This window comes from Marinomonas ostreistagni, assembly GCF_016461785.1.
Lineage (GTDB): Bacteria > Pseudomonadota > Gammaproteobacteria > Pseudomonadales > Marinomonadaceae > Marinomonas > Marinomonas ostreistagni_A.
Map to the genome: position 1 here is coordinate 115,344 of NZ_JAEMUH010000006.1, position 115,343 is coordinate 230,686.

Genomic DNA, 115,343 nt, shown 5'->3' on the forward strand with positions numbered 1-115,343 from the left:
TTGTTGCGGCAGTGTCATGATTCTATTCGGAGTTAAGATGCTCGCTTAAATCAATCGAAAATACCTTTACCAAGTCAATACTTTCTATACGAGCCCCCTCATTATTGGCTTGGTATACAAATCAGGTTACCCCCAGATTTTTTGACCATCGATCCAAGTTGACGTAACAAAGAAGTCGTCCGTCAGTGCGACTAAACTCGAGCGATAACCTGCTCTGATTCGTCCAAACTCCTTATCAATCCCAAGAAATTCCGCTGGCCGTAATGATGCCATCTGCAGAGCTTCCGCTTCTGTACGTCCAATCAATGTCACGGTGTTCCTCACTGCGGTAGCCATGTCCAAATCAGAGCCCGCCAAGGTGCCATCTTCTGTGGTGACACGGCCGTTACTGCGTAGGACTTTCTTGCCAAGAAACGCCATTTCTTGCTTGTCTGAGCCAACACTTTGAATTGCATCCGTCACCAATAACATGTGCTCACAGCCTTTCGCTGCGATCGCCACACGCATGGTGGCAGGATGAACGTGATGGCCATCGGCAATCAATCCGCACCAAGTAGGCGTGTCCGTTTGTAACGCTGCGCCTACAACACCTGGCTCTCGGCTTACCAGAGGCGTCATAGCATTAAACAAATGGGTAAATCCTTTTGCTCCACTAGCCACCGCTTGGCGCGCTTGCTCATAGGTCGCTCCAGAGTGGCCAATACAAACAATCGCGCCTTCTGATGTGAGCCATTCAATAAAGCCTTCTGGCACTTGCTCCGGTGCCAAGGTCACCATCAATTTGCTCAAGCGGCTGACATCCAATAGCTCAGCGAGTTTCCCTTCGGTTGGTTTGCGCAGTTTGGATTCGTTGTGCACTCCTTTGCGAACCGGATTCAAGTACGGGCCTTCATAATGAAGGCCAAGAATCCCACCCATTTCTTCATTCAACGCTTGGCAAACAGTTTGGTGCGCCTGAGACATGATTTCATAATCATCAGAGATCAAGGTCGGCATCATGGCCACAGTGCCAAATTGAGCGTGTACTTCAACCATGCGTTGAAGGGCTGCGAGAGTCGGTGTGTGATTAAACAAAGCACCACCGCCGCCATTCACATGTACATCGATAAACCCTGGGGCCAATACTTCTACTGATTGTGCGCCATCCGCTGCTTGATCCATTGCAGTGATGGACTCGATCACTTTACCGAATAACGTAACCTGTTGATTTGTAAGCCAATTCTCTCCATCAAACAAACGCTTGGCGAATATCTTACTCATATTGAGCTCCTCCCAATCTGAGACTGCGCCATGCGAATCGCACCTGTCATGGCGTCGCCTTTGGGCTTGCATAGATAACTTAAAAAACGCTCTGGCAAATACTCTTCAATGGCCTCTGACACACCGCCGACTAAGGCAACTTGTTTTGCACCTTTTGCGATTAAAGTATCTAAATACTGACTCACCCAATCCACTTGCTGTGCGATGATCTTCAAAGCGACAGGGTCTTGCTGTTTAGCAAACTCGAACACCTTGATAGCAAAGGCGCCATAATCTTTCGGCAATGGTGAATGATTTTGGAACTGAACATACTGCACAGGAGAAAACTCAAAATCCTCGTTGATGGCATTAGTGAAGTCTGATGTAGGCGATAAGCCATCTAGAGCCGCTAGGGAATGTTCCAACGCAGACAGACCAATTCGAGCACCGCTACCTTGATCTGACAAAGGAAAGCCCCAGCCGCCAACGATAGTGAAGGATTTGTTCTGATGAACCACACCACAACTGCCCGTGCCGAGGATCAGCAAACCACCATCTTCTCCATCAAACGCGCCCAAACAGGCCGCGTGGGCATCAGTAAGCAGATAAGTCGCACCAAAAGGCGAGTCCTGAGACAAGATCAACTCTTGCTCAACGGGCTGATTGGCGCCCGCCAGTCCTAGGCCAATGCGGATATTCGCGAATTCACTGGTCGCAATGTTTGCTAGACGACAGGCTTCCAAACAAGCAGATTGAATATTCTGCCACGCGACATCAATGCCAATTCTTGGATTACCTGACCCCGCGATGGCTTCGCCAAGCGTCTGACCTTCCGAATTGACTAGGCGGGCACGGCAATAGGTTCCGCCACCATCAACACCAATGTATAGGCTCGTCATAGGGGTTATCCTTCGTTCTTTGTAATCGAGTGATCTTGACCTGACACCAGTGACAACCGCTGTTGTTCACACCATAAATAGTATTCTTTTAAAGCCAGTTCGCTCGCAGCCTCTTCATCTAAGACAATGGTGGCTTTTTCATGTTGTTGCAGCACGGACGCTGGACACATGGAGGTCAGTGGCCCTTCAATCATGGCTTTTACTGCGCCTGCTTTGCCCTTTCCGGTAGCCATCAATAAGACGGCTTTGGCATCTAAAATAGTACCAATTCCCATGGTGAGAGCCAGGTGAGGTTGGAACTCATCATCGGAAAAGAAGCGCTTATTGGCCTCTACCGTCGACTCAGACAGGGTTTTAATACGTGTGCGCGAGGCGAAGCTGGAGGTTGGCTCGTTAAAACCAATATGACCGTTCACACCAATCCCTAAAATCTGTAGATCAATACCGCCCGCATGCTGAATCGCTAACTCATAATCCTTAGCGCTTTGCTCTAGTTCAGCAACATTCATAGAAGCAGCCAAAGGCACATGAGTATGACTAGCCTCAACATCGATCTGCCCAAACAAATGATGCTCCATGAAAGCGCGGTAGCTTTGGCTATGGGAACCAGGGATTCCAATGTATTCATCAAGGTTAAACGTGACACAGTGTTTAAATGACAAACTATTGGCTTGATAACGAGCTACCAGCTGTTCATATAACGCAATCGGTGTAGAGCCTGTTGCCAAACCTAATACAGGATGATGTCGAGTATTGACCACATCCGCTACTCGATCTGCAGCATAGTTAGCCACGTCTTGTGCGGTTGGGAGAATAATTATTTGCATGAGAAGCCTCTTCTTAATTAACACCAATATAAAACCAATCAATACACGAGGTCAAAATATTTTCCATAAAATTGTCATATCTGTTTGATTGAGTAAAAAATTGGTGCTAGATTCTAAAAATTAACAATACCTAAAAAATACCAATAAGCACTTTAACTAATAAGAAATAAAACCAAGAGAACCGCAAACAATCACAATCGGAGAGTAACCATGCTAAACGTTCGTTCCGCTTTACCCATGACCAAACTCACTTGCGTCACTGCGCTGGTGCTAAGCAGCATGGGCATTGCGCAAGCTGCCGACACGCTGTCCATCGAAAGTTGGCGTAGCGATGATGCTAATATCTGGAATGATGTCATTATCCCTGCCTTTAATAAGAGCCATCCTGATATTAAGGTGACTTTTGCACCCACTCCGCCAACGGAGTACAACTCAGCACTGCAAGCCAAGCTAAAAGCCGGCTCTGCAGGAGACTTGATTACTTGTCGCCCATTCGATACGTCACTGGAGCTATACAAGCAAGGCTATCTCGCCAACCTTGAAGGTCTAGAAGGGCTAAAAGATTTTTCTGATGTGGCGAAAAGCGCATGGGTAACGGACGATGGCAAAGACCAATTCTGTTTTCCTGTGGCATCCGTTATTCACGGTTACGTCTACAACAAAGAGATCTTCGAAGAGCTAGAGTTAACCCCACCGAAAACCCGCGCTGAGTTCTTTGAATTACTCGATACTATTAAGAGTGAAAGTCGTTACACGCCGCTGGCAATGGGTACAGCTGATCAATGGGAAGCCGCAACAATGGGCTTTCAGAACATTGGACCGAACTACTGGAAAGGCGAAGCGGGTCGTAAAGCCTTGCTGACCGGCGAAGCAAAACTCACCGATGCGCCGTATGTGGACACTTGGAAAGAGCTAGCACAATGGAAGCCATATTTAGGTCGTGGCTTTGAAGCACAAAAATACTCCGACTCGCAAAACCTATTTACCCTAGGCCGTGCAGCGATTTACCCTGCTGGTTCCTGGGATATCCAAACTTTTAACACTCAAGCTGATTTTGAGTTTGGCGCTTTCCCACCACCGGTTCCTAAAGCGGGCGACACTTGTTATATCAGTGACCACACTGACATGGGTATCGGTATTAATGCTGGCTCAGACAATCAAGCCGCGGCCAAAGTATTCTTAAACTGGATGGCAAGCAAAGAGTTTGCAACCCTATATGCCAATGCCGTTCCGGGCTTCTTTCCACTGTCTAACGCCCCTGTGGAGCTAAAAGATCCAGTGGCTCAAGAATTTATGAGCTGGCGTAACCATTGCGAATCAACCATTCGTAACTCTTACCAGATTTTGTCTCGCGGTACACCAAACCTTGAGAATCAGCTTTGGAACGTGAGTGCTCAGGTCATTAACGGCACCATGACACCTGAACAAGCCGCTAAAGAAACACAGGACGGCTTAGAGCAGTGGTACAAACCTCAGCAATAAACTAACCCACCCTAACCCCTTCCAACCTACCCCTGCTAAAGGGGTGGTTGGGAGGAGGTCAAGATGCATTATATTTTGAGATACGTTATGACTTCATCCAACCAACATGACGAGAAGAAGCCGTTTCCTTGGCACTTGGTGTTTTTCCTTGGTCCCGGCTTGTTAATCTACGTTGTTTTTAGTGTGTACCCTCTGCTCGATACCCTTTTCTTAAGCTTATACGATGAGCAAAACGGACAGAGCAGCTTTGTTGGTCTACAAAACTTTATTACGCTGATCACGGATGAAACTTGGTCACAGGCGTTTTGGAATGCCTTGGTCAACAACTTCAAGTTTTTTGCAATACATATGTTGCTGCAAAACCCCATCGGCCTTATTTTGGCGGTATTGTTAAGCTCACCTAAGTTACGCTTATCCAGCACCTACCGGACTCTAATTTTCATGCCAACCATGCTATCAGTGGTGATTGTTGGCTTTGTTTGGCAGCTACTGTTGAGCCCGCTTTGGGGAATTTCAGAAAATTTCCTTTACGATATTGGCCTTGGCCAGTACTTCGATGCGTGGTTGGGCAAAGAAGGCAGCGCGCTCATAACCTTAGGCTTTATTTCTGTATGGCAGTTCGTTGGCATCCCAATGATGCTGATCTATGCCACGTTGCTGAATATTCCAGACGACATTATCGATGCCAGCGTAGTCGATGGCGCAAATTCGTTCCAAACCTTCTGGCACATCAAACTACCGTTGATTTTGCCCACCATTGCCATGGTTTCAATCTTAACGTTTGTGGCGAATTTTAACGCTTTCGAGCTGATCTATGCGGTAAAAGGTGCCCTCGCCGGACCAAACTTCTCCACCGACTTGATGGGAACCTTCTTTTACCGAACCTTCTTCGGCTTCCAGTTGCAACAAGGGAGCGCCTCCATGGGGGCCGCAGTGGCGACACTGATGTTTTTAATCATTCTTGTCGGCGTCATGTTGTTCTTGTTCTTCATCCAACGTCGCATTCAGCGATTCCAGTTCTGAGGACGTTTTTATGAATTTGATTAATCGCTTTATGCCCTCGAACGGATATCGTCAATTACCAAAAAGCGTCACCGTTCATGCAGTGCTACTGGCGTACACGGTTATCGCCTTGTTCCCTATTCTGGTTGTGGTGATCAACTCCTTTAAAGAGCGTCGCGCCATCTTTCGTGATCCACTCGGTTTACCGACTCAGGATTCTTTTACCTTGATTGGATTTGAGCAAGTGCTGCAGCGCTCTGACTTTGGTCTGTACTCCTGGAATAGCTTGGTCGTAACCATCATTGCAGTGGGCTTGGTGCTATTGCTGGGCGCTATGGCTGCTTGGGCACTGACAGAATACAAGTTCAAAGGAAACCTGTTCATCACCTTCTTATTTGCCATGGGCATCATGATCCCAATTCGCTTGGGAACGGTCAGTATCTTGGGATTGATGGTGAATCTAAACTTGGTCAACACCTTAACGGCTCTGGTGTTGGTGTACATCGCTCAAGGTTTGCCCTTGGCGGTGTATATCTTATCGGAGTTTGTGCGCACCATCCCCAAAGAGCTGACGGAAGCTGCTCGTTGTGATTCGGTTAGTGAGTACAAAATATTCTTTTGCATTATTTTGCCTTTGCTCAAACCCGCCATGGCAACGGTCGCCGTATTCACAATGATCCCTATTTGGAATGATTTGTGGTTCCCGCTGATCCTAGCACCGGGAGAGTCCACTCGCACCATTACCTTGGGCGTGCAGCAGTTTGTTGGCCAATACGTAACGGACTGGAACTCTGTTCTGTCGGCATTAACTATGGCAATCGTCCCTGTGCTGATCCTATACACCATTTTTTCAAGACAATTGATCCGCGGGTTAACCAGCGGTGCGGTCAAGTAATCATCTGAAATTGACCGTCGGAGACCTAATTTATGGCTAGTGTAAAACTGAATAATATTAAAAAGCGCTTTGGTAATGTTGATGTTCTTCACGGCATTGATCTGGATATCAAAGATGGCGAGTTTGTTGTACTGATCGGTGAATCAGGCTGTGGTAAATCTACCCTATTACGTCTGTTATCAGGCCTTGAAGACATTTCTGAAGGTGATCTCTACATTGATGACGAGCGAGTTAACGGTCGTTCACCTGCTAAACGCGGCATTGCAATGGTGTTTCAATCCTACGCTTTGTACCCTCACATGAACGTGTTCAAGAACATGGCATTCGGGTTAAAGATTGCCGGCAAAGACAAACATCATGTGACTGAAAAAGTCATCGAAGCCGCGAAAAAACTTAAAATCGATCATCTGTTAGACCGCTTACCTCGGGAGCTGTCGGGCGGCCAGCGCCAACGAGTTGCCATTGGCCGTGCCATCGTGCGTGATCCTAAGGTGTTTCTGTTTGATGAGCCGCTATCAAATCTTGATGCGTCTCTTCGTGTTCAAACACGAGTCGAACTAGGCAAACTGCATCAAGAGCTGAAATCCACGGTTATTTACGTGACGCACGACCAAGTTGAAGCGATGACTCTAGGGGACAAAATCGTGGTAATGAATAAAGGTCGAGTGGAGCAAGTAGGCGCACCATTAGATCTATATCATCATCCAAAAACACAGTTTGTTGCGGGCTTTATTGGATCACCGAAAATGAACTTTCTACCCGCAAAAATCCACCATGCAGATCCAGAAAACACTCAGCTTGTGTTAGAATCTGGCCGAATTATTCATGCATCTATCGACAGCTCAGCGCTACAGAAAGGCGATGCAGTTCAAATAGGTTTGCGACCTGAACATATGTCTTTGGACTGCACTGACAACAGGTTTGAAGGCACGGTTACGTTACTCGAGCACCTTGGTGAATTGTCGTATTTGTATGTAGATATGGGTCAAGAGGGTGAATTGGTACTGAAAGTAGATGGTGATAACCATCACCAAGCGGGTGACCACATTCAGTTTGGTATCAAACCAACCCATTTATACCTTTTCGATAGAGATGGCAAAGCGTTAAACAGAGTCAATGCCCATCTGTCCCCTGCAACCCCCTTGTAGAGAGACCTATGAGTACCCCAGTTTTACTACGGATAATCTGTCCGTTTAGGAATTAACATGAGCCGAAATCGGGTAAACGAGCTATTTGGTGAAGCAGACACCTTGAGAGAAAAGGGAATTCCTCTCTATATGCAGGTGAAAAAAGCAATTCAAGCATCCATATCAGCTGGACGTTTGTTAAGCGGAGACACTCTGCCACCAGAAAGGGATCTCGCTAAATATTTAGACGTATCACGGGTGACCGTTCGTCGCGCGATCGATGAGCTAGTGAAGGAAGACGTTCTCACACAGCGCCAAGGGGCCGGCACCTTTGTCAGTGAACGAGTTGAGCAACCACTCAACCACCTCCGTAGCTTTACTGAAGTCATGATGGCCCGTGGTAAAGAAATCACTTCTAAATGGTTAGATAGATCCATCGGTATGCCCCATGAGGATGAATGCAAGGCCTTGAAGCTAAACTCCGAGGACGAGGTGGTGCGCTTTTACCGACTTCGCTATGCCGATGGCAAACCCATGGCTCTGGAAATGGCGACTATCCCAAGCCGTTACATTGTGAACCCGTTTGCAATGGAAGGTTCTCTATATGATTTACTGGAGAAACAAGGCTGCCGACCGGTACGAGCGTTTCAACGCTTACGGGCCGTCAGTATCGACGCCCAAAGAGCCAATTTAATGGATATCCCTGAACTAAGCGCGGTCCTCTACATTGAGCGTACTGCGGTCACCCAAGACGGAACGCCTATTGAGTTCACTCGGTCTTGGTTCCCCGGCGATTCTTATGACTTCGTAGCTGAAATCCACAACACAGTTTAAGACCGAAAATCCCCGCTTGATTAACCAAGCGGGGATTTTTATTGGAAGCGCTTGTGGAATTACACGAAATAGTAAGCTAATAGTGCTCCACACACTGCCATGAACACTGTTTCCCCAACAAGAATAAGCAATGGCGCCATGCCAACTTCTTTAAGTTTATTTAAGCGCGTACGCATACCAATTGCAGCAATGGCGAACACTAAACACCAACGAGAAAGATGTGCCAAAAATTCGATCACGATTTCAGGAATCCATCCCATGGTGTTCACAACCACTAAACCAATAAAAACCAATAGAAAAGGTGGTACTGGAAACTTTTTAGCAACGTTTTGACTCTGGCTTTTTCGCGCTAGCATTAGCGCTAAAACAAAGACAATGGGCGCAAGCATCGCTACACGAAACAGCTTTACCACCGTTGCATTATCACCAGTGTATTCAGAAACACCGTAGCTTGCGCCGACCACTTGGGCCACATCATGAATGGTTGCACCTAAAAAGAATCCTGTTTGACGTTCATCTAGGCCAATCCAATTGGCAATCATAGGATACACAATCATGGCCGTGGTGCTCATGGCGGTAATCCCTACAATGGTAAAAACCACTGAACGATTTGTGTTGTCATTCTTAGGCAACACTGATGCGACAGCGGCAGTTGCCGATGCCCCACAAATCGCTACTGCGCAGCCAGCCAACAGTCCCATGTTTTCCGGTAACTTCAATAGCTTTCCGGCGACGACTCCAATCATAATTACTGCTAACACCAATAATCCTGTACACAATAAGACAGGCCAACCAAAATCCGTCAGGGAGCTGATGGTGATTCTGGCTCCAAGTAGCGCCACTCCAGTACGCAGCAATGTGGATGCAGTAAACTCTAAACCGGAGCAGGTTTTCTCTTCGTCCGCCATAAAGTTAAAGCTCATGCCTAATAGCAATGCCATCAACATTACTGGTGCACCATAGTGTTCACTTAAAAAGGCCGCCGACAATCCCATCACTATAGCCAGCATGATGCCAGGAATTTTAGGCGCAAAAAGTCTCATTGGGTTATACATGACGTACCCATTGTATAGATATATAGAGTGTTGTTTGGGAAAGAGGCGGCGAACACCGCCTCTTATTTGAAGCGCTAAGCGAGCTTATTTCAGGTCTGCATCGTATTCAGAAGCAATTTTTTGCTCGGCTTCCTTAGCCGCATCGTTCAGCAGGTTGTACCATTTTTCACCGTCTTCAATGTTTTCTTGGAACCAAGTGTAAACAGGCTTAGCGGCTTCAGCGAACTGCTCTTTCTCTTCTGGAGATGGCACATACAACTCGCCACCTGCTTCAGCAAAGGCTTTGTAAGCGGCAATGGATTTACGTTTTGGTGAAGCAAACGTGGCTTGCTGCAACGCAGAGAAGCCATCGACCACGACACGGCGTAACTCTTCTGGCATATCCATAAATACATCATTATTCATATACCAAAGCGCTGACATGTAAGCGTGGCCATCAAGGGTCACGTACTTCAACCCAGCATCGGTGAACTTCATGCCCATGATGTCTGTGATACCGTTTTTGGAGCCTTCAACCACGCCTGTTTGGAATGATGTAAACAGATCACCCCATGGAATCGGTGTTGGGCTAGCACCTAGTGAACGTACTAGCTCCTGCGGCAGGTCAGAAACGACCGTACGAATTTTTAGCCCTTCAAGGTCCTCTGGAGTTTTCACCGTATGCTGGGTGTTAGCAAAGTTGCGCCAGCCGCCAGTGTTACCAATCGTCATTAGACGAACTGTATCACCGGAGTCTTCCAGGATTTGGTTACGTAGTTCGCGGGTAAAGTCGCCAGTAAAGACTTCCTCTGCAACGCGGTCATCACGCAATACATACGGCAAGTCTAATACTTGAACGTAAGGGTACATTGCCGAAGCCCCACCAGATGTAGAGATGTAAATGTCCACAGAACCGTATTCAACGGCTTCAAGACACTCGACACCATTACCACAAAGCTGAGTCCCCATGTAGATGTCTACGGCGATTTTGCCGTTTGAATGGGATTCTACGAAGTCTTTAAATACTACTAAGCCATCGTAGTCTTCATCGTTCTCGTTGGAGTTCGCCACAGCGCGCAGATTAAAATCCGCTGCCTGAGCTAGGCCACTTAACATGACTCCAGCACCGATTAACGTCGCGGCAACTACACTATTTATTTTTGTTTTCGTGAACATGTAACAGTCCTCATTAATGGTTTTGCTTTGCGTTTGCGCCTATCCAGCTACTAAGCCAAGCAACCTTGGCAAAGTCATGGATAGAGATGGGAAAAAGGTAACTAAGAAGATCACTAAAACCTCTACCGCCAAAAATGGCAGAATGGCTTTAGAGATCGTTTCGATGCGCTCACCAGAGACACTGGAAGCAACGAATAACACTAAGCCCATGGGCGGAGTTGCCAAGCCAACAGTCAAGTTGACACTCATGATGATGGCGAAGTGAACAGGATCGATGCCTAAGTTGATAAAAATCGGTCCTAAGATTGGCCCCAAAATAATGATGGCGGGGCCGGCATCTAGGAACATACCGACAATAAACAGAAGTAGGTTAATCAAGAACAGCAACATCAGTGGGTTTTCACTGATGGTCAGTACCCAGTCAGCCAAGATTTCAGCACTGTGAGACAGACTTACCACTGTTTTAAACGCTATGGCGGAGCCGACTAGTAACAGCACCACAGCCGACGCCTGCGCTCCCTTGATAAAAATGTCTGGTAGGTCGCTCAATTTAACCGTTTTCATTACCCAAACACTAATGATCAAGGCGTAGGCTGTCGCAATCGCAGACGCTTCCGTTGGTGTAAAGATACCGCCGATGATGCCACCTAAAATGATCACCGGAGCAAATAATGGAAAGATAGCGTTGCGTGTTGCCGTACCGCGCTCTTTCCAGGTGGATTTTGGCCCAGCAACAGGGAAATCATATTTCTTCGCCATTAAGGCAATCATGATCATCAAACCACCACCGATCAGAATGCCTGGTACAATGCCTGCTGCAAACAAGGCTGCGACGGACACTTCCATGGTGTAAGCGTAGATAATCATAATGCCAGATGGCGGAATAATAGGACCGATCACAGAAGATGCCGCAGTAATGGCGGTGGCAAATTTACGGCTATAGCCATTCTTCTCCATAGCAGGGATCATCATGGAGCCAATGGCTGAAGTATCCGCTACTGCTGACCCTGACAATCCGGCAAACAGCATACTGGAGAGAACGTTTACATGAGCCAAACCACCACGTACATGGCCAATAAAGGCTTGTGAAAACTGCACTAAGTTCATGGTAATGCCGCCACGGTTCATTAACTCGCCGGCTAGCATGAAGAATGGAATCGCCATCAAAGGAAAAGAGTCTATGCCGTTATAAATATTACGAAACAGCAAAGAGATATCTCGTTCCATGCCCGTCATATATAGCATGGCCCCTGGTGCTGCCAACATGGCAAAAAACACTGGCATACCAATTAACAGCAAGACTAAAAATAAAGGTAAAAACAGAGCTAACATAATGTGCGTCTCTTGTTATTGTTGTTCTCTATAAGCACCGTCAAGCGGTCACTGTGTTATTCAGCCGGGGCGTCAGCCCGAACTTCGGTACTCAGGGCCAACTGCTTTTGCCCCAATAGACAACCCAATTCCCGTAAACACAGCTCAATGTTCGCCAGAAGCATAGTGAAAAAGCACACAGGCATCGCAAGGTAGATCCAAGCTCGGGAAATATGAATCGATGCAGCTCTTGAACGGAAGCCTCGGTCAAAGAAGTCAATACCAAGTACCGTCAACTTCACCAATACAGCGCCTGCGACCAGCAGCAAGACTAACTTAAGTAGACTTGATGCTCGTTCTGGTAAAGCACTCAAGAACATATCAATCGCCACAAATGAGCCCCGCCTATAGGCTTCACCTGCCACCATGGCCATCATCCAAATCATTAATGCGCGGGCCGCTTCTTCAGGCCATGGCAAGGCGTTACCCAATACATAGCGACAGAAGACTTGTAATAAGATGACGCTGATCATCAATGCAACCAGCACCCAAGCAATGTTGCGACCAATGCGATTCAGCAGCAAATTAATGGTGGTAAAGCAGGACACCAGCATTCCTAGAATGGCCATGTGTTACTCCCTCAAAAACCTATTGTTATTGTTATCGTGTCTAACTGTTTAAGAGTTTCTCTGCTTAAGGGACTTCCTGACCCGCCGCCGCGGTCCAAAGCTCAAACCAAGTTTCACGATCAATTTGGATATCTAAAATATTAGAAAGGTCTTTGATTCGATCTGGGTTATTGGTTCCCACTACAGGCAAAATATTCGCAGGATGTGCTAACAACCAAGCAAGCGCAACATGATCAGAAGAAGCTCCCTGCTCTTTTGCTAAACGCTCAAATAACGGAGCCAAGCGACGAGTCTCAGGGGTATCACTAAACAAAGCACCGCCACCTAAAGGTGACCAAGCCATCGGCGTAAGTTGATCCAACTGCATGGCACTCAAGCTACCATTGGTAAAGGCATCACGGTGAAGCAAGCTCATTTCCACTTGGTTGGCAACTAGAGGATGACGCATGTTGGCTTGCAGTAAACGCCAGTCCCATACGTCAAAGTTAGAAACACCGACAGCACGTACTTTACCGCTATCGATTAGCGCATCTAATGCTGCGCCGGTTTCAGCGGCGTTCATTAAAGGATCGGGGCGGTGGATTAATAACAAATCTAGGTAATCCGTGTGTAAGTTGTTAAGGCTCTGCTCAACACTAGCGGTTACATATGCAGCACTGGTGTCATAGAACTTCACACGACGATCTGGGAATTTTTCAGACATCAGAGCGATGTCACATTTTGAGATAAGTTGCATCTTAGGACGCAAACTAGGGTCTTGGGCTAAGGCTTTTCCGAATAGCATCTCGCATTCGTAGTCGCCGTAGATATCAGCGTGGTCAAAGGTAGTAATCCCCTGCTCAAGGCACAGGTCAATTTTCTGTCTGACGTGGATCAGAGACACATCAGAAGCGTCTGCTAAACGCCAAACACCGTACACTAGACGGCTGAATTGTAGGTCAGACTTGCCAATTTGAACCATTCGCATTGTTTTCTCTCTCCGAATTTTGAGCGTTCCTGGCTTCCTGTGGACGCTCAGAATTTTGTTTTTGTTTTATGCTCCTCGCTTTAGGTCAGATTAAATCGATACCATCACGAGAGGTTGTATATTTACCCTAACAGTGTATTCTTGTGATGTAAATCAATAGTGAATGAATTTTCCTAAAAAGTTCTTTTTATCTCCTAAACCATGGTTGGTTTGGTGGGCGAATAATCTGCCAAGTCAGTCACTTAGGGCACTTCAGCTACTTACAATTGCCCATTTGACTTGTAAGATAGGGATACATATTGCGCAGGTTTAGGTGAAAAAGTGGAAAAGAAAAACAAGACAAATCAGCTACCGCTCTATATTCAGATTAGCGAATTATTAAATCGCGAAATTGCAGCAGGACATTGGTTACCCGGAGATCGGTTACCCATAGAGGCAGAGCTTGCTGCCAAGCTGGGCGTGGCGATTGGCACTCTTCGTAAAGCCCTTAAAAAGCTTGAAGAAGATGGTTTTTTAGAACGCCGCCAAGGCTCTGGAAATTATGTGAAGCGTGCGCCAGGTGGCCGTGCTATTTACCAATTTTTCCATCTGGAAACTCTAGAAGGTGGTGGAGTACCGACGGCTGATATTTTGTCTGTCACGATTGATGACGATGAGTTTGTGAAACGACAGTTAAACATCGAAGCAGATGGCAAGCTATGGTGTATCAAACGTGCTCGTTATCTTAATCGCGAACTTGTTGCTATGGAGCAGATTTGGTTCAAACACGCCCATGCACCAACTCTAAAACCAAAAGATTTACACGAATCGCTGTACCTCCATTATCGAGACAACTTTTCTTTTTGGATTAGTCGAGTGGAAGACGAAGTCGATTGTGCCCCCGCACCTAAATGGGTGACGGACAACCTGGAGTTAGCTCCAGAAACAACAATGCCAAAGGTGCATCGTAGAAGTTGGTCAAACGAAGGCAATATCGAAGAGTTTTCGTTTACATGGTATGACCCAGCCAAGTGTCGTTACGTTGCCCGGTGGCACTAACATTCAATAAAAACAAGAGGTTAGAAAAATGGGGAATTCCGTTCGATATGGCATCCTAGGTTGCGGAATGATGGGGCAAGAACACCTCAGAAACTTGGCTTTGATCGAGGGCGCACAAGTCGTCGCGATCACCGAACCCAATCAAGCTATGCAGAGCCGTTGCAGAGAGCTAGTGCCTGACGCACAATTTTTCGACACACTGGATGATATGCTAAATGCCGACCTTGGTCTTGAAGCACTGGTCATCGCTACGCCAAACTATCAACACGCGGAGCAACTGATAGAGCTATTTGAGCGCACCACCCTACCGATCTTAGTAGAAAAACCGGTGGTCAGTGATATCGCCCAAGTAGCTAAAATCCGTGATGCCGCAGCGAAGCACCCCGCTCCGGTTTGGGTCGCTATGGAATACCGCTACATGCCACCAGTAGCTCAATTCCGCAAACAGCTTTTAGAGGGCGACATTGGTGCCCTAAAGATGTTGAACATTCGCGAACACCGTTTCCCTTTTCTTGAAAAAGTAAACGATTGGAACCGTTTCAATCGTCAAACCGGCGGTACACTGGTCGAAAAATGCTGCCACTTTTTCGATCTAATGCGCCTTTTGATGCAGGGCGAAGTGAAGCGCGTATATGCTTCCACAGGACAAGATTGCAACCATCTAGAAGAACGCTACGACGGTGAAATGCCAGATATCATCGATAACGCGTTTGTCGTGGTGGACTTTGAGGACGGACAGCGCGCTTGCCTTGATCTAAATATGTTTGCAGAAGGCTCCCGCTACCAGGAAGAAATCTGTGCCATTGGCCCTAAAGCCAAACTTGAGTGCTTCGTACCAGGCCCAGGGCGCTTCTGGCCGACTGAAACGCTCGGCGCAGCTCCCATTCCGAAAGTGGTTCTTAGCCCACGTGATCCAAAAGGCCCAATCGAGTCTGACATCCCAGTGGATCCAGCTTTACTGGATGCTGGTGATCACAATGGCTCAACTTTTTACCAACACCTTGGCTTTTTCAAAGCCATCACAGAAAACGCTCCTGTAGACGTGACAGTGGAAGATGGCTTGAAAGCTGTCGTGATAGGCTTAGCCGCTCAACACTCTGCACAAACTGGCCAAGCCGTCACAATAACGGACTCTGGCTACGCTTTCGCGTAAATTAATTACAGAAAATAAAACTAAGTAAATCAATAGCTAATGATCAAGTAAGGCGTTTCTTACGAAAAATTCATTCACTATTGATTTACTTTTTAGATTCACGTGATTAGAGTTAATTAAATTCATTCACTATTGATGCACATCAATAAATGAATCCCTAACAACACGATGACCTAAATCGGGAGTAAATATGAGTGTGGTAATTTCCAAACTAGAAGAACAAAAACAAGTAAATGGGTTGGATTTTCCATTGCTGGTAACGCCTCACAACTCGGACGTTCAAAGCAATAAGATGGACTTTTTCAAATGGGTAGAAGGCAACAAAGCAGAACTTCATGATCTGTTGATCAAACACGGTGCCGTATTATTTCGGGGCTTCCCGGTCGAAAACTCCGACGAGTTCGAAAAGATGCTCGACCAAACAGACTACCAAAACATGCCCTATGTAGGTGGCGCCGCCCCTCGTGCACAGGTAACGGCTTCACGTATCGTGACCGCTAATGAGTCCCCAGCATCAGAAAAGATCCCGTTTCACCACGAAATGGCGCAAGTACCAACACCTCCAGGTTACATCTTCTTTTATTGTGAAACCTGTGCTGCCAAAGGTGGCGCGACCTCCATTCTTCATTCTGGCGAAATCTGCAAAAAATTCTTTGAAATCGCTCCTGACTTCGCCAAAAAAGTTGAAGAGCAAGGGGTTCGCTATGTACGAGTGATGCCTGAATTGACGGACAACACATCTGCCATTGGTCGCTCTTGGAAAGACACTTTTCATGTAAAAACCCGTGAGGAAGCAGAAGAAAAAATGCGCGAAGTGGGCATGAATTGGGAGTGGCTAGAAAACGGTGATGTACGCACAGAAACTCGCGTACTACCAGGTATTCGCTTCGATGATGAAACTCAACAAAAAACTTTCTTTAACTCTATTGTTGCTGTGTTCACAGGCTGGAATGATTCCCGCAACCAAGGGGAAAAAGCGGTCACGACAGCAGATGGGGAGCCAATGGATGCCATGGCACTTGAACAACTCGTTGAGGCCATGGATGAGCTGTGCATAAACTTTAAATGGCAAGCTGGTGATGTATTATGGATCAATAACCATACTGTTTTACATGCACGTCAACCATTTGAAGGCGAACGCCGCATTCTTGCCTCTATTTCTTTTAAATAAAGTCCTTAAAGGCGCTTGTGCAGTCAAGCGCCTTTCTAAACTCTTAACATCATCAATGACTTACGTAAGGTGATGGCACAATTGGACAGTTCACTACGACGTTCGTCCGTTCGATATTCACTAGGCCTTTCGCTTCTGCATCTAGTAATGCTTCTTCTGATTTGAGTTCGTAGGCATCATCAGGATTCACCCATTTCACCCAGTACATTAGCCAAAGTGGCGAATAGGCGGTATCAGTGCTTTGATAGCCTACTGGCGTGGGTGCCGAGGGGAAAATATTTCGCTGCTCACCATTGGGAAAGCCATAAACTCGCTCCAGTACCGTCTTTTGACGAGGCGGTTTGGGGTAATTTGGGATTGCATCACGCAAGCGCGGCACATAGTTGGCGCCCATCTCTTTTGCCATGTCCTGATCAGAAACATCCGTTGTCACATAATAGACAATATCATTATTGAACCAAGCACTTTGTAGTGGCAATGACACCTGTTTGGTCGAGTTGGTGGCGGCGCACCCCGTGAGACCGACCATTAACAAAATTCCCAGCACCCCTCGGACAGTCATTTCCTTCGTCTCCTTTTGCAAATACATGCCTATGAGTCTTTACTTAGAGATAAAGTTCCCAAGCTCTTCATAGACATTGACCGAAACCAAGGTTGCCAGTTTGCTCATGCGCAGGATTTCAGGAGGGTTATCACTGGACCAGAAGCTACGCCAGTCTTCCACTGTATTCCAACGGGCAATGGTGAGTAAGTGATTCAGTTTACTTTCATGCTGCAATAACACACTCCCGTGAGCACCAGCGTACATCTCTCGGACCAAACCTGTCGTTTGCTGCCATGCATCACAAAATTCTGATAGATGCTCTGGGCTGACATGCCATTCATATACTACTCGTATCATCACTCTCTCCTTAAGACATAACCGTTTTATTATAGATTCTTTTCTTTTGCATATTTATAAACAGTGTTCCGGCTGACTCCTGCGAGTTTAGCTGTTTGAGATACGTTACCATGAGTTTGTTCAAGCAATTTAGGTATTAAGGTATCGTATGATTCGGATTCTGGTTGCGTAGCATTTGCATTGACAGAATTCTGTAAATCGTCGAAGAAATCGTCTGGTAAATGCCAATCTTCCAGCTCATCCCCATCTGCCATGGCCATGCCCACTTTTAATACATGTACTAACTGACGCATATTGCCTGGCCAGGGATGCCCTTCTAACAGGGCCAACATTTCTTCTGACAGGGCTGGCCCTGGTTCCTCCAAACGTAAACGTTCATGAACATAGGAAATCAGTTTACGCTTGTCTTGGCGCTGGCGCAGCGAAGGCAGTTCAATATTTAAACCTGAGATTCGATAATACAAGTCTTGTCTAAAGCGCCCTTCTGTCACTTCGTCTTTCAGATTACGATTGGTCGCTGAAATCAGCTTTACATCGACAGGGTATACTTCAGTTGAGCCCAATGGCGTGACTACACGCTCCTGTAGCACTCGCAGTAATCTGGATTGCACCGTGGCAGGCATTTCACCGATTTCATCTAGGAATAAAGTACCTTTGTGCGCGCGTCTAATAAGACCAATCGAGCCTTTGTTTTGAGCGCCAGTGAAGGCCCCTTTTTCATATCCAAAGAGTTCAGACTCCACCAACTCGGATGGAATGGCAGCACAGTTGACGGCTACTAACATCTCTTTGTGACGGGAGCTGTGATAGTGCAAACTGCGCACAAAGATTTCTTTGCCCGCTCCCGTTTCACCATGGATTAAGATCGGAATGTCTTTCTCCATGATTTTGTGAGCTTGCTTTACGACGCGCTGCACCTGTGGGTCGCCATGCTCTAGCTCATCTAACGGAATCACATTATCAGGGATGCTGCTCGGCATACTTTGCTTCGCAATTTGCTGCGGCGGCGCTTCATAACCACCTGATGTGCGATAGTCAGGCACCTTCATCACTTGAGTGACAGGTGGCAGCACCTTCATATAAAACTGAAAACGCCCTAATGCTCGTTGCTTCATGGGCATGTGCAGCGGCTGGTTTTTAATCTCGCGCATGTCGCAGTCAAAAATCTGCGAAATATTCAGCAGCGATAAGTCCCGCGCCAAAACGATTTCAGCACGGCGGTTAGCCGAGACAATGGTGCCTTGATCATCCAATACCAATAATCCTGACCAATGGCTGTCGAGGCTGGTGAGATTGGTATTAAAGCTGACAATAAAATGATTCTGCTGGAATGCCGCAAAGATCAAACGATTTTCAACACTTAGAGACATGAGTTTAACCATGCCAAGGGTATGATCTTGAGGAAGATACGCGTCAGAGGAAATGTCTAGGACGCCCAATAGTTCGTTGCCCGTATCATAAATCGGTGAAGCTGACCCCACCATATAACGATTGGCACGTAAGTAGTGTTCATCACGGCCAACTTGAATGGCACGACCACTGATAATCGCCGTACCGATAGCGTTGGTGCCCACACCCTGTTCGGTCCATTGGTTACCTTCGACTAAACCGTGGTACTCACCGCGCCCAAAGCGATTTTGCCCCCATGTATTTAGTACATGCCCCTGCCGGTCCGCTAAGACAATAATACAGGCAGAGTTGCTGAGGATATTCTCGTAATAGGGAATGATCTCATTCTCAGTGGTTTCTAATAAGTTACGGTGTTGATCGCGTAAATCATTAAGCTCCCCTTTCGGCAGGGCGGCAAAATTCGGTTCAGAGGTATGCTCTAAACCAAACTGTTCACACCGATACCATGAGGCTTCGATCTGTTGTTTGTGTTCTTCGTCATTTAAGTTGACGTTGGGACTTCGCATTGCCTTGCTGTCATCCGATTCTTGTTGTTCTTTTTTTATCGTCATTGTGTGCTCCATTTGAAAAAGGAGCGACAAGCCAACTGCTATTCTGCTTGGCTCTGACCACAAGGTCAATTCAATTACCAAGGATTGTTCAATAGTGTTCAAAGAGACTGTTCAGTGAACACTTTTTACGGATGTGAACACTTCTGTTTCGTAAACGAACATTTTCTAAAAAGCGACTCGGAATTAATTTATACCTATATATTTCAATGACTTAATAGAAAAAACCTTTTTCTTACACAATCTTGGCACAGGCTTTGTATTGTTATTCTGACCACTGACATGTTTATGCATTTGCGAAAAGCGACAAGCCAATCTCTTGAGGCGATGCTGAACACAGTGCCGACTACACACCGCATCATTGTGGCGGCCATAACAACAAAAAAGGGTTAATTACAATGTCACTGACGCTGAGTAATGTGTCTCGCGTTGTTGATGGAGAAACTTGGATTGACGACGTCAATCTGTCCCTAGAGCCAGGTTCATTTAACGTGCTTTTGGGAAGAACACTCTCCGGTAAAACAACGCTGATGCGCCTAATGGCTGGGCTGGACCGCCCAACATCAGGCAAAATTATGATGAACAATGTTGATGTAACAGGTGTTCCGGTTCGAGAGCGAAACATCTCTATGGTGTACCAACAGTTCATCAACTACCCCAACATGACGGTGTATGAAAACATCGCCTCGCCTTTGCGCCTAGCGAAAATGTCGGACCAAGAAATTGATCGTCGAGTTCGTGAAACCGCTGAAATGCTGCGCATTGATCCTTATCTAGACCGCTTACCACTGCAACTATCTGGTGGTCAGCAGCAGCGTACCGCCATGGCTCGTGCACTGGTCAAAGACTCACAAATTATTTTGTTTGATGAGCCACTGGTGAACCTAGATTACAAACTTCGTGAAGAGCTTCGCCAAGAATTACGCGCCTTGTTTAAAGCTCGTAACTGCATTGCTGTTTACGCCACCACAGAACCTAACGAAGCATTGGCTTTAGCGGGTAACACTGCGGTACTACACGAAGGCAAACTTTTACAATTTGGTGAAACCGCTGAGGTTTACCACCGTCCAAAAGACATTATCACTGCGGAAATGTTTTCTGAGCCACCGATCAACGTGGTACCAGGTCGCGTTAGCGATACCGAGGTGACTTTTGATGACAGTGTTCATTTCCAATTAAACAGCGACTTGCGTCCTTTAGAACCAGGCAACTACCGCTTTGGTGTGCGCGCTTCGCATATTGGTCTAGTGCCACATTCAGACGACGATTTAGAACTCCCTGTACGAGTGGACCTTGCCGAAATAAGTGGCAGCGAAACCTTCCTGCACGTGCACAACCCACACTTTGATTTGGTACTACACCTTTCGGGGGTGCATGAGTATCACGTTGATCAACAGATCAAAGTGTATTTCCCAACACACAAGCTGTACGCCTTTAACGAAGCGGGTCGCCTTGTGCATGCACCAGCTGGTTTAGGAGGACGCTAACATGGCAGAAATTACCTTAAATGCCTTGGCTCACACATACAGTGATGCGCCCAGTAAACCGGAAGATTACGCCATTCGCCAAATGCAGCACGTTTGGCACCAAGGCGGCGCTTACGCCCTATTGGGACCATCAGGCTGTGGCAAATCAACGCTATTAAACATCATCTCTGGCTTGCTGGAACCGTCTGACGGTGAAGTGCTGTTTGATGGCAAACGCGTTAACGAGTTGAAGCCAGAAGAGCGCAACATTGCTCAGGTTTTCCAATTCCCAGTGGTATACGACACCATGAGTGTGTACGACAACTTAGCTTTTCCATTACGCAACATTGGCGTACCAGAGCATAAAATTCGCTCTAAGGTACTGGAAGTGGCTGAGATCCTAGAGCTTTCCGACCAGTTAAAGCGCAAAGCTAAAGGCCTATCCGCCGACCAGAAACAAAAAGTCTCCATGGGACGTGGCTTAGTGCGTGATGACGTGTCGGCAATCCTGTTCGACGAACCACTGACCGTTATCGATCCGCAATTAAAATGGAAACTGCGCCGTAAGCTCAAGCAAATCCACGAACAGTTCAATATCACCATGGTGTATGTGACCCACGATCAGTTGGAGGCCTCTACCTTTGCCGACAAAATCGCGGTGATGTACCAAGGCCAAATTGTTCAGTTCGGTACACCTCGTGAATTATTCGAGCACCCTGCTCATACCTTTGTTGGTTACTTCATTGGCTCACCGGGCATGAACTTTCTTGAAGCTGAAGTTGGCGAGGATGCGCTGATCTTTGGTGAACATACTTTGAATATCGATCCGAAGTTGTTAGCTGCCCTGAAAGCGCAAAACGCGACCTCCGCAACGGTAGGGATTCGACCTGAGTTTGTACATGTTTGGGACGGTCAAAATGTAGACGCTTTCAAAGTAGATGTGGACTTTGTTGAAGACTTGGGCACCTACAAAATTCTTACCTTTACCTTTGCCGGTGTGTCTATGAAAGCGCGCTTAAGCGAAGACCAGAAAGTGCCTGAAGGCAAAGCCTTTGTCAGCTTCCCAGAGCAATGGACCAAGATTTATCTCAACGATTATTTAGTGGAGGTACCCCATGACTAAGGTCGAAAACAACAAGGCTTGGTGGTTGGTACTGCCAGTATTTTTGATCGTTGCTTTCTCCGCCATCATTCCGTTAATGACGGTGGTGAACTACTCAGTACAAGACATTTTTGACCCTTACACGCGCTACTTTGTGGGCACAGAATGGTTCAAACAAGTCATGTTGGATGAGCGTTTGCACGATGCCTTGATTCGCCAGTTTATTTTCTCTTTCACTATCCTAGCGATCGAGATTCCACTCGGCATCATGGTGGCATTGATGATGCCAACCAAAGGCAAAGGCGCGTCACTAGCGCTGATTTTGGTGGCGATCCCACTGCTGATTCCTTGGAACGTAGTCGGCACAATTTGGCAGATCTTTGGCCGTGCTGACATTGGTCTTTTTGGCGCAATGATGGCGGAACTGGGCATCAACTATAACTACGCCTCAGAACCCATGCATGCTTGGTTAACCGTGGTGCTCATGGACGTTTGGCACTGGACACCTTTGGTAGCATTGCTTTGCTACTCGGGCCTGCGCGCCATTCCAGAAGTGTATTACCAAGCTGCACGCATTGATAAAGCGTCGCGTTGGGCAGTATTCCGTTACATCCAACTACCAAAGTTAACCAATGTATTGATCATTGGTGTGCTGTTGCGCTTTATGGATTCGTTCATGATTTACACCGAGCCGTTTGTGTTAACCGGTGGTGGTCCAGGAACGTCAACAACCTTCTTAAGCCAGTCTTTGGTACAGCAAGCCATCGGTCAGTTTGACCTAGGCCCTGCCGCTGCCTTCTCTCTGGTGTACTTCTTAATCATCCTACTGGTGTGTTGGGTGTTCTACACCACCATCATGCATATGCAAAAAGACAAATAGGAGGTGAGTATGTCGACTTCATCCAGCATCACGTCACAACGCTCGTCTGAAGAAACAATTGCCGAGGGTTCTTACTCAAGCCAAGCGCCACAAGCACCTGTGGTCAGTCTGGCTGAACGCAAAGCAAGAAATGCGATGTGGCGTGGCCGCATCGGCATGACGGTGTATTTGATTTTGTTGTTAATGCCAATTTACTGGCTACTGAACATGTCATTTAAAACCAATACGGAAATTTTGAGTGGTTTATCGTTCTTTCCCGAGAACTTCACTCTGGAAAACTACGCCAAGATTTTTGGCGATCCAACTTGGTACATGGGCTATGTGAACTCGATCATCTATGTATCCATGAACATGGTGATCAGCTTATTGGTTGCCCTGCCAGCAGCTTACGCTTTCAGCCGTTACAAGTTTGTCGGCGATAAGCACATGTTCTTCTGGCTTCTGTCTAACCGTATGGCACCACCGGCGGTCTTCCTATTGCCATTCTTCCAACTGTATTCATCGGTTGGTCTGTTTGATACCCACATTGCCGTGGCGTTAGCGCACTGTTTGTTTAACGTGCCGCTAGCGGTTTGGATCCTAGAAGGCTTTATGAGTGGCGTACCACGCGAGATCGATGAAACTGCCTACATCGACGGTTATTCGTTCCCGAAATTCTTCGTCAAGATCTTCTTGCCACTGATTCGCTCCGGCATCGGTGTAACGGCATTCTTCTGCTTTATGTTCTCTTGGGTAGAGCTGCTGTTGGCAAGAACATTGACCTCTGTGGATGCCAAGCCAATTGGCGCCATCATGACGCGAACCGTGTCCGCATCTGGTATGGACTGGGGGCTGCTCGCCGCCGCCGGTGTGCTGACCATCGTCCCAGGTATTTTGGTGATCTACTTCGTTCGAAATCATGTTGCTAAGGGCTTCGCCCTAGGCCGAGTTTAAGGAGCTTCAAAATGGTTTGGATGTCTTGGACCTTACCTACTGCCGCATTTTTTGCTGGCATCGCTTTGATCCTCGTCGCGATGACGACTTGGCAAGCGATCTACCCAAGCGTGGAACGTAAAGGCTTTTTGCCGATTGAAACGACACGCGGCGATCGTTTGTTTATTGGCCTACTGAGTAGTGCCTTTGTTCACCTAGGTTTCGTTGCGTTAAGTGATGTTCCACTTTACGTAGCAACCGCCCTTTGCGTGCTTTGGATGTGCTTCCTGATGCGCTGGGGTTAAGTGAGAGTGTACAAGGAAGAACCTGCATGGAAGCGAAATACCTATCTTTAATCATTGAGGTAAAACATGTACAACAATAAAAAGAAATTCGTTTTAGCTGCTATCCCATTGGCTGTTGCACTGGGTTCAGGATCTGCTTGGGCAGACCAATACTCTGATGCCGCCCAAAAATGGCTAGATAGTGAGTTTACGGTATCGACTCTTTCAGAAGCTGAGCAATTAAAAGAAATGGCTTGGTTCACTGAAGCAGCTAAACGTTTTCGCGGTATGGAAATCAACGTCGCATCGGAAACACTAACTACTCACAAATACGAGTCACAAGTTCTAGCTAAAGCCTTTGCTGAAATCACAGGGATTAAGGTGAACCATGACTTGATCCAAGAAGGGGATGTGGTCGAAAAACTGCAAACCCAAATGCAGTCTGGTCGTAACATCTACGACGCTTATGTAAACGACTCTGATTTGATCGGTACTCACTTCCGTTACGGTAAAGTCGTACCTATTTCAGACATCATGGAGCAGCATAGCGAGCTTAAGTCCCCTACTCTTGATTTAGGTGACTTCATCGGCTTGAACTTCACATCTGGTCCAGACGGTAAGCTCTACCAACTGCCTACTCAACAATTTGCGAACCTATACTGGTTCCGCTACGACTGGTACCAACGACCAGAACTTAAGAAACAATTTAAAGAAATCTACGGCTACGAACTAGGTGTGCCAGTAAACTGGTCCGCTTACGAAGACATCGCAGAGTTCTTTACTAAGCACGTTGGCGAAATCGATGGTCAAAAAGTTTACGGTCACATGGACTACGGTAAAAAAGACCCATCTCTGGGCTGGCGTTTCACGGATGCTTGGTTCTCTATGGCAGGTGCGGGTGACAAAGGCCTGCCAAACGGTTTACCAGTCGATGAATGGGGTATTCGTGTTGAAGGCTGTAACCCTGTCGGTTCCAGCGTAGCTCGTGGTGGTGCGACCAACGGTCCAGCAGCGGTTTACGCGACAACTAAATATGTGGATTGGTTGCGTCAGTACGCGCCACCAGAAGCACAAGGCATGACATTCTCTGAAGCCGGCCCAGTGCCAGCACAAGGTAACGTGGCTCAGCAGATCTTCTGGTACACCGCGTTCACAGCTGATATGACACAAAAAGGTCTACCAGTGGTGAACGAAGACGGCACGCCAAAATGGCGTATGGCCCCTTCTCCACGTGGACCTTACTGGGAAGAAGGCATGAAACTGGGTTACCAAGACGTGGGCGCATGGACATTCATGAACTCAACACCTGAAGATCGTCGTCTAGCGGCTTGGTTATACGCTCAGTTCACGACGTCTAAAACGGTTTCTTTGAAGAAAACACTGGTTGGCCTAACACCAATCCGTGAATCGGACATCAACTCTCCAGAGATGCAAGAAGCGGCACCATTCCTAGGTGGTTTGGTTGAGTTCTACAAAGGGCCTGCTCGTGAGCAGTGGTCACCAACAGGTATTAACGTACCGGACTACCCAAAACTGGCTCAGCTTTGGTGGCAGTACATTTCTCAAGCAGCATCTGGCGAAGCGACACCACAAGTGGCGCTTAACGGTCTGGCAGAAGCTCAAGACAAAGTACTACAGCGCCTAGAACGTGCTGGCGTTCATGAGAACTGTGGTCCAAAACTAAACGAGCCTCGTGATGAAGCCTACTGGCTGAATCAACCAGGTGCACCAAAAGCGAAGCTTGCGAATGAAAAACCTCAGGGCAAAACCGTCGATTACGACGAATTACTGCGCTCTTGGGAATAACGTTCAAAAGATCACCCTCTAAGTGTTAGACCGGCTTCGCGCCGGTCTTTTTTTTGCCACATTTATAAGGTAGACATTCAATAACATATGAACTAGTTTCTAACCCTCGGTAATGGAATACCGCTAACCATTTGGTTTTTAGATGGTATTTCTCTAAACACATCTCAAATAAAGGAATATTTCTCATGTCAGAAAATGTAATCGACCAGCTCTCTCAATACGATATCACGGTCGAAGAAGCGCATAACTTCATACTTAAAAATCTAGATAATCCATCTTTGATTTTAGAGACGGCGGCTGAATTAGGTCTCACACACAGCATGCTGGCTGAGATTCATGGCAATGCATCATCAAGTCAAGTCTTGTCTTATTTTATCAATAACAGTTTGAACAGTTCTGCTCTGTTAGATATAGAAGGTCCAGGCATATTCGATGAAGATGGTAATGCTCTTGAAACCATTACTATTGATATTCCAATACCTGAAAATGTTTTCGATTTGGATGTCACAGTCAATTTTTTTGGAGGTGAGTTTACTGTTTCTGCCTCAGAGCTAGATAGTGATGGAGATGGGGAACTTGAACTAATGACGGCCGCCTCTGAAGATATTTCGCAAATTGATTTTAGTTGGGAAATATCAGACAACTCAGCGACGTTGACACTGGCATATAACGACAGCAGCGACACAACGTTGATCGGTATTCAAGATGAAGTGATAGGCTAAACACTATTATTTGTTATAAGTAATAAAGCTGGTCGTATTACCAGCTTTTTTATTAAACGTGATAACCACTCAGCGGCTAGTAGATACTCGCATAACACTGGCAATGATTAACAAGGCCCCGAGCCATTGGATTAAAGAAAGACTCTCCCCTAGCCACAACATTGCAAATAAGGCACCAAATAACGGCTCACTGCCCATCAGTAGCGCGACACGCGTTGGGGAAGTACGGCTGATCGCAAGGTTTTGAGCAAAAAATGCAAACAGCGTACACATCAGCACTAAATACAAGGTAATCAGCCAAAAAGCAGGTTGACTGAGTGACGACCAAGCAATCGACTCACCTGAACCCCAGCCAACGATAACGGCCATGAGCATCACCGCCAGAGACTGAATCGCAGTTAAACTCAACATGGTAATAGAACGGTTATGAGTCAGGCGTTTGGTCAACGTCACCATGATCGCACGCCCTACTGCTGCCAGTAGAATCAAGCCATCTCCTAAATTGAAAGAGAGGTTAAAACCTGAATGCAAGCTCAGCAGCAACACTCCCAAACAACTTAACATCCCCATTAGCCATAGAGCCCCTGAAACACGGCTACGATTAATTAGCATTTCTGCAAGCGCCGTTAGGATCATAGACAAACTGATCAGCACTGCAGCATTCGTAGCGCTGGTGTACAGCACGCCAGACACTTCACAGACAAAGATTCCTGACAAAACAAGACCGGTAGGCAGGGCGCGTAACCAATCCTGATTCTTGCCTTGTTTAAAGTCTCGAACCAATACAGGCAAAAGCATCAGGAACGTCAGGCCAAAGCGGATGCCAATAAAACTAAACATCCCAACATACATTAACGCGTCTTTTGTTAATCCATAGCTGGTCCCCCAAAAGATCGCGACCAGTAGCAGCATGTATTCTGTCCAGCCAAATAATGGCCGATAGGGATGAGTTGTTAGGGTTGTCATCATCTTACCTCGTTGTTTCTTTTGACGAGGTACAGTCTAAATTGTATCGTTCTAGACAATAATACAACCTAATAACAAATGACTTTTGTCTTATGAACACAAATGAACTACTCAAGCTACTGCCTGAACTCGGCATATTTGTAACGGTGGTCGATGCAGGCAGTCTTTCTGAAGCGGGTCGACGCCTACAGCTGCCGCCCTCTTCCATTAGTCGCGCTATTTCCAAGCTTGAAGATCAATTGAGCAGCAAATTATTAGAACGCACCACTCGTTCATTGGCTCTGACACCGATAGGTCGGGATGTATACGAACAAGCGCTTTCGATGATGGACGCGGCAAAAGCCGCCATTGCTCGCATTGAAAGTCAAAAACACGAGTTGAATGGTCTGCTAAGGATTGCGGCCCCGAAAGCATTAAGTAAGCACATCATCGCGCCTTTGATCTTTAAATTTATGGCGCAGCACTCAGCGTTAAAAGTGCAGCTCACGGCTTCGGATAACATGGTCGACCCAGCGACAGGGGAAGTGGATCTATTGCTTCAGGTGACTGAATCCCCATGTGAACATCTAGTGGCAAGGCCTGTGGGATTCGTTAAGCAAGTACTTTGCACCACTTGGGACTACCTTGAACAACACCCCAAACCACAACATCCGCAGGATTTAAAACAACATGCCTGCATCGCTTTAGGTGAAAAAAACGATGATCACTGTTGGTACTTTGCCAACAATGAAACTGTAGAGCAGGTCATGACAAAAGGCGCGTTTGCCAGCAACCACTCTGAGATTCGTCTCGCTGCCGTTCAGAAAGGGCTGGGGATCTCGATTTTTCCAGAATTCGTGGTAAATGAAGCCATTTCAAAAGGCGAGTTAGTGGCGTTACTGCAGGATTGGACGTTCCAAGGGAGCTATCACGGCACGATATACGCTCAATACAGCCAATCACGCTTTGTGCCAGCGACCATTCGAGCGTTTATTAGTTTTCTTACCTCTGAGCTTGCCGAACAGGATTAAGCGTTCAGCAAGCTTACAGAGATGCTAAACGAGCGTTATTGAACCGAACGCACTCGGCTCACAGTGCATGGGCATTAATCGTCATACTACATCCTTCCTAGACTCTTGCTTTTTCTCCAATATATTATAAAAAAGTGCTTTTACAACAATAGCAAAAACTAGTACGTACTCAGCATTGCTGGCTTCTAACTCTGCATATGTCGCTATATTTAGATCAAAAGTAGCGACCAACCAGTTATAAAAATTCTCTTTGAAAGCCGTTGGAGCAAAGAAAACTATCCCAGCGAACGCAATATAGAACCAAGTTATCTTCTTTTTAAAATTGAAAAACGAACACTTTCTACCAAAAGTAATTACTAGATCTTTAAGTCCATTTTTAGATACCACTCATTACTCCTTGAGAATGTGTGAAGCTATTTTCTTTAACCATAATATAGCTTTTCTATTTACTATGCATTGTACTCATAAATTATGGAATATCTTCTAAATTATCGTGAATCGAAAAGTAAGTAATTAAAGTACAACGAGTCGAACTGCTTTCACCAAAGCCTTAATTAGTTAATTATATTGAAAAAATTTAATGCAAAACCATAGTTTTAAAGAATTCAACTTTACTAAACTATGGTTTTATCATGACAATGATCTATATAAGTTGCTGACACATGCAGATATCGAAGCCTGTGAACCTGTTCTTAATGTGTTGAGCGCACTCGGCTTACCGCATCAAGCCAACCGGAGTAAAGCTTTTCGCGATTATCTTGCCCCATTTCTGGGTTGAACTGTTGCTCTGATTGCCACAGTTCACTGATTTGTTCGAGAGATTCGTACATGCCCACGCGAAGTCCTGCTAGGAAAGCAACACCTAGTGCCGTAGTTTCCGTCACCTGTGGGCGTTCTACGGTGATACCTAATACATCGCTTAAGAACTGCACGACAAGGTTGTTCACTACCATGCCACCATCGACTCGAAGTGTACTAAACTGAGCGCCATCCTGCGCCATAGCATCAACAAGGTCTTTAGTCTGGTAACACACGGAACGCAGCCCTGCGCTGACGATATCCGACACACTGGTATCACGAGTTAGGCCGATCATGGCACCACGGGCATCAGGGTCCCAGTACGGCGCACCTAATCCAGTAAAGGCAGGCACTAAGTAGACGGTATCTGCATTTAAAGCTCGCTCCGCAAGGCTTTGCGTTTCAGCTGCATCATCAAACAGTTTCAAACCATCACGGAGCCATTGGATGGCTGCCCCAGCCACAAAGATACTGCCTTCTAGGGCGTAGGTGACTTTCCCGTTAATTCGATAGCCTACGGTGGTGAGCATTTTATGTTCTGATTTAAGCGGCTGATCGCCCGTATTCAGGATCATAAAGCAGCCTGTGCCATAGGTGCTTTTCACCATGCCTGGGGAAAAGCAAGCTTGACCCACTAATGCTGCCTGCTGATCACCAGCAATGCCGTTTACAGGGATTTCAGCTCCCAACCACTGGGCATCAATGGTGCCGAAATCATCACTTGAGTCCATCACTTGTGGGAAGATAACATCGCCGATTTCGAGTAGTTCGATTAACTCTTCGTCCCATTTTTGCGTGTGGATATTAAACGCCATGGTACGGGCGGCATTAGTCGCATCTGTTCGATGATAACGACCATTTGTAAGCTTCCAGAGTAAGTAGCTGTCAACCGTACCAAAGGCAATGTGACCGAGTTTTGCTCGCTCTTTCACGCCTTCAACATTTTCTAGAATCCAACGAATCTTGGTCGCAGAAAAGTAAGGATCGATGAGCAAGCCTGTTTTGGATTGCACCAATTCGCTGTAATCTTTATCGACTAAAGACTGACAATACTGGCTGGTTCGGCGATCTTGCCAAACAATCGCGTTGTAGACTGTCTCACCCGTCTCAGTGTCCCACAGCACGGTCGTTTCACGTTGGTTGGTAATACCAATTGAGGCTATCGCATCCGCATCAATGCCTGTATCCTTGAGCACGTTTTGACAAACCGTAAGGGTAGATTGCCATAGATCGTTCGGGTCGTGTTCCACCCAGCCATCGTTTGGAAAATGCTGAGGGAATTCTTGTTGGGACTGACCCACGCGCACGCCTTTCGCATCAAATATAATCGCTCGGCTACTGGTCGTTCCTTGGTCGATAGCAAGTAGATATTGGCTCATGACTTAGCTCTCTTGGTTTTTCAAAACATCACAATCCAATGGGATGGCAATGAATACGTTGTTATTTTTGTTAATCGAACATAAATGTTCAAATTCGAATATTCTGTATTAAAACCATATTCGTTTGCTTTAGCAAGCAGCTATTGAGGAGTTTGAGTCGGCATGGGCCAGATGACACGCCAAGATCAGATTATTAAAGTCGTTCGCGAAAAGGGTTACGTCTCTATCGAAGAGTTGGCTGCGCAGTTTAATGTGACCCCTCAAACCATTCGTCGTGACATCAATACGCTGGCCGACCAAAACATCATTCGTCGCCATCATGGTGGTGCTAGCTGCGAGTCTTCTACAACGAATGTAGATTACAGCACACGCCAAGCATTACAGCTCGATGCTAAGAAACAGATCGCTAAGCACATCGCCAAAGAGATCCCAAACGGCGCATCTTTGTTTATTAATATCGGCACCACAACCGAAGAAGTGGCTCGCGCATTACTGCAGCACCATAACCTAAAGATCATTACCAATAACATCAATGTTGCATCGATCCTGCGTACCAAAGAAGACTTCAACGTTATTGTTGCTGGGGGGACGGTTCGTAGCCGAGACGGCGGTATCATTGGTGAAGCCACGGTAGATTTCATAAATCAGTTTCGCGTGGATTACGGCATTATCGGTATCAGTGCCATTGATCAAGAAGATGGCTCTCTATTAGATTACGATTACCAAGAGGTACGTGTCGCACAGAGTATTATCTCCAACTCACGGGAAGTCTTTCTGGCCGCCGACCATGCGAAATTTGGCCGTAGTGCCATGGTGCGCTTAGGCAATATCACCCAAGTAGATCGCTTATTCAGTGATGCAGAACCCCCAAAATCGATTAAAGCCTTACTAAAAGAACACTCGGTAAAATTTGAACTGTGTGAGTAATCCTGACACAGTTCACGCTTTCTTACTCTGTCACAAGCCTTTTCCATTCTTAACACTTCTCCTCCCTCTCAAAGCTTAACACTCAATAACTGTCACATTTGTTTGATAATTTTTTAATCAATCAGCTTGCCAAAGCGAACATCTAGTTCTAGTATTCGAACATTAATTTTCATTTTCGAAAATAAAAGTTCATATTCAAACTTATAAATGTATTCGAGAGGGACAGGGCATGACCCACAGACACGTTGATCTTTTCATTGTCGGTGGCGGCATCAATGGTGCAGGCATAGCAGCTGATGCAGCAGGCAGAGGCTTATCGGTAGCGCTGTGTGAAATGAACGATTTAGCCAACGCTACGTCTTCGTCTAGCAGCAAGCTGATTCACGGTGGTTTAAGGTATCTAGAGCATTATGAATTTCGTTTGGTGCGTGAAGCATTAAGCGAGCGTGAAGTATTGCTAAAGAATGCGCCTCATCTGGTAACTCCCATGCGCTTTCAAATGCCTCACCGTCCGCACCTTCGTCCTGCTTGGTTAATCCGCCTTGGTCTTTTCCTTTATGATCATATTGGTAAGCGCGAAATGTTACCTGGCTCAAAAGGCGTAAAGTATGGCGCTGACAGCCCTCTTAAACAGGACATTTCTCATGGTTTTGAATACTCAGACTGTTGGGTTGATGATGCACGCTTAGTCGTTGCGAACGCCATGAGTGCTAGAGAACACGGCGCCCTGATCATGACTCGCACCCGTTGTGAGTCGGCTAAGCGTGAAAACGGTGTTTGGGTAATCGACGTAGTTCATACCGAAACGGGCGAAAGTCAACGTTTTACAGCGGATGGCATGGTCAATGCGGCAGGTCCTTGGGTTTCGAGCTTTATTGAATCGAAGCTAGAGCGTAAGGCACCCTACAGTATTCGTATGATCAAAGGCAGCCACATTGTTGTGCCGAAGCTGTTTGAGCAAAGTAATTCTTTTATCATGCAAAACGCTGACAAGCGTATCGTGTTTGCCATCCCCTATCGTGATCAATACACATTGATCGGCACAACGGATGAAGAATACCGTGGCGATCCGAAAGATGTGGCCATTAGCGATGCCGAAACGGATTACATTCTTGATGTGGCCAACCAGCATTTTAAAACTCAGCTGTCTAAACAGGACATCGTTTGGACTTACTCAGGGGTCCGCCCACTTCTTAACGATGAGTCGTCTAATGCCTCAGCGGTGACTCGCGACTACACGCTTCACGTGGAAGATGATCACGGAAAAGCACCATTGTTAAGCATCTTTGGCGGCAAGATCACGACTTATCGTCAACTGGCGTTATCAGCAATGAAAGATCTAAAAGAGTATTACCCTAATATGGGCAAAGAGTGGACCCATGCACACCCACTCCCTGGTGGTGATATGAGCAATGACCATCAGGCCTTCGCACAGAAGCTGCTACAAGAGTTTCCATTCCTTACTCAAGCTCAGGCAAAGCGCTTTACTGGAAGCTACGGTACTCAAACCTATGTTCTGTTGGGTGAAGCCACTTCAGTGAATGATTTGGGCGAGTGCTTTGGCCAAGACCTCTATCAAAAAGAAGTCGACTATCTAATTGAGCATGAGTGGGCAAGAACAGCCGAAGACATCTTATGGCGTCGTTCTAAACTCGGACTGGAATTCACGACAGAGCAATGTGCTCGTTTAGAAAGTTACTTGAAAAGTGAGCTGGCAAACGAGGAAATACTGATCAGTGAACAAATTGCGTAAACCAGATAGTTAAAACGAAAAAGAGTGCTCTCAGCACTCTTTTTTCATTTATTCACTAGTAAACCGAAGGATCGTCTTCATTAGGGCGAGTTTTAAAGCGGCGATGCAGCCACATGTATTGCGCTTTATTACGGCTGATTAACTCTTCAATAATTTGATTGCCGCGGATAGCGTCTACAGTTTCGTTTTCACCGGGGAAATTCTCTAATGGCGCGCCAATCTCTATATTGTAGCCTTTGTCGCCAGCGTTACGCTCCACAAAGAATGGCAGCACTTTCGCCTTCCCGAGTTTCGCCAATGTTGTACCGCCGGTAATAGTCGCCGCATCAGGCACAGCAAAGAACGGGATAAACACAGCACTTGAACGACCGAAGTCTTGGTCAGCGGTGTACCAAATTACGTCTGGCGCGCGTAAGCTTCGCACCATTTGTCGCATGTCTTTTTTCGGGATCAAAGCTTTGTTCGAACGCAAACGGCCTTTAACTTGTAGATATTCCATCACTGGATTGTTGTGCGGACGGTACACCCCAACACCAGGATTAAACTGACCAAAGATACGCGCTCCCATTTCCAGCGGTAAACAATGCACCGCAAACAAGATGACGCCTTGCCCATTGTCCAACGTACTCTGAACATGCTCTTGGCCTTTGATGGTCATATGGCGTTGTACACGCTCATCAGACCACCACCAGCCACAGATCGTATCAAAAATGGCTTTGCCCGTTTCTTCGAAATTACGGACTAATAAATCGTGGCGCTCTTCTGAACTTGCATCTGGGAAACATAGCTCTAGATTACGCTTTGCCGTTCTGACTCGACTTTTAGAGTATTTCATGATCAGACGACCGATAAGTTTACCCAGTCCCATCTGCCATGGTAGCGGCAACATGGACACCAGACGACCTAAACCGATACCAAACCAAAGTCCCCAATGTCTGGGATGGAGCAATGCCTTAGAGAATTGCGCTTGTTCTACCACGTCTTATTTCACCCATTAAAAATTCGTCGCCATTCTAACGTATCTTGCGTAAAAAATTGAGTTCACAGAGACAAATAAAGCCCCATATAGGGGCTTTATTAGAAGCGCTAAAAGTAAAACGAGTTATTGCTGCAGGGTTGCAATGAACTCATCCGATTCTTTAATGGCTTCGCTCATCTCATTAATCAAACCTGAAATATCAGTCCTTAAGCTTGCGAACTCACCTTTAATGGCGCTTACCGCCGCGGCGTTTAAATTATGCTTAAGGTACAACACATTATCATTTAGTGTCGCCAAAACGGGCGCCATCTTAGATTCCGCTTGATGCATACTGCGAAGCATTTGGCTGAACTGGCGCTTAGTGGCATTCAACTTTTGTTCACTCGCTCGGCGTAGTTTGCTGTTTGTATACTGGTCCAGCTCATCTTCCCACTCATCAAATAAATCGTTAGCAACGTCTTCTACGTTCTCAATTTTTTTTGATACACGCTCCGCCGCGGCTTTGCTGCTTTGATAGTCGTCATTCAGATCATTGTAGATATCTTCGTAATCGCCACCATCAAAATCGGTCAACACTACCAAACGCTGGTAAGCTGTTTGAAACTCCTCTTGACTGTCTTTCTGACTATCTCGGACATCTTCAACTCGATCTACCAAAATGTCTCGTTTATCAATACCGATCTTTTCCATGGCGCCATAGTAGGCTGTTTGACAGCCAGCCAATGACATTAATAATAACGCGCCCATGGTTTTAACGACCACACCTTTCATATTCTCTTCCTTATCGATCCGTTAGCTGTTGAGCATTGTCTCGGCTGCTTGCAAGGATTACAACCTTTTAGAGCCAAGCTTTCTTAATAGGCATCATTGTGCATCGGTAAAGCTGAGGCAAATCCGATCAGACATATAATCCAGAAATGCCGTTATCCGGCTGGCAAGTGTGGTATTGCGATAATACACCGCATGCACGGGCTCCCTTTCATTCGGGCTAACTGTGTCTTGTTCCAATACTTTGATGAGACGGCCACTTTTTAAATCTTGCATAATCATAAATTCAGATAACAACGCAAAACCTTGTCCTGCAAGGCATAGTTGGCGCATGGTTTCACCACTACTGCAATGCAAAGTGGGGCGAAGAGTCACTGAGGAAGAAAGCGGCCAACGATTCAAATGGGGCGCATCGGTAAACCCCAACACCTGATGTTTTAGTAAGTCTTCTGGTACTCGTGGAGCACTATAGCGATTAAGATACTCTGGTGATGCAACAACATGCAAAGGGCTTTTACCAAAGTATCGTGCATGCAAATTTGAATCCTTAAGTGAACCGATCCTAAATGCCAAATCCGTGCGGCGCTCAATCAAATCAATGATGTTTTCATTTGCCACCAATTCCAGCTCTACCTGCGGATAACGTTCGCGAAAGCCTGCCACATGGGGGACTAGTTGATGCAGGATAAAAGGTGTTGCCGCATCAACTCTTAAGCGTCCCGCAGGAATGCCTTTTAGTACCTTTAATTCCTCTTCAGCAGCAGCAAGTTGTTGCAAACCTAGACGTACTTGCTGGGTGAACTGTCGCCCCTCTTCCGTTAATTCAAGTCGTCGTGTTGTACGGTGAAGTAAGGTGCTATCCAATTCTTTTTCAAGGCGACTGACGGCACGAGACACTTTCGCCACTTGGATATCCAGAATCCGCGCTGCGGAAGAAAAGCTGCCACTATCAACTACCGTGAGAAGAATTTCGAGATCTTCGTTACGAGAAATTATTGTCATTTTTGTAAAAGTAATTTGTTTTTGATGCTATTTTTGCAAAAAATAGCATTGGGCATACTGGTACGCAAGTTCAACATAACCTCAACTGGAGATTGAAATGCCCATTGCTCTACTCGCACTGACCCTCAGTGCATTCGCGATTGGTACGACCGAGTTCGTTATTGTCGGTTTGGTACCTACTATTGCTCAAGATCTCAGTGTGTCATTGCCCTCAGCTGGCTTGTTGGTCAGCTTGTACGCTTTAGGCGTGGCCATTGGCGCCCCGGTATTAACCGCTCTGACTGGTCGCTGGCCCAGAAAGCATGTCTTACTTTCGGTCATGACATTGTTTGTGATTGGTAATGTTCTGGCCTGGATGGCCCCTAGCTACGGCTCACTGATCACTGCCCGCATCCTTACCGGCCTTGCTCACGGTGTGTTCTTTTCTATCGGCTCAACCATCGCGACGGGGTTGGTTAGTAAAGATAAAGAAGCCAGTGCTATTGCCATCATGTTCACCGGTCTTACTGTTGCTCTGGTCACTGGAGTGCCGCTAGGCACATGGATCGGCCAAAACTTTGGTTGGCGTGCGACCTTTATGGTGGTTGCCGTTCTCGGCTTGATAGCACTAATTGGGAGTGCTTTATTGATCCCTAAAAACTTGAAGCAGTCAGCCCCTGCACGTATTTCACAGCAGCTTAGTGTTCTGACACAACCACGCCTGTTGCTGGTCTATGCCATGACAGCGGTTGGTTACGGCGGCACTTTTACTGCCTTCACTTATCTTGCGCCCATTTTGCAACAAGTCTCAGGTTTTGATGCCAGTGCTGTAGGGCTGATCATGCTGGTCTATGGCGTCTCTGTTGCGTTCGGCAATATCTGGGGTGGCCGTTTAGCAGACCGTTTGGGGCCAATCAAAGCTTTGAGTTACATCTTTGCTGCGCTGACTGCCGTTCTTCTAGTGTTCACATTTACCGCAAGCAACTCTGTGGCAGCAGTACTGACGATCTTAGTTTGGGGAGCTTTTGCCTTTGGCAATGTACCAGGCCTGCAGGTCTATGTTGTGCAATTGGCAGAGAAATACACACCTAACGCCGTGGATGTGGCATCTGGTTTAAACATCGCCGCCTTTAACGTAGGCATTGCTTTAGGTTCGATTCTTGGCGGCGTCATTATTGAACACATGTCTCTCATGGATACCGCATGGGTCGGCGCCATCATTGTTGCCATTGCACTCATATTGACCCGCTTTTCTGGATCTTTGGATCAGCGTCCAACGCCTGCTCAAGCAGCACTTTAACTCTAGCAGTACATTAATAGGAGCATTTTATGAATACGATCCCATCACTTGGTTTTGGCACCTTTCGTCTAGAAGGCGACACCGCATATCAATCGGTAAAATCTGCACTAGAAGTTGGCTACCGCCATATCGATACCGCGCAAATTTATGGTAATGAAGCAGAGGTTGGTCAAGCCATTGCTGACAGTGGCATTGATCGCTCAGAGCTGTTTATCACAACAAAAGTCTGGGTCGACAATTTAGCTACTGAGCACTTCATCAAGAGCGTTCAAGAGAGCCTAACCAAATTGCAGATTGACCAGGTAGATCTACTGCTTATTCACTGGCCTGATGCGACTAACAAGGTACCTCTGACCTCTTATCTTAATGACTTAGCTCAGGCTCAAAAACAGGGTTTAACCAAACACATAGGCGTTTCTAACTTCACCACCCAACATTTGGAGCAAACCATTCAACAGTTAGGTGAGGGGGCAATATTTACCAACCAGATCGAAGTGCATCCTTATTTGCAAAATCGTCAGGTAACAGACTACTGTCAGCAACACAATATTCGTGTAACTGGCTTCATGCCTCTTGCTGTCGGTAAAGTCATGGAAGATGCAGTGTTACAGTCCATTGCCAAAGATCACCAAACCTCCGTCGCGAATGTGGCGCTTGCTTGGCAGTTACAGCAAGGGCTTATTACCATTCCATCTTCCACTAAACGTGCAAATCAAGAGGCTAATTTAGCGGCTCTGGATGTGACCCTAACGAGCGAGGATATGCAGCGTATCGCGGGACTTGAAGCCAACGAGCGCATTGCAAACCCAGACTTTTCTCCTGCTTGGGACTAAGCAAATAAGCCCTGTATTGAGAAAGTTTTCTAGGTACGAGACGCCCTATTAGCAAACTCTAGTAGGGCGTTTTTTTTGAGTTACACGACCGCTCGGCTTTGACGCTCTAACCAATCAAAAAACAACATCGCGTCAGAGGATAAGTCCGTGCCGGACTTGCGCACCAAATAGAAAGACTCACTAGCAGGAATACGTTGATCAAACAGTTCCACTAATCGACCATCGGCGAGCATGTCTTCCACCATGGATGAACGAGCCAGAGCCACTCCTACGCCTAGCTCTGCTAGACGTAATGACGCCAATAACGTGTCCAGTTGCATACCGCGAGAAGGATCGACCAGATCCTCATTGATCATCGATAACCAGTAGCCCCAACCTTCTTCGTAACCGAGTACATGCAGTAAGGTGGTTTTGGCTAAATCACTAGGACTTTCAATCGTTTCTCGTTCCATAAGCTCTGGTGAGCAGACAGGAAACAAAGTATCCCAACTTAGGCGCTGAGACACAAAACCGGACCACTGTCCATTGCCCCAACGAATTTCAAAGTCATCGTCCGCATCGGTATCTTTCACCCATAGGGAGCTTATATAGCGAATGTCGATATTGGGGTGCTGCTGATTAAACTCCGCCAAGCGCGGTGCCAACCAATGGACAAAGAACGATAAACTGCCGCGAATCTTCACTGGTGTACGCTGATCCGAGTTAAACAGTTCATTGGTCGCGGCGGCTAGACGAGAAATGGAATCTTGCACCACAGGAAGGTAAGACATGCCTTCATCGGTTAAGGTCAAACCGCGTGGCAAGCGCTTAAATAAGGCGACACCAAGATGACGCTCTAACAAGCGGATTTGCTGGCTGACCGCACCTTGCGTTAGATGTAGCTCTTGGGCAGCTTTGGTAAAGTTCAAGCTGCGTGCAGAGACTTCAAAGGTGCGTAACCAGTTTAATGGGGGAAGTGTTTTCTCATTCATCAAAGCACCCAAGCGCCGACCATTTCGATTAGAAAGGCGCTTAGAGTACCTGACCTAGAAAACGTTGCAAGCGCGGGTGCTCAGAATTAAAGAAACGTTCTGGGGATTCTTCGAGGACTAACTCACCCTCTTCCATAAATACCACACGATCAGCCACTTCACGGGCAAAGCCCATTTCGTGCGTGACCACGACCATGGTCATCCCTTCTTTGGCCAAGCCTTTCATAACGTCCAATACTTCACCGACCATTTCAGGGTCTAGGGCACTGGTTGGCTCATCAAATAACAGGGCTTTGGGCTTCATAGCAAGAGATCGAGCAATGGCAACACGCTGTTGTTGACCGCCTGATAGACGTGATGGGTAGTGCTCCATGCGCTCATGCAATCCAACGCGGTAAAGTAAATCTTTGGCTTCTTGCTCTACCTCAGCTTTATCACGTTTTAACACCTTCAAAGGCGCTAACATGACATTGCCTAGGGCAGTTTTATGGGGAAATAGGTTAAACGACTGGAACACCATACCCACTTCTTCTCGAAGTTTGTTGATATCGGTACTCTTGTCCGCTAAGTGCACGCCATCAATCTCAATTCGACCAGAGCTAATGGTCTCAAGTTGATTAAGAGTACGCAGAAAAGTGGACTTGCCTGAGCCACTTGGACCAATGATCACCACTACCTCACCGCGGTGAATGTCGAGCGATACTTTTTTCAGCGCGTGACAGCCATTTTCAAAGACTTTATCCACGTCTCGTGCTTGGATTAACACTTCTTGTTTCATTGACTTAGTCACTGGCCGCTAACCTCTTTTCTAGTCGTTGAATGCCCCAAGATAAGCTGCCTGTCACCAGCAAATATAATGCGGCGACCGTAAACCACACTTCAAACGGCGCAAAGCTGCCACTGACCACTTCTCGGCCTGCCTTAGTCAAGTCGGTAATCGAGATCACCGATACCAAAGACGAGTCTTTGATCAAGTTAATGAACTGTCCAGCCAGAGACGGTAGTGTTCGTTTGATGGCTTGAGGCATCACCACATAGGTCATCGCTTTGGCGTAGCTCATCCCTAATGAGCGAGCCGCTTCCATCTGACCTGGGGGCACGGATTGAATACCGCCGCGGACGATTTCCGCCACGTACGCTCCGGTGAAAATCGATAATGCCGCGACGCCCGCTGTAAAACGATCGAGATCAAATACGGTGCCAATAAAGAAGTAGACGATGAATATCTGCACCAATAAAGGCGTGCCACGGATGACTTCTACGTAAGTCACTGCCAAATTACGCCATACTTGGCCATGAGCCACACGCATCAAGCCAAAAACCACCCCTAGGATGATTGAGAAAATCAGCGATAAAAAAGAGATCTTAATGGTGACCCATAAACCTTCAGCAATCGGGCCAAAACGCCAACCTTCAATACGGGCAATGGTGTCTCCCTGGAAGATCAAATCCCCATCACGGGCCACCAACTTGTCGTATTCAGGAACGATCTGAGGCGAACCGCCAAAGTCAGGAGTAATACTTAGCTGACCGGAAGCGGTCACTACTGCTGTGCCATCCGTTTGCGCAATGATGTCCTGCGGCTCAGTGTTAATGACATAAGGCCATAAGCGCTCCCAATGCCAACTGTAATTGATTTTCTGTCCTGAAAAATACACGCCAGCTATTAAAGCGGCCATGATGACAAGGTATAAGCCGTGGCCAAACCAGCGGCGTGATGATGTCTGCATGATGTCTCTTTTTATAGAAAAAGAGCCTAACAGGTTAGGCTCTTGGTATGACTCACTGATCGACTCAGCGTTTACTGAATACTATCTACCCAAGCATCTGAATTAAACCACTTGTCGTAAATACGGTCGTAGGTACCGTCTTTCTTAATCTGAACAAGATAGTTATTTAAGAAGTTTAGGAAATTCACATCATTTTGACGAATTGCCCAACCCAACGGCTCGTAGGTAAAGGCTTCATCTAAATGCACAACACCTTCCTTATTCTGCGCTGCATACATGGCATTGTATGGAAGGTCATAAACAAATGCGTCCGCCTTACCATTTTTCACCTGAAGAACAGAGTCAGCAGAGGTTTCGAACAAATCTAGCTGTGCATTCGGAAAATATTTCTTCGCAGCAATCGCGCCCGTTGTACCAATTTGAGAAACTAAGCGGAACTTAGGGTCATTCAAGTCGCGGTAATCTTTAATTTTTGACGCGACTTCAGGCGTCACTAACACCGTCTGCCCCATCTCTAGGTAAGTATCAGCAAACAGCACTTTCAGATTGCGCTCAGGTGTAATACCCATACCACCATTAATGATGTCACATTTGCCAGTTTGTAAAGCTGGGATAATGCCGTCCCAAGCGGTGTTAACAGGGACAAATTTCACTCCCATAGAACGTGCCATATGTTTAGAGATGTCGATATCAAAACCAATAAAACGACCGTCTTTGGTTTTCATTTCGAAAGGAATATAACCAGCCTCGAAGCACACTTTTAACTCACCGGTTGAAAGAATGTTATCGATTGCTGAATCCGCCGCGTTAGCAAAACCGCCACCTAGCATTGAGCCTGCTAGAGCTAAGCCAGCCAATGCTTTCTTGAAACCTAGTTTCATGTCATTCCTCATCATCTATTTTGTTTTGAAGGCACTCTCACAGCAGTAAACCGCTGCGCCTATAGAGAGTCCTAAAGGGGGGACTAAATATACCCAAAACTAAATAGAAGTAGTATCGACAGGATCCAGCCCTAAGACCCAAGTATTTTAATGGCTAGACAGTATTTCATTGATTATCTGCCCATTATAGCCATAAAAACTCATTTTTGACCCTTTAAAAGTAATTAATGAGATTTTATTTCCGGATTGACCCCGCTAGAATGGGCGCCAATCAAATCTTGCTAGGAATACAGTCATGACGACAATCACCATACTTGATGGCGGCATGGGCCGCGAACTAGAGCTCCGTGGCGCACCTTTTAGACAGCCAGAATGGTCTGCCTTGGCTATGATGGAAGCACCTGAAATTGTAAAGGACGTACATAAAGCGTTCATTGCGGCAGGTTCTCGCGTCATCACCACCAACAGTTACGCCTTAGTACCGTTTCACATTGGTGAAGAGGTTTTTAAACAGCGCGCTGCGGAATTAGCTATAGAATCTGCCAACGTAGCCAAACAAGCAGTTGTAGAAAGTGGCGAAGATGTAAAAATCGCAGGTTCCCTTGCCCCTTTATTCGGCTCCTACCGCGCTGATCTATACGAAGCAGAACGTGCGGAAGAAATCGCTCGACCATTGATCAAAGCGTTAGCGCCCCATGTTGACCTTTGGCTGAATGAAACCCAAAGCTTACTGGCAGAAACTTTGTTAATGAAGAAGCTGGTTGATGAACTGGACAGCGATAAAAAACCATACTGGGTGTCTTTCACTCTTGAAGATTCAGAACCAACCCCTGAGCCATGCCTGCGCTCTGGAGAAACGGTTGTTGAAGCGGTGAAAACCATGGCTGCTGCGGGTGTCGATGGTATTCTGTTTAACTGTTGCCAACCTGAAATCATTGCCGATGCGATTGCTCTGACTAAACAAGTCTTAGCTGAGATGAATACAGAACTTCAGATCGGCGCTTACGCCAACGCGTTTCCTCCGCAACCTAAAAACGCGACGGCTAACGATGGCTTAGATGAATTGCGTGCCGACCTCACACCAGAGTCTTACTTAGTTTGGGCTGAGAAATGGTGCGAGCTGGGTGCGACACTGATCGGCGGCTGCTGTGGCATTGGCCCAGATCATATTGCAGCTCTTGCTAAGCGTTTGTAACGCCATTATCTAAATCTGGAAAAACAAAGCTCTGTTATTAGCATAGTGATAGGGCTTTGATTACATGACTACATCTGCTTAAACAAATGCATATTACTTCGACTAACGGGTAACGCTTTCTGTATTCCTTTTAACGAGACAGTTAAATTACCACTGTCATCTTTATTGACGCATTGGATATGACTCACCTGAACCAAAGCAGAACGATGAATCCGCCAAAATTCATTGCTGTTGAGTTCATCCATGAGTTGCTTAATGGATTTCTTAATAAGGTACTCCCCCTCCTCTGTGACAACCGTCGTATATTTGTCCTCTGCGATAAAACAACTAATCTTACTGACTTGAATGACATGAATAGTGTCCCCGCGCGAAGCATTCACCCATTGGAGAGACGAATTTAAAGTGTGCGGCAGCAATTGATGTAACTGTTGTGCGTCCAACTCATATTTAACCGTTGTTTGCGATCGCCTCTGAAGACGTTGGATACACTCATAAAGACGCTTTTCAGTGACCGGCTTAAGCAGATAATCTAGTGCTTCCTGCTCAAATGCCGCTATAGCGTGTTCGTCATAGGCAGTCACAAACACTAAGTTACCTTGAAACCCTGATTCACGGAGCTTTTTTGCTGTTTCTATACCACTCAGCCCAGGCATTTTTATATCCATAAAAACCGTATGAATATCTATTTCACTAGCAATGTTAATCGCTTCAACACCAGAGCCAACGGCTATAATGTGATCAACATCTTGCCACAAATCCTGTAGCATTTTTTGCAAATGAAATCGTAATAATGGTTCATCATCAACGACCATCACCTGAATCTGTTCTTCTGGTCTAATGTTTGCCATGATCAAATCCTAATAGAGTATGAGGCGGCATACTTATTGGCCAACTTAGTATTACCTGACAACCTGACACTTGCTTCTGTTCATTATAAATGTTGTCTATCTCGAAACTTGCGTGCTCTGCATAGATTAAGCGCAAGCGCTGCCGAATATTTTTTAAAGCAATCCCATGTTTCTTTTCAGATGTATCTGAAGTTTGCCAATTTGGTGCCAAGCCCATACCAGAATCTAAAATAGACACATGGCAACGATCATCTTTTATCTTGACCGTGATGGAAATAACACCACCTTTTAGACTTGGTTCTATTCCATGAATAATCGCGTTTTCAACCAATGGCTGTAACAAGAAAGGAGGACACTCTATATGATCAATCTTGTCTGTAACTTTGATTTCATAGCTTAATCGATCCCCCATTCTTACCGTTTGAATCGACAAATAGGCCGACACCAAATCCAGTTCTTCAGTGAGTTTAATACGAGGTTGCTTTATCTTACTCATGGAAACACGAAGTAAGCTTGTTAAATCATCAAGCATCCGCTTAGCGTCTCCCGGCCTAATATCAATCAGGACTTGAATATTCGCTAACGTATTAAACAAAAAATGCGGCTCTATTTGAGATTGCAGCATTTGATAATTGGATTCCGCAAGTTGTTTTTCTTGCATCAGTGTTTTCAGCTTTTGCTCTTGAAGCTCCCTCTCCTTTCGACTGAGCCTATGAGCGTTATAAAATATGTAAGTGACCAACATACTAAACAACACTTTTAATACAAGGTCGGACCAAGATGCATTCAGAACGGCATCAACCGAATCGTAGACTTGGTAAAGCAAATACCCCATTCCAATAACAACGCCACCAAAGTATCCAAGTACGGTTGCCCATAAAACGGAGAGCCGATTTTTGAGATAATAAATACTCAGTCGAATACAGGATAAACAAGCTGCGCCAAACACGAGCGAGATCTGTAGGGTCATCCAGAATTCCCCCGCCTCAGTGATCCAAATCACGACAGCAATCAGACCGCAATAAATCAGTACAGTTAGCGTGTCCTTAAATAATTCATGACTTTTCCAAAACGCTTGAACTGGCCGCTTATACATTTACTTTTTCCTTTTGGTAGAGTTCAAACTGATATCTACCCATCACTAAAAACCACGCCATACTCCCAAAGCCAAAAATGCCACCTAATTCAGTTAGCATCGGGATAGCGGTTAACAACCCCACCCCTCCAAATACTAACGCAACCGCTTTTAACCAACGGTCTATCGCGTGAATTGATCGTAAACTGAGCCCTAGTCCAACAAGCCAAATGCTTCCCACTAATTCATTACCACCGCCAATGCTATCTATCAACAATTGCATGGTATACCAGAGTGAAATAGCAACGTCTCGTTGCTCGTCCATTAGCTCTAAAATCACATGAGTACTAACGTTGGCCAACATACCTGTAACAATGGTCAATGCTGCCCAAAAGTAGCCGAAAATCATGGCAATGGATGCGACTACTCCCTTATAAAGATAAGGTTTAATTCCCACCTGAAAAGCAACTAAGGCAACACCAAAAACAATGTAAATCACAAAATACCAGGTATGAAGTAACGTTGAATTTGCCGACATTAACTTCAACTGCGGCGATACTGCGTGAGCTAAATTTCCATAAGATGCAAAAAAAGCGACGTAGACGGCTATACCAAACAAAAAGCTTAATCCTGCTATCACACTTGCGGCTGCTACCAACAAGTGTGACTGATACCGTTTTTGACTCTCCATAAGCTTGCTCAAAAACGGTAGAACATAGACAGTGCACCACTCCAGTAGCCCGATTCCTCAACTATAGGGCTATCACTGATACCACGCCCTAAATAATCGTAAGCGATTCGTGTCGCCACATGCCATTCAGCTGAAAGAGGATAAACATGCGTTACTGAAGTATTTGCGTTTGTTGCTGCTTTCCCTTGGTATGCACTAAAGCGACTGCTTTCTTCGGCAGCTCTTACACCGTAATAGTAGTCAACCAGTTCTTCTGATTGATGATGAATGGCAAACGCTGGGATAAAGGTACCAACGTCAGTTTCAAGCTTTTTAGAAAGCATGAGTTTCGCTTCATATCCTTCATGGGTCTCTGAAACGTCTGAAGAAAGCGCCGTCGTGATATCAATAAAAGGTGTAAAATGCGTCCACTGAATCGCAAGCTCCGTAGCGTCTTTACGCTTCTCAAAATGCTTTAACAGATCATTATCATCCCGATCAACAACCGACTCACGCATGAGAAGTACAGCACTTAACTGACCTATTTCACCTACTTTTGAAGATATACCGATACCTTCTGGCCCAGCGATAAACATACCGTATTCAAGATTCACATAAGGACGAATCTCAGCTTTGTCTTCTTCTCCAAAGACATGACTCTGAGCGCCTAAAACTGAAAGCCCTAAATCGGCATTCCATTCCGTAGCTTGAGTAGCATAGCTCGTACCCACTAAGGAAAATAAGGCACTGTACTTCAGCACTGTTGATAATGTTGCATTCTTCATGTTGTTTCACTCAGTCTGTTTTATATATTTAAAAGGGAATGTGTGTAGAACACAGGGAGAAAGATCCCATAAAACAGATGAGTGAAAATGATTAAGCGATAAGAAGTGCTATAAATGGATAAACGGAGGCATACACAGATAAACCGTTAAACTGTTTGCAATTACGCTTTCTTCACAAATTTAGCAGTAACAAACATATCTCCCGCACCATCAACCCTACAATCAAGCTGATGATCTTTCCCTTCTTTGATGCGCTTGATCACCGCTTTCGTACCAATTTTCAACACCATTGAGCTACCTTTAACTTTCAAGTCTTTAGCAAGGGTGACTTTATCTCCTTCGGCCAACAAAGTACCGTTCGCATCTTTAATAGATAGCTCACTGTCCTCTTCAACTTCATTGGGATTCCATTCATAAGCACATTCTGGACACACAAGATTTAGCTGATCTTGATAAACATATTCAGACTGGCATTTTGGGCAAGGTGCTAAAGACATCTCGAGACTTCTCTTAAGTTAAAACGATGCATGATTTTACCTACTCAACGTGTATTGATCGAGGTCATGTCATGAGTAAATGAGACGAACCCCCAAAGACGTGATCTTGCTTTGCAAGTAAGCTGGCGGCTGACGGTCTGTAATCAGACAATCAATGTCTTTTAGGCGTGTCCAAACACAGCGTGACGCACGGTCAAATTTCGTACTATCGACCATTAACACTCGGTAGTGGCAATTATCAACCAAGGCTTCTAAAGAGCTAATATCATCATCTGTGAAGTCAAACAACACGCCATGCTTATCAATAGCGGATACGGAAAACACGCCCACATCTGCTCGATATTTCTGAAAGAAACGCACTGCATCTGCACCGACAATATCCTGATCGCGTTTGCGAACTTTGCCGCCTGCTACGGTTAGCTCGCCCTTTGGATGCTCGCTAATAATACGCGCCGCATGAAGATTCGTGGTCATGACATGCAAATCTTCTTTTTCGTTTAGACATTTCGCTAACTCAGCAACTGTTGAACCAGATCCCAAAAACACCGACTGATAATCCGAAATCTGCTGTAAGCAGAGTTCGGCCATACGTCGTTTACCTTCTGCGTTGTAAATCTGACGCTGATTAAAGCTAATGTTTTCACGGTTCGGAAACGGAACCACTTCCCCATGATTTCTTAATAACAGTCCCTTCTCCGATAATAAACGCACATCACTGCGAATAGTTTGTACCGAAACGCCAAAAGCATCCGCAACCGCTTGTAATGGCTGACGACCATTTACATTGATCCATTGAATAATATCCAGTTGCCGCTGATTCATAATCCTCCCCTAAAGCGTAAAACTTCAAACGAAAGCAAATAACATCCAAACGAAAGCATTCAGTAACTTTAGTGTCAAAGTGTGGCGTTAGTGTTTCAGTAACTTCTAACCACTTAGGAACTTTTGCAATGAAGATGTTAAAAACGCTCGTCGCAACCAGTATTTTGGCTTCAGTATCTTCCCTATCTTTCGCTGAGACACTGACGCTGTACACCAGCCAGCCAAACAAAGATGCTCAAATGACCGTGGATGCGTTTGAAAAAGCCAACCCAGGCATCGATGTGGAATGGGTACGTGACGGCACCACTAAGCTTATGACTAAACTTCGTGCTGAGCTAAGCAGCGGTGTAGTGAACCCAGATGTGCTTTTGATCGCTGATAGCGTGACCATGGAGTCCATGGCAAAAGATGGCTACTTAGCACCCTACCTAAGTCCTAATCGTTCGAACTACGATGCGTCTCTTTACCACAACGAAGGCTACTACTACGGCACTAAATTGATCACAACGGGCATCGTTCGCCACCAACGTGCGCCAGAAAAACCAACAGATTGGTCTGACTTCGCAAAGCCTGAATACAAAAACCAAATTGCGATGCCAAGCCCACTTTACTCTGGTGCAGCGCTGATCCATTTGGCAACGCTTACAGATGAAGCAAGCCTTGGCTGGTCTTACTACGAAGCGCTACATAACAATCAGGTGATGGCGCAAGGTGGCAACGGTAGCGTATTAAAAGCCGTGTCTTCAGGTACCAAACCATACGGTGTCATCGTCGATTTTCTTGCGATTCGTGAAGCACAAAAAGGCTCACCACTTGAATTCGTATTTCCGAAAACAGGTGTCAGCATGGTGACAGAGCCAGTGGCCATTATGAAAGGTTCAAAAAACCAAGCAGCAGCACAAAAGTTCGTAGATTTTGTTTTATCAAAACAAGGTCAACAGCTCGTACTTGACCAAGGCTATTTGCCAGCACGCTCTGACATGCCTGTTCCAGAAGGCTTCCCTGCACGTGAAGAGATCAAGCTAATGGCCTTCGACGCTGCAAAAACATTGGAAAACAATGAAGCCAACAAACAGCGCTTTAGCGATATTTTTGAAGGCTAATCCACGATGTATCTACGCAACACCGATAGCCAGCTACGCTGGCTATCCTTTTCGATTTTTCTATTGATTGCTTTGCTGAGCTTATTGCCCAGCGCCAGACTCATCATGGAAGCCTTAAAGGGGGTGCAGTTTGATATGCAGTCGCCCTTAAGTGGAATCATGCGCAGCAGTCAAACATGGACGGCTTTTCGAAACAGCTTTTATACCTCAGGCCTTGGCACACTGATCGCCGTGGTATTGGGTGCAGGCTTCGCCTTTATTGTCACCCTAACCAATATCCGCGCCCGCGCGATTTGGGTATTTCTGTTTATGTTGCCGATGATGATTCCACCGCAAGTCACAGCCCTAAGCTGGCTTCAGCTGTTCGGACCAGCTAGTCCCATATTGAATACCTTTGGCATTGCTCCTGCGCTTGGCAGCCCAAATCCAATGTACTCTGCAGAAGGTATTGCTCTGCTATTGGGCATTCAGAATGCACCTCTGGTATTCCTTGCTTTGCGCACTCAGCTGCTTTGCTTACCTCAAGATTTGATTGAGGCAGCTAAAGTTGCTCGCGCCTCACAAGAAGCCATTTGGATCGATATTATTTTGCCCCTAACACGTGGCGCGTTAATCGCCGGTGCCGCACTGGCATTTGTCTCATCATTAGGCAATTTTGGTATCCCTGCCATGCTGGGCATCCCCGTGAATTACTTGGTTCTGCCGACGCTGATTTATCAAAAGATGGCCGGCTTTGGCCAAGGTATGCTGAGCGAAGTAGCTGGTTTATCCATGCTGATCTCGTTTCTTGTTCTAGGCGGGATGATTATGCAGCAATGGCTACAACAGCGCAGCGAATACGCATTAGTGGGACACAGCTCAAGCCATATGTCATTTCGTTTAGGTAAATGGCGCCTACCCACTGAAACCGCTCTTGGCTTGATACTGCTGATGATTTTAGTGGTGCCATGCATTGCGCTTGTCGTCAGTTCATTTGTGCCAGCTTTAGGCATGCCATTGAACAGTCAAACGTTTACTGTCTCTGCTTACATTGAAATGCTCGCGAACCAAGGTGTCACAACCAGAGCGTTTAGCAATAGCTTATTGCTCGCTGGAGCAGCTTCCGTTGTCTTGATGTGCTTGTGTTTACCACTTAGCTACATCTTGTTAAAGCTGCCACTTAAGGTGCGAATATTAGTCACCAGTTTGATCGAAGTGCCTTATGCGATTCCAGGGATTGTATTGGCCATTGCTTTCATTTTGCTGTTTGCACGCCCTCTGCCTATTCTCGGTGTGAGCATCTACGGTTCCATGAGCATTATCTTCCTTGCCTATTTATCATGCTTTTTGAGTGTCTGCTTAAAACCAATTTATAGCGCTATGTCCCAAATGGACAAGGCTTTAGAAGAAGCGGCACAGCTAGCCGGCGCCAATGCAATACAACGTTTGGTGCATATCATTCTGCCACTGACAGCCCCCGCCTTCTTCGCGGGTGCCATCCTAGTGTTTCTTATCTCAGTCAATGAACTAACAGTATCGGCTCTGCTTTGGAGTGCCGGCAATGAAACCCTAGGTGTATTGATCTTTAACTTGGACGAAAGCGGTGACACCGTTCTAGCGTCTGCAATTTCCGTATTAGTTGTTTTACTTGTGGCAGCGCTGATGGCCTGTCTGAGCTTACTCGCGCCACGCTTACCAAAAGGTGTAATCCCATGGCACGACTCAGTTTAAACGCAGTCAGCAAGTCTTTCGGCGATAAAACAGTCGTCGATAACCTTTCATTAACTATTGAACCTGGGCAGTTCGTCGCACTGCTTGGCCCAAGTGGTTGTGGCAAATCTACTATATTGCGCATGTTGGCAGGCTTTGAAACCGTCTCAGCTGGCGATATTCAGCATGGAGACCAGTGCCTTTCGAGCGCAAAGTTTCACTTACCTACGGAAGAGCGCAACTTTGGTATGGTGTTTCAATCCTATGCCCTATGGCCGCATATGACGGTTATGGAAAACGTAGGCTATCCGTTGAAAATCCAGAAAGTTGACCGTCAAAACTATCAACGACGCGTACAAGACGCCTTGGATATTGTGCAGCTTAACGATTTCAAAGACCGTTTACCTAGTCAACTAAGCGGTGGTCAGCGTCAACGTGTAGCGCTCGCTCGTAGCCTTGTGACAGAGCCGGATGTAATTCTGTTTGATGAACCTCTCGCGAATCTTGATCGTCATTTACGCGAAAGCATGGAAATCACTTTCCGTGAATTTCACCGCCGTACCGGCGCCACCATGGTTTATGTGACTCACGATCAAGCGGAAGCGATGGCTTTGGCGGATCAAATTGCCGTATTAAAAGACGGTCAATTGATGCAATGGAGTACCCCTGAAGACCTATACGCTCAGCCAAATAATGAATGGGTGGCGAACTTCATCGGCCAAGGCTCGATCCTGCGTTGCCAATCGGTTCTAGGTAACCAACTGCTGACTTCTGCTGATGTTATCGGGCTATTGTACGATCAAACAGGACATCATGGCCGAATGTTGGTTCGCCCTCAACATGTTGATTTGTCGGCTACCTCCAACATGCTACAAGGCACGGTTCGCGAATGTATTTTCCGTGGAGAACGTTACGATATCTTCTTGGAACTTGAAAATGGTGACACGCTGCACGCATACCACACAGAGCCTTTAACGATTGGCTCAGCACGTCAGTTATCGATTCAACAAGCCTGGACCTTAGAGCCTTCCCATGACCACGACCATTAATGTTTTAAGTGGTTTTGGCACCAAGGCCGCTGCTGCGATTTCCGTTAAAACCCAATTAGAAAATGGCCAACTTGTACACTTACTGCTCGATGCCGGCGGTTCACTAGAAGGCCACTCAGATAAAGGCTGGCAGCTCCCCGAGGATGTCGATGCCATCGTTATCAGTCACGATCATCCGGATCATATAGGTGGATTAACCGACGTCCCGGCATCGGTGCCTGTGTATGCAACAGAGCAAGTCATACCCTATTTACCTAAGCATTTGAATATTCAGCGATTACCAAACCGAGGCACGATTGATATTAACGGTATTCGGATTCGAACAGGCTGTGCCGGCCATTCATTTGGTGGCGTCTGGCTGCATTTGGACATCACAGGCGGCATTTTTTACAGCGGAGATTTCTGCCTAGAGTCAGAATTGTTTCCGTTTGACCGGCCGCCCAAAGCGGCAACGGCATTATTAGATGCGTCTTATGGTTTGTACGACAAAACTCAAGATCAGGCGAAGCAAGATATCTTGTCTATGCTTTCAACAGAAAAGCCTAACTTGATGCCCGTTCCGCAAAGCGGTCGAGCATTGGAAATGGCTTGTTGGTTTGAACAACAAGGTATTAAAGATTGGGTGTTAGGCAATGACTGTCTGCAACCACAAGATATCACTCAAGTCTCGGATGAATTGGTTTGTCCAGAGCTTAGAAAGCTGGCTGCCAATATTACGCCGCGAATATTTGATGACCATGCACTGATTATATTGTGCGGTGACCCCGAAGGCTTCTCGGGTGATGCTGGACGACTATTGAAACACGCGGATCAGTACAACGTAATCTATACTGGGCACCTTCCCGCTCATGCAAGACAAGCAGTTGCTGAGGGGCATGCGCACTTTGTCCGTTGGAATGTTCATCCAACTAGCCAAGACATCGCATGCGTTATGGATCAATTGCAATGTCAGCGCTGTGTACCTCTCTTTAGCCCTATTGAAGATATCGACGAATGGCGCTACCGCCTAGGCAAACATCTTCTAGCAACTTCAATGATTGAGCTTTAACTATGCAACTTATCTCAAAACCGTTTGTTTTTGCCCGCCATGCACAAAGCAACTTTAACGCCGCTAAACGCATTGGCGGGAGTACCGATAGCCACTTATCTGCACTTGGTGAACAACAAGCTAAAAACGCTGCAAAGCTGCTTAATAAATCTTGGTCAGTCGTGTGTACTAGCGATTTAACGCGCACCATTCAAACCGCCAAACTCGCCGTCCCAGGGCATGAGTTACAACATTTTAAAGGCATTCGAGAGCGAGACTGGGGCAGCCTTGAAGGGCAACCTATTCCTAACGCAACCGACTATTTCGCAACGCCCGAAAACGGTGAACCTTGGGGTGACTTCTACAAACGCAGTATCGATACGATCAACCTTATCCTAGAGAAATACGATCAACCTTTAATCATCGCTCACTCAGGCATTTATCGAGCGATTCATCATTCCCTATTCGGCACGCCAGAAGGCCCACGCATTGGCAATATAGAGCCAATTATCGTAAAGCCAAAACATGGCCGAAACAATCGTTGGGAACTTATTCCATACAGAGGACATTCATTATGAAACACAGCGCAGTCATCGTCGATTTGGATGGCACCTTAGCCGAGTTTGACCCGATTTTTGTAAAAGACTGGGTACTAGGCAAAGAGAAGCAATGGGAACCTTTCTTTGAACACATGAAAGACGCCCCCGTGATTGAAAACATTTTTAAGCTGGTCAATATCCTGAAAAACAGTGGCGAAAAGATCCTCATTTGCTCAGGTCGGCCAGAAAGTCACCAACAACACTCTGAAGCTTGGATGCAACAAAATAATATTCCATACGATGGCGTCTATCTAAGACCATTAAAAGCGGACCATGTACCTGATGAAGAAGTAAAAAAGCAGTTGCTTGAACGTATTCATGCCGACGGTTTTGAGCCATGGATGGTGCTTGATGACCGCGATGCGGTCGTAAAACAATGGCGAAAATTAGGACTGACTTGCCTACAATGCGCACCAGGCAATTTCTAGTCGTAGACGCTAAGCTTCACATGGAGCTTAGCGCTTTAAAGGCGCTGGCCGTCCTAGCAAATAACCTTGACCAAGTTTGATGTTCAAGGTCTGTATACAACTAAGCTCTTCTCGGGTTTCAATCCCTTCTGCCACAATAATAGCGTTCGTTTCATTTGCAAACGCAACAATTGCGGTAGCCAACGCATACTGTGAGGAGTCGGTATCAATTCCACTAATTAAACTCCTGTCTAGTTTGATAACATCTGGTTTCAACTGAAGAATATGCCGAAAGCTAGCATAACCTGAGCCTGCGTCATCCACTGCGATTTGCAGGCCTAACTCTCTTAAAGGCTGCAGAGCATTTGAGACCTCAACGTAATCATCAATATGTTCATGCTCTGTAATTTCCAATACAAGCCGCTCAGCGTGATCGCCAAACATGGACACGATACTTGAACATCTCATAATCGTTTCAGGAGATACGTTGATACCTAAGTATTGATCAGAATTAACGAATTCGAGCATTTCAAACGCCTTTCTACCAGTGACGCATTCTAACTCATAGGTCAACCCAACTTTTGCAGCGTTTATAAACCACTCTTCAGTGTTAAAGTCGGAATATTGCTCGCTAAAGCGGGTTAATGTTTCATAGCCTGTTACTCTATTTTCTTCTAAATCAAAAATTGGCTGGCAGACAATATGAAATGCCTCATTCTCAATTATTTCTAGCACTCGATGTTTAAGCTCTAACATCGTTTTGTCTTCAACTAAGCTATTTCGAAGCAATTCAGAAGCTAAGTCACTAAAGGAACGAAGTGAGGCCAAATCTTTACTAGTCAGGTGATAGTTTGACTGGCGACTAAAACAACAGAATGTTCCAAATACAGAACCATCGTCGCGAAAAATAGGAACGCTAATGTGTGCTCCTACGGGAAGGTTATGTGTTACTTGCAATGCTCTTGCTTCTTCAAAGTCAATCGCATTTTGCATTAGCTCTGGTAACCGACCATCGACTACTCGTGAACAATAGCTTTCTTCGAAGTCATCTGCATGATCTATCTGGAGAACTTCTTCCAAACCGTTTTCAGCATCAACTAAACGAAATATACGAGAGCCATCTTTGAATTCAGATATGAAAGCAAATTCCATACACAATGACTCCCTCGCTGAATGCAATATCTGCTTCAACACTGTTTTAATAGATAGTCGTTCGCCTTCAAGCTCAACATCAGAAAAACTTTGCATTTACCACCTTAACCATTTTGGCTAGCCATACACTCACTTTTCATCCATACAACATAGGTCATGCTGCAACATCAGTAAAATCTAATGGAATTATATCGAGCAATATCTTTTGGTTTTGTAACGTTATGATGGAGTTCTGAAATAGCTGATAACAAAAAACCCCTAAAGGTTAACCTTTAGGGGTTTGATTTGATCGACACAATCCATTCAGGAATTGTGACTGCTCACTTATTGTTAATTTGCAGAGTGAACCGTATCAAACTCTGACTGTAACTCATCTACTTTCTGTTGGTATGCATCAAGTTTCTGAGACAATGTCGCAGGAGAGTTAAACTCTACATTTGGGTTAGATTCAATGCCCATTGTCTCTAGCTGTGCAGACAATGCTTTGGCATGAGCTTGGGCATCCAAGTAGTCATCCAGTAGGTTGTTTTCGTCGCTTGCAGCAAATGAAGCGGAAGCAGATAGAGCAAGAGCAGCAATTAGAGCAGGAGTTTTAAAGTTCATAATATCCACCTTATATTTTATATCTTAACTGCATTAGATAGCAGTCAACATGTCTGTTGAGAAACAAGCAATGTGCTTGTCTCGTTTTGATAAGGTGAATATTAGACCTCCTAGAAAATAAAAAAAGAGCTTTAAATACCATTCCAAAATGCTTCCCATAAACTGAAAAAACAGCCTTAATTAAAGATAAATGGATGGATTATGAAACTTTTGTTCATGTCGTTCGTTATTGATCAAAATACGCAAATATTATTGATGAAAGCAAAAACTGAAAGAATATCTATAATGCCCACAACCGAAAGCAGGCAAAAAAACGTTAAGGATGAATGCAATATTCATCCTTAAATCAGTAACCCAGTTGAAATAAGCGTCTTTCATTTACTCATTTGAAATCAACAAAATTAATCTATATTGATCGAATAGTTAAATAGATCTGTCAAACGATGCTTACCAGCCTTGTCGATCTGCAAAATCATGCCATTTCATAATGGCAGGCAGAAACCAAGGCGTACCGTTGTAAAGCGGTCTTCCTTTGAATGGGAAGGCATCAAACGATGTTTTCCCTTCGGCAAGTTGCAACACTTGTTGAGCCACCTTACGACCAAAGTAATTGGCTCGACCCACACCGGACCCGCAGTACCCCATGGCATAGTTCATATCGTCTAGCTTGCCAATATGCGGAACATGGTCAAACGTATAGGCAATTAGGCCAGACCAAGCATAATCGATTTTGGTTTCGCTAAGTTGCGGAAACGTTCGGATCATAAAGTCTTGAAGGTACTTCGAATAAAGCTGGGGTTGATCACCGCGACCAAAGGCACGTCCTCCAAATAGAATGCGTTTACCATCTGGAGAAGGTCGATAATACGCTACCAAGCGTTCGGTTCCGCCATGAGCACGTAGCTTTGGAGAGACAGATTGTACGACAGACTCTGGTAATTCTTCCGTGGCAATCATAGCCGATCGGATCGGTATTAAACGTCGTTTGAATTCGCTGAACTGCCCATCGGTGTAGCCATTGGTGGCAATAATGACTTGATCTGCCTGTAACTGACCGCCATCGTAAATCACGTTAAACCCTGAGACTTGTTTGTCAACTTTGCGAACTTTCGTGTGTTCACACAGGAATGCCCCCTCGCTAGCAGCGATTTGAGCTAACCCTGCAAACAGTTTTGCTGGCTGAAGCGCACCATCCGTTGGGTAGACCACCCCGCCATGGTAAGCATTAGAGCCAACTTCTTCGTGCTGACGTGATTTAGGCACTTCAATGGCTGGAAAGTCGACGACTTTTGCCAATTCTTCCGCTTGTTCGATTAAACCCGCATAGTGACTGGGATGACTGGCACCTCGGAAACGACCACATAAGTTTAAATCACAATCGATGTTTTCTTCACGAATAAAATCCACTAACCAATTAAATGCTGTCAAACTTTCTCTGATGGAGGTATGGACGTTTTCTCGACCATACTGACGTTCCAAACCATCGACGCCTAATTTACTGAAACTGGGGCCAAGTAAGCCGCCATTTCGACTGCTTGCTCCTTCGCCCATTCTGCCTGCTTCAAGTACCGCGACTTTCATTCCTGCACGCACTAATGTGATCGCCGCTGACATTCCCGTAAAGCCCCCACCGACAATGCAGACATCTACTTTTGTCGGCATTTGATAGCGAGGCGTTATTTGAAAAGTTCGGTTGTAAGACGTATCTGCCAGCCAAAAAGGCATGTTGGTGTACGTCGATAAATGTTTTGCCAACATATCGATAAAATCCGTAAATCTTGGGTAAGTAATGGAGCCCCTGCTTGGGCTCCTAGAGCATCGAGCTAAAGCACGTGTTGTAAGAACTCTCTGGTTCGGTCCCATTCTGGGTTGACCAGCACCTGCTCAGGTGGACCGACTTCAACCACTTCGCCATCGGCCATAAATACCACTCGGTCGGCAACTTGTCGGGCAAACTGCATTTCATGGGTGACACAAACCATGGTCATACCGGTTTTTGCGAGGTCGATCATGACGTCCAATACCTCTTTCACCATTTCTGGGTCTAATGCAGAAGTAGGCTCATCAAACAGCATGATTTTGGGTTCCATGGCTAATGAGCGAGAGATCGCAACACGTTGTTGTTGACCACCAGAGAGTTGTCCAGGGAAACGCTCTGCCAAATGGGCAATGCCAACACGATCGAGTAGTTTCATAGCGGTTCGATTGGCTTCGTTCTCTGGTAACTTGCGTAACCAAGTCAACCCAAGCGTACAGTTTTCTAATACGGTAAGGTGTGGGAACAAGTTAAAGTTTTGAAACACCATGCCCATGGTATTGTGAATCAGCTGATCGCTTTGGCGGTCTCTTGCCAGAGTCTGACCAAACACATTTACCTGACCTTCTTGGTATTCTTCTAAGTGATTAAGAGAGCGAATCAATGTGGACTTGCCAGAGCCTGACGGTCCACAGACCACCATTATTTCACCTTCGTAGATATCGAGAGTAACGTCTTTTAAAACGTGATGGTCTCCATACCATTTATTCAGTTGCTGGATTTCAATGGCTTTTACTTCTTCCTTTGCCAACGCAGCGTTTGTATTCAATGTAGCCATTAGCGATCAACCTTTAAACGTTTTTCCAAGTTAAGACTGTATTGCGACATGCCATAACAAATGACAAAAAATAGAATAGAAATCATGACCAGAGGCTCAGTGTGTAAGCCGATCCAATCTTTATCATTGGCAATGTTTCGTGCCATCAACATGATGTCGAATAAGCCAATGATGGAGACTAGCGTCGTGTCTTTGAGCAAGCTGATAAACGATGTCATGATATTTGGAATCATCATGCGCAGTGCTTGAGGCAAGATAACCAGCAACATCGTGTGCCAGTAGCCAAACCCTAAGGTTTTGGCGGCTTCATATTGCCCCGCTGGTATGGCCTGTAAACCACCACGAATGTTCTCGGCCATGTACGCACCCGCAAAGATGCAGACCGCAACGAGTACTTGGGCAAGCTTATTGAACTCCACATCAGCTGGTAGAAAGATCGGTAGCAGTGTCACTGCCATAAACAGAACGGTGATTAGAGGGACGGATCTCACCAACTCAATTGTCACCAGACATAACCAATGAATCACAGGTAACTTGGAACGACGTCCTAGGGCTAACACCACCCCAACTGGAATTGCCATGGTGATTGCAAAGCCAGCGATGATGAAGGTCAAGAACAATCCGCCCCAGCGTTCGATGGCCACACTAGGCAAAGAGACTTGCGTTAAGCCAAAAGCAATGGCGATCGCCAAGGCTCCCCACACAAGTAGCAAGCTGGTTAAATGAACGCGTCGCTGAATCCATTGGGATAACACCGGAACAAACACTTCATGAAGTCCCTGTTTACCCAGTTTATGCAATCCCCAGTTAAGGTAATTAAGCACAAAGTAGGCGAGTGCTAAGCTAGTCATAAGGCCGTGGAGCAGCCCTAGTTCTTGGCCAAATTGACCACCTAGAAACAGGTACCCACCTAAGAATGGAAATAGGCCAATCCAAGAAAGCAAAACAAAGTTTCTTAATGGCAAACCTTTGGACATCAGTGGCAGCAACCAAGCCACAGCAATCATAAAGCCTGCATTCACACGCCATTGTTCTTCTATGGGATAGCGACCGTAGATAAGTCCGTTAAACCAGCTGATAATGCCTGCCCAGCAGGCGCCATCTGGGCTGATTTCCATACATTGACGACGACTGTCTGCGACAAATACGGCGTTAATAACGGCCCAATCCAGCATCCCTTTTATTAAATAGAATCCACCCAGTAGAATCAGCAACGTCAGCACTGAGTTACCAATATTGTTAAAACATCGCTGACGCAAAATATGAAACACACCACGATTTTGCTTCAAGGGCGGACGTGCTGGAGCGGCTTTGAAGCGCTTCACAGCGGAGTTGTCTGTGTATTTAGAAGCACTCATTTATCTCACCTTATATTGAACGCGTTCGTTGTATCGATTTAACAGATACGACATAAGCAAACTGATAATGATGTAGAAGCCCATCACCATAGAGATAATTTCAATGGCTCGTCCGGTCTGGTTGATTGACGTTTGCATAAACACGGACACTAACTCTGGGAAACCAATGGCAACGGCTAAAGAGGAGTCCTTGGTCGCCGCCAGCCATGAGTTGGTCATCGGCGGAATAATAGCTCTTACCGCTTGTGGAATAAGTACCAAGCGAAGCGTTTGAAATCTTGAGAAGCCGATCGTAAACGCGGCTTCGTGTTGGCCTTTATCGATGGACTGCATGCCGGCACGAACCGTTTCAGCAATGGCCGCGGAACGATAAACAGTCATCGCAACAAAGGCAGCGCCAAATGAGGCCGGCAAGAAGGCTCCACCAGAAAAGTTAAATCCTTTCAGTGCTGGAATAGACCAGCTTAACCATTGAGACAGTACGCCATAAGAAATGACAACAGCAACTCCCCATACCACCAGCGCAAAGTAAAACGCTTGTGGATGCTTACCCGTTTCTCGTTTTACATTGGCAGACCAGCGACGCATCAACCACAGACTTACCATCGCAACTGCGATCAATAAAGCAGCCCACCAACCTGAAATCGACATGCTCGCCGTTGGAAGGTACAGCCCTCGGTTATTCAAGAAAGCCCAATCAAAAAAGTGATAGCTTTGTCTAGGTGCAGGCAGTGTTGAGAAAATGACAGTGAACCAGAAGATAATTTGAATAAGCAATGGCACGTTACGCACCACTTCCACATACCAGCGAGCCAATTGAGAGACTAGCGGATTATGTGAAAGTCGCATGATGCCGACAATGGTTCCAATCAAGGTGCCAACAATGATCACAGCAAAGGATAAAACCAAGGTATTAAGCACACCGACAAAAAACACTCGCCAGTAACTCATGCTTGGGTCATAAGGAATCAAACTCCAGCTGATATTGAAACCAGCCGTCACACTTAGAAAATCAAATCCAAACGACATGCCCAAACGATCGAGGTTTTCTGCCGCATTGGCAAACACATACCACAGGGTAAACAGCACAAGTCCAAGTGTCACAGCTTGAATGACCGTCGCTCTGGTAGAGTCTTTATTAAGCAATCCGTGATTAGAGCTGACTTTAGGTGTGGTCGTTCGACTGTTCATTGAGGTGTTAGCTCTTTTTGCAATAGAAGATTGAGTCATAAACTAAACCAATAAGAATCAGGTAGATAGCAGGAGGAAAAACCTCCTGCTAACGTCACATTAACGGAAAGATTTGGCGTACATCATGCCACCGTCTTTCCACAATGCGTTGAGCGTCCCTTCACGCTCTAAACCTAATACACTGTTTGGTCCTACATTACGCTCATAAACTTCGCCGTAGTTACCTACATTTTTAATGACTTGATAAGCCCAATCTTGAGGAAGACCTAGCCCTTTGTTTAAACTTCCTTCAACCCCGAGAAGACGACGGACCACAGGGCTTTGGCTATTTGCTTTCATCTCATCCACGTTTTCGGATGTGATACCAAACTCTTCTGCAGCCACCATAGCTGCAAAGGTCCACTTCACGACGTTGGCCCATTCACTGTCATTTTGCTTGACCGCAAAGGACAACGCTTCTTTAGAAATAGTCTCAGGCAGAATAACGTAGTCTGCTGGATTCGGTGCCGCTGAGCGCTGTGCAGCAAGCCCTGATTTGTCATTGGTCAATGCATCACAGTTGTTGTTAAAGAAAGCAGTATTTCGGACAGAGGAGTCATCAAAGACAACCGTTTTCAAATCTAGGTTGTGTGCTCGGCTGTAGTCGGCAATGTTTAATTCACTAGAAGTACCTGTCAGCACACAGATCGTTGCCCCCTCCAGCTCTTTCACTGAAGTAACACCTAGATCTTTACGCACCATGAAGCCTTGTCCGTCATAAAAATACGTATCTAAAAAATCCAAACCTTGCTCGGCATCGCGAGAAAGAGTCCATGTCATCCCTTTTGACAACATGTCACCTTTACCACTTTTAATAGAGGTAAAACTTTGCGCCCACTGAACTGGCAGAAATTTAACACTTTGCGCGTCACCAAATACTGCTGCAGCGACGCCACGGCACATATCAATGTCCATGCCTTGCCACTCACCTTCTTTATTTAAACTGTAAAAGCCTGGGAAAGAGTTACCAATGACACAATTCACATAACCTCGTTCTTTCACTTGAGTTAAGGTAGAGGTCGTTTCAGCTGCAAAGGTTTGAGCTGATAACACTGATGAAGCAAGCAAAATAGAGGTCGATAGCTTTAGCATTTGAGTTTCCTTTTGTCGTGTCAGTACCATCGTCGTGGTAATGTTTTTTTGTTATGAGCCGTACTTGATCAACATTTTTCTTCAATGAATGCATGCTAAATGATGCAGATCAATCGACTAACAGTTAGGATCTTATGTGAAGTTTTTTAATAATCATACTGAATATTTTTGATGAGCCCATAACCTAAGGTTATCCTGTATGAACATAAATAAGCTCAGAATTTTTCACGAAGTTTTTGTAACTGGAAGCATTACACGGGCTGCGGAACGTTCGTATGTCAGCCAGCCAGCAGCCAGTAAAATGCTGGCAAACTTTGAAGATGAAATTGGCTATAAATTATTTGAACGAAGTAATGGCAAGCTAATTCCAACGGATGAGGCCATGTACCTTCACGAGGAAGTTTATGGAGTGCTGCAAAGTGTTAACCATCTAGAAGACAGCATTAAGAGTGCAAAAAACAATCGCTCAGGTCGACTAAGAGTGTGTAGTATTTTTGGTCCGTCCTACCAATTTCTCCCTGAGTTGATAGCAAAATTTAAAGCGAATAACCCCGGTGTTCATGTCAGTCTTCACTTATCGGGCTGTTCCGCTATTCGCCAAGGTGTTGCTTCCGGGCAATACCAAATAGGATTAGTAGATAAAGCGCAAAGTTCCTCTAAACACGACTCAGCAGCATTTGATATGGCGTGCTATTGTGCATTGCCAGCCAACCATCCTGCAGCGCAATTAGAGCAAGTATCTCCTCAAGAGCTTATCGATACCGCGTGGATTACGCTTGACTCTGAAAACGCAACAACAAAGGCATTGAAAAAAGCCTACAACAATGCGGAACTCAGGTTGCGTCGCACCATTGAAGTTCATACAACCATTCACGCACTTTCATTTGTTAACCTTGGAATGGGAGTGGCACTCGTTGACGCATTAAACTACCACCACTTTTCTAGCATTTTTAATTTACCAAATGTGGTGCTGAGACCGTTTACTCCAACCATTATTGAGCCCCTTGAGGTAATTACCTCAAACCTCAACCCTCTTTCTGGGTTAGCTAAAGAGTTTTACGACACCTTAATAAATGAACTGCAAAATAAACCAGGCATAACTATGGAGTGATCGCACTAATACCACTTCACTTTGGCCAATGCCAAGCCGGTAGATCTAGAACATCAATATCAGGGATCATGGTTTCTCCAAAGCTTTTTTCTAAGCGTATCGAATGACATTGCTCGTCTTGCTCTAAAGCAGCAATAAGGCGCGATGCATGTGAAACGACCCACATTTGTGAATGTTGAGCAGCGTAGCGGATTAAACGCGCAAGCGCAGGCAGCAGATCTGGATGTAGACTTGTTTCCGGCTCATTTAAAACCATTAGCTCCGGTGGTCGTGGCGTGAGTAAGGCCGCTACCCAAAGCACATAGCGTAATGTTCCATCGGACAATTCTGAAGCCGTTAACGGTCTTAGTAAACCATGTTGGTAAAAATAGAGAATAAAGCGGCCTTCTTGGGTTCGCTCTATATCAATGCTGGAACCTGGGAAAGCAAAGTCAATCGCACTGTGTAATGCTTCCGCATCCCCTATTTCTAAAATGGTTTGTAGAGCAGCAGCTAAATCCCTGCCATCATGATGCAGGACTGGTGTGAAGGTTCCCAAATGATGCTGACGTGCAGGCGCGGCTTGGTCGGTACGAAAATGATCGTAGAAACGCCATTTCTTAATGCGATCTTTCATTAAGAATGCTTCTGGGGTTTGAACGGCGTTTGCCGCCACTTCAAATAATGAGTCAAAACTTGAAGTATGGAAATTAATCACCTCCCAACTTCGACCATTACGGCATTTGATGGCATTATCTTGTCGATCAATCAACGCACCGGCAGGTCGGTAATAGTCACCGTGCCAAATCGTTTCACGCATGATCCCTGGATCAAGTTTAAACAGTGTTTCTGATGTAGTCGGCATTGCCACGCCAAATTTAGGTAAACCAAGTGATACGGCATAACCATAGTCTTCACCAGTAAACCCCAACCTGAGTTGGCGCTTGGTTTTTCTTGGGCCACCCTGTACAGGTACTTCACCATTACGCATTCGTTTTGAAATTTGCTCTGGCCCAGCCCAAAACACTGACTCCAAACCGCCATCCTCTGCTAAGGAGCGAACCAAACCACCCTCACCCACTTTTGCCAGCAACCGCAGTGCTTTGTAGAGATTAGACTTACCACTACCATTTTCACCGGTAACCAAATTTAGCTGCCCCAAAGGAATGGTTAAGTTAATAATGGATCGGTAGTTTTGGATGGCTAAGGTTTTGATCATATGAAATATGCTTCCTTTCGATCAGTTTAACGCGTTCATACTTTGCTTTCTTTTAATAACTAGGTAACGTCTACTTGAATTAAGGAGTCATTTCATGCAAACCGTTGCTATTTTTGTGGACGTACAAAATGTGTACTACACCACTCGACAAGCGTATCAAAAGCGCTTTGATTACAACTACTTTTGGCAAGCAGTCCTCTCAGATCGCTCTCTTTATCTAGCTAACGCTTACGCCATTGACCGAGGCGATCCACAACAGCGCTCATTTCAGAATATTCTACGTGCTATTGGTTTCAACGTAAAAACCAAACCCTACATTCAGCGTGCAGATGGATCCGCTAAAGGGGATTGGGACGTTGGCATAACGATCGATATTATGGAAAGTCTCCAACATATTGATGTTTTAGTCTTGGTTTCAGGAGATGGGGATTTTGAGTTGTTAGTCGAAAAGGCGAAATCTTACGGAAAGAAGGTGGAAGTCTATGGTGTACCAAATTTAACAGCGGACTCATTAATACAAGCTGCGAGCAGATTCATTCCGATCGAAGGTAACTTGTTACTTACCAAATAGCCCAACCTAATAACAATTTCGTATCATAATGATTTCAAATAGTTTAGATTAAATGAATACATTGAAAAGACAGGATGTTAAATGAAGATCAAGAGCCTTTTAAATAAAAATGATAGTCTCCCCCTTGAAGAGCTCTTTTTGCCACTCATTAATACGAAGGATTCGTCTCTAAAGCACATTATATCTCCTCCAGGATGCCGTCTTGATCCGAAATGGTATGACCAAGACCAAGATGAGTGGGTTACGGTTATTCAGGGGTACGGTGTAATTGCTTTTGAGGACGCTACCGTTGTATCGTTAAATTCAGGGGACTATATAACCATTCCAGCGCATACAAAACATCGGGTCATTAAAACTTCAGCTGATGAAACCACTGTTTGGCTGGCGATGTATTTTGATAAGGCGGAACAGTAGTGTGTTAAGTCGTCTATTATTCATTAGGCTTTGATATCAATTAAGGTTCCGAGCATTTCATTGGCAGTATCAATGACTCTTGCATTTGCCTTGGCGTTAATTTCACTTGTCTTAGCGTCAATCAAACCACTTTGAATACCATCTCTGGCACCATCTGAAATACGGTTTGTGCTCGCTTCTGCTACTTTTGCACTGGCTTGGTCTAAGCTTTGTTGGCTTCTCTGCAGGCCTAATTGACCATAATATTGACCACCATTAGATGAAATTTGCATATAACACCCTCTTTTTTCATTACGAACATTATTTATAGCACAGTTTCTATAGACTCACCCCATGCCTCGCTCTTGCCAAATCTCGTGGGCAGCTTGATGTAACAGACTATGCCGTTGAGCTACTTTTTGATGATTATGATCGTATCCCCCACCGATCACACATGCGATTGGCAAGCCTCGGTCTAACGCTTGCTCTATCACGTACCTGTCTCGCGCTAAAATCCCTTGATCCGATAAATTTACATAGCCTAATCGATCATCTTTGTGAACATCAGCACCTGCATCGTACAAAACAAAATCTGGTGAGTGTTGGTCCAATAGTTTAGGGATATGTTTTTCCAGAATACTCAAGTAGGCTTGGTCTTCGGTGGCTTTTGGCACGGGAATATTAATACCACCGCTTTGCTTAACAGCAGGAAAATTTTCTTCGCAATGAAATGATACAGGCAGCACAGCCTCCACCTCTTGAAAAAAGGCAATTGTGCCGTCTCCTTGATGGACATCGCAGTCAATGATCATGACTTTGCTCGCCTTTCCTGATTCAATAAGATGCGTCGCCGCGACAGCTAAGTCGTTAAAGATGCAAAAACCAACGCCTCTATCAGGAAATGCATGGTGCGTTCCGCCAGCAAGATGGCACGCAAGTCCATATTGTAACGCCAGCTCAGTGGTGAGCAGTGTTCCAGATACTGCTCTCAGTGTTCGCTCAACTAGCCAATCGCTCCAAGGCAAACCAATGGCTTTCACCTCTTCTGTCGATAACTGTCCACGAATAAACCGCCGCACATAATCAGGATGATGAGCTTTCATTAACGTAGACAATGACAATGGGCTCGGCTCATGGCAGTTATCGGGCGTGAGGATTTCGAGCTGAATTAAGTACTCATACAGAAGCCGAAATTTGGCCATCGGAAACCGGTGTCCATCTGGGAATGGGATACTGTAATGAGGATGATAAACTAGAGGTAATTTCAAAGTAGGACTTTAAACCGTAAAAAAGCCTAACCTTAACGTTATCGGTTCTTGGCGACCAGAAGTTTTCTCACTGCGCGGTTGAACGCATCAATAAAATGTGGCGGAATGCCTTTGCCACTTTCAGAGTTCACTTTCTGTATAGCTCTCATCGCACTCTTTTTATATTCATCACCTGACTTACCCCAGACGACATCGATAAATCTAACAGCCATTGAGAGAACAAAAGCGCCCTGCGGGATCATGCCACCAACCAAACCCTCTGGGTAACCTGTACCATCAAATCGCTCTTTATACGCCATGACCATTTCTGAAGCTTGCTCCCAACCTTCATGTTTCGACATAAGCTGCGCACCGACCATCGGATGGTTTTGCTCTGCTTGATACTTGGCTTCTTCGTCATCGCCGCATTTTAGGATCATTGCCAATCCCATATTGTGCATATACGCCGCTGCACTCAATTGAGCATTATCAACCGGTTCTGAGCATTCTTGGTTAATCAACAAGCTCAACTTTAAAATACGTTCACCACGCTCAGGCGAGTATCCTAGAAGCTTGTTTAGCCGGTAGCTAAGTTGCCTAAAATGGTCGATATCACTCAGCTGTTCATCGGCAAAATGTACTTTTACAACAAGGCTTTCCTTTTCCTTACTGGCTTTTTGCTCGGCTTCTAGAGCGTTATCAGCTAAGCGACGCAAAAACTCTTCGGTATGCTCTAACCGATCCTGTTGATCTTCATCTGCGTAAATTTTATCAAGGAAAGATTGTATGAAGACGAGTTTTTCTCTGTCTGCACCATGATGTTGATGCAATTGACGAAGCAAGTATAAAACTTTGTCCAATACTAAATTTATTAGTTCACCAAGCAATGTATGATAGGCGATGTAGCCACCACGCATACCATCCACTATCTCCTCAAGTCGATGCAAAGCATCCACTAAAGGGTCTAGGAAGCACACAGAACAGTTTCCTTTCATGCTATGTAATGATCGAAACAGTTTGTCCAGCTTCTCATGAGAAAAGCCAGCAGACTCAATATCGTTTACAATCGCTTCGATCTCTTGCTGTGCTTCGATATAGCATTCAAGCAAGTCGTCTTTTAGTTCCGCATCTAGTGCAGAGAACTCTTTGCAAGCAAACTGATTCATAGTCCTTCCAATCAAACTCAAACATCAGGCTTTTTTAACCTGTTTACTATTGTAGTGACTATCCTTAGCTTAATGAACAAAATGTATGTATCTTTCTGCAAACATGTACAGCATTAGCATAGGATAATTATGGCAATTTGGTTAATGAAGTCTGAACCAGATGAATTTTCAATCAATGATTTAAAACAAAATACGCGAGAGTACTGGAACGGCGTACGTAATTTCCAAGCGCGCAATTTTATGCGACAGATGCGTGAAGGTGATCTAGTACTTTTCTATCATTCAAGCTGCAAAACACCCGGCATAGTTGGTACGGCCTACATCTCCAAAGAAGCGCACCCAGACCCTAGCTGTTGGGATACGCAGAGCGTGTATTTTGATCCAAAATCTTCTCCGGATGCTCCTAGGTGGGATCAGGTACAAATTCGTTTTGATAACAAGTTAAAGAAGACATTAACCTTAACGACGTTAAAAAGCTTAGCAGAATTAAATGGCTTCCCACTGGTAGCGAAAGGAAACCGTCTAAGTGTCATGCCTGTTGAGGATAAATACTGGAAGGTCATTCAGCCAATATTAGAGTTTGACGCAACAGACTCCCACTAATGATAAAGCCTATCTCGCTGCTTTATAGGCATCGTGCGATCAAAATAGTATCGCATTTCAAACCCAACATATGGATAAGAGTCACCTTTGCCATTACGTAAAATAGCGCCATATGCCAATTGATTGCGTCTCTTTTCAGGCTGTATGAAAGCTTCCAGACGCCAACCAGTTCCCCTTACTTGATCTTCCGCGTATAGGGCGACTTTGCGAATATCATCCAGATACCAAAGCGCCCCCAGTTCCATCGATACGGCACGATCAAAATCGTCATTATAGTTAGCGTACTGCCAATCTAAAGTAATATCCTGCCAATAATAAGATGCTAGAAACCTAGCAATACCTACTCGCTCTGTTGGAAAGGAATCATCCCGAGACTTTTTCTCTAACAACCCCATTCCCGCACCGGCACGCCAGTTATCATGTCGATAAAAGCCAATCGCATTGAACTCAGACATGGAATAATCTTCATAGTTAGTATCATTAAAGATGTAGTCACTGTCTAAATTTATTTGGGAAGACCATCGTTTAGAAATTGGTATATTTACCGTCAAGTCAATGTTGAAAGCAGGTTCGGTTTTAGCAATCCCGCCACCTAGCCCTAGCTCGAAATTAGGTAACTCACCTTCGGCATGCACCCAAGGGGCAAAAGAAAAACCTAGCAGAGCTAAGGAATACAAATACTTCATCACGAATGTTTCACCTTTTAATCTGGCAAATATTGACGATTTTCCATAGCCAGTCATCCCTGTAGACGCTGCAATCTTGAAAATCCTGTTTAGCTTGGCTCCACCCTATGGGAATCGAGCCAAAACCTCAATATAATGTGCGCCAAAGTCACATGACTCACATATTACTAGGTTTACTTTTTACATGGCGAAAAAACTCTTTATCCAAACGCACGGCTGTCAGATGAACGAATACGATTCATCTCGTATGGCCGATCTTCTTGGCGACTCTCACGAAATGGAATTGACGGACAACCCAGAAGAGGCAGACGTCCTTCTATTAAATACCTGTTCGATTCGTGAAAAAGCGCAAGACAAGGTATACCACCAACTTGGCCGCTGGAAAAAACTTAAAGAGAAAAACCCTGATCTTAAAATTGGTGTAGGTGGTTGTGTTGCCTCCCAAGAAGGTGACAACATCCGTAAGCGTGCAAAACACGTTGATATGATTTTTGGCCCACAAACTCTGCATAAGCTTCCTGAAATGGTTGATGCTGCAACCAATGCCATTCCGATCACGGATGTAACATTCCCTGAAATCGAAAAATTTGATCACCTTCCTGCGCCGAAAGTTGATGGGGCAGAAGCATTTGTATCCGTCATGGAAGGTTGCAGCAAATACTGTACTTTCTGTGTGGTGCCTTACACACGCGGTGAAGAAGTAAGTCGTCACTTTGAAGACATTATGAAGGAAGTGGTACAACTTGCAGAGCAAGGTGTACGTGAGATCCATCTCTTAGGACAAAACGTAAACGCGTATCGTGGTGAAAACGAAGATGGCGACGAAATGGATCTAGCGGATGTCATCCATGCTGTTGCACTGATCCCTGGCGTCGAGCGTATTCGCTTCACAACCTCACACCCAGTGGAATTCACAGACAGCTTAATTGAAGCTTTCCGCACTGAGCCTAAATTGGTAAGTCACTTGCACTTACCGGTGCAAAGCGGTGCTGACTCAGTACTTACCAACATGAAACGTGGCCATGACCGTCAGTTTTATATAGATAAAATCAACCGAATCAAAGAAGCTCGTCCAGGTATCAGCTTGTCTTCTGACTTCATTATCGGTTTCCCAGGCGAAACCGATGAGGATTTCATCGATACCATGAACTTGATACAAGAGATTGGTTTTGATCACTCTTTCAGTTTCGTTTACAGCCAGCGTCCGGGGACTCCCGCTGCGCAACTAGAAGACACAACGCCAGAGGAAGTAAAGAAAGAGCGCCTTGCAATCTTACAGCGACGCATCATCCAACAAGCTTACGACATTAGTCTAGGTATGGTCGGGAATATTGAACGTATTCTAGTAAGCGGCTACTCTCCTCGTGATCCAGGTAAGCTTCAAGGGCGTACTGAAAATAACCGTATTGTAAACTTTCCAGCCGACAATCCGGCATTGATTGGCAAGTTTGCTGATGTTGTTATTTCTGACGCATACCCTAACTCATTACTTGGCGAATTAGTCGGCTCTGAACTGGATGCTGATTTCGAATTAATAAAATAAGGTCTATTTTGGACACATCATCTGTAATTACCCAACAAATTCGTTTGGAGCCTGCTGAGGCTCCAGCTTTGGCAGCTTTATGTGGTCAGTTTGATGAGCATATTAAGCAAATCGAGCAACGTTTAAGTGTTTCCATATCACACCGTGGTGAACTGTTTGAAGTCAGCGGTGAAGACGGCGAGCGTGTAGCTGCTGCTAAAGTTTTGCTGGAAAGCATTTACCGCGAAGCTCTAGCACAAAAAGAAATCACGAAGGAAGCCATCCACCTGTACCTTCAAGAAAGCGCGATTGAGTCACTATCAAAAGGAAAGACAGATAATGGCCAAGTGGTGATTAAAACGCGCAAGGCTTACATCAAGCCAAAGGGTAAAAATCAGCAAAGTTACGTACAACAAATTCGTAAGCACGATATTAATTTTGGCATTGGCCCGGCTGGTACGGGTAAAACTTACTTAGCTGTGGCTTGTGCAGTGGAAGCTTTAGAAGCTGATCGTGTTGAACGCATTATGTTGGTTCGACCTGCTGTTGAAGCGGGCGAGAAACTAGGATTCTTACCCGGTGATCTATCGCAAAAAATCGACCCGTACCTTCGCCCTCTATACGACGCATTGTATGAAATGTTGGGATTTGAACTCGTCGATAAGTTGATTGAGAAAAACGTGATTGAAATCGCGCCATTAGCTTTCATGCGTGGTCGAACTTTGAATAACTCATTCATCATACTAGACGAGAGTCAAAACACCACGCGCGAGCAAATGAAGATGTTCTTGACGCGTATTGGCTTTGGTTCTACCGCTGTTATCACGGGTGACAAAACTCAGGTTGACTTACCTCGTGGCACCAACTCGGGCTTAGCGCACGCTATGCATGTTTTGGATAATGTCAACGGCATCAGTATGACGCACTTTTCCTCTTCTGATGTAGTTCGTCACCCATTGGTGCAACGTATCGTGGAGGCCTACGATAAGTTCGACGAAGAGGCTGAAGCAGAGCGCAAAGAAAAAGAAGCTCAACGACGAGCTGAACGCGAAGCAGCGCAAAACACTGATCAAGGTCAATAAACGTGGCAGAACTGTATTTAGACTTACAGGTTGCAACAGCGAGCGAAAGCGGCCTTCCAAGTGAAGCAGATTTTCAACTATGGGCCGCAGCGGCATTGCCTAACGACGGTGAATTTGAAGTGACGATTCGCTTAGTTGACGAAGCGGAAAGCCATGAGCTAAACCATGAGTACCGCGGTAAAGATAAGCCAACTAACGTATTGTCATTTCCTTTTGAGGTCCCTGAAGGGATAGAACTACCTTTGTTAGGCGATTTAGTCATTTGCCGTCAGGTCGTTGAACAAGAAGCAACGGAACAACAAAAACCTTTATCGGATCACTGGGCACATATGGTTATCCACGGCATATTGCATTTACGTGGTTATGATCATATAAAGGACGATGAAGCAGAGGAAATGGAAGCGCTTGAAACCGAAATTCTAGCGACATTATCCATTCCTGACCCTTATTTAGTTAACGAGTGAGTTTCACCACCATGAGCGAAGACCGATCGGGAAGTTCTAACGATCAACAGAAATCTTGGTTTGAACGATTAGCACAGGCTTTTCATGACGAACCACGCAACCGCCAAGATATTATTGAACTACTGCAAACTGCAGTGAAATCTGAAGTGATTGACCGCGATGCATACACCATTGCCGAAGGCGCTTTAGAGGTTTCAGAAGTTCAGGCGCGTGACATTATGATTCCGCCATCTCAGATGGTTGTAATCAAATCAGAAGATGACCCTAAAACTTCTATTCGTAAGGTTATCGATTCTTCACACTCGCGCTTCCCAGTGGTTGGTGAAGATTCCGATGAAATTCTTGGTGTACTGCTTGCGAAAGATTTACTGCCGCTGCTGTTCAAGGAAGGTGAATTAACACTTGAAGACATTCTCGATCGCTTACGTCCAGCGAACTTTATTCCTGAAAGTAAACGTCTAAATGTGCTCTTAAATGAATTTCGCACTAAGCGCTATCATATGGCCATCGTCTTAGATGAATATGGCAGCGTATCTGGTCTAGTAACAATTGAAGATGTACTTGAACAAATCGTTGGTGAAATCGAAGATGAAACCGACCGTTTGGAAAACGAGGACATTCAAAGTACTGATGAACCAGGCATTTATCTAGTACCTGCCTTGGTTTCGGTTGAAGACTTCAACGAACACTTTAACGCTAAACTAAGTGAAGAAGAATTCGATACCATCGGTGGTATCATTGTTCAGCAGTTTGGTCATGTACCATCTCGCGGCGAAGAAATTGCCTATGAGAACTTCCATTTTAATGTTGTGAAGTCAGATGGCCGTCGTGTAAAAACGTTACAAGTTAGAAAGTTAAGCGAAGACGATACAGAATAATATGAACACCAACGCCACCTTAACAACGGATGTATTGGGGTGGCGTTTGCGCCTCCTTCATTCTTTTACCAACCGCCCTTTTCTCCAATCTATTGTTTTGTTGCTACTCGGAGCAACATCAACGCTAAGTTTTGCACCTTTTTATATTTGGCCAATCTATATTATTGCTACGGCCTATCTCATGCTTGCTTGGCAGGCAGCTAAATCATCCAAACAGGCCTCAGCCTTTGGTTTTAGTTTTGCACTCGGCCTCTTTGGCAGCGGTATCTCATGGGTATATGTGAGCATTGCCAACTTTGGTCAAGTAGGCTTACCAATCGCAATATTAATCACCTTTGGCCTGATTGCAGCCGCGTCTATCTATTGGGCGCTCGCAGGATTAATGTATTTTAAACTGCGTGCTCGACTGAGTTTTGCCTTTAGAGCCCCCTTATTCGTGCTTACCATACTGCTATTTGAATGGCTACGTAGCACACTTTTCACAGGTTTTCCGTGGCTGTTACCAGGTTACATCGTCGAGAAAAGTTGGTTATTTGAGTTACTTCCCATAGGTGGCATTTGGTTCGTTAGCGCTTTAATCGTAATGACTTCAGCCGCCATCACGACCGCATTAATATTTAAAGAGTTTCGTTATTTGGCCGTCACTGGGTTGATATGGGGGGCAGCTGGTCTACTAAACTACATGGCACCAAGCTATGTCCATGAAACAGGCACTAAGCAAGTCACCTTGGTGCAGGGAAATGTTTCCCAAGATCAGAAGTGGCTTCCTGAAAATGCTGCGCCAACTTTAACCTATTATCAGCAAGCAACGATTGAGAACATTAGCAGTGATATCGTGATTTGGCCGGAAACAGCCATTACTTATGAATTGCACCAAGTACAGCCTTATCTGAAACCGTTTTCCGAAGACGTAGCTCAACAGAACACAACCGTCATAACAGGCGTTCCAATCTGGGACTCTAAACGTAATAGTTATTTCAATGGCGTCTGGGCAACGGGAAATGGCTTTGGAATGTATGAAAAGCAGAAACTTGTCCCTTTTGGCGAATATGTACCTTTAGAGGAATGGTTTGGACCCATTTTTGACTTGTTTGGCATGCCCATGTCACAGTTTCGTAAGGGGCCTAGCAACCAACCTACTTTGCAAGCAGGCGAGTTAAGTGTTGCCCCTTTTATCTGCTATGAGGTTGTTTACCCAGATCTAGTACGTTCGATGATTCGTGACAGCGATGTACTACTGACGATTAGCAATGATGGTTGGTTTGGTCATTCCATTGGCCCATTACAGCATTTACAGATTGCACAGTTTCGCGCAAAAGAAGCAGGACGCTATATGATCCGTGCAACCAATACCGGTGTTAGTGCCATTATCGACACTAATGGTCACATCAAGAGTGAACTACCGCAATTTGTACGCGCTACGTTAACTGGCGAAATAGCCACCGTATCAGGTAATACACCTTACGTGATGAATGGCAACCTAGCCCTTTGGCTATTGCTCGCCTTGCTGACAGGTCTTGGTGTATTACCAAGCTTTAAATTATCCAGACGTACATGAAAACTAGTCGTACGACCCGATTCAATCAGGGATAAAAAACTTGATCGCCATCAGGAGATGGCTCGTACGACTTTATTCTATCGGGGATCCCCCCTACTCTCCTTGGTAGTACATAACACCGTAGTGGCAAACTTCACACGTCTCAAGTGTACCGCCTGCATGTGCATTTTCGTGACCACAATCCATACAAATATAGCGCCCCGCATCGGCCTCTTTACCAGCCACCACACATTGCTCCAATGGCACCGGATTGCTGTTGGCATGGTTTATAAGCCAAAGCAACGCAGCATCTTCTCGATTATCTAGGTCCTCCACAAGCTCTTCGCCTTGGTCTTGCACCAAATGCCAGTTAGCATCCACCCAGGCTTCCATATACCCCATTTGGTCATGCCAGTAAGCTTTCATCAGTTCTACGTCTTCAAGAAACCAATTCTTAGCTCCTTCCAGTGTTTTTTTGGCTTCTTCGACTAAATCTAGGTCTTGATCAGTATCTTTTTTCATAGATTGTACAACTCCATCGTTATGCGCCTTCTAAAGTGCGCCTCATCTATATAAAATAGCGGATATTTCATTTTTCTGTTGGCGAAACTCGCATTCAAGCGATGTACAGTATTAAGTCGCCAAACAAACTTAACGCCTATTACGGGATGATCAAAGCACATGCAAGAACAATATAGTCCGCAGCAAATTGAAACCGCTGCACAAAGCTATTGGGATGAAAACAAAGTATTTAAAGCGGTAGCCGATTCAAGTAAAGAAAAATACTACTGCCTATCTATGTTCCCTTACCCTAGTGGCCGACTCCACATGGGCCATGTGCGTAACTACACCATTGGTGACGTGATCTCTCGCTATCAGCGTATGCTGGGCAAAAACGTAATGCAACCAATGGGTTGGGATGCATTCGGTATGCCTGCAGAGAACGCTGCGATCAAAAACAAAACGGCACCAGCAAAATGGACCGATGAAAACATCGCCTACATGAAAGGCCAGTTGAAAAAACTAGGCTTTGGTTACGATTGGGACCGTGAAATCGCCACTTGTAAACCAGAGTACTACAAGTGGGAACAATGGTTCTTCACTCAATTAGTAGAGAAAGGCCTAGCGTACAAAAAAACCTCTGCCGTGAACTGGTGTCCAGAAGATCAAACAGTTCTGGCTAACGAGCAAGTTGAAGATGGTGGATGCTGGCGTTGTGGCACACAAGTTGTGCGCAAACACATCCCACAATGGTTCATCAAAATCACTGACTACGCGGAAGAGCTGCTAAACGACTTGGATCAACTAGACGGTTGGCCAGAAAAAGTTAAAGCAATGCAACGTAACTGGATCGGTCGTTCTGAAGGTCTTGAATTCAGCTTCGCTGTTGAAGGCAAAGAAGAACGCCTATCGGTTTACACGACGCGCCCTGACACAGTGATGGGTGTCACTTACGTTGCTGTGGCCGCAACACACCCTCTTGCGCTTGAAGCTGCTGAAAGCAATGCCGAGCTTGCAGCATTCGTTGAAGAAAGCAAACATACTTCAACCACTGAAGCAGACCTTGCGACGGTTGAAAAGAAAGGTATGGACACTGGCTTTAAAGCCGTTCACCCAGTTACTGGCGAATCGGTTCCGGTTTATGCAGCAAACTTCGTACTGATGGATTACGGTTCTGGTGCGGTAATGTCTGTACCTGCCCACGACCAGCGTGACTACGAGTTCGCAGAGAAATACGGCCTTCCAGTGAAGCAAGTCGTTAAGCCAGCTGGTGACGAAGCCATCGACTTGGCAAAAGAAGCTTTTACTGACAAAGGTATTCTTTGTAACTCTGGTGAATTCGATGGTCTTGATTTCCCTGCGGCATTTGATGCAATTGCAACATTCATGACCGAAAAAGGCATTGGTGAGCGTAAAGTTAACTACCGTCTACGTGACTGGGGTGTAAGCCGTCAGCGTTACTGGGGCGCACCAATCCCTACGATCAACCTCGAAGATGGTACCGTGGTAACTACTCCACATGACCAACTACCAGTTGTTTTACCAACGGATGTTGTGATGGACGGTGTTAACTCACCGATCAAGAACAACCCTGAATTCTCCGCTACGACCTATAACGGTCAGCCAGCTGAACGTGAAACCGATACCTTCGATACCTTCATGGAATCGTCTTGGTACTTCGCACGTTACTGTTGCCCAGAGTCTGACGATGCCATGCTAACGGAAGAAGCGAACTACTGGCTTCCAGTTGACCAATACATCGGTGGTGTTGAGCACGCTATCCTGCACTTATTGTACGCACGCTTCTTCCACAAATTGCTACGTGATGCCGGCCTTGTAAAATCTGACGAGCCATTCAAGCGTCTACTAACGCAAGGCATGGTAAACAAAGACGGTACTAAGATGTCGAAATCTAAGGGCAACACCGTTGACCCTCAAGAGATGATCGAGAAATACGGTGCCGACACAGTTCGTCTATTCATCATGTTCACAGCACCACCAGAACAATCACTTGAGTGGAACGATGCGGGTGTAGACGGTGCGTCACGCTTCCTTCGTCGCCTATGGTCTCTAGCTTACCGTCACAACAATGCTGGTACACCAGGCAAACTGGATGCTGAAGCGCTAAATGGCGATCAAAAAGCGCTACGTCGTAAGACTCATGAAACCATCAGTAAAGTAAGTGATGATATTGAGCGTCGCCAGACATTCAATACAGCCATCGCTGCCGTGATGGAACTTTGCAACGAGATCAGCAAGTTCGAAGATAAGTCTGAACTGGGCCTTGCTGTAGAACGTGAAGCACTTGAAGCTGCGGTACTATTGTTATCGCCAATCGTACCACACATTTCGCACCAACTTTGGAGTGAACTTGGTCACGGTACAGATGTTGTTAATGCGCCATGGCCACAAGTGGATGAAGCCGCGCTTGTTAAAGACGAACTAACCATCGTTGTTCAAGTTCTTGGCAAAAAGCGTGCAGAAATCACCGTATCTGCCAACGCAGATAATAAGGAAGTGGAAGCGCAAGCACTTGCTAACCCGAATGTTCAGAAATTCATTGATGGCAAAACAGTTCGTAAGGTCATCGTTGTTCCAGGACGTTTGGTTAATATTGTTGCTAATTAAGTGATGTAAGGGGTGGCTAGTTCAGCCACCCCTTTAATTAAATGGACACAAGATGTCATTGAATATTAACCGCCACAAAATACAGTTTCTACTGATTCTTAGCTTTACATGTTTGCTTTCTGCATGCGGCTTCCAATTGCGTGAACAGACACAAGTAATACCCGCATTAAAATCACTGAATCTTTCACTTAGCCATGGTTCGCTAGATTTTAATCGTGACCTTCGTATAGCGCTTGTACAAGCTGGCATCAGCATTGTCGATGTAGCCTCCTCTGATGAATTACTTGAGTTAAAAACCAATCCGATTAGCGCCACAGACATGGTTATGGCTCGCGCTGACGACAATGACATTACTCAGGTTGAACGACGATTGAGTGTCACCTATTTCATACGTGATAAGAACGGACAAGCACTTTGGGGACCCAGAATTATTAGTACATCGGTAATGTTAAGCAACCAAGACGCCGAACAAAGTGTAAAAGCTGCATATAACGCTGAACAAATGCGTCGCGCTGGCCAACAATTGGCAAACGAACTTGTCTATGACCTCAGTTTTGCATCGTTTTAACCATGAAAGTTAGACCGGATCAGCTAAGTACTGCACTAGGAAAAGGTTTACAACCAATCTACATTGTTTCTGGCGATGAAGTTCTATTATGCCAAGAAGCATGTGACAGTATTCGCCAAGCAGCGAGTCATCACGGCATCGAAGAGCGTTTAAGATTTGTTGCTGATGCTCAGTTTGACTGGCAAGACGTGACAAATGAACTTCAAGCTTTATCTCTGTTTTCCACTCGACGCTTGTTTGATATTCAAATCGATAAGCTTGCTGAAAAGCATAGTAAAGCTCTCGCTCAAATAGTCCAACATTTGAGCCTTGATAATGTGGTATTACTGTCTATACCGAAAGTGGATACCAAAACGCAAAAGACTAAATGGTTTAGTGCCTTAGAACAAGCTGGTGCATTCATTCAAGTCTGGCCTATCGATGCCAATCGCCTGCCTGCCTGGGCACAACAACGTGCCAAATCATTAAATCTAAATCTGTCACGGGATGCCGCGAGTGTGCTGTGTGAGCGAGGGGAAGGTAATTTGCTTGCGCTCTCACAAGAGTTGGAAAAGTTGCTACTCATGCATGGACCTGGGGCGCAGCTAGATATTCAAGCTATTGATGAAAGTGTTTCTGACTCAAGTCGATACTCTATTTATGATTTGAGTGACCGTTTACTATACGGAAAAATGAAAGAGGCTTTACATTGCTTGCAACAACTTAGAGCGGAGGGTGTTGAAGACAGCATTATGCTTTGGCTTTTTAACAGAGAACTGGCGACACTTGTTGAACTTAGCCACTTGGCAAAACAGCAAAATTTTCGCTCAGCATGCCAGAAATTAAGAATTTGGGATAAGCGAGTACCATTCTACGAAAGCGCATTTCAACGCCTCTCCCTCAATAGCTTGGCATATATGCAACGCTATATCGCACTATTAGACCAAAGTATAAAAGGGCTTGAAGGCCCAGATGTAGAGTTGGGCTTTCGCAATGTAACTCTTATGTTTTGTGGTATTAAGCCCGTCGCGACAGAATTAGACTGCTAGCTTAAAGCAAGATATCTAATTGACTCACATCAAAAAGACACCTAAGTTTACATAAACCCTGTAGGTTTACATTTCTACCGCCTTTACACTGGCATAAAAGAATTTCTTATATTAGGACAGTTCAATATGGCTTGGTTTAAACGCACTCCTTTTGTTGAAACAGAAAGTTCTACGACTGAATTTTCTAACCTTGTTCAAGTTAGCTCTAGCCAAATCTCAACAGACTCCTTAGCTCCACTTGCTTTTAAAGGTGCAAAAACACAGCTGATACTTGCTTTTATTTCCCCACATGTGGACTTTGAGTCTACGGTGAAAAAAATCCAGTCAGCTACACCATTCTGTTCTAATATCATTGGAGTCATGACCGCAGGTGAGCTGAATAGTTGTAAAAGCAATTTCTATCAGGCTGCTGATAACACTTGGGATAATATTGTTCTTCAAAGCTTTAGTGACCAACTTTTTGCCGACGTAAGCATTCAAACCATCCCGTTACACTGTGAAGATCTTCGATCTGGCAACATTAAACTCTCCAAAGAACAGAGAATTAAGGCAATTCAAGGGGAATTTGGCAAAGTCAAACTCCCTTTTCCAGCACACTTTAATAACACCATTGCATTAACATTTATTGATGGCCTGTCCGCTTCAGAAAACTTCTTTATGCAGGCAATGTACGCAACAGGTGAGTTTGCGTGCCATTTCTTGGGTGGATCTGCAGGGGGTAAACTAGATTTTAAACAAGCCTTAGTTTACAACGGCAGCAAAGTTGCTCATAACTGTGCCGTGGTGGCCTTTGTGAAAATGCAACCTGACGCAAAATTCGGGATACTCAAAACACATAATTTTGAAGCAACGCATGAGTCTTTCATTATCGCAGAAGCCGATGCTATGCGTCGCAATGTCCGAAGTGTCATTTCTAAAAAAAGTGGTCAATTGGTTAATATTATTGACCACCTTTGCGACTATTTTCATTGTCAGAAACATGAATTAGAAGGCAAACTTACGGGACATACCTTCGCAGTTAACATCCGTGATGAGCTATTTATTCGATCAGTAGCCGCTGTAGATATTAATGAAGGTCTTATTCATTTCTTCTGTGACTTAGACTTTGGTGACGAATTGGTCTTAGTCAAATCCAAAGATTTTGCAGGGGCGACCGAAAAGGCATTCCAAGATTTTATGCAAGGGAAGCCTTCTAAACCTGTTGCCATGATTGCCAACGATTGTATTTTAAGGCGTCTTAACAACCCAAATGAATTAAATAAAGTTACTTCTTTTAAAGATATAAAAGCTTCAGGTTATTCAACATTTGGTGAAATCCTTGGCATTCACATGAACCAAACCTTAACTGGCATATTCTTTTTCAAACTTAAAAAAGATGAAACCTTTAAAGACTACTTCGTAGACAAATTTCCGATCCATTACGCTAACTTCCGAGAATACTTCTTATTAACTCAACTGAATAGTAGCCAACAATTAAACAAACTTCAGGCCAGTTTAATAGATCATTTATCAGAGTATCGTCCTTTGTTACAGGAGGTTACCGAGAGTTTTGAAAGAGTAACAAACTACTCAAGCTCTACTCAGGGTGTTGTGACAGGCGTAACATCTGAGTTTGCGAGTTTCAGTCAAGCAATCCAAGCGCAAGAAAAAGATCGTGCCGAAATGGTTTCAAATGTGAAAGAGCTTAAAGAGAATTCAGAACGAGTTCTCAGTATCTTAAAAGTGATTTCAGGCATTGCAGACCAAACGAACTTGCTTGCCCTGAACGCGGCGATAGAAGCTGCTCGCGCCGGTGAAGCTGGACGCGGGTTCGCCGTAGTAGCCGATGAAGTACGACAACTATCTCAAAATACTCAACAAAGCCTTGATCAAACAGGTGAAACCATTCATGCCGTTGATGCATCTGTTGGCTCAATCCAAAAGAGTATTGAAAAAATCGATGCATTTATGAGTTCATTATTGGAAAGTACTTCCACACTATCCTGTCAAATTAGTAGTTTGAGTGAAACATCTGAAATGGCCAGCCAAGATGTTCAAAGTAGCATTACATCTATAGAGCGAATGAGTCATCGTGTTGAGGAAATTAACCAAGAGGTAGACATGATCGAACGTTTAAAAGCCAATAACGACCTATCTATCTAAACCAATCTTTAAAACATTACAAAATGAGCCTCTTACAAAGAGGCTCACTTTTTTCATAGGAAAAATAAGTGGGCAAACGCAAGGACTTACAAAATAAGCGACGATTGTACCGCCTTATTAAGCGTAAAAAACAAGAACAGATAGAATCCGAAGCCCAGCGAGAAGAGCGTCAAGCCATTCAAGCTAAGCGGAACGCAGAAAGTAATAAGATCGAATCTGTCGATACCTATTACGCTCTTTTTGGGATTATCATAACCTTAGTAGCTTTTATAGATTGGCTAGCATTAAGCACATTCAGTTATGAAGTCATTTCAAATTTTGGAATTTGGAAATCGTTAATGATTTTCATTGTCTATGTTTTGGCAACATTCATACTAATCCCTAAGAGTGGTAGTGATCTTTTTAGAACATTAATAGGGCTATCTATTACATCATTCCCATTACTGATCATAGGTAACACCATTTTTTCAGGTGCCTATGAGCAAAGCATTCTTCACATTTTATTGTGTACTGCCACTATTGCTCCAGTCCTCTCATGTCTTATTTATATGACCAACTTCTCTGCGCTTAATGGATTATGGTTGGTCACAATCATGGTGTTAGCAATACCCTTATCCGTGTACTCTGTTGGAAATTGGTTAAGTATTAAAATACAAGCGCCTATGTTAGTTGCAGCTGGCATTTTTGCTTTGATTGTTGGTTTTTATTGGACTGGTAGTAAACATGACTACCCTAGATCTTTGCAAACTTTGCTAGCTCATATGATTACTATTCATGTAAGACTCGTATTTGCAGCCATACTCATTTTAACTAATGTGTGGATCATTCTCTTTTTGCTGTAATCAAAAAAAGGAACAGAGAAGCTTCTCTGTTCCTTTTCGCCACAACCCATTTTTAATAGGGAAAACTAAATTTCGACCGGCGCTTCGCTACTATAAACTTGCGCTAACCTGTCGCCATCCCAAGATTCCAAGCGAACATCGAACCCCCATAAACGTTTAAAGTGTTTTACGACCTCTACAGTATCGTCATTTAGTGGACGAGAACCATCCATAGTGTGCTTTAGTACAAGGCTACGATCACCATATAGATTCACTCGTTGCACCTGAATATTAGGCTCTCTATGACTCAAGTTATATTGTTGTGCTAGTCTCTGTCGAAGCCCTCTAAAACCGCTGTCATCATGGATTTCTTTCACTTCTACGAAAGGGTCCAGCACATCATTTTCAATCCCGAAAAAGCGGAAATCACGCATTACTTTGGGCGATAAAAACTGCAAGATAAAACTCTCATCTTTGAAATTTCGCATAGCAAAATCCAAGACTTCTAGCCAAGGCTTACCTACGATATCAGGAAACCACTCACGATCCTCTGATGTTGGATTCTCACATATCCGCTTAATGTCTGAATAAATCGCAAACCCCAAGGCATATGGATTAATACCGGAATAGTAAGGAGAGTCGAAACTTGGTTGCGAGACTACGTTAGTATGTGACTGAAGGAACTCAAGTATAAACCCTTCTTCAACCTTGCCTCGGTTGTATAGCTCATTCATCAGAGTATAGTGCCAAAATGAGGCCCAGCCTTCATTCATCACCTGAGTTTGACGCTGAGGATAAAAATACTGCGCCATTTTTCGCACAATACGAATGATTTCTCGTTGCCAAGGTTTTAATAAAGGGGCATTCTTCTCCAAGAAATACAGTAAATTTTCCTGTGGTTCACTAGGAAAAACTCGCTCTTTTTGCTGCTCCTCTTCTGCACGATCAAATACTGGAATGGTTCGCCATAAGTCATTTACTTGCTGTTGTAAAATCTGCTCACGCTCATCCTGTCTAGCTTTCTCTTCAGTCATCGATAATGGAACAGGGCGCTTATAGCGATCCACCCCAAAATTCATTAAGGCATGACAAGAATCTAGCGTCAGTTCAACTTCTTCAATACCGTATTTTTCTTCGCATTCCAGAATGTATTTCTTGGCAAAAACAAGGTAATCAATAATGGCTGTGGCATCGGTCCAAGTACGAAATAAATAGTTACCCTTGAAAAAGGAGTTATGACCATAACAAGCGTGGGCAATAACTAGCGCCTGCATCATCATATTGTTTTCTTCCATTAAATAAGCAATACATGGGGATGAGTTAATGACTATCTCATACGCCAGCCCCATCCGGCCTCGTTTATAGTTCTGCTCCACTTCGAGAAATTGCTTCCCATATGACCAGTGGTGATATCCAAGTGGCATCCCCACCGACGCATAAGCATCCATCATCTGTTCTGAGCTGATGATCTCAATTTGATTCGGATAGGTATCCAATCCGAACTCTTTGGCAATTTTGCCGATTTCATCATCGTACTGCTGAATCAACTCAAACGACCAATCCGGCCCTTGAGACAAACGGTCTGACTTTTTAGCGGTTCGACTCATGCTGCCTCCTTTGGAACAAATCTCTAAACACAGGATAAATATCACCTACATCAACAATGTGCCGCATTGCAAAGTTTTTGGGGTGGTTGGTTTGCACTTGTTCGTAAGCATGCCAGAGGCTCTGATGTTCGCGAGGTGTGATCTCTATGTATGTGAAGTATTGCACCAAGTCGACAATCTCCTCTTCCATCAGTTGTCGACAAATTCGAGAATCATCATCCCAGTTATCGCCATCAGAAGCTTGCGCCGCGTAGATGTTCCACTGATCCGGTGAGTAACGGTCTTTAACAATCTTTTCCATGAGCTTAAGGGCACTTGAAACAATGGTTCCGCCAGTCTCTCGCGAATAGAAAAACTCCTCTTCTGTGACCTCTTTAGCACTAGTATGGTGGCGAATAAACACCACATCAATTTTCTCGTAGTTTCGGTTTAAGAACAGGTACAACAAAATAAAGAAGCGTTTCGCTACATTCTTTGTTTCCTGTGTCATAGAGCCAGAGACGTCCATGATGCAAAACATCACCGCCTTACTGCTTGGACGAGGCTCTTTTACATGATGGTTATAACGAAGGTCATAAGTGTCTAGGAAAGGGGTACGCTCTATTTTTTGCCTAAATAGTTCTATTTGTTCATCTAGCCAAGCTATTTTGGCTTTTTCTTCAGGACTGTCAGCCAGTTTCAGTAATGCCTCGCGTTCCGCTTCAGCTTCGGCAAGCTTCTTTCGGGAACCGCTACTCATAACCATACGACGAGCGTAGGCATTACGCATAGAACGTACGATATTTAGCTTGGAAGGTGTACCTTCCGATACAATCCCTGCATGCTTGATACTAAACTCTTTAATTTCTTTTAGGTCTTTCCTAACCAGATTAGGTAAGGCTAAATCTTCAAAGACAAAGTCTAGGAACTCTTCCTGAGAGATCTGAAAAACAAAATCATCCTCCCCTTCACCTTGATTAGATGCATTACCTTGCCCCGCTCCTTGTCCACCGCCTCCCTCTGGTTTAGGGATGCGATCTCCCGTGGCAAATTCTTTGTTACCAGGGTGCACGATCGACCCCTTGCCGCCTGAGCCATGGCCAAAATTCGGCTCGTGGATATCACGTTTAGGTATCGTGATTTGTTCTCCACGGTCCAAATCTTGAATGCTACGTTGATTAACCGCTTCCTCCACCGCTTTACGAATATGCTCGCGATAACGGCGCAGGAAACGCTGTCGGTTGACGCTACTCTTGTGCTTTCCATTTAGGCGGCGGTCAATTATGTAAGACATGCTCGCACCTCCTCTTTCAACCTATTTCGGCAACTGCTTAATCACTACCTACTGGGATTTACGCACACGTAGATACCACTCAGACAATAAGCGCACTTGTTTCTCGGTGTAGCCACGCTCAACCATTCGTTTTACAAATTCATTGTGTTTACGCTGATCTTCTTTAGAAGATTTGGCACTGAACGAAATGACAGGCAACAAATCTTCCGTGTTAGAGAACATCTTACGCTCAATCACCACACGCAATTTTTCATAACTTAACCAGCTAGGGTTGTGGCCGTTGTTATTCGCGCGCGCACGTAGGACAAAGTTCACCACTTCATTTCGGAAGTCTTTTGGATTACTAATACCTGCTGGCTTCTCGATTTTCTCTAGCTCATCATTGATGGCTGAGCGATCTAGAATGTCGCCCGTTTCTGGGTCGCGATACTCTTGATCTTGAATCCAGAAATCGGCGTAGGTCACATAGCGATCAAAGATATTCTGACCGTATTCAGAGTAAGACTCTAAGTAAGCCGTTTGAATTTCTTTACCAATAAATTCGACATAACGTGGCGCAAGAAACTCTTTCAAAGCCCGCAAGTAGCGATCATGACGATCTTGGTCAAATTGTTCTTGCTCAATTTGCTGCTCAAGTACATACATCAAATGCACAGGGTTTGCGGCTACTTCGGTCGGATCGAAGTTAAAAACCCGAGACAGGATCTTGAAGGCAAATCGAGTCGATAAGCCATCCATGCCTTCGTTCACCCCTGCGGCATCTTTATACTCTTGCAGCGACTTCGCTTTTGGATCAATGTCTTTTAAGGACTCACCATCGTAGATTCGCATTTTAGAAAAAATGCTTGAGTTCTCAGGCTCTTTGACTCGAGAAAGGACGGAGAATTGAGCCAACATCTTCAATGTATCAGGGGCACAAGGTGCGTGATTTAAGGAAGAGTGCTCAAGTAGTTTCTGGTAGATGCTCATTTCTTCCGTGACTCGCAAACAGTAAGGTACTTTTACGGTATAAACACGGTCAATAAATGCTTCGTTGGTTTTATTATTTTTGAAAGATTGCCATTCGGATTCATTCGAGTGGGCAAGAATAATGCCATCAAAAGGAATGCCACCCAGACCTTCAGTACCGTTGTAATTGCCTTCTTGTGTTGCGGTCAAAAGTGGGTGCAAAACTTTGATCGGTGCCTTGAACATCTCCACAAATTCCATGATACCGCGGTTACCACGGCACAAACCGCCAGAATAGCTGTATGCATCGGCATCGTTTTGCTCAAAAAACTCCAACTTGCGAATATCGACTTTACCTACCAAAGCGGAGATGTCTTGGTTGTTTTCATCGCCAGGCTCAGTTTTAGAAATACCAATTTGCTTAATCGCAGATGGGTAAACCTTCACCACACGAAATTGCTGTATATCACCATTGTATTCTTTTAGACGCTTCGCTGCCCAAGGTGACATCACTCCTTTCAGGTAACGTTTAGGAATGCCATATTCCTCGGTAAGAATGTCTCCATCTTCATTGACATCGAATAACGACAAAGGTGACTCAAAGACAGGAGAGCCTTTAATGGCGTAGAAAGGCACTGACTGCATTAGCTCTTTAAGTTTTTCTGCTAATGACGATTTACCGCCACCAACAGGCCCAAGTAGATATAACACTTGCTTTGATTCCTCAAGCCCTTGAGCAGCATGAGTTAAGAACGCAACAATCTTTTCAATTGAGTCCTCCATGCCATAAAAATGCTCAAATGTTGGATATCGCTTGATTAGTTTGTTTGAAAAAATCCGGCTACTTCTGGAGTCTTTTGAGGTATCAATAATCTCTGGCTCGCCAATGGCCATGAGTAAACGTTCTGGTGCGGAGGCGTACGCAGCAGGATTGTTCTTACATAAAGTTAGGTACTCGTCGAGTGACATTTCTTCTTCTTTTTGAGCATCAAAACGAGATTGGACATGATCAAAAATACTCATCGCGGTATCCCCTTCTATACAGTCTATGGGTACGCACAGGTCGCAACGGCTACCCAAGGTGCTACCAGAAAACCTGGCTAATTAATCGATAAACATTTCGAGTAGATAATTAAGGTTTAGCATAGTCTGGCGACTACTCAAGGATGAAAAGAAAGGATTTACAAAAATAAATCTTTGGTAAAACAAAGTGATAAAGGTTTAACTGTCTGATAACTAAGCATTTCAAAAGTGTTTTACGAAAATAAGGATTTTATTTTATTTTTGGCCAAAGCCGCTTGTTCCGAAGCTCTGTGTTAAGCAATAAAGTTGCTGATCTACTGCTTGAAGCTTTCCCTACGAGTTCAAAATGTAGTAATTTAACAAAATAATATGTGTATTTTGTTCTTAGATATTTTCTTATAGCTAAAAGATACCGGAATATTTTTTGCATCACTTATAGAGCAATCTATTCAAAATAACGACATGAGAGCACCCATTGTCATATCGGTTCTATCACAATGGATGCTCTCAAACATTCTGCTAAGGCAATGTCATAAGGTGGTTTAATGGATCTATCAAATTATGTGGGCGAACTCCCTTTTACTCAGAGCGCTCCGCAACACGTCATTCAAACCCTTAATGAGCTGGCCCAACTGAAAGAACTCAACGCTGGAGACATGCTAGCTCAGCAATTTGAGGTGGGGCACTCTCTATACTTTTTAATCTCTGGAGAGATCTCGATCTCAATCCCACTACAAGAATCAGGAAAGAGCTACCATGTTGGTTTAATTAACCAACCAAGCGCTCCAATTGGTTGGTCTGCATTTCGCCAACCTTCACGCTATGCAACCAGCTTTCAAGCCACTAAAGCAAGCCTGCTAATTAGTTGGCCCATTACGAAATTGCAAAAGTTACTTGAACAAGAAACAGATTTTGCCAATCAATTCTTATCATTCGTCTACCGTGAATCTCTACCCATTCTGACCAGTATTCAGAACCAAACACGCCCTTTCTTCGCTAACGAATCACTAGCCTTTGAAGAAACACGTCCGCTGATCAATCCAGAGATACAAAAACAGTCGATTAAACAAACGACTGAATTCTTAAGCGATACAGCATTTTGTGAGTCATTTACTCAAGCGGAGCTACAAACCCTAGCTAAGCAGGCAGGTGTTATTTTAGCTCATCAAGGAGACATTCTTTCTCAACAGGATCAAGTTGAGGATGGCTTGTACTTCTTAGTTCAAGGTAAAGCCGTTGTCAGCTACCAAACTGAATCCGGCGACATTATCACTACGCGTACGATTTCACGACCAGGCACAGTCTTAGCGTGGTGCACCACCGATGAACAACAGCGTAATCGATCAACGATCATAAGCTCTAGAGATTCAACGGTGCTTTTTATTCCTAAGCAGTCATTGCTTAGCATTTTTGCCGAATCCCCCAAGCTAGCCCTTAAATATTGGTACCGGCTAATTTGGCTAGTCGGGACCCATCTGGTATCAGCAAGAATGCGCTATTTATCGCAAATTGCTGGTGATGAAGTTCTAGCCGTGAACAGTATGATTGAGCAAAATGCAGCGGTACTACCTGTTAGTTCACCACTCTACAAAGTCGGATCCCTTTTGAAAAATGCAGTGACTACCGATGAAGCATTTGGGGTGTTATATCGATGCTTGCACTTCGGGACTAGAATAGAACGAACCGTTGCAGGTATGAGCCTAGATATCCTTAAAGACTTACAACGTGAAAATGCATTCTACCGTAAGCTTGCGAACATTTATGATTCCGTCAATGCACTACCGGAAGAACAAAGTTCGATCGATGTTCGACGATTTGGTACGGAACACTTTCGTCAAGCGTTTAAGCAAGTACCTTACATTATTAAGGGCATGGAAAACCTACCCAAAAAACCAGGCAGTTTGTTCTTTTACAACCACTTATTGGGCTCTAGCAGTACACAGCTTGCGAATGGCTTCCGCTATTCCCTTGACGCGCAGTTCATCAGTTCAATGGTGATATACAAGCAATATGGTGTTGCTGCGCAACGAGTGGTTCGACGCAGTAAAGAGTACGAGTTCTGGCGTGATGCCTACTACGAGCGTTTCGGCAATGTTTTTGTGGACAGTTGGAGCGCTTTAACTTCAGGTACAGAGGCTCATGATGAATTTATTAGGGCAGGTCAGACAACTCTTAAGTCTAAAACTCCGTTACTAATCTCACCGGAGGGTAAAAGCTTTGCCACAGACCAATCTCCTGGAGAATTACTGCCATATGTTTTTGAGCTGGCAGGCTCATTAGAGGGAGAGGAAGAACCTTGGTTAGTACCAATTGCCGTTGCTAACTTTGATAAGCGCTCGGATCATAATATTTATACGGTAGTCATTAAGCCGGCGTTTAAGCTTTCAGAACGCGTGGATATTTCTGATAAAAACGCTCTGACTAGTTTCTTGGCCGAGTATCAAAAAGAGTTTCGCTTAGCCGTCAAAGAGGCGGAAGATTTAGCTCAAGAAATCAAGCGTTACCCTATTCTAAGTCAGCGTGAAGGTTGTCTTTCAAATGTAAGAAGCGTCAATCAAATAGATGTAGAATTTGAGTCCGATGTTCGTGAACTGGAGTTCCGCTCTGCGCATCGTCGTTTTGATAAACGACCGGTGGCATTCTACGGCAGCTCCACCATAAAATCTTGGTCCGAGTTTGAAGCCCCCTTTGACACGAAGGAAACCATTAACCTAGGTTTTAATGGTGCGACTTTAGATGCCTGCGTTTATTACTTTGAACGTATTATATTGCCTTATAATCCGCGTTCATTAGTGCTTTACGCTGGAGATAATGACATAGGCAACAAACACAATAGCAACAAAGTGATTGATCGATATGTCAGTCTACTTGAAAAAGTAGACCGATACTTACCAGGAATACCTGTCACTATTCTAGGTGTAAAAATGAGTCCAACTCGCCAAGGCTTAGAACCAACCGTAAAGGCAACTAACGGAATGCTACAACAGCTTGCACGGACCAGACCAAATACACTTTTTGTCGAGACAAATGACTCTATCTTAGACAAGCATGGGAATGTTGATGAAAGCTTATTTGAGCAAGACAGGTTACATCTTAATCAAAAAGGCTACTTAAAATTAAACGCTCAACTGCAATCTCAAAAATCACATATTTTCGATCAATAGTTGGCAGGTTTAGTTTACGTAACACTCTAGTAGGTCATGCAAAAAGACCTGCTAGGGTGTTAACCCCAATAGCATCAAACGGGTTCAACAACCAATGGTTGCAAGAAGTTCTTTTCAATAATGTTCGCTGCTTGCGGCCTTGAGAAATAATATCCTTGTAGGTATTTACAACCAAAAGATTGCAACAGCTCCCATTGGGCTTGAGTTTCCACACCTTCCGCTACCACATCCATTGACATACTCTGAGCCAACGCAATGATTGCCTTAGCAACATCGCGATCGTAGTGATCTCTTGTTATGCCATCAATAAAGCTTCTATCAATCTTCAATGTATTGGCATTTAATTTTTTTAAATACCCTAATGATGTATAACCCGAACCAAAGTCGTCTACAGAGGATTTAACCCCTCTCTTTTTTAGTGTATTTAATACAACTGTTGCTTTATCTGGATCCGCCATAATGGCCGTTTCGGTTAACTCGATTTCCAAGTAATCCCCAAGAAAAGGATAACGTTCAAACAATCCTTCAAATAAGTCTATCAGCCCAGTTCTGGTGATATGCGCTGCAGAAATATTGACCGACACTTCAAGCAAAGGTAAACCATTTTTCCGCCATTTGGTCATTTGATCAGCCACAGCGTTCACTACCCACTGATCTAGCTCTAAAATCAAATTTGACTCTTCAGCAATAGCAATAAAGCGGTCTGGGTACACCAACCCCAGCCTTGGATGATTCCATCGCACTAGTGCTTCTAACCCATAAATTTTTCCATTTTCAGCTTCAACTTTAGGTTGAAAATGTAGCACTAATTGATTAGAAATAATTGCTTCACGCAGCTCAGACTCCATTTGCACGCGCTCTGGCGTGGAGCCTTTCAAGAATGAGCGTTGCCAGAAAACAAAACACCCCTTCCCAGTTTTTTTAGCTTCATATAAAGATAAATCAGCATAACGCATTGCCGTCACCATATCCTGAGCGTCTTCAGGTATATTCACGATACCAATACTGGCACCAATATAAACTTGCGAACCAAGCACATTGAAGGCGTCAGACAATTGATAGATCAGTTGTTCGGCAATCTGCTCTTGCTCTGGTCTAGACAATACGCCAGAGAATAAAACAACAAATTCATCCCCTCCTTGCCGAGCAACTAAAGTAGCTTTTGGCGCCGCCGACACTAAGCGCTGACCGACCAAATAGAGCAGCCTATCACCAGCATGATGCCCTAGCGAATCATTCACAAATTTAAATCGGTCGAGATCTAAATAGAAAAGTGACATGGGTTGCCTAGCCTGAGCGGGAGAAGTAAGACGCTGTGTTAAAAATTGCTCGAATTGAAAACGGTTCGGTAGTGACGTTTGAGGATCGAAATACGCCATCTGATGTAGCTGTTCTTGCACCTGCTTAGATTCGGTAATGTCATTGAAAATCGCGATAAAGTTGACAACTTTACCTTGGCTGTCTCTTAGAGCCTCCAAAGACAGCCAAATGGTTTTATCCACCAGCTCAGGACTTGTGAAATAAACTTCTCCAGCCCAGTGACTGCTCTCAATGACATGTCGCCATATTTCATTAATGGACATATCATGTGTCCATGCAGTGGCTAAGCGTTCATTAATTCTGTCCGCAAACTCCCATGCGCGTAACTTAAAAATGCCACACGCCACATCATTAAAATCGAGTATTTCTTTATGCCGTCCCATCAGAACATTACCTTGCATAGAGGACTGAAAGAAATGCGATGAGATTTTTACTAAATGTTCTGAAGTTCTAAGATCTGAGATGTCCTGCAAAACACCTTGTATAGTGTCTTTGGCATGTACACCACCGACTTTAAAGCGACCACGTAAAATGACGTAGAACTCACGATCATCCAGAGCGATATGAAGCTCAGATTGTATGGATGTCCCATATTTTTGACAGTGTTTAAACTGCTTATCCAAAGCCTGTTGTTCATCTTCATTGACTAACTCTAAGAAATGGAGAAACGGAAACCTTCGGAAATTTCTAGGCAATTTCAGCAAAGCAAGCAAATTATTTGAGAACAGGATTTCTTGACTGTCTAGGTCAAAGGACCACTCTCCCATTTTGGCTAATTCATGGGCATTCTGTAGCTCTTCTTCAAAATCCTCGAGCATTCGCTCAGAGTGTTTTTGCGCCGTAATATCCAGAAGTGTCCAAAGCCTGCCGATCATCTTTTGATCTTTTAAACGCGGCTTTACATGATATCGAAGCCAACGGCCATCCTTAAGCAACAACTCTCCATCAAATGAGCTATGGTTTTCATGACTATTACGTAAAAAGGTAAGGAAGTTATCCGGATTCTCTAACTGCACAGACAACACATGCAGAAAGTTTGACATACTAATCGCGCCACTATAATGATGGGGGATCTTCAAAAGAACGCCTAGAGCTTCATTATATTTCAGTAATGCTTTTTCAAAATCGACCAATAGCATCGCGTCAAGAGAAGATTCAAACATCGTATCAATAAGCTCTAATGTTTCTTCTGCTGCCTCGCTATGCTCCTCTAATGCTTCTGAGGCAAGGTCCATGGACCTTTCCAATAGATTAATTTCATGCTCTTGCTCACTAAACAAACAATCCAATTCCGCAGCTAAATTTTGAAGTTTTTGGTCTTCCAATTCATTTGGGAAATGCTTTTCAAGCAAATATTTAATCTTTTGGTGCATCACGGCTCTCTAAAGAATTTTAGTACTATCAGATGGCTAACTTTGTTAAACATGATGCTAATTAATTTCATCATTAAATACTAATAAATACTTTAAAAATCTGATGTTTCATACTTGACTCTTCTACTAAAAACCATCAGCATGACCCAGATCTTTATTTCTATTTTTTCTGAGAAGATAATTATTATGTCATTCACATCTAAACGTAACGGCGATAAACGTAAGGCAAAGAAACCTTGCGATGCTGACGTGTGAATGTAATCTAACAAAGTTCCCCGGCAGCATGTTTGCCGATGGAATACCTAAGCCAGCATGCTACCGATATAAACAATGAGGTAACAGCATGTTTCAAGGCGCTATCACTGCACTGATCACTCCTTTTTCCAACAACCGTCTAGACGAAGATGCATTACGCCGAATCGTCCGCTGGCAAATTGACTCCGGTATTAACGGACTGGTTCCTGTTGGCACAACTGGTGAAAGTCCAACCTTGAGTGAAGCTGAACATAAACGCGTCGTTGAAATCACAGTTGAAGAAAACAATAAATCAGTTTCAATCATTGCTGGTGCAGGCTCCAATAACCCAATAGAAGCCGTAGAATACTCAAACTTCGCCGCTCAAGCTGGTGCAGATGCAGCGCTTCATGTTGCAGGCTATTATAACCGTCCAAACCAACGCGGTTTATATGCTCATTACGAATACGTTCATAACAATACAGATTTACCTATTGTCATTTATAACATTCCACCACGTGCAGTCGTCGGTGTAGATGTCTCTACTATGGCAGAGCTGGCGAAACTTGAGCGTGTTGTTGGTGTAAAAGATGCTACAGGTGATTTAACGCGTCCGATCCGAGAACGTGCGCTGATTCAAAAGCCTTTCAGCTTTCTAAGTGGCGATGACGTAACCGCCGTAGCTTACAATGTTGGCGGTGGTAATGGGTGCATTTCCGTCACATCTAACATTGCTCCAAAACAAGTGGTTGAGCTACATAGACTATGTCGCGCGGGTGATTTTGTTGCGGCAGCAGCACTTCAAGACAAGTTATTTGCGCTTCATTCCTCGCTCTTTATTGAGCCAAATCCAGCTGGCCCGAAATACGCTATGTCTTTACTTGGCCTGTGTTCTGAAGAAGCGCGACTGCCAATGATGCCGTTACAAGACAGCACCAAAGAAACCATCCGTAATGCAATGAAGGCTCTCGAACTTATTTAACCACCTTCCATAAAAAAGGCAGCGGAAGTTCGCTGCCTTTTGAAATAATGTTAGTCGCGGACTAACGATATCTATTCACCAATGTGCCAGCCATTTGTGATGGGGTAACGTCTATCTCTTCCGAAACCACGCTCTGTAATTCGCACTCCCGTTGGCGATTGACGGCGTTTGTATTCATTAAGGTCGACAAGGCGTAACACACGATAAACCGTTTCACGATCAAAGGTGCCCTGCGCCAAGATTGCTTCCGCACTCATGTCTTTTTCAATGTACATATGCAGGATTTGATCTAAGACATCATAGCTTGGCAATGAATCTTCATCGACTTGATCAGGCGCTAATTCAGCACTTGGTGGACGTGTAATCACACGCTCAGGAATCACATAACCTAAAGTATTTCGGTATCGGCATAGACGGAATACCAAGGTCTTGAATACATCTTTCAGAACCGAATAGCCGCCAACCATATCGCCGTATAATGTTGCATAACCAACAGCCATTTCACTCTTGTTGCCCGTTGTCAGCACCATGTAACCTTTCTTGTTAGAAATCGCCATCAGTGTCACACCGCGGGTTCGAGCTTGCAGGTTTTCTTCTGTGGTATCACGGCCATAGCCTTCAAATTCTGGAGCCAAGGTCTCCATGAAAGCAGTTACCATCGGCTCAATCGGCAAAACACTGTATTCGACACCTAGAAGCTTAGCTTCTTCTTCTGCGTCTTCAAGGCTCATTGACGACGTGTAGGTATAAGGCATCATAACCGCCTGCACCCGATCAGCACCAATCGCATCGACAGCGACAGCTAATGACAACGCTGAGTCAATACCACCACTTAAACCAAGCACAATGCCTTTGAAGCGATTTTTCTCAATGTAATCTCGAAGCCCTGTTACCATAGCTTGATAAACACTGGCTTCAACATCCATGGTCGGCGCGATTTCTCCCGTCATCACTTCCACACGAGGCACTCGATCTTCCGCGATGGTAAAATCTACACAATAAAGCCCTGACTCGTACCAAGGGGCTTGGCGGACTTTTTGACCTTGGGCATTCACCACAAAAGAGCCACCTTCGTAGACCAACTCATCCTGCGCGCCCATGTAGTTTACATAGACAATAGGTAACTGGTTTTCTGTTGAACGTTGGTGCAGTAATTGCTCACGCACGCCCATCTTTTCAATATGGAAAGGAGATGCGTTAAGGTTCAAAATCATTTCAGCACCCGCTTCTTTGGCTTGTGCAATGGGCTCCGGATGCCAAATATCTTCACAAATACTTAGGCCAACTTTCGCGCCTTTGATCTCAACGATACAAGGCGTATGCCCTGCTTGGAAGTAGCGCTTATCATCGAAAACTTGGAAGTTAGGCAGCTTTTGTTTGCAGTACTCACCTAGAATCTTACCTTGATGGAAGACACCAGCACAGTTGAAGAGCTCTCCATCAATTTCACGTGGGTAGCCAACCACAACAAATATGTCATGAACTTGTTCTAAAATCTGAGTCAGAGCCGCTTCAATTCTCGGTGTTAAGCTAGGACGCAGCAAAAGGTCCTCAGGTGGATAACCGGTAAGCGTTAATTCAGGAAAAACGATAACGTCTGCGTTATGCTGATCTCTAGCGATCAAAGACTGAGCAATCACGGATTCCGTGTTATTTTTTATATCGCCAACCAGCATATCTAGTTGGGCCATAGCTATTCGAATGGTCATTACGTTGTGATCTCTGACACTCTATTTAATGGTATTCGTGTTATTGTCGTGGAATTACAAGGTTAAGGTAAAGAGCATGATTGTACGTTTGTTATTTTTTATTCTAGTTTTTGCCATTGTTTGGGTAATTTATCGACAATTTGCAAAAGCCATTGTTGCGAAATCAAAGTCCGTCAAGAAGGCAGATAAAACGAATCACGAAGAAAGTATGGTCAAATGCGCAATGTGTGGCACCTTCGTTCCGTTAAGCCATGCTGTGTACGACCACAATCAGGTTGCCTTCTGCAGTATCGATCATAAGATTGAGCACTCCCAGAAGTCATAGCAAAGTTAGACAGGGCTAGGGTGCAGTTAGCCACATAGATCTTTCTGCGCCACTGTCTTCACGCCACCAACATTTGATACGCATTTTATCAAAGGTTGCACACCATCTCTCTATAGACATTTCGGTAAGACGCTGCCGTTGAAGCCATATTCTCTGGCCTTCAACACTCCCCTGTTGCCAATCACCTTTGCTTGGACGACAAAAGCCTTGGCAATTTTCTCCACCTCCTTCTGATGAGGAAATTCTATTTAATGTGCTGTAGGCCTCTTGCCAGATATCAGAATCTTGATTCAGAGCGCTTACTGCATGCCACGCTTTATGATCTTGAAAAAGGGCATTCTGTTGCAACAATAATGCGCTCAGCATGATGATCAATAAAACAACAGGTAGACTGATCCAACCTCTGGATTGTCTGGCTTTATTAATCACGGCTAGCCACCAGCAGCTTCCCTATGCCCGAGCAAATATTATCGTATCGCCACTCGTCACCACGTAAGCTCTGGTATACAAGTGTTAAAGGAACTGGATCACACAGTGGTAACCGGTAATGAAATTCAATTAAGAACCCTACCAATTTTTGATAAGCCACGGTATGAGGCTTATTTACAATTTCATCGGCTTTACCGTCAAAATTATTATCCAGCAAAAGCGAAATACGCAAATGCTCAACCCCTGGCGCCAACTCTAAAGCATTTCCCTTTATACTCGGCCGTCGCCATAAAGCATTTCTCCCAGTTTTACCAGGTTGCACAAACCAGTAAAATGACTCTTGTGTATAAACGTGAACCTCACTATCTATTGTATTATCTGGCCACTCCATCAACGTTTTCTCATGATTAATAGAAAGCACCTTCACGGAACGAAGCGCATCGCAGCTGCCTGCAAAAAGGCTATCCCCTACCTGAACATCATGGCAGACAGAAGGCAGCTCCAGAACACCATTTCTCGCGACTCCAAATGTGGAGCAGGCCCCTAAATCAAAACCGTAAAGCCAATCTGCACCATCAGCTATGTCATATCGTTCAATTCGCGAAGGTACTGTTTCGCTACTGCCAACCTGGATCATAAAATTAGGCGCTTTACATCCATAGCGCCCTACTCGTTTAAATTGTGCTGATAGCTGATCCGCAATATTTTTCTCAAGCATCATTAATTCCAGTATCTTCTGCCGAGATGCCATAGACTTCTGAAAATCATCTAAAATAGGAGTTAATAAACCCAAAAGCCCTATTAAAATTGCCATCACAATGAGCACTTCCAGTAGTAAATATCCTTTTTGATACTGGCTTACCATTGGTTTAGCTCATACTTTAAGACATGCTGAATGGCAGCCCCTTTATATGACTGACATGAAGGTTTCTCCACCAGACTTGTGCTTATCGGAACTTCTAAATCAAAAACCCTCGTCACTGAGTTTTGAAAGGACTGCCGTTTTGATGTAAGAACGCTTTCTTTTAATTGCAATAGACCTTGGTCGAGTTCTGACTGATTTGATTGGGCAACACTTAAAATGAAAGCCACACCAGCTACCGCAAACATTGCTTCAATTATCAACCAGCCTTGAAAGTGCTTTACCATCATTGGCACACCTCCATCGAATACGTAGGTGTTTCTAAATAAGCTCGGCCACTTTGGTTGATCAAAATTCGTCGGGCAAACAGTTCCTCAAAACATAAATAAAAGGAGCCATTTTGATAACTAGATAATCCATTAGGCAAGAATTCGATAAACTGACGAGATACAGGAAATCCACGCCAGACCATAATCGTTTTGGAAGAAAGAGACCATGACGACTGGGCTGTTTCAGAATCAGGAAAACGTATAAATATAGTGTCGCTCCAATCACCTTGGCAACGATCACCTCCACACAAATAAACCGGACGCTGTGCTTCAATTGCTAAACTTCTCGCTTTAGAAATTAAGCTTAAGACTGATGCAACATCCCTGTTAAAAACATTATTAGATTTCCAACGCTCGTAAAAAGACGTTATATCGGTAGCCCAAAAACTACTAGAAAGTATTGAAAGGAGGGTAATAACCACTAGGGTTTCGGCGATTGAAAAGCCGTAAAGATCTTTTAACACGGCACACTCCTTATGCCATTGTCTTTTTTGCTTCCCTGCAAAAAAGAGTTATCAAAACTTATGCTAAGTGATGTTTATTCTTTTAAAGCACTGTCAGTTGCAACAGAGCTTTCATCTATTGTAGCCTCATTTGGCTGGATCCATTGAGCAATACGATCCACCATTTCTTGCTGATACTCAAATATTTGCTTCATATCAGTCATTGTTTGTTCTTGTTGCTCACGCATGGCTAAAATATCAGACATAGTGTTTTCCACCACGCTACGGAAATCATCAAAAATTTCTGATGCCTTCAACATCGTCTCTTCTAATGCTTGGCGATACTCAGATAACGGCTCTTGAATGGATCGAATTCCATTATTTTGTGAGTATGCCGAAACCGCTTGACTTGTTTTAGCTGTTTGTGAGGTTTGAAGTGTCATGGAAAAGTTGGCCAGTTGAGAAGCATCGAATCCCATGTCAAAGCCTTTTTGCAATGCGCCTGAAACATCTCCACTGAAAAATAAGTCAGACACCTCGCCCGCAGACTGCATCATTGTTTGAATGGCGGCTAACTCATCATCATTGAGATCACCTTCGACACTAAAATCAAAAGCAAACGCTTGTGAGGAGCTCTCATATCGAGAGAAACTCAAACCATCATCCGAAAGAGAGATCGATTCAGATGTGTCAGACTGGTTCAACGAGTACAAATTAATACTAACCACGTCGCCTTCTTGGGTCGTCACTTTCATCTGAGAGTAATCTTCTCGACTATAGCTAGCAGAAGCACTTCCCTCAATAGAAGAAGAGACTAAATCGCTTTTGTCAAACAATACAGATTCGAGTGAGTCGAAACCTTCATCCAACAAAGAGCGTGTTTCATCTATCCCTTGTTGCACGCCAGCGTTAGTCAACCAACCTAGGGCCTCGAGCTTTTCCTGTGCATCCTCCATACCCTGTTGAACGGCTTCTTTAGCACTTTCAAAAACTGTACTTAGACGTTCATCATCAGCGCCTTCTTTTTGAAGCTTTTCCATATAATTGCCCACATGAGATAAAATGCGCTGCGCAACCTTTTCTGGAGAAAAGTCATTCTGCGTATCTTGGGAGCTCACTTGATCTGATGAAGCATTTGATTTCGTTTCAACAGAAATACTAAGGCGGGATGAGACCGACTGCTGAATAAGCCCCATTGCCCTATTAGAAGATGACGAAGGGCTGTAACCATCTGATCCCCAACTTTTTTGTGTTACAGGGGACTCTGCGGCCGTGCCTTGGTTACGATGCTGGGAAGCATAGTTTGATACTAAGCTCCCTAAGCCTTTAAGTGGATCAGACATACTCCTTCCTCATCATTTAATTAAACCATATACATAATATCGGCTTTTTTGCTCAAAACTTGAGCAAAAATTTATTCCTCTAGCCACTTATTAATATGCTTCGCAATTTGTCTCGGTTTTTGGAAGGGCAATGAATGATCGCATCCAGCCATGGAGATATGTTTCCAGCCATCACGGCCGTTCACTATTAAATCGTAATGATCTAATAACAGTGAGTGACTTAACGCACCTGAAAACAACAAAACCTCTTCTGCGTGATCCACTAGATCAAATCGCATATTAGGATCTTTTACTATGCGCTCTACCCAGTTGGTTACCGCATCAAGCGCGTAGCTAAAGCCTATCGGACGATGTGCTAAACGACTTTGAGTCGTAGCTTCCGCTACAGGATGTTTGCGGCGATTAGGGGAAACACCATCCATAAAATGAGCGACTCCCAATTCAACATCACCCGTTTCTCGAATCGTCTTAGATGCTAACTTGTATCGCTGACGAACCTCTGCCAACGTGTTTACACATTCTCTATCGAGAGAAGCAGGCTCCATCAACACCATCCGATGCCTTTCCGACCGCTTTTTAAAACGTTTTGAATTCAGATTTAAACCTACTAGCCCACCGAGAGAGTAACCAATAATATCGAACTCATGCCAAGACAAGTGTTCAAGCAGCTCGTCTAATTCATCAGTAAGAGATTCTATTGAAACAGGAGACTCTAGCTTTGAGGAGTGGTAACTCTCTCCCATTCCCGTTAAGTCAGGTATCAGTAGCCAACGCCAATGGTTAAGGTGCTCCAACATGGGACCATAGGTTAATTCCCCCGCCACACCCGCACCATGAAGAAGCAGGCAACAATTTTCAGTACGACTATTAGGTAATTCAACTAATCTGTATGCAAGAATACTTTCATTACACTGTAAAAAATTTGTCTCGGACACTTTAATTCTTCCTATTTGCTCCCACATTTCAGAGTATCATACGTTTCTAACGCATTAATCTTAGTGGTTTTACATTATGGCAGAAGTCAAACTCATTAGTTTGCCTTATGAAAGAACTCTTGCACGCCTTTATCCAGCGGTGCAATCTCTTGGTTATCCAATACTGTTAGACAGTAATCACTGTTCTTTCCCAGATACACGCTGGGACATTTTAAGTGCTGGCCCATTGGCCACACTTTCGTCATACGGTGAATCCTCTCATTTAGAATGGCATACATCGTCGACACCATTTGAGCTAACACCACAAGCTAACCCTATGGACACGCTAAGCTTGCTCGTTGAAAAAGTAACCAGCCAGGCGTGGAGCAACAATACATCTCTCCCATTTAATGGCGGCTTACTTGGTTACTATGGCTATGAAGCTGGCCGATATGTTGAAAAGCTACCTGAGACCGTAATCGAGGACGTCAACTTACCTACTATTATGATGGGGCTTTACGGTTGGGCTGTGGTATCAGACCACCAAGAAAAAACCACTACTCTGATATTGACACCTTGGTGTCAATATCATGAAACCGACCTAATTGAGCAGTTACGTAGTCATACTCAACCGTCTAAGTCATCTTTCAGTTTGCTTCAGCCTTTTCAAGCGAACATGAGTGCTCAAAGCTATGCAGAGCGTTTTAAGAAAGTAAAAGCTTACATTGATGCCGGTGATTGCTATCAAGTTAATTTGACTCAGCGATTTAGCGCCCCTTATGAGGGCGATACTTGGCAAGCTTATTTGTCGTTAAAAGATGTCTGTCCAACACCCTTTTCGGCTTACTTAAAGCTCCCTGATGGCCGTGCAATATCATCACACTCTCCTGAACGCTTTATTCTTTGTGACAATGGTAGAATCGAGTCAAAGCCAATCAAAGGCACAAGAGCTCGTGGGAAAAACAAGCTCCAAGATGCAGCGTTGGCAGAAGAATTGCTTTCCTCGGAGAAAGATCGAGCTGAAAACTTAATGATTGTCGACTTGTTACGCAACGACCTTGGAAAGAACTGTATTACAGGAAGTGTAAAAGTACCCATCCTATTCGGCTTAGAAAGTTATGCCAATGTTCATCATATGGTCTCAACGGTTGAAGGTAAAATCGCGCATAAAGCCGATGCATTAAAAGTGTTTCAAGAGGGCTTCCCAGGTGGCTCGATTACCGGAGCCCCTAAAGTTCGAGCAATGCAAATTATTGATGAACTTGAGCCTCATGAGCGTAGTGCCTACTGCGGATCATTCATATATTTTGGTTGTAATGGTCAAATGGATTCGAGTATCACCATCCGAACATTAGTTTTTGATGGCCAAAAAGCACATTGTTGGGCTGGGGGCGGACTTGTTGCTGACTCAGTATGTGAAGAAGAATATCAAGAAACCTTTACCAAAATAGGACGTTTAACCCATACTCTAGAGAAGGAGTTCTTAAGGTAACTGTTATGTTGGATGTATCTCACTTTTTAGAATCCCCACCACTGACGCCTAGTATTGATGAAATACGTGCGGCGTTGGACATAGAAGCATCCAACTCCATTTACAATCCAGATCAACACATCGCTCCACAGGCATATTGTCACGAATATCGTGCCGCAGCAGTCTTAATACCTATTTTCCACTGCCCTGAGACTGGTCAACTGAAAGTTCTCCTTACACAGCGCTCTCTTAATATGAGGAATCACCCTGGTCAAATTGCCTTTCCTGGCGGAAAGCATGACCCTGGAGATGCTAGTATCCAATATACCGCCTTGCGCGAAACTCTAGAAGAAGTAGGCCTTTCTCCTGATTGCTTCGACTTATTGGGAGAACTGGGCGAATACTGTTCAGTTTCAGGTTTTTGCATCAAACCTGTTGTCGCTGAGATGACAAGAATGAGTGAGCTTAGCCTTTGCGAAGAGGAAGTTGAACAAGCACACTGGGTTCCTTTAAATCACTTACTGGATCCTCAGAACTTTCGTTATGTAGAGCGAGAGATTGGCAATGTTAAAAGAGGTTTTTTTGAGATCATTTATGAGGATTTAAAGATCTGGGGCGTTACTGCAGGCATCATTTTTGGCCTATACAAAGCGATTGAAAATCATTCTCGCAATTAGTCATGTACCATTATAAGGTTAGGCATCATTTGTATTTTATATCCTGCTTGTTAATTGCTATGGTACAGCCAAATTTGATTTCAACTAGGGTAGGAAACTATGTCCAACTTTGACCTAGACGCCTTCGTTACTCGCCATAAAGCAGACGAGGCACAAAAGATTATTCACAGCGCACTAAAAGAATTCGACAATATCGCAATCTCTTTTAGTGGTGCCGAAGATGTCGTACTGATTGATATGGCTGTAAAAGCTAAGAAAGATGTCAGTGTATTTTCGCTTGATACTGGTCGACTTCACCCAGAAACATACAAATTTATTGAGACTGTGCGAAAGCATTACAATATCGCCATTGATATTATGTCCCCAGATGCACAAAAGCTCGAAGCCTTCACCAAAGAGAAAGGTTTGTTTAGCTTTTATGAGGATGGCCATAAAGAATGTTGTGGTGTAAGAAAGGTTGCTCCTCTCAGAAAGAAACTGTCCACGCTTGATGCTTGGATTACTGGACAGCGCAAGGATCAAAGCCACGGCACACGCAATCAGCTTGATTTCGCAGAGCTAGACAGCGCCTTCAGTAGTGAAGAACAACCACTGTACAAGTTTAACCCGCTCGCAAACTGGTCGTCAGAAGATGTTTGGAACTATATTAAAGTGTTTGAAGTTCCGTTTAATGAACTACATCAAAAAGGCTTCATCAGCATTGGCTGTGAACCTTGCACACGACCTGTTCTACCTAACCAGCATGAGCGTGAAGGTCGCTGGTGGTGGGAAGAATCTGAGCACAAAGAGTGCGGCTTACACATCGGAAACCTAATCCCTACTAAGCAAGCCTAAAGATTTAAGCGCCTAACAACTTAGGCGCTTTGTCTTGCACCCATGCTAGTCGTTGCACTTTTATGTGCAACATGGCTTTCCCACTGTTTTACGAAGCGTTCGTAACAACTTCCTAAATCTTGAACATGTTGGAAAAGCACCTCTCCAGCCTCGGTCAGTTCCGTGGAACGACCATGGCGAATCAACAAAGGCTCACCAAGTCCTTTTTCAAGCTTTTGAATGTGCTGACTGACTGCAGGCTGAGTTAACCCAAGCTTACGAGCGGTCTGCGTGAAACTTCCTGTTTCCACCAGCGTTTTAAATGTAATGAGATGTTGAGTATTAAGCATAATGTTTCCTTATGATTAAAACCATTATGCCTCCAAGCAGGCGATCAGGCATTGACCTAAATCGTATTTTAATGAAAGACTGACAATACAGACTTTTCATAGTAGTAAAGAATGATGAACGACAAATATGATTTCCTTGAATGGATGGAAAGACGGTCCGGACCGAGAATTGAGAAAAGTAACGACCACCGTAATGTTTTTCAACGCGATCGTGCACGTATCATTCACAGTGCCGCATTTAGGCGTTTGCAGTCTAAAACACAAATTCTTGCTATAAGGCAAAATGATTACAGCAGAACCCGCCTAACGCACTCATTAGAAGTTGCCCAAATTGGCGGTGGCATCGTCTATCACTTACAGTCATCCAATGATCAAGAAGCATCATTTCAACCATGGCTGGCCAACGATTCCCTAATCGAGACGATTTGCTTAAGTCACGATATTGGCCACCCTCCATTTGGTCATGGAGGTGAAGTCGCGCTGAACTACATGATGATTGATCATGGTGGCTTTGAGGGTAACGGACAGTCCCTACGTATATTAGGAAAAAGAGGTTCATATTCAGAGCATTTCGGCATGGACGTTTCCCGAAGAACCATGCTAGGTGTACTGAAGTACCCTGCACTACACGATACAGTCGTTGGAAAGTATCCGCAGAAACCTGACAGCTTAAGAGAATTCAAGGCAAAAAATTGGCACCCACCGAAATGTATTTATGCTGAAGAAAAAGAATTACTAGAGTGGATTCTTTCGCCTTTCAGTCAGAGTGACAAAGAACGACTTAGTCTTGTTACACGGAACGAAGAAGATCAACATGGACGAACCACTTATTGTAGTTTTGATACCTCGATAATGGACTTAGCCGATGATATTGCCTATGGTGTTCATGATTTAGAAGATGCCATTGTATTGGGAATGGTGACGCGGGATATGTGGCAGCAGCACCTTCGCCCTAAACTAGATGAAATCAACAGTTCCTTTCTAGTCGAAAACCTACATCGTCTTGAGGAGCAGCTGTTCAGCAAACAAAGTCACTTACGCAAGAAAGCGATTGGTGATTTAGTAAGTTGGTTTATCACGACCTGTTACGTTCAAGAGACTGAATCGTTTGAGCATCCTTTGCTTCGCTTTCAAGCAACGCTACCAGAAGCAGAACGTGCTGCGCTCAATGTTCTTAAAGACTTTGAAATGCAACACATCATCATGCGACCTGAGGTACAAATGCTTGTCTATAAAGGTCAACAGATGTTGTTAGAAATGTTTGAAGCATTGGCTGCGGATCCCGCTAGATTATTGCCTAAGGAGCTTGCAAAAGAGTGGCGTCAATGCCAAGAGCAAGGCACTAATAGTCATCGAATCATTTGCGATTACATGGCATCAATGAGTGACGATTACGCTAGCCGAATGTATAAAACGCTGTTTGTCCCAAGCTCTGGTTCGGTATTTGAGCCAATTTAATTGGCTCAATGACTCAATTCTATCTGGCGACCTAACAAAATCAGGTCGCCTTGTATTCCCCCGCTACGCGCTACATTGGGTAGACGCCCCCACTGCTCATAACCTTGCCGCAAAAAGAAATGCTGACTAGAAATGTTCGCTTCTAAAATATGAGCTACGAACGTGTGTAAGTCATGACTCATGGAGTACTGACTTAGATAATGCAGCAACCAAGCTCCAATACCCAACCTGTGCCATGCTGCCTTTATATAAATTGCAACTTCTGCCACACCTGCCATCGAAGGCAGGCCATAAAATGATTCCGAAGCACACCAACCAATAATATTGTCTTCATGACACACGACGAGTAACGGGAACTTATCATTTGAACATTCAATCCAGTCCAATACGCTGGCTAGGGTAATACCACCTTTGAAGTCTGTCTGAACTTCTGACTCAAGAAAAATATCTAGAATCATTGGTGCATCAGCGATGTCTGCATGACGCACCAATAATGAACTGAAGTCCACGTTAGCCTTGCTCTAACAGTCGAATCAAGTCGATTATCTGTGCATTTGCACGTGACATATACGACGCCATAACAAGAGAATGATTAGCTAGAAAACCAAAGCCGCTGCCGTTTAAAATCACAGGTGACCAAACCGCTTGCTGAGTAGATTCCAGTTCACGAATGATTTGACGAAGGCTGACCAAGGCATTCTTATCCTGCAAAGTAAAGACGAAATCTACTTCCACTGACTTTAAGATATGTATCATTGCCCAGCTGGCACCACGTGCCTCATAGAATACGTTATCGATTTGCGTCCATGGCGTTTGAACATATTTGTAACCAGAGGTCTCTGTCGACTGACGAGCTGTTGCATCCCCTGCCAGATCAGTGTTCTCACGAACCTTCGCCACGCTTGCAGATAAACGTTGTGACAAACTTCCAAGACGCGTAGACATATCGGATAGGTAATCAGCTAAGTTATCGGCTCGAGAGTAAAACTGTGCGTTATCTTCTTTGATAGCCAACCGGTCAAGGTATTTGATGAGTTCCGAGTTTCCGCGGCGATACTCACTTTCACTTGAAGGAAGTGCCCAGCTACGAGTATCAAAATTGTACTGCGGCTCAGCAATTTTAAGGTTAACGTCCTCTGTTGACTGGGATTGGCTCCGACTGAATTCTTTGCGTAACGCACGCGCCAAATCTCTGACCTGAACCATTACCCCCATTTCCCAAGCAGGCATATTGTCTAATATTACCCCTGGCGGCATCACATCATTTGATAAAAATCCGCCCGGCTTCTCTAACAATGTATCAACCAAACTGTACAAAGTGTTTGTTGTTGTGTATCCCGTTACAAGTTGCTTACTATTATTTAAGTAGCCACGAGACTCTGCTCGCTCTTTTGCAACAGCCACCACGTCAAATTGAGCGGGCTCTGAGCTCCAGTACATACCTATCCCTGTTAAAAAAACAATGACAAGTAAGACGACAACTGAAATCGTACGTCCGATCTTAGGCAGCTCCGAAAGTGAGCGCCAGAAGGCTATTTTATGAATGAATTTCGCCATGAATGCGTTCCCATAGTTAATTTACTTTAATCTCAATCAAGTGTTGCGAGTTTCGAAAAGTCATTGCTCGCACACGAAAATTCGGGGTTCGACTATTAATGATCTGATATAGCAAGCGGCCTTCTTTATCACTTGGCCAATTAATTTCTAAGGCACCGCGTGTTTGCTCGACACGATCAATGATTGGTTGTAAATATGCAAGAATACTTTGCTCATCTAATGTAAACAGGTTGCTGGGGAGAGTATACACGTCTTCATTCAACGAAGTTGTATTGACTTTAACATTTGAGGGAGGTTGACGCATTCGCATTTTGGCCTCGCTAATAGCTGGGTCATCAGGGTTTACCTGACTTGCATTTGCAATAAAACGTCGTGCTTCCTGCATTCGCCCTTGAGCTGCAGCCCTTTCTGCCCATTCGATGTAAGTGCCTACAATAGTAGCTAAGCCCTGTATCGCTTCGTAGTTTCCAGGCTCTCGACCTAATGCAATTTGAAAGTACAAATAAGCATTATCACCTTCCGGTGTTAAAAGTCTGTGCTCAGCTAACGCTAACTTACCTTGGCTAATAATTCTCTGAGTAATCTGTCGCTTTTTAGTTTCGCTCGAATCGAAAGAACTAAAACTCGTATTTTTACTTACTTCTGCTTGTTTAACTTGCTCATATACGTCACTTTTTTGAGCACCAACCTGAGCATTTGGGAGACCTGAATTCAACCAGTCCCCATCTCCTATTGAACTGCAAGCGGTTAAAAACATTGACGAAGTAAGCAAGAAAAACGCTTTTTTACTCAAGTTAACTCCTAGATATTTGGAAACTTTTACATCCATTGGTAGTCTATACCGGCTTCAGATACGATGACATTACCGTCGCAACAAAACGGGCTATGTACCATTATGCGAATAATCGCTTCATTTTTATTATTACTTTGTTCTGGTGTCGCACTAGCCTTTAATTTTGGCTCACCATTTCAATCTAAACCAGAATTTTTACCCGTTGAGCAAGCTTTTAGCTTATCTGTTAACAGTGATAAATCGGGCCAGGTTTGGGCAACTTGGCAGATCGCTGACGGATACTATTTGTATCGTCATCAACTTGCTGTGGACAGTGACACTACGCCATCCATTTATTTTAAAGATATCCCCAAAGGGGAAACTAAAATGGACCCCTACTTTGGCGAAGTTGAAGTGTATCATCAACAGTTAAAACTGCCATTAGAGATCGACAATTCACGCCCCTATCAAGCCTCTTTTACAATTAAGTATCAGGGGTGCGCTGAACAAGGATTATGTTACCCACCTCAAGTTGTTCCTATGTCAGCAGAGTTCCCTGTTGTTAATATAAGCGATACATCTGGCGCTAAGAGTAACATCCCAAAAGTCTCTTATTCAGGTGCTGAACAAATCTCGAACATGATTCGTGAATCTTCATTTAGCCGAATGATACTAATCATGTTGAGCTTAGGACTTATGTTGTCTTTTACACCTTGTGTGCTTCCCATGGTGCCGATTGTCAGCGCGATTGTGATTGGCAATAACAGTAATGGTAGAACAGGCTTTGCTTTATCAGCCGTCTATGTTTTAGGGATGGCAACCACTTATGCACTAATTGGCGCTTTTGCTGGTTGGTTTGGCGCACAAATGAATCTGCAAGCAGCGTTACAAAACCCTATCATTTTAATGGTCAGCGCAAGTTTATTCATTTTCTTGGCTTTCTCCATGTTCGGTTTTTATGAGTTACGTTTACCAGCGTCAATTCATGCCCGTTTAGACTCACTTGCCAATCGCTCGCAAAGTGCTAAATCACGTTACCTAGGTGTTTTTGTAGCTGGCGCTTTGGCGACTCTAATTGTCTCACCTTGTGTATCCGCTCCTTTGGCTGGTGTCATTCTATATATTAGCTCTACCTCTGACCCTAGCTATGGAGCGGCCGCCCTGTTCAGCATGGGAATTGGCATGGGGTTGCCCCTTATCCTAGTGGGCATTCTGGGTAGCAAAGTATTACCCAAAAATGGACCTTGGCTCGAGGACATCCGAAAAACTATGGGGTTTGCATTAATAGGGCTTGCTATATGGCTAGTAAACCGCTGGCTCCCTGAGAGCATCCATTTAGTTTTATGGGGGGGCCTAAGCCTTGCCATCGCAAGCTACTTTCTACATCGCGTTTTCACCCAGCACTCTCACCCTATTCGTTGGTTTATCGCCTCCGTGGCATTGGTTGTGGGTTTTATTGAGATTCTTGGTGCGGCATCAGGAAGTCACAGTCCAACTACCCCCTTAAATCACTTGGTGATCAATAACAATAGCAACAGCAAAACTCAGGCAGTTCCTTACTATCAAACCATTGGCTCATTACAAGAACTAACTCAGATACAGCAGCAAAGCACTTTACCTGTCGTTGTTGACCTATATGCTGACTGGTGCATCAGCTGCAAAATCACGGAGGAAGAGGTCTTTAAACACCCCGAGATTCTCCCACTGTTAAAGCAAGTTACTTTCGTGCAAGCGGACATTACCAAGAACAATAGTGCTAACCAGGAGTTTCTCAAACATTTTGAGCTTTTTGGGCCACCTGCCATGCTTTTTTTCGATAATAAAGGACAGCTTTTAAGGCATCTATCTTTAGTTGGTGAGCCAACAAGAGAGGAAGTAGAAACCCGCTTAAAAGATGTTTTAGACAATACACCCCCCTGAATGGGTTGACCACTGTTCACATATTGATCTGCATTACTTGTTTTATGTTTTTTAATAGCAAAACTGGACAATTTCGCGCTTTTTACTGATAATTTCCGGCTAATTGGAATTTTAAATGTCAGTTTCATCACTTTAAGTTGAACTGGCATAACCGTCTATTGTGTTAAGCGACCACACATTAGATACAGACTGAATACACTGACAAAGAAAAGAGAGTCAACATGGACATTCGCAAAATCAAAAAGCTTATCGAACTACTAGAAGAATCTAACGTTTACGAGATTGAGATCAAGGAAGGTGAAGAAGCAGTTCGAATCAGTCGCGGCGGTGCGCCTGTTGCAGCCCCTCAAGTATATGCGGCTCCAGCTCCTGTAGCAGCTCCAGCTCCTGCGGCGGCTCCTACTGCAGACGCAGCACCAGCAGAAGCAGCCATTGCTGGCCACACTGTAAACTCTCCAATGGTTGGTACTTTCTACCAGTCTCCAGCGCCAGGCGCGAAGTCTTTCGTTGAAGTTGGTCAAAAAGTAAATGCTGGCGACACGATCTGTATCGTTGAAGCGATGAAAATGATGAACCAAATTGAAGCTGACAAAGCCGGTACAATTGGCGCTATCCTAGTATCTGATGGTGAGCCAGTAGAATTCGACCAACCGCTTGTTACAATCGTTTAATTTACAGCCAAAGGTTCATCATGCTAGATAAAGTATTGATTGCTAACCGAGGCGAAATTGCACTGCGTATTCTTCGCGCTTGTAAAGAACTCGGTATTAAAACAGTTGCGGTTCACTCTAAGATTGACCGCGATCTATTACACGTGCGCCTAGCAGACGAATCGATCTGTATCGGCCCAAACCCTTCAAAAGACAGCTACCTGAACATTCCTGCTCTAATTAGTGCGGCAGAACTGACAGATACATCTGCGATTCACCCAGGTTACGGTTTCCTTGCAGAAAATGCTGACTTCGCAGAACAAGTAGAACGCTCTGGATTTGCCTTCATCGGCCCTAAGGCTGAAACTATTCGTCTAATGGGTGACAAGGTTTCTGCGATCAAAGCAATGCGCGAAGCAAACGTACCGACGGTTCCAGGATCAAATGGTCCAGTTCCTTCTGACCCAGAAGAATGTATGCGCATTGCTCGCGAGATCGGTTACCCTGTCATCGTGAAAGCGGCAGCAGGTGGCGGTGGTCGCGGTATGCGCGTTGTTCACAACGAAGGCAGTCTACTAAAGTCGATCAGCGTAACACAGTCTGAAGCAGGCTCTTACTTCGGCGACAGCACGGTTTACATGGAGAAATTCCTAACCAACCCACGTCACGTTGAAGTTCAAGTACTTGCTGATGGTCAAGGCAATGCTATCCACCTATACGATCGTGATTGTTCTTTACAACGTCGTCACCAAAAAGTATTGGAAGAAGCACCAGCACCACTACTTGATCCTGAATCACGCGCGCAATGTCTACAGGCATGTGTAGATGCGTGTATCAAGATCGGCTACCGCGGCGCAGGTACTTTTGAATTCTTATACGAAGATGGCCGTTTCTACTTCATTGAAATGAACACACGTGTTCAAGTAGAGCACCCTGTAACAGAAATGGTAACAGGCATTGACATCGTTAAAGAGCAACTACGTATTGCCAGCGGCTTACCTCTTTCTATCAAACAAGAAGACGTTAAGCTTAAAGGTCACGCAGTTGAAGCACGTATTAACGCTGAAGATCCTAAGACCTTCATGCCGAGCCCAGGTAAGGTTAACTACTTCCATGCCCCGGGCGGCATGGGTGTTCGTGTTGACTCTCACCTATACAGTGGCTACTCAGTTCCGCCAACTTACGACTCAATGATCGCCAAAGTCATTTGTTTCGCGGACACTCGTGAAGGCGCATTGAAACGTCTAGAAGTTGCTCTTGATGAAACATTCATCGACGGCATAAAAACAAACGTTGAACTTCAAAAAGATCTGGTAACAGACAGCAATTTCATTGCCGGTGGTGTAAATATCCACTACTTGGAAAAGAAACTGGGCCTATAATTGCGCTCAATTACTACACCTCCTGCCGGAGGTGTAGTACCCTCCCTTTATACAAAGAATTAACCTGACTTGCTTAAGTCTTAATTGGACCTTACTCCCATGCCTTGGTTGCAAATCCGCGTTCACACTACCCCCGATCACGTCCCAGCTTTTGAAGATGCCATGCTTGATTGTGGTGCTTTAGTTGTTACTTTCGAAGATGTTCATGATGATCCAGTTTACGAGCCAGATCTCAACACAACACCGCTCTGGAAACACACACGAGTAACAGGTCTTTTTGAAGCAGACGCCGACTTGGAGCAAATCCGCCATGTGGTCGAACACAAAGCTGAGCAATTAGGTCAACCCAATATTGATCTTAAGATTGAAATCCTCGAAGACAAAGACTGGATTCGTGAATGGATGGACAGCTACCATCCAATTCAATTTGGTAAACGCTTATGGGTTTGCCCTAGCTGGCGCGAAGTACCTGATGAACATGCGGTAAACTTGATCCTAGACCCTGGTTTAGCTTTCGGCACAGGCACCCACCCAACCACGGCTTTATGTCTTGAATGGCTAGACTCCATTGACTGCCAAGACAAAAGCATCATCGATTATGGGTGTGGTTCCGGTATTCTTGGCATTGCAGGCCTACTACTGGGGGCAAAGAGTATGGTGGGTATTGATATCGACCCACAAGCTGTCGAGGCCACACAAGCCAATGCTGAACGCAATAACATTAAACCCGATCATTACGAAGTGAAATTACCGCCTTATGAAGGTGACTTACAAGCAGACATTGTTGTTGCCAACATTTTGGCGGGGCCTCTTGCAGAACTTTCTGACACGATTTCCAAGTTAGTGAAGCAAGGTGGTATGCTTGCTCTTTCTGGTATTCTTGAAAGCCAAGCACACTCAGTTGTAGAAGCTTACAAACCATGGTTTAAAATTGAATCCATTGTCGAAAAGGAAGAATGGGTTCGTATTGTGGCTAAAAAACTGTAGCCTTTGTAAGGAAGTACTCGCTTTATGTCTGAAAGCATGATCACTCGCTGCCCTAAATGTTCAACGACTTTTCGTGTCACGCAAGAAGTTCTTAATATGGCCAAAGGGAAAGTCCGTTGTGGTCAATGCTTTCATATCTTTACTGCCGAGCCAGCACCAAACACTGCAAACAAAAAACAAGAGTCTACTACTTCACCAGAAACAGTGTCTCCCAGAGCCCCCCAACCTTCTCTTCAAACACCAAGCCAAGAACAACCAACTACGCCCAAAAGCAGACCACTTAATACTCCACCTGTAAAAGAGGATGGTTCTGTAAATCCTGACTGGCTAAACACACTTTTTCATGAAGATGATTTAGCCCCATACACGCCGCCAAAAGATACATCTGCCCGATTTACAGAGTTAATGGATTTTGAAGAGGAAAATGAAGCGCCTAAACCAACGCAGCCTTTGACTCCCAAGCACTCTGACCACAAACCGCACATTGAAGAAGAGCTGGCACCTTGGGAATTAGAGCTGGCTGAATTAGATGCTCAAATGAGTGCTCAATCACCTGTAAGCCCACCTATTTTCAGTGAGCAAATACAAACAACGCATACGAACACTGAAAAGAAGCCATTTACCACCAGTCATTCGACTGAGCCTTCACAAGAGCATGATGAACCAGACTATATGCATGCTTTGCACTCGTTGGCCCAAGATGTCTCAAAACATGATTCGTTTGATGAAAGCGAGTACTCCTCTCAAGAATCCATAAAGCAACTTGCAGCGGAATATAATTTAGCGACATTAACTGAATCTAATATGCGCTCCCAAAAGACTCGAAAGAAGCCTAAATATACTTGGCTATGGGTATTTGGCAGCGTCATTGCTACTGCTTTGTTAGCAATACAAATTGGCATTGGCTTCTTTGAAACGGGCAGTCGCTCTCCAGAGTTTAGGAGTTTTTACAAGACAGCTTGCGCCTATCTTGGCTGTACGCTGCCAGCCTTTGAGGATATCGAGAGCATTTCTATTGAACATGTTCGTATTCAAAGCCACCCAACGGTTGCTAATACATTACAAGTAAATGCTATTATGACTAACACAAGCTCGTTCGCTCAGACAATGCCTAAACTAGCATTAGAGTTTTATGATCTGAATGGCCGACCTGTCGCTGCTAGACTATTCGCTCCGCAAGATTACCTACACAAAGACTTTCTTGATATTACTTTTATGCCACCTAACACGCCAATTCATATTGTTATCCCAATACAAGATCCGGGTGCCCGAGCCGTTACTCATCAAATCAAAGTCTTCTCTAGCCAGACTCAGTCATACTAAATGTGCATTTATTGAACACTTTAAAAATAAGCACAAAAATTAGCCAATTTATGAGTTGTCAAGACTTCAAAAATCCTAATCCCCTAGGTATTATTCACGCCCGCTCGACGGTGTAGCAGATCTTTAACAACAGATTCGGTATTTAAAATCATCATGGCTTTCAATATTGGCCAATACAGCATCGATAAGCCTGTCATTCTAGCCCCTATGGCTGGCATTACAGACTTACCTTTCCGACGACTTTGTCACCGAAATGGCGCTGGTCTAGTGGTCTCTGAAATGGTCACATCAGACGTAAGCTTATGGGACACCAACAAAAGTCGCATGCGTTTAGTTCATGATGATGAAGTAGCTCCTCGCTCAGTACAAATTGCTGGCGCATCCCCTGATATGATGGCTGAAGCCGCACGTGAAAACGTTAAATTAGGCGCTCAGATCATTGATATCAATATGGGCTGCCCAGCCAAAAAAGTGCTGAACAAAGCTGCGGGGTCCGCTTTATTACAAGACGAAGCCCTTGTACAAAAAATACTCGAATCTGTCGTAAGTAGTGTTGATGTTCCGGTAACGCTTAAAATACGGACAGGCTGGTCAACCGATCAGCGTAACGGCTTAGCAATTGCTAAAATTGCCGAGCAATCAGGCATACAAGCCTTGGCAGTACATGGTCGTACCCGTGCTTGTAAATTCAAAGGCGAAGTTGAGTACGATACCATCGCTCAAATAAAACAGGCGATCTCCATTCCTGTTTTTGCCAACGGTGATATTCAGTCGGCTGAACAAGCCAAACAAGTATTAGATTACACCAAAGCCGATGCTGTCATGATTGGTCGTGCTGCCCAAGGGCGCCCATGGATTTTTAAGGAAGTCAATCACTACTTAGAACACAACGAGCTATTAGCGCCACCTTCCACGGAAGAGGTGAAAAATATCGTCATTAATCATGTTAAAGCGTTGCATGCATTTTATGGTAATTTTATGGGCACAAGAATTGCGCGCAAGCACGTTGGCTGGTATCTGCAAACATTGGCTGATACAACGCCATTTCGTAGCCAGTTTAATCGCATCGAAGATGCACAAGAACAGCTCGATCTGTTGAATGAATTCTTTGTTTCTTAAAACATAAGAAACATATCTGGTACCTGAGTTGCGTTGAGGGAATCCCTTTACACAACTCCATAATGGTTAGCTTTAAAATAGAAGGTTATTCTGTGGTAGATCAAACACATACTCAAACATTTCAAACCGCTTCAGCTGAGCAATCTCAAACTCTGCGCGACAATGTTGAAAAAGCATTGCAGAACTACTTTGCTCACTTAGATGGCCAGCCAGTCACTGATTTGTACCAACTAGTGTTAGCAGAGGTTGAGGCCCCTTTGCTAGAGTCCGTAATGAACTACACTAAAGACAATCAAACCAAAGCGTCGGCTATCCTAGGCTTAAACCGTGGTACGCTGCGTAAAAAGCTGAAGCAGTACGGTATGCTGTAAGTAAAAAAGGGCTTAAACGCCCTTTTTTCGTTTTACCCGTTCCCCTAAATTATTAAATGTTCATCACATTGCGAGAAGCATAATGGCAAATACGACTCCAATTAAACGCGCTCTAATCAGCGTTTCAGACAAAACTGGCATTGTTGAATTCGCACGCGAATTGGCAAACCAAGGTGTGGAAAT

112 protein-coding genes (2 of these 112 cut by a window edge) are annotated in these 115,343 nt (G+C 44.7%); 57 read left to right on the top strand and 55 right to left on the bottom strand.

Features of this window, described 5'->3' with window-relative positions; all coding sequences use genetic code 11:
• Positions 1–49, top strand: the 3' end of a protein-coding gene (locus JHD44_RS07630; RefSeq protein ID WP_199462163.1) for a LysE family translocator. The gene continues 596 nt to the left of window position 1, outside the view; only the last 49 of its 645 coding nucleotides appear in the window; the start codon falls outside the window, past its left edge; the stop codon is at positions 47–49.
• Between the two features lie 77 nt (positions 50–126).
• Here the strand turns inward: JHD44_RS07630 and nagA are convergent, their stop codons facing one another.
• Genes nagA through nagB form a run of 3 tightly spaced genes read right to left on the bottom strand, consistent with a single transcriptional unit; the run spans position 127 to position 2,965 of the window.
• A complete protein-coding gene (gene nagA / locus JHD44_RS07635; RefSeq protein ID WP_199462164.1) occupies positions 127–1,260 on the bottom strand; it encodes an N-acetylglucosamine-6-phosphate deacetylase in 1,134 nt (377 codons plus the stop codon).
• Positions 1,257–2,138, bottom strand: a complete 882-nt coding sequence (locus tag JHD44_RS07640; RefSeq protein ID WP_199462165.1) for a BadF/BadG/BcrA/BcrD ATPase family protein — start codon at positions 2,136–2,138, stop codon at positions 1,257–1,259. Before JHD44_RS07640 ends, nagA begins: the two co-directional genes overlap by 4 nt.
• 5 nt (positions 2,139–2,143) lie before the next feature.
• Positions 2,144–2,965, bottom strand: a complete 822-nt coding sequence (gene nagB, locus JHD44_RS07645) for a glucosamine-6-phosphate deaminase (RefSeq protein ID WP_199462166.1) — start codon at positions 2,963–2,965, stop codon at positions 2,144–2,146.
• Between the two features lie 210 nt (positions 2,966–3,175).
• Here nagB and JHD44_RS07650 point away from each other — a divergent pair, with 210 nt between their 5' ends.
• The 5 genes from JHD44_RS07650 (at position 3,176) to JHD44_RS07670 (ending at position 8,305) form a co-directional block, all read left to right on the top strand.
• Positions 3,176–4,447, top strand: coding sequence for an ABC transporter substrate-binding protein (locus tag JHD44_RS07650; protein ID WP_199462167.1), 1,272 nt, complete (start codon positions 3,176–3,178; stop codon positions 4,445–4,447).
• Positions 4,448–4,534: 87 nt separating this feature from the next.
• A complete protein-coding gene (locus JHD44_RS07655) occupies positions 4,535–5,470 on the top strand; it encodes a carbohydrate ABC transporter permease (protein ID WP_199462168.1) in 936 nt (311 codons plus the stop codon).
• A 10-nt stretch (positions 5,471–5,480) separates the two neighbouring features.
• Positions 5,481–6,344, top strand: coding sequence for a carbohydrate ABC transporter permease (locus tag JHD44_RS07660; protein ID WP_199462169.1), 864 nt, complete (start codon positions 5,481–5,483; stop codon positions 6,342–6,344).
• A 32-nt stretch (positions 6,345–6,376) separates the two neighbouring features.
• Positions 6,377–7,492, top strand: coding sequence for an ABC transporter ATP-binding protein (locus JHD44_RS07665; RefSeq protein ID WP_199462170.1), 1,116 nt, complete (start codon positions 6,377–6,379; stop codon positions 7,490–7,492).
• Positions 7,493–7,549: 57 nt separating this feature from the next.
• Complete coding sequence (locus tag JHD44_RS07670) at positions 7,550–8,305, top strand: GntR family transcriptional regulator (protein WP_199462171.1); 756 nt, start codon at positions 7,550–7,552, stop codon at positions 8,303–8,305.
• Between the two features lie 59 nt (positions 8,306–8,364).
• Here JHD44_RS07670 and JHD44_RS07675 read toward each other — a convergent pair whose 3' ends face one another.
• The 5 genes from JHD44_RS07675 to JHD44_RS07695 form a co-directional block, all read right to left on the bottom strand.
• Complete coding sequence (locus tag JHD44_RS07675) at positions 8,365–9,360, bottom strand: YeiH family protein (RefSeq protein WP_199462172.1); 996 nt, start codon at positions 9,358–9,360, stop codon at positions 8,365–8,367.
• An 84-nt stretch (positions 9,361–9,444) separates the two neighbouring features.
• On the bottom strand, positions 9,445–10,515 hold the full coding sequence (gene dctP, locus JHD44_RS07680; RefSeq protein WP_199462173.1) for a TRAP transporter substrate-binding protein DctP: 1,071 nt from the start codon (positions 10,513–10,515) through the stop codon (positions 9,445–9,447).
• A 39-nt stretch (positions 10,516–10,554) separates the two neighbouring features.
• Positions 10,555–11,847 carry a TRAP transporter large permease gene (locus JHD44_RS07685; RefSeq protein WP_199462174.1) on the bottom strand — a complete coding sequence of 431 codons (1,293 nt, stop codon included), beginning with the start codon at positions 11,845–11,847 and terminating at the stop codon, positions 10,555–10,557.
• A 56-nt stretch (positions 11,848–11,903) separates the two neighbouring features.
• Entirely contained in the window at positions 11,904–12,455 is a 552-nt protein-coding gene (locus JHD44_RS07690) for a TRAP transporter small permease (protein WP_133560239.1), read from the bottom strand.
• A gap of 64 nt (positions 12,456–12,519) precedes the next feature.
• On the bottom strand, positions 12,520–13,422 hold the full coding sequence (locus tag JHD44_RS07695) for an aldo/keto reductase (RefSeq protein ID WP_199462175.1): 903 nt from the start codon (positions 13,420–13,422) through the stop codon (positions 12,520–12,522).
• A 321-nt stretch (positions 13,423–13,743) separates the two neighbouring features.
• Here JHD44_RS07695 and JHD44_RS19080 point away from each other — a divergent pair, with 321 nt between their 5' ends.
• From JHD44_RS19080 to JHD44_RS07710, 3 genes are all read left to right on the top strand, one after another.
• On the top strand, positions 13,744–14,460 hold the full coding sequence (locus JHD44_RS19080; RefSeq protein ID WP_199462176.1) for a GntR family transcriptional regulator: 717 nt from the start codon (positions 13,744–13,746) through the stop codon (positions 14,458–14,460).
• A gap of 28 nt (positions 14,461–14,488) precedes the next feature.
• Positions 14,489–15,613, top strand: coding sequence for a Gfo/Idh/MocA family protein (locus JHD44_RS07705; RefSeq protein WP_199462177.1), 1,125 nt, complete (start codon positions 14,489–14,491; stop codon positions 15,611–15,613).
• 190 nt (positions 15,614–15,803) lie between these two features.
• Positions 15,804–16,784 carry a TauD/TfdA family dioxygenase gene (locus JHD44_RS07710; RefSeq protein WP_199462178.1) on the top strand — a complete coding sequence of 327 codons (981 nt, stop codon included), beginning with the start codon at positions 15,804–15,806 and terminating at the stop codon, positions 16,782–16,784.
• 52 nt (positions 16,785–16,836) lie between these two features.
• Here the strand turns inward: JHD44_RS07710 and JHD44_RS07715 are convergent, their stop codons facing one another.
• The 3 genes from JHD44_RS07715 to JHD44_RS07725 are packed head-to-tail and all read right to left on the bottom strand — an operon-like array spanning position 16,837 to position 19,646.
• Entirely contained in the window at positions 16,837–17,346 is a 510-nt protein-coding gene (locus JHD44_RS07715; RefSeq protein WP_199462179.1) for a DUF7482 domain-containing protein, read from the bottom strand.
• A 39-nt stretch (positions 17,347–17,385) separates the two neighbouring features.
• Positions 17,386–17,685 carry an antibiotic biosynthesis monooxygenase family protein gene (locus tag JHD44_RS07720; RefSeq protein WP_199462180.1) on the bottom strand — a complete coding sequence of 100 codons (300 nt, stop codon included), beginning with the start codon at positions 17,683–17,685 and terminating at the stop codon, positions 17,386–17,388.
• A 29-nt stretch (positions 17,686–17,714) separates the two neighbouring features.
• Complete coding sequence (locus tag JHD44_RS07725; protein WP_199462181.1) at positions 17,715–19,646, bottom strand: sigma-54-dependent Fis family transcriptional regulator; 1,932 nt, start codon at positions 19,644–19,646, stop codon at positions 17,715–17,717.
• A 395-nt stretch (positions 19,647–20,041) separates the two neighbouring features.
• Here JHD44_RS07725 and JHD44_RS07730 point away from each other — a divergent pair, with 395 nt between their 5' ends.
• From JHD44_RS07730 to JHD44_RS07760, 7 genes are all read left to right on the top strand, one after another.
• The gene (locus tag JHD44_RS07730) at positions 20,042–21,130 is read left to right on the top strand and encodes an ABC transporter ATP-binding protein (protein ID WP_133560247.1); all 1,089 of its coding nucleotides are present in this window, start codon (positions 20,042–20,044) and stop codon (positions 21,128–21,130) included.
• Between the two features lies 1 nt (position 21,131).
• Entirely contained in the window at positions 21,132–22,232 is a 1,101-nt protein-coding gene (locus JHD44_RS07735) for an ABC transporter ATP-binding protein (protein WP_133560248.1), read from the top strand.
• Positions 22,225–23,091 carry a carbohydrate ABC transporter permease gene (locus JHD44_RS07740; protein WP_133560249.1) on the top strand — a complete coding sequence of 289 codons (867 nt, stop codon included), beginning with the start codon at positions 22,225–22,227 and terminating at the stop codon, positions 23,089–23,091. Before JHD44_RS07735 ends, JHD44_RS07740 begins: the two co-directional genes overlap by 8 nt.
• Positions 23,092–23,226: 135 nt before the next feature.
• Positions 23,227–24,024: a carbohydrate ABC transporter permease gene (locus JHD44_RS07745; protein ID WP_055463373.1), complete on the top strand. Its 798-nt coding sequence runs from the start codon at positions 23,227–23,229 to the stop codon at positions 24,022–24,024.
• Positions 24,025–24,035: 11 nt separating this feature from the next.
• On the top strand, positions 24,036–24,308 hold the full coding sequence (locus JHD44_RS07750; RefSeq protein WP_199462182.1) for a DUF2160 domain-containing protein: 273 nt from the start codon (positions 24,036–24,038) through the stop codon (positions 24,306–24,308).
• A 66-nt stretch (positions 24,309–24,374) separates the two neighbouring features.
• The gene (locus tag JHD44_RS07755) at positions 24,375–26,093 is read left to right on the top strand and encodes an ABC transporter substrate-binding protein (protein WP_199462183.1); all 1,719 of its coding nucleotides are present in this window, start codon (positions 24,375–24,377) and stop codon (positions 26,091–26,093) included.
• A gap of 185 nt (positions 26,094–26,278) precedes the next feature.
• Positions 26,279–26,815, top strand: a complete 537-nt coding sequence (locus JHD44_RS07760; RefSeq protein ID WP_199462184.1) for a hypothetical protein — start codon at positions 26,279–26,281, stop codon at positions 26,813–26,815.
• Positions 26,816–26,884: 69 nt separating this feature from the next.
• On the opposite strand, the gene JHD44_RS07765 is transcribed toward JHD44_RS07760, so the two are convergent.
• Positions 26,885–27,784 (bottom strand): DMT family transporter, encoded by a 900-nt coding sequence (locus JHD44_RS07765; protein WP_233401887.1) that lies wholly within the window; start codon positions 27,782–27,784, stop codon positions 26,885–26,887.
• An 89-nt stretch (positions 27,785–27,873) separates the two neighbouring features.
• Between JHD44_RS07765 and JHD44_RS07770 the strand changes: the two genes are divergently transcribed.
• Positions 27,874–28,791 (top strand): LysR family transcriptional regulator, encoded by a 918-nt coding sequence (locus JHD44_RS07770; RefSeq protein WP_199462185.1) that lies wholly within the window; start codon positions 27,874–27,876, stop codon positions 28,789–28,791.
• An 81-nt stretch (positions 28,792–28,872) separates the two neighbouring features.
• Here JHD44_RS07770 and JHD44_RS07775 read toward each other — a convergent pair whose 3' ends face one another.
• Both JHD44_RS07775 and glpK read right to left on the bottom strand, forming a co-directional pair.
• Positions 28,873–29,178: a hypothetical protein gene (locus tag JHD44_RS07775; RefSeq protein ID WP_199462186.1), complete on the bottom strand. Its 306-nt coding sequence runs from the start codon at positions 29,176–29,178 to the stop codon at positions 28,873–28,875.
• Between the two features lie 305 nt (positions 29,179–29,483).
• Positions 29,484–30,968: a glycerol kinase GlpK gene (gene glpK / locus JHD44_RS07780; RefSeq protein ID WP_199462187.1), complete on the bottom strand. Its 1,485-nt coding sequence runs from the start codon at positions 30,966–30,968 to the stop codon at positions 29,484–29,486.
• Between the two features lie 162 nt (positions 30,969–31,130).
• On the opposite strand from glpK, the gene JHD44_RS07785 reads away from it, so the two are divergent.
• Positions 31,131–31,895, top strand: coding sequence for a DeoR/GlpR family transcriptional regulator (locus tag JHD44_RS07785; RefSeq protein WP_199462188.1), 765 nt, complete (start codon positions 31,131–31,133; stop codon positions 31,893–31,895).
• 229 nt (positions 31,896–32,124) lie between these two features.
• Positions 32,125–33,648 (top strand): glycerol-3-phosphate dehydrogenase, encoded by a 1,524-nt coding sequence (glpD, locus tag JHD44_RS07790; protein WP_199462189.1) that lies wholly within the window; start codon positions 32,125–32,127, stop codon positions 33,646–33,648.
• Positions 33,649–33,703: 55 nt separating this feature from the next.
• Here glpD and JHD44_RS07795 read toward each other — a convergent pair whose 3' ends face one another.
• The 3 genes from JHD44_RS07795 to JHD44_RS07805 form a co-directional block, all read right to left on the bottom strand.
• Positions 33,704–34,627: an LpxL/LpxP family Kdo(2)-lipid IV(A) lauroyl/palmitoleoyl acyltransferase gene (locus tag JHD44_RS07795; protein WP_199462190.1), complete on the bottom strand. Its 924-nt coding sequence runs from the start codon at positions 34,625–34,627 to the stop codon at positions 33,704–33,706.
• Between the two features lie 123 nt (positions 34,628–34,750).
• Positions 34,751–35,398: a DUF2959 domain-containing protein gene (locus JHD44_RS07800; RefSeq protein WP_199462191.1), complete on the bottom strand. Its 648-nt coding sequence runs from the start codon at positions 35,396–35,398 to the stop codon at positions 34,751–34,753.
• Positions 35,399–35,491: 93 nt separating this feature from the next.
• Positions 35,492–36,397 carry a LysR family transcriptional regulator gene (locus tag JHD44_RS07805; protein ID WP_233401890.1) on the bottom strand — a complete coding sequence of 302 codons (906 nt, stop codon included), beginning with the start codon at positions 36,395–36,397 and terminating at the stop codon, positions 35,492–35,494.
• 97 nt (positions 36,398–36,494) lie between these two features.
• Between JHD44_RS07805 and JHD44_RS07810 the strand changes: the two genes are divergently transcribed.
• Both JHD44_RS07810 and dkgB read left to right on the top strand, forming a co-directional pair.
• Entirely contained in the window at positions 36,495–37,676 is a 1,182-nt protein-coding gene (locus tag JHD44_RS07810; protein WP_199462192.1) for an MFS transporter, read from the top strand.
• A 29-nt stretch (positions 37,677–37,705) separates the two neighbouring features.
• Positions 37,706–38,509 carry a 2,5-didehydrogluconate reductase DkgB gene (gene dkgB, locus JHD44_RS07815; protein ID WP_199462193.1) on the top strand — a complete coding sequence of 268 codons (804 nt, stop codon included), beginning with the start codon at positions 37,706–37,708 and terminating at the stop codon, positions 38,507–38,509.
• An 80-nt stretch (positions 38,510–38,589) separates the two neighbouring features.
• Here dkgB and JHD44_RS07820 read toward each other — a convergent pair whose 3' ends face one another.
• The 4 genes from JHD44_RS07820 to JHD44_RS07835 all read right to left on the bottom strand — a co-directional run bounded on the left by JHD44_RS07820 (position 38,590) and on the right by JHD44_RS07835 (position 42,091).
• The gene (locus tag JHD44_RS07820) at positions 38,590–39,480 is read right to left on the bottom strand and encodes a LysR substrate-binding domain-containing protein (RefSeq protein ID WP_199462194.1); all 891 of its coding nucleotides are present in this window, start codon (positions 39,478–39,480) and stop codon (positions 38,590–38,592) included.
• Between the two features lie 40 nt (positions 39,481–39,520).
• Positions 39,521–40,258 (bottom strand): amino acid ABC transporter ATP-binding protein, encoded by a 738-nt coding sequence (locus tag JHD44_RS07825; protein ID WP_199462289.1) that lies wholly within the window; start codon positions 40,256–40,258, stop codon positions 39,521–39,523.
• 4 nt (positions 40,259–40,262) lie between these two features.
• On the bottom strand, positions 40,263–41,210 hold the full coding sequence (locus tag JHD44_RS07830) for an amino acid ABC transporter permease (RefSeq protein WP_199462195.1): 948 nt from the start codon (positions 41,208–41,210) through the stop codon (positions 40,263–40,265).
• Positions 41,211–41,281: 71 nt separating this feature from the next.
• Positions 41,282–42,091 (bottom strand): transporter substrate-binding domain-containing protein, encoded by an 810-nt coding sequence (locus JHD44_RS07835; RefSeq protein ID WP_199462196.1) that lies wholly within the window; start codon positions 42,089–42,091, stop codon positions 41,282–41,284.
• A gap of 295 nt (positions 42,092–42,386) precedes the next feature.
• Between JHD44_RS07835 and JHD44_RS07840 the strand changes: the two genes are divergently transcribed.
• A complete protein-coding gene (locus JHD44_RS07840; RefSeq protein ID WP_199462197.1) occupies positions 42,387–43,286 on the top strand; it encodes a homocysteine S-methyltransferase family protein in 900 nt (299 codons plus the stop codon).
• 68 nt (positions 43,287–43,354) lie between these two features.
• Here JHD44_RS07840 and JHD44_RS07845 read toward each other — a convergent pair whose 3' ends face one another.
• The 6 genes from JHD44_RS07845 to JHD44_RS07870 form a co-directional block, all read right to left on the bottom strand.
• Positions 43,355–44,134, bottom strand: coding sequence for a LytR/AlgR family response regulator transcription factor (locus tag JHD44_RS07845; protein WP_233401892.1), 780 nt, complete (start codon positions 44,132–44,134; stop codon positions 43,355–43,357).
• On the bottom strand, positions 44,121–45,230 hold the full coding sequence (locus JHD44_RS07850) for a sensor histidine kinase (RefSeq protein WP_199462198.1): 1,110 nt from the start codon (positions 45,228–45,230) through the stop codon (positions 44,121–44,123). Before JHD44_RS07850 ends, JHD44_RS07845 begins: the two co-directional genes overlap by 14 nt.
• Entirely contained in the window at positions 45,223–45,900 is a 678-nt protein-coding gene (locus JHD44_RS07855) for a hypothetical protein (RefSeq protein WP_199462199.1), read from the bottom strand. Before JHD44_RS07855 ends, JHD44_RS07850 begins: the two co-directional genes overlap by 8 nt.
• Before the next feature lie 8 nt (positions 45,901–45,908).
• Positions 45,909–46,664, bottom strand: coding sequence for a MipA/OmpV family protein (locus JHD44_RS07860; protein ID WP_199462200.1), 756 nt, complete (start codon positions 46,662–46,664; stop codon positions 45,909–45,911).
• A 161-nt stretch (positions 46,665–46,825) separates the two neighbouring features.
• Positions 46,826–47,161 (bottom strand): zinc ribbon domain-containing protein YjdM, encoded by a 336-nt coding sequence (locus JHD44_RS07865; protein WP_199462201.1) that lies wholly within the window; start codon positions 47,159–47,161, stop codon positions 46,826–46,828.
• A gap of 69 nt (positions 47,162–47,230) precedes the next feature.
• The gene (locus JHD44_RS07870; protein ID WP_199462202.1) at positions 47,231–47,983 is read right to left on the bottom strand and encodes a DeoR/GlpR family DNA-binding transcription regulator; all 753 of its coding nucleotides are present in this window, start codon (positions 47,981–47,983) and stop codon (positions 47,231–47,233) included.
• A gap of 128 nt (positions 47,984–48,111) precedes the next feature.
• Here JHD44_RS07870 and JHD44_RS07875 point away from each other — a divergent pair, with 128 nt between their 5' ends.
• Genes JHD44_RS07875 through JHD44_RS07900 form a run of 6 tightly spaced genes read left to right on the top strand, consistent with a single transcriptional unit; the run spans position 48,112 to position 53,878 of the window.
• Positions 48,112–49,086: an ABC transporter substrate-binding protein gene (locus JHD44_RS07875; protein WP_418903729.1), complete on the top strand. Its 975-nt coding sequence runs from the start codon at positions 48,112–48,114 to the stop codon at positions 49,084–49,086.
• Positions 49,087–49,092: 6 nt separating this feature from the next.
• Positions 49,093–50,796, top strand: coding sequence for an ABC transporter permease (locus JHD44_RS07880; protein WP_199462203.1), 1,704 nt, complete (start codon positions 49,093–49,095; stop codon positions 50,794–50,796).
• A complete protein-coding gene (locus JHD44_RS07885) occupies positions 50,778–51,824 on the top strand; it encodes an ABC transporter ATP-binding protein (protein WP_199462204.1) in 1,047 nt (348 codons plus the stop codon). Before JHD44_RS07880 ends, JHD44_RS07885 begins: the two co-directional genes overlap by 19 nt.
• A complete protein-coding gene (locus JHD44_RS07890) occupies positions 51,808–52,872 on the top strand; it encodes an MBL fold metallo-hydrolase (RefSeq protein ID WP_199462205.1) in 1,065 nt (354 codons plus the stop codon). Before JHD44_RS07885 ends, JHD44_RS07890 begins: the two co-directional genes overlap by 17 nt.
• Before the next feature lie 2 nt (positions 52,873–52,874).
• Positions 52,875–53,429, top strand: coding sequence for a histidine phosphatase family protein (locus JHD44_RS07895; RefSeq protein ID WP_199462206.1), 555 nt, complete (start codon positions 52,875–52,877; stop codon positions 53,427–53,429).
• Positions 53,426–53,878, top strand: coding sequence for an HAD family acid phosphatase (locus JHD44_RS07900; RefSeq protein WP_199462207.1), 453 nt, complete (start codon positions 53,426–53,428; stop codon positions 53,876–53,878). Before JHD44_RS07895 ends, JHD44_RS07900 begins: the two co-directional genes overlap by 4 nt.
• A 27-nt stretch (positions 53,879–53,905) precedes the next feature.
• Here JHD44_RS07900 and JHD44_RS07905 read toward each other — a convergent pair whose 3' ends face one another.
• The 7 genes from JHD44_RS07905 to JHD44_RS07935 all read right to left on the bottom strand — a co-directional run bounded on the left by JHD44_RS07905 (position 53,906) and on the right by JHD44_RS07935 (position 61,886).
• Positions 53,906–55,105 (bottom strand): EAL domain-containing protein, encoded by a 1,200-nt coding sequence (locus JHD44_RS07905; RefSeq protein ID WP_199462208.1) that lies wholly within the window; start codon positions 55,103–55,105, stop codon positions 53,906–53,908.
• Between the two features lie 234 nt (positions 55,106–55,339).
• A complete protein-coding gene (locus JHD44_RS07910; RefSeq protein ID WP_199462209.1) occupies positions 55,340–55,612 on the bottom strand; it encodes a hypothetical protein in 273 nt (90 codons plus the stop codon).
• Between the two features lie 447 nt (positions 55,613–56,059).
• Positions 56,060–57,370, bottom strand: coding sequence for an NAD(P)/FAD-dependent oxidoreductase (locus tag JHD44_RS07915; RefSeq protein WP_199462210.1), 1,311 nt, complete (start codon positions 57,368–57,370; stop codon positions 56,060–56,062).
• Positions 57,371–57,435: 65 nt separating this feature from the next.
• Entirely contained in the window at positions 57,436–58,206 is a 771-nt protein-coding gene (locus JHD44_RS07920; RefSeq protein WP_199462211.1) for an amino acid ABC transporter ATP-binding protein, read from the bottom strand.
• Positions 58,206–59,564 carry an amino acid ABC transporter permease gene (locus JHD44_RS07925; protein WP_199462212.1) on the bottom strand — a complete coding sequence of 453 codons (1,359 nt, stop codon included), beginning with the start codon at positions 59,562–59,564 and terminating at the stop codon, positions 58,206–58,208. Before JHD44_RS07925 ends, JHD44_RS07920 begins: the two co-directional genes overlap by 1 nt.
• Positions 59,565–60,755 (bottom strand): amino acid ABC transporter permease, encoded by a 1,191-nt coding sequence (locus tag JHD44_RS07930; protein WP_233401895.1) that lies wholly within the window; start codon positions 60,753–60,755, stop codon positions 59,565–59,567. It abuts the gene before it with no gap.
• Between the two features lie 99 nt (positions 60,756–60,854).
• Positions 60,855–61,886, bottom strand: a complete 1,032-nt coding sequence (locus JHD44_RS07935; protein WP_199462214.1) for an amino acid ABC transporter substrate-binding protein — start codon at positions 61,884–61,886, stop codon at positions 60,855–60,857.
• A gap of 199 nt (positions 61,887–62,085) precedes the next feature.
• Here JHD44_RS07935 and JHD44_RS07940 point away from each other — a divergent pair, with 199 nt between their 5' ends.
• Entirely contained in the window at positions 62,086–62,997 is a 912-nt protein-coding gene (locus JHD44_RS07940; RefSeq protein WP_199462215.1) for a LysR family transcriptional regulator, read from the top strand.
• A 16-nt stretch (positions 62,998–63,013) separates the two neighbouring features.
• Here JHD44_RS07940 and JHD44_RS07945 read toward each other — a convergent pair whose 3' ends face one another.
• Positions 63,014–64,195 (bottom strand): AAA family ATPase, encoded by a 1,182-nt coding sequence (locus JHD44_RS07945; RefSeq protein WP_199462216.1) that lies wholly within the window; start codon positions 64,193–64,195, stop codon positions 63,014–63,016.
• A gap of 94 nt (positions 64,196–64,289) precedes the next feature.
• On the opposite strand from JHD44_RS07945, the gene JHD44_RS07950 reads away from it, so the two are divergent.
• Both JHD44_RS07950 and JHD44_RS07955 read left to right on the top strand, forming a co-directional pair.
• The gene (locus JHD44_RS07950; RefSeq protein WP_199462217.1) at positions 64,290–64,766 is read left to right on the top strand and encodes an NYN domain-containing protein; all 477 of its coding nucleotides are present in this window, start codon (positions 64,290–64,292) and stop codon (positions 64,764–64,766) included.
• An 81-nt stretch (positions 64,767–64,847) separates the two neighbouring features.
• Complete coding sequence (locus JHD44_RS07955) at positions 64,848–65,180, top strand: cupin domain-containing protein (RefSeq protein ID WP_199462218.1); 333 nt, start codon at positions 64,848–64,850, stop codon at positions 65,178–65,180.
• Positions 65,181–65,203: 23 nt separating this feature from the next.
• Here the strand turns inward: JHD44_RS07955 and JHD44_RS07960 are convergent, their stop codons facing one another.
• The 3 genes from JHD44_RS07960 to JHD44_RS07970 form a co-directional block, all read right to left on the bottom strand.
• Positions 65,204–65,452: a hypothetical protein gene (locus JHD44_RS07960; RefSeq protein WP_199462219.1), complete on the bottom strand. Its 249-nt coding sequence runs from the start codon at positions 65,450–65,452 to the stop codon at positions 65,204–65,206.
• A 54-nt stretch (positions 65,453–65,506) separates the two neighbouring features.
• Complete coding sequence (locus JHD44_RS07965; RefSeq protein WP_199462220.1) at positions 65,507–66,361, bottom strand: histone deacetylase; 855 nt, start codon at positions 66,359–66,361, stop codon at positions 65,507–65,509.
• A 104-nt stretch (positions 66,362–66,465) separates the two neighbouring features.
• A complete protein-coding gene (locus JHD44_RS07970; protein WP_199462221.1) occupies positions 66,466–67,572 on the bottom strand; it encodes an HD domain-containing phosphohydrolase in 1,107 nt (368 codons plus the stop codon).
• 129 nt (positions 67,573–67,701) lie between these two features.
• Here JHD44_RS07970 and JHD44_RS07975 point away from each other — a divergent pair, with 129 nt between their 5' ends.
• Positions 67,702–68,175 carry an EVE domain-containing protein gene (locus JHD44_RS07975; RefSeq protein ID WP_199462222.1) on the top strand — a complete coding sequence of 158 codons (474 nt, stop codon included), beginning with the start codon at positions 67,702–67,704 and terminating at the stop codon, positions 68,173–68,175.
• Here JHD44_RS07975 and JHD44_RS07980 read toward each other — a convergent pair.
• Complete coding sequence (locus JHD44_RS07980) at positions 68,172–68,864, bottom strand: hypothetical protein (protein WP_199462223.1); 693 nt, start codon at positions 68,862–68,864, stop codon at positions 68,172–68,174. The genes JHD44_RS07975 and JHD44_RS07980 overlap by 4 nt on opposite strands.
• A gap of 181 nt (positions 68,865–69,045) precedes the next feature.
• On the opposite strand from JHD44_RS07980, the gene miaB reads away from it, so the two are divergent.
• Genes miaB through lnt form a run of 5 tightly spaced genes read left to right on the top strand, consistent with a single transcriptional unit; the run spans position 69,046 to position 74,365 of the window.
• On the top strand, positions 69,046–70,404 hold the full coding sequence (gene miaB / locus JHD44_RS07985) for a tRNA (N6-isopentenyl adenosine(37)-C2)-methylthiotransferase MiaB (protein WP_199462224.1): 1,359 nt from the start codon (positions 69,046–69,048) through the stop codon (positions 70,402–70,404).
• A gap of 8 nt (positions 70,405–70,412) precedes the next feature.
• Complete coding sequence (locus tag JHD44_RS07990) at positions 70,413–71,465, top strand: PhoH family protein (RefSeq protein ID WP_199462225.1); 1,053 nt, start codon at positions 70,413–70,415, stop codon at positions 71,463–71,465.
• Between the two features lie 2 nt (positions 71,466–71,467).
• On the top strand, positions 71,468–71,929 hold the full coding sequence (ybeY, locus tag JHD44_RS07995) for an rRNA maturation RNase YbeY (protein WP_199462226.1): 462 nt from the start codon (positions 71,468–71,470) through the stop codon (positions 71,927–71,929).
• An 11-nt stretch (positions 71,930–71,940) separates the two neighbouring features.
• A complete protein-coding gene (locus JHD44_RS08000) occupies positions 71,941–72,807 on the top strand; it encodes an HlyC/CorC family transporter (protein WP_199462227.1) in 867 nt (288 codons plus the stop codon).
• A gap of 1 nt (position 72,808) precedes the next feature.
• Positions 72,809–74,365, top strand: a complete 1,557-nt coding sequence (gene lnt / locus JHD44_RS08005; protein WP_199462228.1) for an apolipoprotein N-acyltransferase — start codon at positions 72,809–72,811, stop codon at positions 74,363–74,365.
• 93 nt (positions 74,366–74,458) lie between these two features.
• Here the strand turns inward: lnt and JHD44_RS08010 are convergent, their stop codons facing one another.
• Positions 74,459–74,866, bottom strand: coding sequence for a hypothetical protein (locus JHD44_RS08010; RefSeq protein WP_199462229.1), 408 nt, complete (start codon positions 74,864–74,866; stop codon positions 74,459–74,461).
• 159 nt (positions 74,867–75,025) lie between these two features.
• On the opposite strand from JHD44_RS08010, the gene leuS reads away from it, so the two are divergent.
• The 5 genes from leuS (at position 75,026) to JHD44_RS08035 (ending at position 82,053) form a co-directional block, all read left to right on the top strand.
• Positions 75,026–77,473, top strand: coding sequence for a leucine--tRNA ligase (leuS, locus tag JHD44_RS08015; protein ID WP_199462230.1), 2,448 nt, complete (start codon positions 75,026–75,028; stop codon positions 77,471–77,473).
• Positions 77,474–77,525: 52 nt separating this feature from the next.
• Complete coding sequence (locus JHD44_RS08020) at positions 77,526–78,041, top strand: hypothetical protein (protein ID WP_199462231.1); 516 nt, start codon at positions 77,526–77,528, stop codon at positions 78,039–78,041.
• Positions 78,042–78,043: 2 nt separating this feature from the next.
• Complete coding sequence (holA, locus tag JHD44_RS08025) at positions 78,044–79,069, top strand: DNA polymerase III subunit delta (protein WP_199462232.1); 1,026 nt, start codon at positions 78,044–78,046, stop codon at positions 79,067–79,069.
• A 126-nt stretch (positions 79,070–79,195) separates the two neighbouring features.
• Entirely contained in the window at positions 79,196–81,211 is a 2,016-nt protein-coding gene (locus JHD44_RS08030; protein WP_199462233.1) for a methyl-accepting chemotaxis protein, read from the top strand.
• A gap of 68 nt (positions 81,212–81,279) precedes the next feature.
• Positions 81,280–82,053 (top strand): hypothetical protein, encoded by a 774-nt coding sequence (locus JHD44_RS08035; RefSeq protein WP_199462234.1) that lies wholly within the window; start codon positions 81,280–81,282, stop codon positions 82,051–82,053.
• Between the two features lie 65 nt (positions 82,054–82,118).
• On the opposite strand, the gene JHD44_RS08040 is transcribed toward JHD44_RS08035, so the two are convergent.
• The 3 genes from JHD44_RS08040 to JHD44_RS08050 are packed head-to-tail and all read right to left on the bottom strand — an operon-like array spanning position 82,119 to position 86,883.
• Positions 82,119–83,639, bottom strand: a complete 1,521-nt coding sequence (locus JHD44_RS08040) for a SpoVR family protein (RefSeq protein ID WP_199462235.1) — start codon at positions 83,637–83,639, stop codon at positions 82,119–82,121.
• Positions 83,623–84,912: a YeaH/YhbH family protein gene (locus JHD44_RS08045; protein WP_199462236.1), complete on the bottom strand. Its 1,290-nt coding sequence runs from the start codon at positions 84,910–84,912 to the stop codon at positions 83,623–83,625. The genes JHD44_RS08040 and JHD44_RS08045 overlap by 17 nt, the downstream gene beginning before the upstream one ends.
• A gap of 48 nt (positions 84,913–84,960) precedes the next feature.
• Positions 84,961–86,883 carry a PrkA family serine protein kinase gene (locus JHD44_RS08050; RefSeq protein ID WP_199462237.1) on the bottom strand — a complete coding sequence of 641 codons (1,923 nt, stop codon included), beginning with the start codon at positions 86,881–86,883 and terminating at the stop codon, positions 84,961–84,963.
• A 545-nt stretch (positions 86,884–87,428) separates the two neighbouring features.
• Between JHD44_RS08050 and JHD44_RS08055 the strand changes: the two genes are divergently transcribed.
• A complete protein-coding gene (locus tag JHD44_RS08055) occupies positions 87,429–90,047 on the top strand; it encodes a cyclic nucleotide-binding domain-containing protein (protein ID WP_199462238.1) in 2,619 nt (872 codons plus the stop codon).
• A gap of 74 nt (positions 90,048–90,121) precedes the next feature.
• Here JHD44_RS08055 and JHD44_RS08060 read toward each other — a convergent pair whose 3' ends face one another.
• The gene (locus JHD44_RS08060) at positions 90,122–92,740 is read right to left on the bottom strand and encodes a GGDEF domain-containing phosphodiesterase (RefSeq protein ID WP_199462239.1); all 2,619 of its coding nucleotides are present in this window, start codon (positions 92,738–92,740) and stop codon (positions 90,122–90,124) included.
• 343 nt (positions 92,741–93,083) lie between these two features.
• Here JHD44_RS08060 and dapA point away from each other — a divergent pair, with 343 nt between their 5' ends.
• A complete protein-coding gene (gene dapA / locus JHD44_RS08065) occupies positions 93,084–93,956 on the top strand; it encodes a 4-hydroxy-tetrahydrodipicolinate synthase (RefSeq protein ID WP_199462240.1) in 873 nt (290 codons plus the stop codon).
• A 71-nt stretch (positions 93,957–94,027) separates the two neighbouring features.
• On the opposite strand, the gene JHD44_RS08070 is transcribed toward dapA, so the two are convergent.
• Entirely contained in the window at positions 94,028–95,665 is a 1,638-nt protein-coding gene (locus JHD44_RS08070; protein WP_199462241.1) for an NAD+ synthase, read from the bottom strand.
• Between the two features lie 76 nt (positions 95,666–95,741).
• On the opposite strand from JHD44_RS08070, the gene JHD44_RS08075 reads away from it, so the two are divergent.
• Positions 95,742–95,990, top strand: coding sequence for a PP0621 family protein (locus tag JHD44_RS08075; protein ID WP_199462242.1), 249 nt, complete (start codon positions 95,742–95,744; stop codon positions 95,988–95,990).
• Between the two features lie 15 nt (positions 95,991–96,005).
• Here the strand turns inward: JHD44_RS08075 and JHD44_RS08080 are convergent, their stop codons facing one another.
• From JHD44_RS08080 to JHD44_RS08105, 6 genes are all read right to left on the bottom strand, one after another.
• The gene (locus JHD44_RS08080; protein WP_199462243.1) at positions 96,006–96,419 is read right to left on the bottom strand and encodes a hypothetical protein; all 414 of its coding nucleotides are present in this window, start codon (positions 96,417–96,419) and stop codon (positions 96,006–96,008) included.
• A complete protein-coding gene (locus tag JHD44_RS08085) occupies positions 96,412–97,284 on the bottom strand; it encodes a hypothetical protein (protein WP_199462244.1) in 873 nt (290 codons plus the stop codon). Before JHD44_RS08085 ends, JHD44_RS08080 begins: the two co-directional genes overlap by 8 nt.
• Positions 97,278–97,571 carry a hypothetical protein gene (locus JHD44_RS08090; RefSeq protein ID WP_199462245.1) on the bottom strand — a complete coding sequence of 98 codons (294 nt, stop codon included), beginning with the start codon at positions 97,569–97,571 and terminating at the stop codon, positions 97,278–97,280. The genes JHD44_RS08085 and JHD44_RS08090 overlap by 7 nt, the downstream gene beginning before the upstream one ends.
• Positions 97,568–98,074, bottom strand: a complete 507-nt coding sequence (locus tag JHD44_RS18745) for a GspH/FimT family pseudopilin (protein WP_199462246.1) — start codon at positions 98,072–98,074, stop codon at positions 97,568–97,570. The genes JHD44_RS08090 and JHD44_RS18745 overlap by 4 nt, the downstream gene beginning before the upstream one ends.
• Before the next feature lie 74 nt (positions 98,075–98,148).
• The gene (locus JHD44_RS08100; RefSeq protein ID WP_199462247.1) at positions 98,149–99,396 is read right to left on the bottom strand and encodes a DUF5610 domain-containing protein; all 1,248 of its coding nucleotides are present in this window, start codon (positions 99,394–99,396) and stop codon (positions 98,149–98,151) included.
• Between the two features lie 71 nt (positions 99,397–99,467).
• On the bottom strand, positions 99,468–100,331 hold the full coding sequence (locus JHD44_RS08105) for an alpha/beta fold hydrolase (RefSeq protein ID WP_199462248.1): 864 nt from the start codon (positions 100,329–100,331) through the stop codon (positions 99,468–99,470).
• A gap of 76 nt (positions 100,332–100,407) precedes the next feature.
• Here JHD44_RS08105 and pabB point away from each other — a divergent pair, with 76 nt between their 5' ends.
• The 3 genes from pabB to JHD44_RS08120 all read left to right on the top strand — a co-directional run bounded on the left by pabB (position 100,408) and on the right by JHD44_RS08120 (position 103,292).
• The gene (gene pabB / locus JHD44_RS08110) at positions 100,408–101,802 is read left to right on the top strand and encodes an aminodeoxychorismate synthase component I (RefSeq protein ID WP_199462249.1); all 1,395 of its coding nucleotides are present in this window, start codon (positions 100,408–100,410) and stop codon (positions 101,800–101,802) included.
• A gap of 5 nt (positions 101,803–101,807) precedes the next feature.
• The gene (locus tag JHD44_RS08115) at positions 101,808–102,458 is read left to right on the top strand and encodes an NUDIX hydrolase (protein WP_199462250.1); all 651 of its coding nucleotides are present in this window, start codon (positions 101,808–101,810) and stop codon (positions 102,456–102,458) included.
• 99 nt (positions 102,459–102,557) lie between these two features.
• Positions 102,558–103,292 carry a phosphoadenylyl-sulfate reductase gene (locus JHD44_RS08120; RefSeq protein ID WP_199462251.1) on the top strand — a complete coding sequence of 245 codons (735 nt, stop codon included), beginning with the start codon at positions 102,558–102,560 and terminating at the stop codon, positions 103,290–103,292.
• 20 nt (positions 103,293–103,312) lie between these two features.
• On the opposite strand, the gene JHD44_RS08125 is transcribed toward JHD44_RS08120, so the two are convergent.
• Complete coding sequence (locus tag JHD44_RS08125; protein WP_199462252.1) at positions 103,313–103,621, bottom strand: LysR family transcriptional regulator; 309 nt, start codon at positions 103,619–103,621, stop codon at positions 103,313–103,315.
• 111 nt (positions 103,622–103,732) lie between these two features.
• Here JHD44_RS08125 and JHD44_RS08130 point away from each other — a divergent pair, with 111 nt between their 5' ends.
• Positions 103,733–105,079, top strand: a complete 1,347-nt coding sequence (locus JHD44_RS08130) for an anti-phage deoxyguanosine triphosphatase (protein WP_199462253.1) — start codon at positions 103,733–103,735, stop codon at positions 105,077–105,079.
• Between the two features lie 5 nt (positions 105,080–105,084).
• Here the strand turns inward: JHD44_RS08130 and JHD44_RS08135 are convergent, their stop codons facing one another.
• From JHD44_RS08135 to JHD44_RS08145, 3 genes are read right to left on the bottom strand one after another with little or no spacing between them, the layout of a single operon-like run.
• A complete protein-coding gene (locus JHD44_RS08135) occupies positions 105,085–105,588 on the bottom strand; it encodes a GNAT family N-acetyltransferase (protein ID WP_199462254.1) in 504 nt (167 codons plus the stop codon).
• A gap of 1 nt (position 105,589) precedes the next feature.
• Positions 105,590–106,636, bottom strand: a complete 1,047-nt coding sequence (locus JHD44_RS08140; protein ID WP_199462255.1) for a DUF2333 family protein — start codon at positions 106,634–106,636, stop codon at positions 105,590–105,592.
• A 16-nt stretch (positions 106,637–106,652) separates the two neighbouring features.
• On the bottom strand, positions 106,653–107,429 hold the full coding sequence (locus tag JHD44_RS08145; protein ID WP_199462256.1) for a tetratricopeptide repeat protein: 777 nt from the start codon (positions 107,427–107,429) through the stop codon (positions 106,653–106,655).
• A gap of 102 nt (positions 107,430–107,531) precedes the next feature.
• Here JHD44_RS08145 and dsbD point away from each other — a divergent pair, with 102 nt between their 5' ends.
• The 8 genes from dsbD to purH all read left to right on the top strand — a co-directional run.
• On the top strand, positions 107,532–109,328 hold the full coding sequence (gene dsbD / locus JHD44_RS08150; protein WP_199462257.1) for a protein-disulfide reductase DsbD: 1,797 nt from the start codon (positions 107,532–107,534) through the stop codon (positions 109,326–109,328).
• A gap of 221 nt (positions 109,329–109,549) precedes the next feature.
• The gene (gene accB, locus JHD44_RS08155; RefSeq protein WP_199462258.1) at positions 109,550–109,999 is read left to right on the top strand and encodes an acetyl-CoA carboxylase biotin carboxyl carrier protein; all 450 of its coding nucleotides are present in this window, start codon (positions 109,550–109,552) and stop codon (positions 109,997–109,999) included.
• 20 nt (positions 110,000–110,019) lie between these two features.
• The gene (gene accC / locus JHD44_RS08160; protein ID WP_199462259.1) at positions 110,020–111,360 is read left to right on the top strand and encodes an acetyl-CoA carboxylase biotin carboxylase subunit; all 1,341 of its coding nucleotides are present in this window, start codon (positions 110,020–110,022) and stop codon (positions 111,358–111,360) included.
• Between the two features lie 99 nt (positions 111,361–111,459).
• Positions 111,460–112,347: a 50S ribosomal protein L11 methyltransferase gene (prmA, locus tag JHD44_RS08165; RefSeq protein ID WP_199462260.1), complete on the top strand. Its 888-nt coding sequence runs from the start codon at positions 111,460–111,462 to the stop codon at positions 112,345–112,347.
• Between the two features lie 24 nt (positions 112,348–112,371).
• A complete protein-coding gene (locus JHD44_RS08170; RefSeq protein WP_199462261.1) occupies positions 112,372–113,670 on the top strand; it encodes a zinc-ribbon and DUF3426 domain-containing protein in 1,299 nt (432 codons plus the stop codon).
• Positions 113,671–113,820: 150 nt separating this feature from the next.
• Positions 113,821–114,789: a tRNA dihydrouridine synthase DusB gene (gene dusB / locus JHD44_RS08175; protein WP_325097062.1), complete on the top strand. Its 969-nt coding sequence runs from the start codon at positions 113,821–113,823 to the stop codon at positions 114,787–114,789.
• A gap of 92 nt (positions 114,790–114,881) precedes the next feature.
• Entirely contained in the window at positions 114,882–115,160 is a 279-nt protein-coding gene (gene fis, locus JHD44_RS08180) for a DNA-binding transcriptional regulator Fis (RefSeq protein ID WP_067034794.1), read from the top strand.
• A gap of 82 nt (positions 115,161–115,242) precedes the next feature.
• On the top strand, positions 115,243–115,343 hold the 5' end (the start) of the coding sequence (gene purH / locus JHD44_RS08185) for a bifunctional phosphoribosylaminoimidazolecarboxamide formyltransferase/IMP cyclohydrolase (RefSeq protein ID WP_199462263.1). 1,468 nt of this gene lie beyond the right edge of the window; only the first 101 of its 1,569 coding nucleotides appear in the window; the start codon lies at positions 115,243–115,245; its stop codon lies off the right edge, out of view.

Bases quoted from the DNA above. Each gene is read 5' to 3' on its own strand.
- JHD44_RS07850 (WP_199462198.1), bottom strand. From the start codon at position 45,230: ATGTATAAGCGGCCAGTTCAAGCGTTTTGGAAAAGTCATGAATTATTT.
- JHD44_RS08125 (WP_199462252.1), bottom strand. From the start codon at position 103,621: ATGCTTAATACTCAACATCTCATTACATTTAAAACGCTGGTGGAAACA.
- holA (WP_199462232.1), top strand. From the start codon at position 78,044: ATGAAAGTTAGACCGGATCAGCTAAGTACTGCACTAGGAAAAGGTTTA.
- prmA (WP_199462260.1), top strand. From the start codon at position 111,460: ATGCCTTGGTTGCAAATCCGCGTTCACACTACCCCCGATCACGTCCCA.
- JHD44_RS08055 (WP_199462238.1), top strand. From the start codon at position 87,429: ATGGATCTATCAAATTATGTGGGCGAACTCCCTTTTACTCAGAGCGCT.
- JHD44_RS07925 (WP_199462212.1), bottom strand. From the start codon at position 59,564: ATGAGTGCTTCTAAATACACAGACAACTCCGCTGTGAAGCGCTTCAAA.
- JHD44_RS08075 (WP_199462242.1), top strand. From the start codon at position 95,742: ATGATTGTACGTTTGTTATTTTTTATTCTAGTTTTTGCCATTGTTTGG.
- JHD44_RS07760 (WP_199462184.1), top strand. From the start codon at position 26,279: ATGTCAGAAAATGTAATCGACCAGCTCTCTCAATACGATATCACGGTC.
- JHD44_RS07835 (WP_199462196.1), bottom strand. From the start codon at position 42,091: ATGAAACTAGGTTTCAAGAAAGCATTGGCTGGCTTAGCTCTAGCAGGC.
- dapA (WP_199462240.1), top strand. From the start codon at position 93,084: ATGTTTCAAGGCGCTATCACTGCACTGATCACTCCTTTTTCCAACAAC.
- JHD44_RS07830 (WP_199462195.1), bottom strand. From the start codon at position 41,210: ATGCAGACATCATCACGCCGCTGGTTTGGCCACGGCTTATACCTTGTC.
- leuS (WP_199462230.1), top strand. From the start codon at position 75,026: ATGCAAGAACAATATAGTCCGCAGCAAATTGAAACCGCTGCACAAAGC.
- JHD44_RS08030 (WP_199462233.1), top strand. From the start codon at position 79,196: ATGGCTTGGTTTAAACGCACTCCTTTTGTTGAAACAGAAAGTTCTACG.
- JHD44_RS07865 (WP_199462201.1), bottom strand. From the start codon at position 47,161: ATGTCTTTAGCACCTTGCCCAAAATGCCAGTCTGAATATGTTTATCAA.
- accB (WP_199462258.1), top strand. From the start codon at position 109,550: ATGGACATTCGCAAAATCAAAAAGCTTATCGAACTACTAGAAGAATCT.
- JHD44_RS07800 (WP_199462191.1), bottom strand. From the start codon at position 35,398: ATGAAAGGTGTGGTCGTTAAAACCATGGGCGCGTTATTATTAATGTCA.
- JHD44_RS07655 (WP_199462168.1), top strand. From the start codon at position 4,535: ATGACTTCATCCAACCAACATGACGAGAAGAAGCCGTTTCCTTGGCAC.
- JHD44_RS07895 (WP_199462206.1), top strand. From the start codon at position 52,875: ATGCAACTTATCTCAAAACCGTTTGTTTTTGCCCGCCATGCACAAAGC.
- JHD44_RS08040 (WP_199462235.1), bottom strand. From the start codon at position 83,639: ATGAGTCGAACCGCTAAAAAGTCAGACCGTTTGTCTCAAGGGCCGGAT.
- JHD44_RS07640 (WP_199462165.1), bottom strand. From the start codon at position 2,138: ATGACGAGCCTATACATTGGTGTTGATGGTGGCGGAACCTATTGCCGT.
- JHD44_RS08100 (WP_199462247.1), bottom strand. From the start codon at position 99,396: ATGTCTGATCCACTTAAAGGCTTAGGGAGCTTAGTATCAAACTATGCT.
- JHD44_RS07870 (WP_199462202.1), bottom strand. From the start codon at position 47,983: ATGAATCAGCGGCAACTGGATATTATTCAATGGATCAATGTAAATGGT.
- JHD44_RS08140 (WP_199462255.1), bottom strand. From the start codon at position 106,636: ATGGCGAAATTCATTCATAAAATAGCCTTCTGGCGCTCACTTTCGGAG.
- JHD44_RS07690 (WP_133560239.1), bottom strand. From the start codon at position 12,455: ATGGCCATTCTAGGAATGCTGGTGTCCTGCTTTACCACCATTAATTTG.
- JHD44_RS08115 (WP_199462250.1), top strand. From the start codon at position 101,808: ATGTTGGATGTATCTCACTTTTTAGAATCCCCACCACTGACGCCTAGT.
- JHD44_RS08070 (WP_199462241.1), bottom strand. From the start codon at position 95,665: ATGACCATTCGAATAGCTATGGCCCAACTAGATATGCTGGTTGGCGAT.
- JHD44_RS07765 (WP_233401887.1), bottom strand. From the start codon at position 27,784: ATGATGACAACCCTAACAACTCATCCCTATCGGCCATTATTTGGCTGG.
- JHD44_RS07720 (WP_199462180.1), bottom strand. From the start codon at position 17,685: ATGATACGAGTAGTATATGAATGGCATGTCAGCCCAGAGCATCTATCA.
- JHD44_RS08060 (WP_199462239.1), bottom strand. From the start codon at position 92,740: ATGCACCAAAAGATTAAATATTTGCTTGAAAAGCATTTCCCAAATGAA.
- JHD44_RS07840 (WP_199462197.1), top strand. From the start codon at position 42,387: ATGACGACAATCACCATACTTGATGGCGGCATGGGCCGCGAACTAGAG.
- JHD44_RS07855 (WP_199462199.1), bottom strand. From the start codon at position 45,900: ATGGAGAGTCAAAAACGGTATCAGTCACACTTGTTGGTAGCAGCCGCA.
- dkgB (WP_199462193.1), top strand. From the start codon at position 37,706: ATGAATACGATCCCATCACTTGGTTTTGGCACCTTTCGTCTAGAAGGC.
- JHD44_RS07905 (WP_199462208.1), bottom strand. From the start codon at position 55,105: ATGCAAAGTTTTTCTGATGTTGAGCTTGAAGGCGAACGACTATCTATT.
- JHD44_RS07920 (WP_199462211.1), bottom strand. From the start codon at position 58,206: ATGGCTACATTGAATACAAACGCTGCGTTGGCAAAGGAAGAAGTAAAA.
- JHD44_RS07735 (WP_133560248.1), top strand. From the start codon at position 21,132: ATGGCAGAAATTACCTTAAATGCCTTGGCTCACACATACAGTGATGCG.
- nagB (WP_199462166.1), bottom strand. From the start codon at position 2,965: ATGCAAATAATTATTCTCCCAACCGCACAAGACGTGGCTAACTATGCT.
- JHD44_RS08020 (WP_199462231.1), top strand. From the start codon at position 77,526: ATGTCATTGAATATTAACCGCCACAAAATACAGTTTCTACTGATTCTT.
- JHD44_RS07660 (WP_199462169.1), top strand. From the start codon at position 5,481: ATGAATTTGATTAATCGCTTTATGCCCTCGAACGGATATCGTCAATTA.
- JHD44_RS07785 (WP_199462188.1), top strand. From the start codon at position 31,131: ATGGGCCAGATGACACGCCAAGATCAGATTATTAAAGTCGTTCGCGAA.
- JHD44_RS07820 (WP_199462194.1), bottom strand. From the start codon at position 39,480: ATGAATGAGAAAACACTTCCCCCATTAAACTGGTTACGCACCTTTGAA.
- JHD44_RS07960 (WP_199462219.1), bottom strand. From the start codon at position 65,452: ATGCAAATTTCATCTAATGGTGGTCAATATTATGGTCAATTAGGCCTG.
- JHD44_RS08085 (WP_199462244.1), bottom strand. From the start codon at position 97,284: ATGGTAAGCCAGTATCAAAAAGGATATTTACTACTGGAAGTGCTCATT.
- JHD44_RS07750 (WP_199462182.1), top strand. From the start codon at position 24,036: ATGGTTTGGATGTCTTGGACCTTACCTACTGCCGCATTTTTTGCTGGC.
- JHD44_RS07770 (WP_199462185.1), top strand. From the start codon at position 27,874: ATGAACACAAATGAACTACTCAAGCTACTGCCTGAACTCGGCATATTT.
- JHD44_RS07935 (WP_199462214.1), bottom strand. From the start codon at position 61,886: ATGCTAAAGCTATCGACCTCTATTTTGCTTGCTTCATCAGTGTTATCA.
- JHD44_RS08090 (WP_199462245.1), bottom strand. From the start codon at position 97,571: ATGATGGTAAAGCACTTTCAAGGCTGGTTGATAATTGAAGCAATGTTT.
- JHD44_RS07885 (WP_199462204.1), top strand. From the start codon at position 50,778: ATGGCACGACTCAGTTTAAACGCAGTCAGCAAGTCTTTCGGCGATAAA.
- JHD44_RS07900 (WP_199462207.1), top strand. From the start codon at position 53,426: ATGAAACACAGCGCAGTCATCGTCGATTTGGATGGCACCTTAGCCGAG.
- JHD44_RS08050 (WP_199462237.1), bottom strand. From the start codon at position 86,883: ATGAGTATTTTTGATCATGTCCAATCTCGTTTTGATGCTCAAAAAGAA.
- JHD44_RS07825 (WP_199462289.1), bottom strand. From the start codon at position 40,258: ATGAAACAAGAAGTGTTAATCCAAGCACGAGACGTGGATAAAGTCTTT.
- JHD44_RS07730 (WP_133560247.1), top strand. From the start codon at position 20,042: ATGTCACTGACGCTGAGTAATGTGTCTCGCGTTGTTGATGGAGAAACT.
- glpD (WP_199462189.1), top strand. From the start codon at position 32,125: ATGACCCACAGACACGTTGATCTTTTCATTGTCGGTGGCGGCATCAAT.
- JHD44_RS07930 (WP_233401895.1), bottom strand. From the start codon at position 60,755: ATGAACAGTCGAACGACCACACCTAAAGTCAGCTCTAATCACGGATTG.
- JHD44_RS07945 (WP_199462216.1), bottom strand. From the start codon at position 64,195: ATGATCAAAACCTTAGCCATCCAAAACTACCGATCCATTATTAACTTA.
- JHD44_RS07860 (WP_199462200.1), bottom strand. From the start codon at position 46,664: ATGAAGAATGCAACATTATCAACAGTGCTGAAGTACAGTGCCTTATTT.
- dctP (WP_199462173.1), bottom strand. From the start codon at position 10,515: ATGTTCACGAAAACAAAAATAAATAGTGTAGTTGCCGCGACGTTAATC.
- accC (WP_199462259.1), top strand. From the start codon at position 110,020: ATGCTAGATAAAGTATTGATTGCTAACCGAGGCGAAATTGCACTGCGT.
- JHD44_RS07675 (WP_199462172.1), bottom strand. From the start codon at position 9,360: ATGTATAACCCAATGAGACTTTTTGCGCCTAAAATTCCTGGCATCATG.
- JHD44_RS07810 (WP_199462192.1), top strand. From the start codon at position 36,495: ATGCCCATTGCTCTACTCGCACTGACCCTCAGTGCATTCGCGATTGGT.
- glpK (WP_199462187.1), bottom strand. From the start codon at position 30,968: ATGAGCCAATATCTACTTGCTATCGACCAAGGAACGACCAGTAGCCGA.
- JHD44_RS07715 (WP_199462179.1), bottom strand. From the start codon at position 17,346: ATGACTGTCCGAGGGGTGCTGGGAATTTTGTTAATGGTCGGTCTCACG.
- JHD44_RS07955 (WP_199462218.1), top strand. From the start codon at position 64,848: ATGAAGATCAAGAGCCTTTTAAATAAAAATGATAGTCTCCCCCTTGAA.
- JHD44_RS07880 (WP_199462203.1), top strand. From the start codon at position 49,093: ATGTATCTACGCAACACCGATAGCCAGCTACGCTGGCTATCCTTTTCG.
- JHD44_RS07705 (WP_199462177.1), top strand. From the start codon at position 14,489: ATGGGGAATTCCGTTCGATATGGCATCCTAGGTTGCGGAATGATGGGG.
- JHD44_RS07970 (WP_199462221.1), bottom strand. From the start codon at position 67,572: ATGAATCAGTTTGCTTGCAAAGAGTTCTCTGCACTAGATGCGGAACTA.
- JHD44_RS07875 (WP_418903729.1), top strand. From the start codon at position 48,112: ATGAAGATGTTAAAAACGCTCGTCGCAACCAGTATTTTGGCTTCAGTA.
- miaB (WP_199462224.1), top strand. From the start codon at position 69,046: ATGGCGAAAAAACTCTTTATCCAAACGCACGGCTGTCAGATGAACGAA.
- JHD44_RS07710 (WP_199462178.1), top strand. From the start codon at position 15,804: ATGAGTGTGGTAATTTCCAAACTAGAAGAACAAAAACAAGTAAATGGG.
- pabB (WP_199462249.1), top strand. From the start codon at position 100,408: ATGGCAGAAGTCAAACTCATTAGTTTGCCTTATGAAAGAACTCTTGCA.
- lnt (WP_199462228.1), top strand. From the start codon at position 72,809: ATGAACACCAACGCCACCTTAACAACGGATGTATTGGGGTGGCGTTTG.
- JHD44_RS07725 (WP_199462181.1), bottom strand. From the start codon at position 19,646: ATGACGATAAAAAAAGAACAACAAGAATCGGATGACAGCAAGGCAATG.
- JHD44_RS07670 (WP_199462171.1), top strand. From the start codon at position 7,550: ATGAGCCGAAATCGGGTAAACGAGCTATTTGGTGAAGCAGACACCTTG.
- JHD44_RS08120 (WP_199462251.1), top strand. From the start codon at position 102,558: ATGTCCAACTTTGACCTAGACGCCTTCGTTACTCGCCATAAAGCAGAC.
- JHD44_RS07940 (WP_199462215.1), top strand. From the start codon at position 62,086: ATGAACATAAATAAGCTCAGAATTTTTCACGAAGTTTTTGTAACTGGA.
- JHD44_RS07665 (WP_199462170.1), top strand. From the start codon at position 6,377: ATGGCTAGTGTAAAACTGAATAATATTAAAAAGCGCTTTGGTAATGTT.
- JHD44_RS08045 (WP_199462236.1), bottom strand. From the start codon at position 84,912: ATGTCTTACATAATTGACCGCCGCCTAAATGGAAAGCACAAGAGTAGC.
- JHD44_RS07910 (WP_199462209.1), bottom strand. From the start codon at position 55,612: ATGAACTTTAAAACTCCTGCTCTAATTGCTGCTCTTGCTCTATCTGCT.
- JHD44_RS08170 (WP_199462261.1), top strand. From the start codon at position 112,372: ATGTCTGAAAGCATGATCACTCGCTGCCCTAAATGTTCAACGACTTTT.
- nagA (WP_199462164.1), bottom strand. From the start codon at position 1,260: ATGAGTAAGATATTCGCCAAGCGTTTGTTTGATGGAGAGAATTGGCTT.
- JHD44_RS07650 (WP_199462167.1), top strand. From the start codon at position 3,176: ATGCTAAACGTTCGTTCCGCTTTACCCATGACCAAACTCACTTGCGTC.
- JHD44_RS07685 (WP_199462174.1), bottom strand. From the start codon at position 11,847: ATGTTAGCTCTGTTTTTACCTTTATTTTTAGTCTTGCTGTTAATTGGT.
- JHD44_RS08000 (WP_199462227.1), top strand. From the start codon at position 71,941: ATGAGCGAAGACCGATCGGGAAGTTCTAACGATCAACAGAAATCTTGG.
- JHD44_RS07965 (WP_199462220.1), bottom strand. From the start codon at position 66,361: ATGGCCAAATTTCGGCTTCTGTATGAGTACTTAATTCAGCTCGAAATC.
- JHD44_RS07745 (WP_055463373.1), top strand. From the start codon at position 23,227: ATGTGGCGTGGCCGCATCGGCATGACGGTGTATTTGATTTTGTTGTTA.
- JHD44_RS08130 (WP_199462253.1), top strand. From the start codon at position 103,733: ATGATGAACGACAAATATGATTTCCTTGAATGGATGGAAAGACGGTCC.
- JHD44_RS07915 (WP_199462210.1), bottom strand. From the start codon at position 57,370: ATGTTGGCAAAACATTTATCGACGTACACCAACATGCCTTTTTGGCTG.
- JHD44_RS07695 (WP_199462175.1), bottom strand. From the start codon at position 13,422: ATGCGAATGGTTCAAATTGGCAAGTCTGACCTACAATTCAGCCGTCTA.
- JHD44_RS08010 (WP_199462229.1), bottom strand. From the start codon at position 74,866: ATGAAAAAAGATACTGATCAAGACCTAGATTTAGTCGAAGAAGCCAAA.
- JHD44_RS07740 (WP_133560249.1), top strand. From the start codon at position 22,225: ATGACTAAGGTCGAAAACAACAAGGCTTGGTGGTTGGTACTGCCAGTA.
- JHD44_RS07975 (WP_199462222.1), top strand. From the start codon at position 67,702: ATGGCAATTTGGTTAATGAAGTCTGAACCAGATGAATTTTCAATCAAT.
- JHD44_RS07755 (WP_199462183.1), top strand. From the start codon at position 24,375: ATGTACAACAATAAAAAGAAATTCGTTTTAGCTGCTATCCCATTGGCT.
- JHD44_RS07805 (WP_233401890.1), bottom strand. From the start codon at position 36,397: ATGACAATAATTTCTCGTAACGAAGATCTCGAAATTCTTCTCACGGTA.
- JHD44_RS07950 (WP_199462217.1), top strand. From the start codon at position 64,290: ATGCAAACCGTTGCTATTTTTGTGGACGTACAAAATGTGTACTACACC.
- JHD44_RS07890 (WP_199462205.1), top strand. From the start codon at position 51,808: ATGACCACGACCATTAATGTTTTAAGTGGTTTTGGCACCAAGGCCGCT.
- dsbD (WP_199462257.1), top strand. From the start codon at position 107,532: ATGCGAATAATCGCTTCATTTTTATTATTACTTTGTTCTGGTGTCGCA.
- JHD44_RS07845 (WP_233401892.1), bottom strand. From the start codon at position 44,134: ATGGCAAACATTAGACCAGAAGAACAGATTCAGGTGATGGTCGTTGAT.